Origin of the sequence: Methanohalophilus euhalobius, assembly GCF_900215215.1 — an archaeon.
GTDB lineage: Archaea > Halobacteriota > Methanosarcinia > Methanosarcinales > Methanosarcinaceae > Methanohalophilus > Methanohalophilus euhalobius.
On sequence record NZ_OBDR01000004.1, the window covers coordinates 1 to 115,343 of the forward strand.

At 42.9% G+C, this 115,343-nt stretch carries 118 protein-coding genes, 2 tRNA genes, 1 other RNA gene and 2 pseudogenes (1 of these 123 running past the window's edge); 65 read left to right on the plus strand and 58 right to left on the minus strand.

All coding sequences use genetic code 11. The features are described from left to right. Positions 1-498: pseudogene (locus CP947_RS05085) on the plus strand (IS1634 family transposase); the annotation flags it as partial. Positions 499-780: 282 nt separating this feature from the next. Continuing rightward, positions 781-1,461, plus strand: a complete 681-nt coding sequence (locus CP947_RS05090; protein WP_096712160.1) for a hypothetical protein — start codon at positions 781-783, stop codon at positions 1,459-1,461. A 152-nt stretch (positions 1,462-1,613) separates the two neighbouring features. Here CP947_RS05090 and CP947_RS05095 read toward each other — a convergent pair. Continuing rightward, positions 1,614-2,521 (minus strand): annotated as a pseudogene (locus CP947_RS05095) (IS5 family transposase). A 356-nt stretch (positions 2,522-2,877) separates the two neighbouring features. Between CP947_RS05095 and CP947_RS05100 the strand changes: the two are divergent. Genes CP947_RS05100 through CP947_RS11035 form a run of 3 tightly spaced genes read left to right on the plus strand, consistent with a single transcriptional unit; the run spans position 2,878 to position 6,030 of the window. Then, positions 2,878-4,626, plus strand: coding sequence for a 2-oxoacid:acceptor oxidoreductase subunit alpha (locus tag CP947_RS05100; protein WP_096712161.1), 1,749 nt, complete (start codon positions 2,878-2,880; stop codon positions 4,624-4,626). Position 4,627: 1 nt separating this feature from the next. Further along, complete coding sequence (locus CP947_RS05105) at positions 4,628-5,482, plus strand: 2-oxoacid:ferredoxin oxidoreductase subunit beta (protein WP_096712162.1); 855 nt, start codon at positions 4,628-4,630, stop codon at positions 5,480-5,482. A gap of 8 nt (positions 5,483-5,490) precedes the next feature. After that, a complete protein-coding gene (locus CP947_RS11035) occupies positions 5,491-6,030 on the plus strand; it encodes a DUF255 domain-containing protein (protein ID WP_207891985.1) in 540 nt (179 codons plus the stop codon). 4 nt (positions 6,031-6,034) lie between these two features. Here the strand turns inward: CP947_RS11035 and CP947_RS05115 are convergent, their stop codons facing one another. Next, positions 6,035-6,652: a 4Fe-4S binding protein gene (locus CP947_RS05115; protein WP_096712163.1), complete on the minus strand. Its 618-nt coding sequence runs from the start codon at positions 6,650-6,652 to the stop codon at positions 6,035-6,037. A gap of 1 nt (position 6,653) precedes the next feature. Beyond that, positions 6,654-7,001 (minus strand): MarR family transcriptional regulator, encoded by a 348-nt coding sequence (locus CP947_RS05120; protein WP_096712164.1) that lies wholly within the window; start codon positions 6,999-7,001, stop codon positions 6,654-6,656. Positions 7,002-7,156: 155 nt separating this feature from the next. On the opposite strand from CP947_RS05120, the gene iorA reads away from it, so the two are divergent. From iorA to CP947_RS05135, 3 genes are read left to right on the plus strand one after another with little or no spacing between them, the layout of a single operon-like run. Then, positions 7,157-8,962, plus strand: a complete 1,806-nt coding sequence (gene iorA / locus CP947_RS05125; RefSeq protein ID WP_096712165.1) for an indolepyruvate ferredoxin oxidoreductase subunit alpha — start codon at positions 7,157-7,159, stop codon at positions 8,960-8,962. Continuing rightward, complete coding sequence (locus tag CP947_RS05130) at positions 8,959-9,552, plus strand: indolepyruvate oxidoreductase subunit beta (RefSeq protein ID WP_096712166.1); 594 nt, start codon at positions 8,959-8,961, stop codon at positions 9,550-9,552. Before iorA ends, CP947_RS05130 begins: the two co-directional genes overlap by 4 nt. A 10-nt stretch (positions 9,553-9,562) precedes the next feature. Then, positions 9,563-10,402: a DNA-3-methyladenine glycosylase family protein gene (locus CP947_RS05135; protein ID WP_096712167.1), complete on the plus strand. Its 840-nt coding sequence runs from the start codon at positions 9,563-9,565 to the stop codon at positions 10,400-10,402. A gap of 5 nt (positions 10,403-10,407) precedes the next feature. Here the strand turns inward: CP947_RS05135 and cca are convergent, their stop codons facing one another. Continuing rightward, positions 10,408-11,745, minus strand: coding sequence for a CCA tRNA nucleotidyltransferase (gene cca / locus CP947_RS05140; RefSeq protein ID WP_096712168.1), 1,338 nt, complete (start codon positions 11,743-11,745; stop codon positions 10,408-10,410). Positions 11,746-12,003: 258 nt separating this feature from the next. Between cca and CP947_RS05145 the strand changes: the two genes are divergently transcribed. The 4 genes from CP947_RS05145 to CP947_RS05160 are packed head-to-tail and all read left to right on the plus strand — an operon-like array spanning position 12,004 to position 13,501. Further along, complete coding sequence (locus CP947_RS05145) at positions 12,004-12,519, plus strand: ferritin (protein ID WP_096712169.1); 516 nt, start codon at positions 12,004-12,006, stop codon at positions 12,517-12,519. A 21-nt stretch (positions 12,520-12,540) separates the two neighbouring features. Further along, a complete protein-coding gene (locus CP947_RS05150) occupies positions 12,541-12,888 on the plus strand; it encodes a desulfoferrodoxin family protein (RefSeq protein WP_096712170.1) in 348 nt (115 codons plus the stop codon). Positions 12,889-12,903: 15 nt separating this feature from the next. Continuing rightward, positions 12,904-13,263, plus strand: coding sequence for a carboxymuconolactone decarboxylase family protein (locus tag CP947_RS05155; protein WP_096712171.1), 360 nt, complete (start codon positions 12,904-12,906; stop codon positions 13,261-13,263). A 13-nt stretch (positions 13,264-13,276) separates the two neighbouring features. Next, entirely contained in the window at positions 13,277-13,501 is a 225-nt protein-coding gene (locus CP947_RS05160) for a YgaP family membrane protein (RefSeq protein ID WP_096712172.1), read from the plus strand. On the opposite strand, the gene ahbC is transcribed toward CP947_RS05160, so the two are convergent. From ahbC to CP947_RS05190, 6 genes are all read right to left on the minus strand, one after another. Beyond that, positions 13,502-14,695 (minus strand): 12,18-didecarboxysiroheme deacetylase, encoded by a 1,194-nt coding sequence (gene ahbC, locus CP947_RS05165; RefSeq protein ID WP_096712173.1) that lies wholly within the window; start codon positions 14,693-14,695, stop codon positions 13,502-13,504. It abuts the gene before it with no gap. Between the two features lie 13 nt (positions 14,696-14,708). Next, positions 14,709-15,497 carry a uroporphyrinogen-III synthase gene (locus tag CP947_RS05170; protein ID WP_096712174.1) on the minus strand — a complete coding sequence of 263 codons (789 nt, stop codon included), beginning with the start codon at positions 15,495-15,497 and terminating at the stop codon, positions 14,709-14,711. Position 15,498: 1 nt separating this feature from the next. Next, positions 15,499-16,263 (minus strand): uroporphyrinogen-III C-methyltransferase, encoded by a 765-nt coding sequence (gene cobA, locus CP947_RS05175; protein ID WP_096712175.1) that lies wholly within the window; start codon positions 16,261-16,263, stop codon positions 15,499-15,501. Positions 16,264-16,368: 105 nt separating this feature from the next. Continuing rightward, complete coding sequence (locus tag CP947_RS05180) at positions 16,369-16,767, minus strand: DUF1699 family protein (protein WP_096712176.1); 399 nt, start codon at positions 16,765-16,767, stop codon at positions 16,369-16,371. An 89-nt stretch (positions 16,768-16,856) separates the two neighbouring features. Then, positions 16,857-18,140: a histidinol dehydrogenase gene (hisD, locus tag CP947_RS05185; protein ID WP_096712177.1), complete on the minus strand. Its 1,284-nt coding sequence runs from the start codon at positions 18,138-18,140 to the stop codon at positions 16,857-16,859. A 43-nt stretch (positions 18,141-18,183) separates the two neighbouring features. Continuing rightward, a complete protein-coding gene (locus CP947_RS05190) occupies positions 18,184-20,373 on the minus strand; it encodes an ATP-dependent DNA helicase (RefSeq protein WP_096712178.1) in 2,190 nt (729 codons plus the stop codon). 217 nt (positions 20,374-20,590) lie between these two features. On the opposite strand from CP947_RS05190, the gene CP947_RS05195 reads away from it, so the two are divergent. Then, the gene (locus tag CP947_RS05195; RefSeq protein WP_243641485.1) at positions 20,591-21,538 is read left to right on the plus strand and encodes a mechanosensitive ion channel family protein; all 948 of its coding nucleotides are present in this window, start codon (positions 20,591-20,593) and stop codon (positions 21,536-21,538) included. Positions 21,539-21,553: 15 nt separating this feature from the next. On the opposite strand, the gene CP947_RS05200 is transcribed toward CP947_RS05195, so the two are convergent. Beyond that, the gene (locus CP947_RS05200) at positions 21,554-22,855 is read right to left on the minus strand and encodes a TrpB-like pyridoxal phosphate-dependent enzyme (protein ID WP_096712180.1); all 1,302 of its coding nucleotides are present in this window, start codon (positions 22,853-22,855) and stop codon (positions 21,554-21,556) included. Positions 22,856-22,994: 139 nt separating this feature from the next. Continuing rightward, positions 22,995-23,510, minus strand: a complete 516-nt coding sequence (locus CP947_RS05205) for a hypothetical protein (RefSeq protein ID WP_096712181.1) — start codon at positions 23,508-23,510, stop codon at positions 22,995-22,997. 279 nt (positions 23,511-23,789) lie between these two features. Here CP947_RS05205 and hmgA point away from each other — a divergent pair, with 279 nt between their 5' ends. Further along, on the plus strand, positions 23,790-25,034 hold the full coding sequence (gene hmgA, locus CP947_RS05210; RefSeq protein WP_096712182.1) for a hydroxymethylglutaryl-CoA reductase (NADPH): 1,245 nt from the start codon (positions 23,790-23,792) through the stop codon (positions 25,032-25,034). On the opposite strand, the gene CP947_RS05215 is transcribed toward hmgA, so the two are convergent. From CP947_RS05215 to CP947_RS05230, 4 genes are all read right to left on the minus strand, one after another. Beyond that, positions 25,035-26,720 (minus strand): ATP-dependent DNA ligase, encoded by a 1,686-nt coding sequence (locus CP947_RS05215; protein WP_096712183.1) that lies wholly within the window; start codon positions 26,718-26,720, stop codon positions 25,035-25,037. Positions 26,721-26,736: 16 nt separating this feature from the next. After that, positions 26,737-27,735, minus strand: coding sequence for a homoserine dehydrogenase (locus CP947_RS05220; protein ID WP_096712184.1), 999 nt, complete (start codon positions 27,733-27,735; stop codon positions 26,737-26,739). A gap of 12 nt (positions 27,736-27,747) precedes the next feature. Beyond that, positions 27,748-28,254 carry an amino acid-binding protein gene (locus CP947_RS05225; RefSeq protein WP_096712185.1) on the minus strand — a complete coding sequence of 169 codons (507 nt, stop codon included), beginning with the start codon at positions 28,252-28,254 and terminating at the stop codon, positions 27,748-27,750. A gap of 91 nt (positions 28,255-28,345) precedes the next feature. Beyond that, positions 28,346-29,182, minus strand: coding sequence for a helix-turn-helix transcriptional regulator (locus tag CP947_RS05230; RefSeq protein WP_132130894.1), 837 nt, complete (start codon positions 29,180-29,182; stop codon positions 28,346-28,348). Positions 29,183-29,443: 261 nt separating this feature from the next. Between CP947_RS05230 and CP947_RS05235 the strand changes: the two genes are divergently transcribed. The 3 genes from CP947_RS05235 to CP947_RS10920 all read left to right on the plus strand — a co-directional run bounded on the left by CP947_RS05235 (position 29,444) and on the right by CP947_RS10920 (position 31,450). Continuing rightward, positions 29,444-30,982, plus strand: a complete 1,539-nt coding sequence (locus tag CP947_RS05235; protein WP_096712187.1) for a hypothetical protein — start codon at positions 29,444-29,446, stop codon at positions 30,980-30,982. 5 nt (positions 30,983-30,987) lie between these two features. After that, on the plus strand, positions 30,988-31,242 hold the full coding sequence (locus CP947_RS05240; RefSeq protein WP_096712188.1) for a hypothetical protein: 255 nt from the start codon (positions 30,988-30,990) through the stop codon (positions 31,240-31,242). A gap of 79 nt (positions 31,243-31,321) precedes the next feature. Continuing rightward, positions 31,322-31,450: a hypothetical protein gene (locus tag CP947_RS10920; protein ID WP_279387821.1), complete on the plus strand. Its 129-nt coding sequence runs from the start codon at positions 31,322-31,324 to the stop codon at positions 31,448-31,450. A gap of 11 nt (positions 31,451-31,461) precedes the next feature. Here the strand turns inward: CP947_RS10920 and CP947_RS10385 are convergent, their stop codons facing one another. The 3 genes from CP947_RS10385 to CP947_RS05255 all read right to left on the minus strand — a co-directional run bounded on the left by CP947_RS10385 (position 31,462) and on the right by CP947_RS05255 (position 33,237). Continuing rightward, complete coding sequence (locus CP947_RS10385) at positions 31,462-31,782, minus strand: hypothetical protein (RefSeq protein ID WP_132130893.1); 321 nt, start codon at positions 31,780-31,782, stop codon at positions 31,462-31,464. A 244-nt stretch (positions 31,783-32,026) separates the two neighbouring features. After that, entirely contained in the window at positions 32,027-32,662 is a 636-nt protein-coding gene (locus CP947_RS05250) for a hypothetical protein (RefSeq protein WP_243641484.1), read from the minus strand. Positions 32,663-32,673: 11 nt separating this feature from the next. Continuing rightward, the gene (locus CP947_RS05255) at positions 32,674-33,237 is read right to left on the minus strand and encodes a matrixin family metalloprotease (protein ID WP_096712190.1); all 564 of its coding nucleotides are present in this window, start codon (positions 33,235-33,237) and stop codon (positions 32,674-32,676) included. A 491-nt stretch (positions 33,238-33,728) separates the two neighbouring features. Between CP947_RS05255 and htpX the strand changes: the two genes are divergently transcribed. Continuing rightward, positions 33,729-34,583 carry a zinc metalloprotease HtpX gene (gene htpX / locus CP947_RS05260; RefSeq protein WP_096712191.1) on the plus strand — a complete coding sequence of 285 codons (855 nt, stop codon included), beginning with the start codon at positions 33,729-33,731 and terminating at the stop codon, positions 34,581-34,583. On the opposite strand, the gene CP947_RS11040 is transcribed toward htpX, so the two are convergent. After that, positions 34,580-34,789 carry a DUF488 family protein gene (locus CP947_RS11040; protein WP_096712192.1) on the minus strand — a complete coding sequence of 70 codons (210 nt, stop codon included), beginning with the start codon at positions 34,787-34,789 and terminating at the stop codon, positions 34,580-34,582. The two genes, htpX and CP947_RS11040, sit on opposite strands and share 4 nt — an antisense overlap. Continuing rightward, positions 34,735-35,022 (minus strand): DUF488 domain-containing protein, encoded by a 288-nt coding sequence (locus tag CP947_RS05270; protein ID WP_096712193.1) that lies wholly within the window; start codon positions 35,020-35,022, stop codon positions 34,735-34,737. The genes CP947_RS11040 and CP947_RS05270 overlap by 55 nt, the downstream gene beginning before the upstream one ends. A gap of 121 nt (positions 35,023-35,143) precedes the next feature. Here CP947_RS05270 and CP947_RS05275 point away from each other — a divergent pair, with 121 nt between their 5' ends. From CP947_RS05275 to CP947_RS05285, 3 genes are read left to right on the plus strand one after another with little or no spacing between them, the layout of a single operon-like run. Next, positions 35,144-35,797, plus strand: a complete 654-nt coding sequence (locus tag CP947_RS05275; protein WP_096712194.1) for a thymidylate synthase — start codon at positions 35,144-35,146, stop codon at positions 35,795-35,797. Beyond that, the gene (gene aroA / locus CP947_RS05280; RefSeq protein WP_096712195.1) at positions 35,798-37,081 is read left to right on the plus strand and encodes a 3-phosphoshikimate 1-carboxyvinyltransferase; all 1,284 of its coding nucleotides are present in this window, start codon (positions 35,798-35,800) and stop codon (positions 37,079-37,081) included. It begins immediately after the preceding gene. Between the two features lie 8 nt (positions 37,082-37,089). Continuing rightward, positions 37,090-38,286, plus strand: a complete 1,197-nt coding sequence (locus CP947_RS05285; protein ID WP_096712280.1) for an NAD(P)/FAD-dependent oxidoreductase — start codon at positions 37,090-37,092, stop codon at positions 38,284-38,286. Between the two features lie 2 nt (positions 38,287-38,288). On the opposite strand, the gene CP947_RS05290 is transcribed toward CP947_RS05285, so the two are convergent. Then, positions 38,289-38,792 carry an amino acid-binding protein gene (locus CP947_RS05290; protein ID WP_096712196.1) on the minus strand — a complete coding sequence of 168 codons (504 nt, stop codon included), beginning with the start codon at positions 38,790-38,792 and terminating at the stop codon, positions 38,289-38,291. Between the two features lie 277 nt (positions 38,793-39,069). On the opposite strand from CP947_RS05290, the gene CP947_RS05295 reads away from it, so the two are divergent. Beyond that, positions 39,070-40,398, plus strand: a complete 1,329-nt coding sequence (locus CP947_RS05295; protein ID WP_096712197.1) for a homocitrate synthase/isopropylmalate synthase family protein — start codon at positions 39,070-39,072, stop codon at positions 40,396-40,398. Between the two features lie 33 nt (positions 40,399-40,431). Here CP947_RS05295 and CP947_RS05300 read toward each other — a convergent pair whose 3' ends face one another. Then, a complete protein-coding gene (locus CP947_RS05300) occupies positions 40,432-41,448 on the minus strand; it encodes an isocitrate/isopropylmalate dehydrogenase family protein (protein ID WP_096712198.1) in 1,017 nt (338 codons plus the stop codon). 201 nt (positions 41,449-41,649) lie between these two features. Between CP947_RS05300 and CP947_RS05305 the strand changes: the two genes are divergently transcribed. Both CP947_RS05305 and CP947_RS05310 read left to right on the plus strand, forming a co-directional pair. Then, on the plus strand, positions 41,650-42,492 hold the full coding sequence (locus CP947_RS05305; protein WP_096712199.1) for a TatD family hydrolase: 843 nt from the start codon (positions 41,650-41,652) through the stop codon (positions 42,490-42,492). A gap of 83 nt (positions 42,493-42,575) precedes the next feature. Then, positions 42,576-42,872, plus strand: coding sequence for a carboxymuconolactone decarboxylase family protein (locus CP947_RS05310; protein WP_096712200.1), 297 nt, complete (start codon positions 42,576-42,578; stop codon positions 42,870-42,872). Positions 42,873-42,899: 27 nt separating this feature from the next. Here the strand turns inward: CP947_RS05310 and CP947_RS05315 are convergent, their stop codons facing one another. Together CP947_RS05315 and CP947_RS05320 are read right to left on the minus strand one after the other, a co-directional pair. Continuing rightward, positions 42,900-43,328 carry a desulfoferrodoxin family protein gene (locus tag CP947_RS05315; protein ID WP_096712201.1) on the minus strand — a complete coding sequence of 143 codons (429 nt, stop codon included), beginning with the start codon at positions 43,326-43,328 and terminating at the stop codon, positions 42,900-42,902. Between the two features lie 39 nt (positions 43,329-43,367). Further along, positions 43,368-44,393, minus strand: a complete 1,026-nt coding sequence (locus CP947_RS05320; protein WP_096712202.1) for a DUF21 domain-containing protein — start codon at positions 44,391-44,393, stop codon at positions 43,368-43,370. A gap of 473 nt (positions 44,394-44,866) precedes the next feature. Here CP947_RS05320 and CP947_RS05325 point away from each other — a divergent pair, with 473 nt between their 5' ends. Beyond that, a complete protein-coding gene (locus tag CP947_RS05325; protein WP_096712203.1) occupies positions 44,867-45,043 on the plus strand; it encodes a DUF378 domain-containing protein in 177 nt (58 codons plus the stop codon). 10 nt (positions 45,044-45,053) lie between these two features. Here the strand turns inward: CP947_RS05325 and CP947_RS05330 are convergent, their stop codons facing one another. Next, positions 45,054-46,322 (minus strand): TolB-like translocation protein, encoded by a 1,269-nt coding sequence (locus CP947_RS05330; RefSeq protein WP_164909044.1) that lies wholly within the window; start codon positions 46,320-46,322, stop codon positions 45,054-45,056. A gap of 190 nt (positions 46,323-46,512) precedes the next feature. Here CP947_RS05330 and uvrA point away from each other — a divergent pair, with 190 nt between their 5' ends. Both uvrA and CP947_RS05340 read left to right on the plus strand, forming a co-directional pair. Next, positions 46,513-49,338, plus strand: coding sequence for an excinuclease ABC subunit UvrA (uvrA, locus tag CP947_RS05335; protein WP_096712205.1), 2,826 nt, complete (start codon positions 46,513-46,515; stop codon positions 49,336-49,338). 87 nt (positions 49,339-49,425) lie between these two features. Further along, positions 49,426-49,611: a hypothetical protein gene (locus tag CP947_RS05340; RefSeq protein ID WP_096712206.1), complete on the plus strand. Its 186-nt coding sequence runs from the start codon at positions 49,426-49,428 to the stop codon at positions 49,609-49,611. 5 nt (positions 49,612-49,616) lie between these two features. Here CP947_RS05340 and CP947_RS05345 read toward each other — a convergent pair whose 3' ends face one another. From CP947_RS05345 to CP947_RS05365, 5 genes are all read right to left on the minus strand, one after another. Further along, the gene (locus CP947_RS05345) at positions 49,617-50,204 is read right to left on the minus strand and encodes an FmdE family protein (protein WP_096712207.1); all 588 of its coding nucleotides are present in this window, start codon (positions 50,202-50,204) and stop codon (positions 49,617-49,619) included. A gap of 8 nt (positions 50,205-50,212) precedes the next feature. Beyond that, positions 50,213-51,556, minus strand: coding sequence for an adenylosuccinate lyase (purB, locus tag CP947_RS05350; protein WP_096712208.1), 1,344 nt, complete (start codon positions 51,554-51,556; stop codon positions 50,213-50,215). A gap of 137 nt (positions 51,557-51,693) precedes the next feature. Further along, positions 51,694-52,446, minus strand: a complete 753-nt coding sequence (locus tag CP947_RS05355) for an ABC transporter ATP-binding protein (RefSeq protein WP_096712209.1) — start codon at positions 52,444-52,446, stop codon at positions 51,694-51,696. Next, a complete protein-coding gene (locus tag CP947_RS05360; RefSeq protein WP_096712210.1) occupies positions 52,446-53,519 on the minus strand; it encodes a FecCD family ABC transporter permease in 1,074 nt (357 codons plus the stop codon). Before CP947_RS05360 ends, CP947_RS05355 begins: the two co-directional genes overlap by 1 nt. 17 nt (positions 53,520-53,536) lie before the next feature. Then, a complete protein-coding gene (locus CP947_RS05365; protein ID WP_165868963.1) occupies positions 53,537-54,661 on the minus strand; it encodes an ABC transporter substrate-binding protein in 1,125 nt (374 codons plus the stop codon). A gap of 314 nt (positions 54,662-54,975) precedes the next feature. Here CP947_RS05365 and CP947_RS05370 point away from each other — a divergent pair, with 314 nt between their 5' ends. The 5 genes from CP947_RS05370 to CP947_RS10515 all read left to right on the plus strand — a co-directional run bounded on the left by CP947_RS05370 (position 54,976) and on the right by CP947_RS10515 (position 59,713). Next, positions 54,976-58,020: an FAD-binding and (Fe-S)-binding domain-containing protein gene (locus CP947_RS05370; RefSeq protein ID WP_096712212.1), complete on the plus strand. Its 3,045-nt coding sequence runs from the start codon at positions 54,976-54,978 to the stop codon at positions 58,018-58,020. A gap of 122 nt (positions 58,021-58,142) precedes the next feature. After that, positions 58,143-58,412 (plus strand): ferritin family protein, encoded by a 270-nt coding sequence (locus CP947_RS05375; protein ID WP_096712213.1) that lies wholly within the window; start codon positions 58,143-58,145, stop codon positions 58,410-58,412. Between the two features lie 79 nt (positions 58,413-58,491). Further along, positions 58,492-59,100 carry a hypothetical protein gene (locus CP947_RS05380; RefSeq protein ID WP_096712214.1) on the plus strand — a complete coding sequence of 203 codons (609 nt, stop codon included), beginning with the start codon at positions 58,492-58,494 and terminating at the stop codon, positions 59,098-59,100. Positions 59,101-59,119: 19 nt separating this feature from the next. Further along, entirely contained in the window at positions 59,120-59,521 is a 402-nt protein-coding gene (locus CP947_RS05385; protein ID WP_096712281.1) for a secondary thiamine-phosphate synthase enzyme YjbQ, read from the plus strand. 54 nt (positions 59,522-59,575) lie between these two features. After that, complete coding sequence (locus CP947_RS10515; protein ID WP_165868962.1) at positions 59,576-59,713, plus strand: hypothetical protein; 138 nt, start codon at positions 59,576-59,578, stop codon at positions 59,711-59,713. 3 nt (positions 59,714-59,716) lie between these two features. On the opposite strand, the gene CP947_RS05390 is transcribed toward CP947_RS10515, so the two are convergent. The 3 genes from CP947_RS05390 to CP947_RS05400 form a co-directional block, all read right to left on the minus strand. Further along, a complete protein-coding gene (locus tag CP947_RS05390) occupies positions 59,717-60,094 on the minus strand; it encodes a DUF2283 domain-containing protein (RefSeq protein WP_096712215.1) in 378 nt (125 codons plus the stop codon). Continuing rightward, positions 60,095-60,406 (minus strand): hypothetical protein, encoded by a 312-nt coding sequence (locus CP947_RS05395; protein ID WP_096712216.1) that lies wholly within the window; start codon positions 60,404-60,406, stop codon positions 60,095-60,097. It abuts the gene before it with no gap. 64 nt (positions 60,407-60,470) lie between these two features. Then, complete coding sequence (locus tag CP947_RS05400; RefSeq protein WP_096712217.1) at positions 60,471-60,713, minus strand: transcriptional regulator; 243 nt, start codon at positions 60,711-60,713, stop codon at positions 60,471-60,473. Positions 60,714-60,840: 127 nt separating this feature from the next. Here CP947_RS05400 and CP947_RS05405 point away from each other — a divergent pair, with 127 nt between their 5' ends. From CP947_RS05405 to CP947_RS05410, 3 genes are all read left to right on the plus strand, one after another. After that, positions 60,841-61,188 carry a hypothetical protein gene (locus CP947_RS05405; protein ID WP_096712218.1) on the plus strand — a complete coding sequence of 116 codons (348 nt, stop codon included), beginning with the start codon at positions 60,841-60,843 and terminating at the stop codon, positions 61,186-61,188. Further along, a complete protein-coding gene (locus CP947_RS10520; protein ID WP_165868961.1) occupies positions 61,185-61,346 on the plus strand; it encodes a hypothetical protein in 162 nt (53 codons plus the stop codon). The genes CP947_RS05405 and CP947_RS10520 overlap by 4 nt, the downstream gene beginning before the upstream one ends. Positions 61,347-61,520: 174 nt before the next feature. Further along, complete coding sequence (locus CP947_RS05410; RefSeq protein ID WP_132130892.1) at positions 61,521-61,712, plus strand: hypothetical protein; 192 nt, start codon at positions 61,521-61,523, stop codon at positions 61,710-61,712. A gap of 45 nt (positions 61,713-61,757) precedes the next feature. On the opposite strand, the gene CP947_RS05415 is transcribed toward CP947_RS05410, so the two are convergent. The 5 genes from CP947_RS05415 to CP947_RS05435 all read right to left on the minus strand — a co-directional run bounded on the left by CP947_RS05415 (position 61,758) and on the right by CP947_RS05435 (position 65,619). After that, positions 61,758-61,845, minus strand: a tRNA-Leu gene (locus CP947_RS05415). A 301-nt stretch (positions 61,846-62,146) separates the two neighbouring features. Beyond that, positions 62,147-63,055, minus strand: coding sequence for an ornithine carbamoyltransferase (gene argF, locus CP947_RS05420; RefSeq protein ID WP_096712220.1), 909 nt, complete (start codon positions 63,053-63,055; stop codon positions 62,147-62,149). Between the two features lies 1 nt (position 63,056). Next, the gene (purD, locus tag CP947_RS05425; protein WP_096712221.1) at positions 63,057-64,370 is read right to left on the minus strand and encodes a phosphoribosylamine--glycine ligase; all 1,314 of its coding nucleotides are present in this window, start codon (positions 64,368-64,370) and stop codon (positions 63,057-63,059) included. 139 nt (positions 64,371-64,509) lie between these two features. Continuing rightward, positions 64,510-65,052, minus strand: coding sequence for an orotate phosphoribosyltransferase (pyrE, locus tag CP947_RS05430; RefSeq protein ID WP_096712222.1), 543 nt, complete (start codon positions 65,050-65,052; stop codon positions 64,510-64,512). Between the two features lie 18 nt (positions 65,053-65,070). Next, a complete protein-coding gene (locus CP947_RS05435; protein ID WP_277749686.1) occupies positions 65,071-65,619 on the minus strand; it encodes a CDP-2,3-bis-(O-geranylgeranyl)-sn-glycerol synthase in 549 nt (182 codons plus the stop codon). 237 nt (positions 65,620-65,856) lie between these two features. Here CP947_RS05435 and CP947_RS05440 point away from each other — a divergent pair, with 237 nt between their 5' ends. Both CP947_RS05440 and ccsA read left to right on the plus strand, forming a co-directional pair. Further along, entirely contained in the window at positions 65,857-66,786 is a 930-nt protein-coding gene (locus tag CP947_RS05440; RefSeq protein ID WP_096712224.1) for a cytochrome c-type biogenesis CcmF C-terminal domain-containing protein, read from the plus strand. Continuing rightward, positions 66,783-67,832, plus strand: coding sequence for a cytochrome c biogenesis protein CcsA (gene ccsA, locus CP947_RS05445; protein ID WP_096712225.1), 1,050 nt, complete (start codon positions 66,783-66,785; stop codon positions 67,830-67,832). Before CP947_RS05440 ends, ccsA begins: the two co-directional genes overlap by 4 nt. A gap of 323 nt (positions 67,833-68,155) precedes the next feature. On the opposite strand, the gene proB is transcribed toward ccsA, so the two are convergent. The 7 genes from proB to mcrB form a co-directional block, all read right to left on the minus strand. Next, entirely contained in the window at positions 68,156-69,298 is a 1,143-nt protein-coding gene (gene proB / locus CP947_RS05450; RefSeq protein ID WP_096712226.1) for a glutamate 5-kinase, read from the minus strand. A gap of 23 nt (positions 69,299-69,321) precedes the next feature. Next, a complete protein-coding gene (locus CP947_RS05455) occupies positions 69,322-70,665 on the minus strand; it encodes a glutamate-5-semialdehyde dehydrogenase (protein ID WP_096712227.1) in 1,344 nt (447 codons plus the stop codon). Between the two features lie 136 nt (positions 70,666-70,801). Beyond that, positions 70,802-72,523, minus strand: a complete 1,722-nt coding sequence (mcrA, locus tag CP947_RS05460; protein ID WP_096712228.1) for a coenzyme-B sulfoethylthiotransferase subunit alpha — start codon at positions 72,521-72,523, stop codon at positions 70,802-70,804. A 5-nt stretch (positions 72,524-72,528) separates the two neighbouring features. After that, positions 72,529-73,284 carry a coenzyme-B sulfoethylthiotransferase subunit gamma gene (mcrG, locus tag CP947_RS05465; protein ID WP_096712229.1) on the minus strand — a complete coding sequence of 252 codons (756 nt, stop codon included), beginning with the start codon at positions 73,282-73,284 and terminating at the stop codon, positions 72,529-72,531. A gap of 4 nt (positions 73,285-73,288) precedes the next feature. Continuing rightward, a complete protein-coding gene (mcrC, locus tag CP947_RS05470; RefSeq protein ID WP_096712282.1) occupies positions 73,289-73,900 on the minus strand; it encodes a methyl-coenzyme M reductase I operon protein C in 612 nt (203 codons plus the stop codon). A gap of 5 nt (positions 73,901-73,905) precedes the next feature. Next, positions 73,906-74,400, minus strand: coding sequence for a methyl-coenzyme M reductase operon protein D (gene mcrD, locus CP947_RS05475; RefSeq protein WP_096712230.1), 495 nt, complete (start codon positions 74,398-74,400; stop codon positions 73,906-73,908). Between the two features lie 29 nt (positions 74,401-74,429). Next, positions 74,430-75,734 carry a coenzyme-B sulfoethylthiotransferase subunit beta gene (mcrB, locus tag CP947_RS05480; RefSeq protein ID WP_096712231.1) on the minus strand — a complete coding sequence of 435 codons (1,305 nt, stop codon included), beginning with the start codon at positions 75,732-75,734 and terminating at the stop codon, positions 74,430-74,432. Positions 75,735-76,023: 289 nt separating this feature from the next. Between mcrB and mmp10 the strand changes: the two genes are divergently transcribed. Continuing rightward, on the plus strand, positions 76,024-77,256 hold the full coding sequence (gene mmp10, locus CP947_RS05485; RefSeq protein WP_096712232.1) for a methyl coenzyme M reductase-arginine methyltransferase Mmp10: 1,233 nt from the start codon (positions 76,024-76,026) through the stop codon (positions 77,254-77,256). On the opposite strand, the gene CP947_RS05490 is transcribed toward mmp10, so the two are convergent. Both CP947_RS05490 and CP947_RS05495 read right to left on the minus strand, forming a co-directional pair. Next, positions 77,257-80,664 (minus strand): DNA polymerase II large subunit, encoded by a 3,408-nt coding sequence (locus CP947_RS05490; RefSeq protein ID WP_096712233.1) that lies wholly within the window; start codon positions 80,662-80,664, stop codon positions 77,257-77,259. Positions 80,665-80,724: 60 nt separating this feature from the next. Further along, positions 80,725-82,146, minus strand: coding sequence for an ATP-binding protein (locus CP947_RS05495; RefSeq protein ID WP_096712234.1), 1,422 nt, complete (start codon positions 82,144-82,146; stop codon positions 80,725-80,727). Between the two features lie 161 nt (positions 82,147-82,307). Between CP947_RS05495 and CP947_RS05500 the strand changes: the two genes are divergently transcribed. From CP947_RS05500 to CP947_RS05520, 5 genes are all read left to right on the plus strand, one after another. Next, entirely contained in the window at positions 82,308-82,766 is a 459-nt protein-coding gene (locus tag CP947_RS05500; RefSeq protein ID WP_096712235.1) for a hypothetical protein, read from the plus strand. 181 nt (positions 82,767-82,947) lie between these two features. Next, complete coding sequence (gene oadA, locus CP947_RS05505; RefSeq protein WP_096712236.1) at positions 82,948-84,678, plus strand: sodium-extruding oxaloacetate decarboxylase subunit alpha; 1,731 nt, start codon at positions 82,948-82,950, stop codon at positions 84,676-84,678. Positions 84,679-84,696: 18 nt separating this feature from the next. Continuing rightward, complete coding sequence (locus tag CP947_RS05510; protein WP_096712237.1) at positions 84,697-86,193, plus strand: acetyl-CoA carboxylase biotin carboxylase subunit; 1,497 nt, start codon at positions 84,697-84,699, stop codon at positions 86,191-86,193. Between the two features lie 51 nt (positions 86,194-86,244). Continuing rightward, the gene (locus tag CP947_RS05515; protein WP_096712238.1) at positions 86,245-87,213 is read left to right on the plus strand and encodes a biotin--[acetyl-CoA-carboxylase] ligase; all 969 of its coding nucleotides are present in this window, start codon (positions 86,245-86,247) and stop codon (positions 87,211-87,213) included. A 77-nt stretch (positions 87,214-87,290) separates the two neighbouring features. After that, on the plus strand, positions 87,291-87,752 hold the full coding sequence (locus CP947_RS05520) for an S-layer protein domain-containing protein (protein WP_165868960.1): 462 nt from the start codon (positions 87,291-87,293) through the stop codon (positions 87,750-87,752). 2 nt (positions 87,753-87,754) lie between these two features. Here CP947_RS05520 and CP947_RS05525 read toward each other — a convergent pair whose 3' ends face one another. From CP947_RS05525 to CP947_RS05545, 5 genes are all read right to left on the minus strand, one after another. Beyond that, the gene (locus tag CP947_RS05525; RefSeq protein WP_096712240.1) at positions 87,755-88,672 is read right to left on the minus strand and encodes a coiled-coil protein; all 918 of its coding nucleotides are present in this window, start codon (positions 88,670-88,672) and stop codon (positions 87,755-87,757) included. Then, the gene (locus tag CP947_RS05530) at positions 88,669-89,313 is read right to left on the minus strand and encodes a GumC domain-containing protein (protein ID WP_096712241.1); all 645 of its coding nucleotides are present in this window, start codon (positions 89,311-89,313) and stop codon (positions 88,669-88,671) included. The genes CP947_RS05525 and CP947_RS05530 overlap by 4 nt, the downstream gene beginning before the upstream one ends. Positions 89,314-89,333: 20 nt before the next feature. Continuing rightward, a complete protein-coding gene (locus CP947_RS05535) occupies positions 89,334-89,624 on the minus strand; it encodes a DUF424 domain-containing protein (protein WP_072359460.1) in 291 nt (96 codons plus the stop codon). A gap of 8 nt (positions 89,625-89,632) precedes the next feature. Next, positions 89,633-91,723, minus strand: coding sequence for a minichromosome maintenance protein MCM (locus CP947_RS05540; protein ID WP_172425453.1), 2,091 nt, complete (start codon positions 91,721-91,723; stop codon positions 89,633-89,635). Positions 91,724-91,794: 71 nt separating this feature from the next. Further along, the gene (locus CP947_RS05545) at positions 91,795-92,490 is read right to left on the minus strand and encodes an RNA methyltransferase (RefSeq protein WP_096712243.1); all 696 of its coding nucleotides are present in this window, start codon (positions 92,488-92,490) and stop codon (positions 91,795-91,797) included. A gap of 155 nt (positions 92,491-92,645) precedes the next feature. Between CP947_RS05545 and CP947_RS05550 the strand changes: the two genes are divergently transcribed. From CP947_RS05550 to CP947_RS05575, 6 genes are all read left to right on the plus strand, one after another. Continuing rightward, the gene (locus tag CP947_RS05550; protein WP_096712244.1) at positions 92,646-93,029 is read left to right on the plus strand and encodes a ferritin-like domain-containing protein; all 384 of its coding nucleotides are present in this window, start codon (positions 92,646-92,648) and stop codon (positions 93,027-93,029) included. A gap of 13 nt (positions 93,030-93,042) precedes the next feature. Continuing rightward, entirely contained in the window at positions 93,043-93,702 is a 660-nt protein-coding gene (locus CP947_RS05555; protein ID WP_096712245.1) for a nitrite/sulfite reductase domain-containing protein, read from the plus strand. A gap of 176 nt (positions 93,703-93,878) precedes the next feature. Further along, complete coding sequence (locus CP947_RS05560) at positions 93,879-94,655, plus strand: disulfide reductase (RefSeq protein ID WP_096712246.1); 777 nt, start codon at positions 93,879-93,881, stop codon at positions 94,653-94,655. Position 94,656: 1 nt separating this feature from the next. After that, positions 94,657-95,913 carry a (Fe-S)-binding protein gene (locus CP947_RS05565; protein WP_096712247.1) on the plus strand — a complete coding sequence of 419 codons (1,257 nt, stop codon included), beginning with the start codon at positions 94,657-94,659 and terminating at the stop codon, positions 95,911-95,913. Between the two features lie 79 nt (positions 95,914-95,992). Then, a complete protein-coding gene (locus CP947_RS05570) occupies positions 95,993-96,640 on the plus strand; it encodes a DUF116 domain-containing protein (protein WP_096712248.1) in 648 nt (215 codons plus the stop codon). Continuing rightward, entirely contained in the window at positions 96,621-97,256 is a 636-nt protein-coding gene (locus tag CP947_RS05575; protein WP_096712249.1) for a DUF116 domain-containing protein, read from the plus strand. Before CP947_RS05570 ends, CP947_RS05575 begins: the two co-directional genes overlap by 20 nt. Here the strand turns inward: CP947_RS05575 and rnpB are convergent. From rnpB to CP947_RS05590, 3 genes are all read right to left on the minus strand, one after another. Continuing rightward, positions 97,255-97,600: RNase P RNA component (gene rnpB, locus CP947_RS05580), an RNA gene on the minus strand. The two genes, CP947_RS05575 and rnpB, sit on opposite strands and share 2 nt — an antisense overlap. A gap of 60 nt (positions 97,601-97,660) precedes the next feature. Further along, positions 97,661-98,059 (minus strand): peptide-methionine (R)-S-oxide reductase MsrB, encoded by a 399-nt coding sequence (gene msrB / locus CP947_RS05585; protein WP_096712250.1) that lies wholly within the window; start codon positions 98,057-98,059, stop codon positions 97,661-97,663. A 119-nt stretch (positions 98,060-98,178) separates the two neighbouring features. After that, complete coding sequence (locus CP947_RS05590; RefSeq protein WP_096712251.1) at positions 98,179-98,616, minus strand: universal stress protein; 438 nt, start codon at positions 98,614-98,616, stop codon at positions 98,179-98,181. A gap of 81 nt (positions 98,617-98,697) precedes the next feature. On the opposite strand from CP947_RS05590, the gene CP947_RS05595 reads away from it, so the two are divergent. The 6 genes from CP947_RS05595 to CP947_RS05620 all read left to right on the plus strand — a co-directional run bounded on the left by CP947_RS05595 (position 98,698) and on the right by CP947_RS05620 (position 103,351). Further along, positions 98,698-99,441, plus strand: coding sequence for an ABC transporter ATP-binding protein (locus CP947_RS05595; RefSeq protein ID WP_243641483.1), 744 nt, complete (start codon positions 98,698-98,700; stop codon positions 99,439-99,441). Then, positions 99,435-100,109, plus strand: a complete 675-nt coding sequence (locus tag CP947_RS05600) for a heme exporter protein CcmB (RefSeq protein ID WP_096712252.1) — start codon at positions 99,435-99,437, stop codon at positions 100,107-100,109. Before CP947_RS05595 ends, CP947_RS05600 begins: the two co-directional genes overlap by 7 nt. A gap of 63 nt (positions 100,110-100,172) precedes the next feature. Further along, complete coding sequence (locus CP947_RS05605) at positions 100,173-100,874, plus strand: cytochrome c biogenesis protein (protein ID WP_341539133.1); 702 nt, start codon at positions 100,173-100,175, stop codon at positions 100,872-100,874. A 38-nt stretch (positions 100,875-100,912) separates the two neighbouring features. Continuing rightward, positions 100,913-101,998 carry an NADH:flavin oxidoreductase gene (locus CP947_RS05610; RefSeq protein WP_096712253.1) on the plus strand — a complete coding sequence of 362 codons (1,086 nt, stop codon included), beginning with the start codon at positions 100,913-100,915 and terminating at the stop codon, positions 101,996-101,998. Between the two features lie 110 nt (positions 101,999-102,108). Then, positions 102,109-102,765, plus strand: a complete 657-nt coding sequence (locus tag CP947_RS05615) for an SAM-dependent methyltransferase (protein WP_096712285.1) — start codon at positions 102,109-102,111, stop codon at positions 102,763-102,765. A 7-nt stretch (positions 102,766-102,772) separates the two neighbouring features. Beyond that, a complete protein-coding gene (locus tag CP947_RS05620; protein ID WP_096712254.1) occupies positions 102,773-103,351 on the plus strand; it encodes a DUF2119 domain-containing protein in 579 nt (192 codons plus the stop codon). Between the two features lie 24 nt (positions 103,352-103,375). Here CP947_RS05620 and thsA read toward each other — a convergent pair whose 3' ends face one another. Next, positions 103,376-105,004, minus strand: a complete 1,629-nt coding sequence (gene thsA / locus CP947_RS05625) for a thermosome subunit alpha (protein ID WP_096712255.1) — start codon at positions 105,002-105,004, stop codon at positions 103,376-103,378. 142 nt (positions 105,005-105,146) lie between these two features. On the opposite strand from thsA, the gene dph5 reads away from it, so the two are divergent. The 5 genes from dph5 to CP947_RS05650 all read left to right on the plus strand — a co-directional run bounded on the left by dph5 (position 105,147) and on the right by CP947_RS05650 (position 109,326). Continuing rightward, positions 105,147-105,953: a diphthine synthase gene (gene dph5, locus CP947_RS05630; protein WP_096712256.1), complete on the plus strand. Its 807-nt coding sequence runs from the start codon at positions 105,147-105,149 to the stop codon at positions 105,951-105,953. A gap of 45 nt (positions 105,954-105,998) precedes the next feature. Further along, complete coding sequence (locus CP947_RS05635) at positions 105,999-107,621, plus strand: ATP-binding protein (protein WP_096712257.1); 1,623 nt, start codon at positions 105,999-106,001, stop codon at positions 107,619-107,621. Between the two features lie 10 nt (positions 107,622-107,631). Continuing rightward, positions 107,632-107,913: a DUF357 domain-containing protein gene (locus tag CP947_RS05640; RefSeq protein ID WP_096712258.1), complete on the plus strand. Its 282-nt coding sequence runs from the start codon at positions 107,632-107,634 to the stop codon at positions 107,911-107,913. 161 nt (positions 107,914-108,074) lie between these two features. Then, positions 108,075-108,419 carry a DUF555 domain-containing protein gene (locus tag CP947_RS05645; RefSeq protein WP_096712259.1) on the plus strand — a complete coding sequence of 115 codons (345 nt, stop codon included), beginning with the start codon at positions 108,075-108,077 and terminating at the stop codon, positions 108,417-108,419. Between the two features lie 13 nt (positions 108,420-108,432). After that, entirely contained in the window at positions 108,433-109,326 is an 894-nt protein-coding gene (locus CP947_RS05650) for a carbohydrate kinase family protein (protein ID WP_096712260.1), read from the plus strand. A gap of 16 nt (positions 109,327-109,342) precedes the next feature. Here the strand turns inward: CP947_RS05650 and ppdK are convergent, their stop codons facing one another. Continuing rightward, complete coding sequence (gene ppdK / locus CP947_RS05655) at positions 109,343-112,000, minus strand: pyruvate, phosphate dikinase (RefSeq protein ID WP_172425454.1); 2,658 nt, start codon at positions 111,998-112,000, stop codon at positions 109,343-109,345. A gap of 275 nt (positions 112,001-112,275) precedes the next feature. On the opposite strand from ppdK, the gene CP947_RS05660 reads away from it, so the two are divergent. The 5 genes from CP947_RS05660 to CP947_RS05680 form a co-directional block, all read left to right on the plus strand. Next, positions 112,276-112,536, plus strand: coding sequence for an H/ACA ribonucleoprotein complex subunit GAR1 (locus tag CP947_RS05660; RefSeq protein WP_164909040.1), 261 nt, complete (start codon positions 112,276-112,278; stop codon positions 112,534-112,536). A 47-nt stretch (positions 112,537-112,583) separates the two neighbouring features. Further along, complete coding sequence (locus CP947_RS05665) at positions 112,584-113,597, plus strand: transcription initiation factor IIB (RefSeq protein WP_072359502.1); 1,014 nt, start codon at positions 112,584-112,586, stop codon at positions 113,595-113,597. Positions 113,598-113,646: 49 nt separating this feature from the next. Next, complete coding sequence (locus CP947_RS05670; protein WP_096712286.1) at positions 113,647-114,258, plus strand: LysE family transporter; 612 nt, start codon at positions 113,647-113,649, stop codon at positions 114,256-114,258. Positions 114,259-114,262: 4 nt separating this feature from the next. Further along, the gene (locus CP947_RS05675; protein WP_096712263.1) at positions 114,263-115,258 is read left to right on the plus strand and encodes a class I SAM-dependent methyltransferase; all 996 of its coding nucleotides are present in this window, start codon (positions 114,263-114,265) and stop codon (positions 115,256-115,258) included. A 62-nt stretch (positions 115,259-115,320) separates the two neighbouring features. Further along, positions 115,321-115,343 (plus strand) — tRNA-Thr (locus CP947_RS05680) (it continues 49 nt past the right edge of the window).

A 115,343-nucleotide genomic window follows, 5' to 3' on the forward strand; every position in this document is an offset into this window, starting at 1 on the left:
CCCAAGAGATTCAGGATCAACAATGCACTTGTTGATGTAACTTATTCTTTGCAGACAAAACTGGCGGATATGGATGAAAAAGAGTGTATCAAACTGCTGGAGGAGAAGGTGATTACAGGTAGAGAAGGATTTTTCTGTCTGAAATCAAGCAGGAATTTGACACTAAAACAGGCTCTTTCTACATACAGAAAGAAGGATTCTATTGAGAAAATCATCAATTCGTTGAAGAATGAGATTGAGATCAAACCATTGCGAGTGTGGACGGATGCTAGCATTTATGGAGCTGTGATTATTGGATTCATTGCGCAATTGTTAATATCGCTGATGCGATATGAGTATGATGAACTCAAATCTAAGTCTACAAAATTCATTAAAAATAGCTTATTGAATTTGACAGTTACCGTGGATTACATGAGAAATAAGGCAAAAAGATACATTTACGCTAACTTTGATGCTATAAATACACTGATTTTAAGGCAAAAAAGGATGAAATCGTAGAAATTAACGTGAATTATTTAAGACTGTCAAATGGGTTTTCCTGACAAAAAAGTGAAATTTTTAGGTTGGAAGAGGAGACGGTTTCTTCAGCAAGGAGTGGATACTGTCAAACTTGGGATGGAACATATAATAATGCGGATGTTACATTCTATATACCATGCAGTGAAGTGACATCAAAATTGGATGTTACACCTCTTGAAGCATGATTCTGAAGAGGTTAACTATCATGTGTAACCTCATTTAAAGGCACATTTCGTGCCTTTATCTTTTTGGAGAATAAACATGTACAAAATTATTGTCACACTTTCAATGTTGCTGATTCTTTTTACTAATATGGGGTCTGCAAATTTTGATGATATTGAATATGTAGATTATTATACAGATGAAAGGGCATTATCAGTTTATCTTGGATTAAAAAATGAGAAGATCTCAAGTTTCACAAATCCTGCTAGTAACATCTATGATCCAAATGTCATCAAAGTATACGGTGAGCTCCCAGAGATTGAAAATACTGGCCAGTTAGTTTCATATATCTATACTTTGAGAGATATAAGAGCTAATTCTTATGATAAAATTGGTCCCGATTTCTATCCTGAAGGAGATGTTGTGCTTTATGGATACAATACAGCAACCGGTTATTTTGCAATTGATCTTTACAGGAATGATAATAATACAACGTATTCTGATGAAGAAATAGAGAAGATATACAATATTGTAAAAGAAGAAGCAGACAAGAATGGGATAGAAAACATACCAGTTGTTTTTAGGCTTACAAACAATATTGATGTGGTTGGTTACTATGATGTGAATTTTGGATCCCTGGATGAGACTTTAGAAGATAATAAAGAAACTAACATCAGCGATTCTAAGGACACTGGAGAAGATCGATCCACTCCTGGATTTGGAGCATTTTTATGTCTAATGATGTTAGCGTTTGTATTCTATAAAGATCGTTTATTGTAATATTATAAATGAAATAACGAATCGCTGTTGATGCTGGGAGGTGAATCCCACGTTGGGAAGTGGAAATTCACATACTTCCAGGAGGAAGCAGCATATACTTGATTAAATAAAAACGGGCAGGTTCAAGCTTGTTGGAATCAGCCCGGTTTAAACTAAATAGTAAATTTGGGCTTTGTAGAAATCCTCAACCAGACAAAACATACAATCTTGACAGATCTGTCAAGATTGTGCAATACCACTTTTAATTTCACTTCTTTTACTTGGTTTCTATATTTCCTGGCTCTCAGATTTTCCCCATATTTTCTTTTCAATACAGAGAACATCGTTTCACTCAAATTTCGCAGCGAGTAAATTTTATCATCAAATTCTCGTAACATTTTCTTTCTATAATGTCCTTTTATACTCTTTCTTTCACGCTGTCTCAGTGGAACAATTGCTATTGATCCGAGTTTTTCTCTCGTCAATTCATGTATGCTTTCAGAATCATACGCTTTATCCATTACATAATATCTTGATTTCCTGTTGCGATGACATTGCTAAAGCAATGTCTTTGCATGTTTTGCATCATGAACAGGTTTACCTGATATTTTGTATCCAGTTATGACAAATTTCTGCACATCAACTGAAATACTGGTCTTGACATAATTTCGCCTCCACTTCTTGATTCTCCAGGAATAGTAGTTGCTACAATACCCACTTGTAAAACCAGTTGAATCGATACCAGTAACTTCAACTGACTCTCCATTCTTGTAAAATAAGTCTAATGTCTTTTTGAAAATACGATCAAGTATTACTGAATAGATTCGAGTAACAAATTTTTGAAGTGTAGTAAAATGAGGCACTTTGGTTAATCCAAGTTTAGTCTGGATAGAACTCATCAATTCAACAAGATCAACAAAATCCCTGTAATCTTCTCCTAAATATTCCTTTAACAAAACCAACGTCAATAGCTGGTGTTGTGTGTATGTTTGTTTGGAATATTTGCAGCTGTAGAGTGGCGGTGTGAATACCGTGTTACTTGCAATGCTATATCAATAAAATTTAAGTACTTGTTAGACAAACACAATCATCCCCTTGTGTTTCTAGTGCAAAAGTACACAGGGGACTTCTTCTTATTAAAATTATACCAGCTTAGCTGAATTTAGAGAAAAGGATTTCTACAGAGCCGAAATTATTACTACAATTAAATATAGATTCATATTTCATCCCGACTACTTAAACACAATTAAGCTGATTAGTAGCCTGGTTATTTTTAATTGTATATATAGAAGATTAAATGGAAGTCTTTTGGCAAACTCAAAATATACGTGTCTATATAGGGTATTTAGATATTGATTTAGTGTAATTTGAACATGCTATAGATGAAAGTCTCTTTAAACCATTATTATTTATATTTCAGGTTTCAACATTATTACAATGACTTTTTGTTTAGGTGTTATTTCAGGGGGAATCATTATCGTCGATATAAACATAAAAATAGGTGGAGAAGCCGGTCAGGGCATACAAACTATAGGATTGGTTCTTTCAAGAACATTTGTAAGGGATGGTTTCTATGTTTATGGAAATCAGTTCTATCTTTCCAGGGTGCGGGGCGGACACAACTATTTCCACATAAGGGTGAGTGATCACCCTGTATATGCACTGGATGAAAAGATAGACGTATTGGTGGCTCTTGACAACCAGACAATTCCTGAGCATATTGAAGAGGTCAAAGAAGGATTCGTGCTTGCCGATGAATCTATTGTCAGGGACAATGTAGATGAAAAGATTGTATCTGTTCCTTTCACAGAAATCGCAAAGGATGTAAGTGGTAAAAAATTATTTTCAAATACCGTTGCTGTAGGAGCTGTATTTGGACTGCTTTGCTATGATCTTTCAACACTTAAAAAGTTCCTTTCCGAGACTTTCAAAAGAAAAGGTGATGAGGTTGTAGAGAAAAACATAAAGGCAGCACAAGCAGGTTATGATTATGTAAAAAATGGTAAATTTGAGGGGATTTGTAACTATAATCTCAGCCCACAACCGACTAACAGGCGGATTTTGATAAATGGTAATGACAGTGTGGGAGTGGGTGCCCTTGCTGCAGGAGTGCAATTCCTTTCGGCATATCCCATGACCCCTTCAACTGGTGTCATGACCCGAGTAGCAGCACATGCAGACGATTTCAATGCTGTTGTGGAGCAGGCCGAGGATGAGATCGCTGCCATAAATATGGCTATCGGAGCATCCTTTGCAGGGGTGCGTGCCATGACTACTACTTCAGGTGGAGGTTTCTGCCTGATGACAGAAGGATTGGGTCTCTCCGGCATTACTGAGACACCGATTGTCATCTTTCTGGGCCAGCGTCCCGGGCCTGCTACCGGCCTTCCCACAATGACCGAACAGGGGGACCTTAATTTTGTGCTTCATGCGGCACAGGGGGAATTCCCCCGTTGTGTACTTGCCCCTCGTACGGCAAAAGACGCCTTCAACCAGACAAGACGGGCATTCGACATAGCTGACAAATACCAGATCCCGGTTCTGATATTGAGTGACCAGCATCTTGCAGATGGTCTCTTTACCTATGAGATGTTTGATACATCCGGCCTGAAGATTAACAGGCATCTTCTGGAAGACAGGGCTGTGGGAAGTGACTACCAGAGATATACAATTACCGAATCCGGTATATCACCGAGGGCTATTCCCGGCCAGAACGGTGCACTGGTGGTTGCAGACAGTGATGAACACAACGAATCAGGTCATATCGATCAGACTACTGGTAACCGCATTCGTATGAATGAAAAACGTCTGCGCAAGGTAGATGGACTTACGGATGAAATGCAGATGCCAGCTATTCATGGTATAGACGGAGCAGATATTTCCCTGATAGGCTGGGGATCTACCTATGGTCCCCTTGCAGAGGCAGTTGAGATCCTGAATCGTGATGAAGTATCCATAAATTTGATTCATTTTAGTGATATTTACCCGTTTTCTCATGATACTGTCAGTTTACTGGATGGGTTGAACACCACTATATGCGTGGAAAATAATGCAACAGGCCAGTTTGCACGCCTGCTGCGGGCCGAATTAGGATTTGAAGTTTCAAAGAAGATGTTAAGGTATGATGGCCTGCCCTTTACACCACAATCGGTAATCAGGGAGCTTAAAGGAATGGGGGTGATCTGAAATGGTAACAATGGACAACTATAAAGACGGTGAAACTGAATGGTGTCCCGGGTGTGGCAATTTCAACATACTTGAGGCTGTGAAACGCTCTCTTGTGGACCTTGGTAAAGAGCCCCGCGAAGTTTTGATGGTATCAGGAATCGGTCAGTCGGGTAAATTACCACACTACCTGAAATGCAATACATTCAACAGCCTTCATGGCAGGACCCTGCCTCCGGCTACTGGAGCAAAGGTTGCCAATCCTGAACTCACTGTGATTGCGGTAGGTGGTGACGGGGATTCCTATGGTGAGGGAGGAAACCACTTCATACATGCCATTCGCCGCAATCCCGATATTACTTTGATAGCACATGACAACCAGATATACGGTTTGACCAAAGGCCAGGCCTCCCCTACAAGTGAATTGGGCATGAAAACCAAGGTGCAGACGCATGGTGTTCTCCATACCCCTTTCAATCCTCTGGCAGTTGCTATATCTCTGGATTGTCCCTTCGTGGCACGAGGATTTGCCGGTGATGTCGATCATCTTTCATCATTGCTCTCACAGGCGATTTCTCACAAGGGATTTTCCCTTGTGGATGTTCTTCAGCCTTGTGTTACCTTCAATAAACTCAATACATACAAGTGGTATCATGACCGAGTTTACAAAATGGAAGATGATGGGCATGATCCTGCAAACAGGATTGCAGCTTTTGAGAAAGCTCTTGAATGGGGTGACCGGATTCCTACAGGTGTGTTCTATAAGAGAGATTCAGAGCCATTCGAGTCCAAACTGGAGGTACTAAAAAAGGGACCACTTACAGGAAAACAATACGATTTTGCAAAGCTGGACAGTGTGTTTGAGAATTTTTCCTGAGGTTAATCATGAATCCCAAAATCAACAGGCTTGCCCGGGAAAACAGTCCCTACCTGAGACAACATTCCACAAATCCTGTTGATTGGTATCCGTGGTCAGAAGAAGCTTTTGAGCAGGCGACAAGGAAAAACCTCCCGGTCTTCCTTTCCATTGGGTATTCAACATGTCACTGGTGTCATGTGCGCTACCGTGAGTTAGCCCGTACAACCCTGTCGGCGTTTGGTGGAATACTGCAGCGTTCTCCACCGGCCTATAGCTACATGTTAACAGGCCTCATGCTTGAAGCAGAGGCTACCCTTGTGGTAATAGTTACAGATTCTGAAAAAATCGGGCTTAAGGAAATGATGGGTGTTGTAAGGAAAAATAATCTTCCCCAAACAATATTGTTATTGAAAAACCCCAAATCTGCCAGAGATCTGGCCAGGATTGCCCCTTATACGTTTGATATGGATGTAAAAGAAGGGAGAACTACAGCTTATGTCTGCAAAGGACAAAGCTGCGCTCCTCCGGTCAACGATCCCCGGGAATTAGAAAGCCTGTTGTTTTGATCATTTAAAAGTACAGGGCATCTTTTGGACAGGCTTCTACACATCGGCCACATTTTATGCAGTCGGGGTTATTGCCTATATCCCTGACCGTCAGTTCCATGGGGCAAATTTTTTCGCATTTCTTGCAATCTATGCAAAGATCATGTGCCATTTTAAGCTGGTAGCGGTCTCCTCCGATTATTCTTTGTGCAGTTCCCATCGGGCATACCGTACACCAGGCCCTGGAATTGTAATATCCACCAAGCAGGATTGCTGCTACAGTTGTCACGATACACATGGATACCAATATCACTCCAATCTTTTCGAACATATTACGGGTGGCAAATACAATTGATACCCTGTATATCATCAATGACATAATCAGAATGAAAAGAGGCACTCTTACCCACAAACTTCTGAGAACACCGGGTATGTTCTTTTTCCTCGAGATTTTGTTCAGTACAAAATCATTGAAACTTCCACGTGGGCAGAGATTTCCACAGAACCAGCGTCCACGGAAGACGGCAGTGATCATCAGGGTTAGCATTACTACAGCCATGACATATCCCAGGTATGGATACCACAATCCTCCCAGAGTAACAATAAGTACAAGTACCCACAAATAACGTGTTATATTCAACATTTCACCATGCCTCCAGCTCTTTATCGACTTTGTTTACCCACTCATGTACAATTTGCATAATAATTTCCTTTATCTCATTTTTTTCCTTCAGTTTATAGATATAGGTGTATCCTCCACGATCCAGATTTGTTTGGGATTTGGTAAGGATTTCTTTTTCATGTAATTTTTTAACCGATCTCTGGACAGTTGAAAGGTCAAGCCCGGTATCATTTGCTACATCTTCGGTATTTACCCATTTTTCAGGCATATCAAAGAATAACCCGATGACCTTCATGTCGGCTCTTGTAAGTTTCAGGGCACATTTGATAACATCGTTTAAACGGAATTCTTTGCAGGCAAAGTCTATCATTCCAATACCTCTTTTAATTTACAGTACTGTCTATAATCCACAGCATATATAAACGCTTTTAACAACTGCTGTATGTTGCCAAAAATTAGCAGTACTCATGGTATTACGAGATATATTTATCAATAATGTATATTATGAAGTAGCAGGCGATTACCATGAGCGGTCGTGAATATATGCTAGGCAACGTTGCCATTGCCCGCGGTATTGTAGAAGGGGTTGTGGACGTTGTGTCCGGTTACCCAGGGACCCCTTCTTCCGAAATTGTGGATACTCTGGCTTCTATGAAGGAAAGGGACTTCTATATTGAATGGTCCGTAAATGAAAAGGTTGCAATGGAAGTGGCTGCAGGGGCCTCTATGGCAGGTGCCCGTTCTGTGGTTACCATGAAACACGTAGGTCTGAATGTAGCTGCTGATCCCCTGATGACCCTGGCATACATGGGTGTCAAGGGAGGCATGGTTATTATTGTGGCCGATGACCCTTCCTGCCACTCTTCCCAGAATGAGCAGGATACCCGCAGGTATTCTGTGTTCTCACAGATTCCCTGCCTCGAGCCATCAACCCCCCAGCAAGCCAAGGACATGATTCCTTATGCCTTTGAATTATCTGAAAAATATGAAATACCGGTAATCTTTCGCTCCACAACACGCATTTCCCATGGCAAGTCGGATATCGAACTGGCTCCAGTCAGGCAGAAGACCGGTAAAATCAAATTTGAAAAGAATCCTGACCGTTGGGTAATGGTTCCTAAAAACGCGAGGGTACGTCACCCTCATTTGCTCTCGATTCAACAGGATATTCGCGGCGAGCTTGAAGTTTCCGGCTGGAATGAACTTACCATAGAAGCAGAAAGTAATGTTGGTATCATCGCTTCCGGAACAGCTGCAGTTTATGCAAAAGAAGCACTTGACAGGCTTGGTATCACAGCTTCTTTTTTGAAGATAGGAGCGTATCCAATTCCAGAAGACAGTGTTCGTCAACTTCTTGCTAAAACAGAACAGGTAATTGTGATCGAGGAACTTGAACCTGTTATTGAGGATCAGTGCAAGGTAATTGCAAGAGATGTAGAGTTTGAAACTGAAATATTTGGCAAAGCAGATGGCCTTCTTCCCCGTACAGGTGAATTCAATGTTGATATCTGCATGGAGGGAATCGCTAAAGCCTTTGGAATTGATTCATGTGAATGTAAACCTGCAAAGCAGGATATGGAACTGCCTGTAAGACCGCCTGCAATGTGTCCGGGTTGTTCCCACAGGGGTACTTTCCATGTCATGAAAAAAGTATTTGGTGAAGATGCAGTATTTCCCAGTGACATCGGCTGTTATACTTTAGGTATCCAGCACGGGACGGTGGATACCACTCTATGCATGGGATCCAGTATCAGTGTTGCTTCGGGAATCTATGATGCCGGTGAGAAAAAACCCATATGCTGTACAATCGGTGATTCTACCTTTTTCCACACCGGGATTAACAGTTTAATGAATGCTATCTACAATAAATCTGATATCACCGTATTGATACTTGATAACAGGACTACTGCGATGACCGGTCACCAACCCAATCCGGGTATGGGTAAGACAGCAACCCGTGAACCAACCGTCGAGGTTGCGTTTGATAGATTGTGCAGTGCAATGGGTGCTGAATTCGTGGAAGTGGTTGATCCCTACGACATGGCTGCCACAGAAGATGTACTTGAGAGAGCAAAAGCCTATGAAGGGGTTTCAGTTGTGATAGCCAAACGTGCCTGTGTTATTTCCGCAGCAAGGGAAGGTATAAGATACACTCCGTTTATGGTTGACACAGATCTCTGTAAAGGTTGCCGCAAATGTTTGAAATTTGGCTGCCCTGCAATTGAATTTGATGAAAATTCCAAAAACGCCCTTATCAATTCGATGTGCAGCGGTTGTGGATTGTGTGTTGAAATATGCACTTTCAACGCTATTGTGGAGGTGAAAAAATGACTCCCGATCTATCAAAATTTGATCTTGTGATAGCCGGTGTAGGAGGCCAGGGTGCTGTCAAGGTTTCCGATATAATAGGCAAGGCAGCGGTCTCTGAAGAAATGAGTGTTCGGGCAGCAGAGACACACGGGATGGCCCAGCGTGGTGGTTCTGTTGTGAATTATGTAAGACTTGGTTGTGAGTTAGGTTCTCTTATTCCCTGCAGCAGTGCCCACGGTATGCTGGCACTGGAGCCGGTAGAGGCAATGCGCTACATTCATGATGTTGCAAAGGACGGGATAGTTGTGATGAATAACTCCCCGATTTATCCGGTAACCGTTACATCGGGACAATGTACCTACCCTGATCCACAGGAAATAGTTACCAGAATTGAGAAGGATTACAGGGTTGTGGCTTTTGATGCTGTAGCCCTTGCCAGAGAGGCCGGGAATATGAAAACCCTGAATGTTGTGATGCTGGGGGCAATTTCCTCTTATCTTCCAATCCCCGAGGAAACACTGGTGGAATGTATAAGGAATATGGTACCCCCAAAGACCATTGATACCAACCTGGAGGCATTCAGGCTGGGCAGGGAAACAACAAGACAGTAACAATATTACCATGTACAGTATACCCGTTTCATGCTTTGACCTTGACCACACTCTGGGATGTGGTCAGGTATTTCGCTGGACAAAAGAAGATGACTGGTGGCACGGTGTGGTACAGGGAGATTATGTACATGCCTTCTATGAACAGGAGGCGGAGACCCTTTACATTGATTCCCGTCTCCCTGTTGAGTTTTTTGTGAAATATTTCAGGCTGGATGATGACCTGCCCTGTATCTTTTCTTCAATCGATCATGATCCTTACGTACATGAAGCAATATCAAAATACAGGGGGTTGCGCCTGATTAGGCAGGATCCCTGGGAATGCCTTGTGTCTTATATGATAGCAACTGCTTCGAATATTCCCCGTATAATGAAATCCATAGAGAAACTGTCCCGGCTGCTGGGTAGGGAAATTGTAGATGGGATTTATGCCTTTCCTGAAATATCTGCCCTTGCAGCTTGTTGTGGTGAGGATCTTTGTGACTGCAGTCTGGGTTTCAGAGCACGCCGACTTATCAAAGCTGCCAGGATGATAGAATCAGGGGAATTAGACCTTTATGGGCTGTATAATATGGATTATTTTCAGGCCAAGCAGCAATTGATGAATATAGAAGGTATCGGGGAAAAGGTGGCTGATTGTATCCTCCTTTTCTCCTATGGAAAAATGGAAGCTTTTCCTGTAGATACCCATGTTGACAGGGTAATCAGAAATTATTATTCCGATAGTTTTGAAGGGCCTTACACTAAACCTAAAATGGCTGAGTGGGCACGATCCTATTTTGGACATTACTGTGGTTATGCCCAGCAGTATCTTTTCTATCAGCACAGGCGTGAAGGTAAACTGGGCAGTTGAATGTATTAAAGGAATTCATTGAGAAAAGCCCGGTAGTCGGTATCCTTTATTTGCAGGATACTTTTCCCGGACAGGATTTCATATTCTTCTTTAATGTTCTTTGCAACCTGTTTTCCCAGGGAACAGTTGTAAATTTCATTTTCAAGTAATGAAGAGGCTGTAGTATATTTGCGCGGTACTTCAGCTACATATTTCCCGTCTTCTATGTAGAATGCAAACACATCTGTTCTGTTGGTGTATTTCTCCCTGAACATTTCAGCATGTTGCTTAACCCATACTGGCGGACCCCTGTGTTTTTTGACCGTTGCAATCTGGGAATTTTCCAGTTCAATGATAAGTACGACATCCTTGCCTACCCATATACCACTTTTAATGAGTTGAAAGTCCTGTTTTTCAAGTAATGCTTCCACGGACTTTTGCATTTTGAAAAGCTGGGGATACAATATATCTTCTACAACTTCAGGAGTATGGAACTTCAACGCAATTATGGAGCTTGTTCTTTTATTCATTCTCTGGATTACTTGTTCATCGGACAGTGGAACAGGATTTTTTCGGACAAAAAAAGATTCATTTGGTTCTTTCAGATACTGGCGGCAGAGATCAACGAAGAGGCAAAATTTATCCAGGGATAGAGCAGCGGCTACGTTTCTTCCTGCATCTGTGGGGTCAATCACCTGAAGAGGCTCGCTATATTCTTTTGTGGGCTTCAGGAACTCTATTTTCTGATTCGGCTCCCACACTGCTGCGGCTTCAAGCACGTTTTTGAAAGAGCCATAATGGATTATGAGCAGTTCGGTGAGATAGCCCGAGAAACCCCGGGTTTTCAGTTCTGAGCCATATGTCCCTCCGGCTTTCATGAATTGTTTGAGTAAAAGCACGTCATCTTCAAGACCTTTGATCCTCTCTTTTATGAAGCGGTTGTGAAAAGGAGTCCTGTCAACAGCTGAGATAATTCTGGAGGCGTCGGTTACACGGTAGCAGGGAACGATATCTACATCAAATCCGGCATAGTTCATTTTGGTGTAGGGGTGTTCTGCATAACCTTCCTCCCAAAATCGGCTTTCTTTTGCGAGTTCGTGACCTATGAACAAACCATACTCTTCAAGTTTTTCCCGTGGAAGGGATGGGTCAAAACTTATGAATATATCAAGATCATGTGTTCCGGTGATCCATGTATTGCGAGCAGCTGAGCCTACCAGCTGGACCTTCACATCGGTAATACGTTCTTTTTTGGCTATCTGGATCGCTCTTCTCATCAGATAATCGGCAGTTTTTTCCAGTTTTTCTTTTTCTTTCAATGAAGGTTTGATACGTTCCAGTACCTTTTGTTCAAGAGGCAGCATGCAAATCCTTTTGAGTTCTGTGTTTTACAGTTATGTTATGTATGGCTTTTCAGCTGTTTTTTACTATATATCCTTTGAAGCTATATACTGTTTCTTTTATTGTTATTTTATAATATAAATGAACATAAAACTGTCTAACGATAAAAATTTATAGCTATCTATCTTCTCTTCTATGGATAACGGGAGTTTGACAGATGGAGAACAGGTGGTGCAGTTTAACTGTCGTTGTCTTTTTTGAGTCTATATTTGGAGGTAAATATGTTAAGTGAAAAGATGATCGATGCGCTGAACGAGCAAATAAACAGGGAAATGTACTCTGCTTATCTTTATATGGCAATGTCAGCTGCAAGTTCATATAAAGGACTTGACGGCTTTTCGAACTGGTTTATGGTGCAGTATCAGGAAGAAATGACTCATGCCATGCGTATATATGATTACTTGAATGGACAGGGGGCACAAATCCAGCTTAAGGCAATAGAGCAGCCACCAAAGGAATTTGGTACGCCTCTTGAGATGTTCAAGGCAACCCTTGAACACGAACAGTTCATCACAAGGTCCATCAATGAACTGGTCACTCTTGCAAATGAAGAGAAGGACTATGCAACAAACATATTCCTGCAGTGGTTTGTCACCGAACAGGTCGAAGAAGAGAGCAATGACAATGAAATAATCAGCAAACTCCAGCTTGCAGGTGAAGATGGCAATGGCCTTTTTATGATTGACAAGGAACTCGGGGCAAGGGTTTTCACCCCACCGGCACAGGAAGAACAGTAATCAGTAAAAGGAGGATTTGATATGGATATTGAAGAATTAATTAAAGGAAAGGTATCGGAAGGCAAAGAGAAACATGTACCTGATATTTCAATCAGCAAGTCCCATGGTTCAGACGTGGAAGACCTTGTGACGGTCCATGTGGGAAAGGAAGTTGCCCATCCCAATACGGTTGAGCATCATATTGTATGGCTTGAGTTGTATGGTGTGAAAGGGAACGGGCAGGTAGTAGATCTTGGACGTGCGGAGTTTGGCCCCTCTTTTACCGAGCCTCTTGCAAGGTTTAAGTTAAATGTTGCCGATTTCAAGGCCGTGTTTGCTATGTCCTATTGTAATGTACACGGCCTGTGGCAGAACCTGATCGAACTCTAAGGTTAGGTGAAATTCATGGGCACAAATGCAGATAATGGAAAAGAAGTCAAGGGTTTCCTTCCAAGGTCCATAAGGTATGCCCAGGACATAAATGAAGACTTCTCTGAGGCCCTTGCATCCTTTTACACTGCTGTTTGGGAAGACAGGGAGGATGGTCTCTCCATGAAGGAGAAACATCTTCTTGTCTTTTCCATTGCCTGTTCCAATAATAACAGTGAAAGTGCAGTGAAAATTCTTGAAAGACTCAAGAAATTTGGGGCAACCCGTACTGAGATCACGGATTGTATGATGATCGCTGCCTGGACAGGTGGTATCCAGAATTTCACTGATTTCAGCAGGCAGGTATTAAAGCAGATGGATAAATTGGAATTCTAAAAGGCAATCGACTATGACTTTCAAAGATATATTGCTCGAGGAAAATGTCGGCGGATTTGACCTTTTCCTCAGAGCCCTGATTGGTTCAGTGGCAACGATTGCCCTGGCCATGGGTCTGGTAGAAACCTCCCCCTGGAACTGGCTGGTTGCTCTGGTGGCTTTGGCTGGATTATTTACGGCAATGATAAGGCACTGTACGCCCTATCATTATCTGGGTATCAATACCGCAAAAAAATAATTATTCCAGCCCGATCTCTTCATCTGTAAGATAACAGGCCGGGTCATCTGCCCAGACATTGCCATAAACAGCTTCTGCACGGACACGGAAATTTCCGTTACAGATGTCCAGCCACTTGCACCGGCCACATCTTTTTGCATGTTCCTTCAATAGGGGTTTGCGATCTTTCAGGCCTGCAAGTAAATTGTCGCTGAGATCTGTCCATATCTCACTGAAAGGTCTTTCCCTGATATTCCCGATGTTGTAGTGGCGCCAGAACTGGTCCGGGTGCACTGTTCCATCCCAGGAAACACAACCAATTCCTACGCCGGTGGAATTTCCTCCGTTCATTTTCATAAGTTCGAGGGCCTCGGCCGCACGTTCGGGTTCTTCTTCCTTTAATTTCATGTAGAGGTAAGGAGCATCACAATGATTGTCCACTGTGAGTACCTCTGGTTTAATTCCCTTCTCATAAAGCTGTTTTGTACGATCCAGAATCAAATCTACGGTTTCCCGGCTTTCTTCATGTGTCAGGTCCTGTTTTATGAGGTCGCTGCCTCTGCCTGCATACACAAGATGATAGAAACAAATCCGCGGAATTCCTTCTTCTTCCAGCAGGTCGAATATTGCAGGGATTTCCCGGAAATTACTTTTATTGATTGTAAAACGCAGGCCAACCTTGATTCCTGCTTTCATGCAGTTGCGGACACCTTCAAGCGCCTTTTTGAAAGCCCCTTGTTGTCCGCGGAACCTGTCATTTGTCTCTTCCGTGCCGTCAATGGATATTCCAACATAGGACAGACCGATTTCCTTTAGTTTTTTTGCCATGTCCATATCTATTAGTGTGCCATTTGTGGAAATTACTGCTCTTAGGCCTTTTGAGACTGCATATTCGGCCAATTCAGGCAGGTCTTTCCTTACAAGAGGTTCTCCTCCGGAAAAAAGTATGACAGGGGTCTTGAATTCTGCCAGGTCATCAATGAGTCTTTTTCCTTCTTCTGTGGATAGTTCCCCCTCAAAATCCTTCTCATCTGCCTGGGCATAACAGTGAATGCATTTGAGGTTACATTTGCGGGTGATATTCCATACTACAACAGGTTTCTTGTCCTTTGAGAACTGGAGGAGGTGGGAAGGTAATCTGGAGGAATGCCGTCCATATCTCAGGGCATCCGATGGTTCGACAGTTTTGCAATAGAGCTTTGAAATACCGATCATTTCTAAACCTTCTTCAGTCAAAGTATTCGTCTTTAATTGTCTTTAGCATTTCATCGAAGGTGTACTTGCAGGGCTTTATAGTTGTTTCCACGCCATATTCCCGAATGGTATTTGCTGTAGGAGTGCCAATTGCAGCCACGATAGACTTTTTCATTACTTCCTTTATGTCATCGGTTTTTCCCATCTCTTCTGCCAGGCTGAAAAAATTGCGTACCATCATGGAACTTGTGAAGGCAAAAATCGTAATATCCCCGGTTGCCGCCCTTTTGATAAGTTCTCTCTGCTTGTCTCCTTCGGGACGCATGAGTGTATATACCTGTGTTTCCAGAACTGATGCACCACACTTTTCGAGTCCTTCTATAAGCAGGATTGAGCCATAGGCACTGCGCGCGGTATCCACTATCTTTCCCTTAACATCAGGACAGAGATATTCGACCAGTCCTTCTGAGCTGTAGACACCTGGTATACCAAGAACTCCAATATCAAGCTCTTCCAGCCTCTTTTTTGTATTTGGGCCGATGGTTATTACTTTTGTCCTGTTAAGAGCATTGGCAAATTCATTCCTGTCATCTACCTTGTCCAGGGTATAGTCGATACCGTTGGCACTGGTAAATATCACATAGTCGCTTTTTCCAGAAAGGACATGCTCTGTGAATGTATCGAACATGTCATCTTTCATATCCGTCAGCTCGATCATTGGCGCCTCGAACACCTCATATCCCATGGATTGTGCCATCTCACGGGATTTTGCGAGGTAATTGCGAGGCCTCATTATTGCTATGGTATTATTTTTTTTATCCATATTATCCCCATAAGACCTTTTGCATACCCAGAATATCATGTACGGAAACCACATCACCCACAACTGTTATTGCAGGGGCCTTTACACCGGCCTTTTTTGCTTTTTCTGCTATGTTCTCAATATTTCCTGTGGTGATCCTCTGATCGGGTCGGGTTCCTTTTTCGATAATTGCTACCGGAGTTGATGGCTGTTTGCCGTATTTTTTCAGTGCGTTCATATTCTGCTCCAGCCTTTTTACTCCCATAAATATGACCAGGGTCCCCGGGAATTGTGCCAGGTTTTCCCAATCAAGACCGGTTTTTGTTTTGGTCGGGTCTTCATGGCCGGTAATAAATGTAACCATTGATGCATGGTCCCTGTGGGTTACAGGGATTCCGGCATAAGCAGGTGCTGCAATTGCAGAGGTGATACCGGGTACAACCTCAAAATCGATTCCTGCCTGTACAAGTTTTTCAGCCTCTTCGCCGCCCCTGCCGAACATATAGGGGTCCCCTCCCTTTAATCGAACGACACTTTTTCCTTCTTCTGCCTTTTTCACTATCAGATCGTTGATTTCTGTCTGGGTTAGTTTATGGTTGCCTGCATATTTTCCTGCATCTATTTTTTCTGCTGTTTCAGGCATGCTTTGCAGGATTGCTTCTCCTGGCAACTGGTCATAGACGATGACCTCTGCGTTGTCTATTAACTTTCTTGCTTTTATTGTGAGCAGTTCCGGATCTCCGGGGCCGGACCCAACAAGATATACTTTCCCGTATCCGCTATTCATGATATTAATCCTCTATTGACGTGTTTGAGGAACTAAGGATTTGATTGGTTAAAAAGGTTATATGTACCGGATAGAAGTTGGAGGAAGAAAAAGTGAAAAATATACTCATTGTTTATCGAGTATATATAATAAAATGTCCTTGTTGAGTTTTCCTTCTTTTTCTATCTTTCTGGCAATTTCTTCGTCTGACATGCCTTCCGATTTCAATTCCTTTATCCTTTCATTAACAGAAGGAGAGATACTGTAATATTCATTTATGTCTTTCCTGTGACCCCACACATCTCCTTCTATAAGTCTGATTCCTTCCATCTCAAGGAACATCTCAATGGATTTTGATACAGTTTTCCTGTAAGAAGAAGGTATCTGGATCACTTCCACATTCTTACATCTTTTAACGAGATCAAATATGTCCTTATTGGACGGACGGAAAGCCAGATGAATCACTCTTTCCCCTTCATCGAGTGTTTCAATTTCTTTCCTTTTGCTGACAACTCTGATTTTCATGATTCCACTCCTGATATTAAGCTCGATGTACAACTCAATAAATTATTATTAATTCTAACCTCTTAAATAATTATCGAGTGAGAGGATCATTAATTTTTCTTCAAACGCAACCTTACGGCATCAGCATGAGCGTACAGCCCTTCTTCTTCTGCAAGTGTGATTATTGTATCACTCAGGGATTGTAAACCTTTCCTGTCCAGCTGCTGTATTGTGGAATATTTCAGGAAATGATTGATGTTTAATCCCGAGTAGAGTCTTGTATATCCGGCTGTAGGGAGTACATGATTTGTTCCTGAAGCATAATCACCGGTTGAAACGGGAGCATATTTTCCCATAAAAATCGATCCGGCACTATCAATTCTGTCCAGGACTGCATCATCATCTGCTGTCACTATCTCAAGATGTTCGGGTCCGAAACGATTGGATAATCCAATACACTCATCAAGGGAATCGCCTATAAGGATGGCCGCATTTTGCAGGGCTTCTTTCACGATTTCTGACCTGGGTGTAGTATCTGCAAGTTCCCCTAAGCGTTGTTGTGTATTCGCTGCAATTTCCTCAGAGGTAGTGGCTAATACACAGATTGCATTGGGATCATGTTCGGCCTGTGCCAGCATGTCAGATGCGATAAAATCCGGATCTGCAGTTTCATCTGCAATTATCAGGATCTCACTGGGCCCTGCCGGGAAATCTATCTCTGCATGTGTGCGGATAAGCATCTTTGCCGCAGTCACAAATACATTTCCCGGTCCTACAATCTTATCTACGGGTTTAACACTTTCAGTTCCATAGGCAAGAGCTGCAACAGCCTGGACCCCGCCGAGTCTGTATATCCTGTCAGCACCAGCGACCTTTGCAGCTGCAAGTGTCAAAGGATTCACCTTACCATCGGGCCCGGGAGGAGTACACATGGCTACGTCCTTCACTCCTGCAACTTTGGCAGGGATTATTGTCATAAGGGCGGTTGAAGGGTATGATGCTCTTCCTCCTGGCACATATGCACCTACGGATCTTAAGGGTACTGTTTTCTGTCCGGCTTTAACTCCCGGGGAAATTTCTACAAACCATTTGTCCCGGGGTAATTGTGCTTCATGGAATTTCCTGATGTTGGATGCAGCTTTATCCAGATGTTTCAACAAAGACGGGTCTATTTTTGTCATTGCTTCATTAATTTCGTCTTCAGTTACTTCGATGGCACCAATTCGGGCTTTGTCAAATTTTTCAGTATAATGACGCAGGGCACTATCCCCCTCCTTTTTCACATCCTCAAGAATTGTTTCAACTGCATCCCTTACAGCCATCAGGTCTGATGCCCTTTCCATAAGATTATCCAATTCACCATTGGTGAGGTCTTTAATTTTTTTATAAAGCATGGGGTAAGTCTCCGTCTTTGTGTTTATGTATTAGATAGTTATCTCAGATAAAGTCCTGAAATGTTTTCTGTTGTTTCTTATTTTCCAATGTTTCCGGCTCTACATAACCATTGCTGTCAGTTTCCCTGCCCAGATATGCAAGAATTTTTTGGGCGATCTTTGGCCCGACTATCCCTGCAAGTTGCTTTTCATTTGCTGTTGCAAGTTTCTGACGGCTGCTATATCCTTTCTTGAAAAGTTTGCGTGCTCTTGCCCTGCCTACATCGGGGATTTCCACCAATTCCATTAGTTCACTGCCTGCACCATAATGTATCCTTTTTTCAAGTTTTGCACATTCGGTTTCAAGTTGTGGATTTATTCTGGATGCAATCCTTAAAGTGGCATGCATCAACCACTCGGCAATATCAGAGCTGGCATAAATGTCGCCTTCTGCGACCTGATAGTTCTCAACAATTTTTTCCAGGCTTTTCTCATTGATCCATTCCTGGAGCAACAAAGCGGTCTTGACCTCTGAAAGAAACCATTCATATTCTATCTGTTTGAATGGACTGGGCACTTCGATAAAATCTTCGGTATGATTCATCACATAATCATTTATTATTTCATAATCCCTGTTGCGCAAGTAAAGCAGGCGCATATCCGGTGTACTGCAAATCAGTTGTAACAAAGTAATATCTGTGACATGTGTGGTTTTTTCCAGTCCGCGGATGATTTTTGAAGCCGAAAGAGGATCAATATATAGAGAGGATATCATTTTTCCCAGTTCGGTTGCCCGGATGATCTCATTATCCTGTTCAAGCATTCCCTCATTTTTAAGGAATATCAGGCAGTCTTCCAGCAGTTCTTCGAAATTCCAGCTCTCTTGCTGGTGGGCAAAAAAAGTGGAACCCAAAAAGGTAAGCACCTCCTTGTGGCAATTTGCAAAACCGCTTGCAATAGTGGAAAGGATGTGGGTGCGCAGTGCATTCTCGGTACCCAGTTTGGACCAGATATCTTCTGCAGAAGCGTTGATATATCTCTCCAGCACATCGGTTAGTTCTTCATATGTTTTCACTATGACTACAGCCTCTCCATAGGGGTCCAGATGTGGCCTGCCTGCCCTGCCGGCCATCTGTTTGTAGTCAAGCACAGGAATGGGTTGCATTCCTGCATTGGGATCATAACGTTTGTAACTGCGGATGATCACACGTCGGGCAGGCAGGTTCAACCCGGCTGCCAGTGTTGGTGTGCTGCAGATCATCTTTATTAAATTGTTCCGGAAAGCATCTTCTACGATCCTGCGATGGGCAGAATTCAGTCCTGCATGATGAAAAGCAACCCCTTTTTTAATACAGTATGCAAGAGTTTCAGTAAGTTTGGTCTCCCCGTTTTCCAGAACCTCTTTTGCAACTTCTTCCAGTTCATTGCGATTTTGTCTGTCGAGAAGTTCTCCTGCAACAGGAGCACATTTCTTTGCAAATCCAACACAATTTCGCCGGCTGCTGTCAAATACAAGACATTGTCCTTCTTCGATAATAGTGTCCAGTACAAGATTTACAGTATCTTCCTTGTGGCGTCTTTCGATAAACTTCTGGCTTTCATTGAAATTGATGGCATCTCCGAAGAAAATTCCCTCATATAAGTCCGTGGGTCTCCACTCACTTAATACGAGTTTTGCTTCCAGCCACTGAGCAATTTCCATCGCATTACCAACTGTAGCTGAAAGAGCAACCACTTGTGCCTCAGGATTGAGTCTTTTGAGTTTTGCCAGGGTTACTTCCAGGGTGGGTCCTCTGTTTGCCGAGTCAAGCAGATGGACCTCATCAACGATCACAGTGGTGATGTCTTTCATCCAGGGTGTGGAATTACGCAAAAGGGAATCCGTTTTCTCGGAGGTAGCAACTATTATGTCATTGGAACCGAGCCATTCATCCCTTGAATCAAAATCTCCTGTAGATATGGCAGTTTTTATACCCAGACTTTCAAATCGTTTAAAATCCCTGAATTTTTCAGAAGCCAGTGCGCGCAGTGGTACAATGTAAAGGGCCTTGCCTCCCTTTTTGACAGCCTTTAACATCGCCATCTCTGCAAGTAAGGTCTTCCCTGATGCTGTGGGGATTGCTGCAAGTAGGTTTTCTCCTTGCAGAAGTCCTTTTTCTACAGCATCTGCCTGGGGCGGATAGAGTTCTTCTATACCGGCCTGAAGATATAGGTTAATGGCTTCTGAAGGCAGGTCCAGTTCTTCTATTTTCATAAAATTTCACATCTAAAGGCGAGTTTGGATATCCATTTTGCTGGTGAAAGTTACAAATACAATTAATGGCATTTATTATTAAGGGAATACAGGTTATTTTGCAAATAGGTATTCTGCTTCAAAGTAAAAGCATCGGTTTAATCCCGTTCTGGACATTTAATAGTAAAAACTAAATTATAAGCACTATTACTTATTGGGTGTTTTAGTAAGAGTAAATATGGTAGGTCCAATGGCAAACACAACAGATGTACTTTCCGACACTTCATGGCATTTCTGGAATTCCTGGCATGCACTGGATATTCTATACGTAATTATCATTATCGTACTTACGTTTGTTGCATCAAAATTAGTTGACAGGTTTATTAATCACCAATTTGAAATGGCCAGCCGTAGGATGGATGTAGATGAAACTGCTTATCGAATGATCAGGCATACATCCGTAGCTCTTGTTTATGTATTTGGCTTAGTTTTGATAATAATGCGTTTCCCTACACTGCAAAACCTTTCCTTTGCTATCTTTGCAGGTGCAGGGTTTTTGGGTATAGTCGTTGGTCTTGCTGCCCAGAGCACAATGTCAAATATTATTTCAGGTGTATCCCTTGCCATATTTCGTCCCTTTAGGGTAGGAGATCGCGTTAATATCAGGGATGATTACGGCAAGATTTCGGACATCACTTTGCGTCATACGGTCGTAAAAACCTGGGATAACCGCAGGCTTATCATACCAAATCATGTAATCAGTGATGAAGCAATCATAAACTGGACAATAGAGGACCCAACGGTATGCTGGCCGATTGATATCGGTATAAGCTATGATTCAGATATTGATCTTGCCCGTAAGATAATGGTCGAAGAAGGGCGCAAAAATAAAAATACGATGTCTTTCTCTGAACTTCGTAAATATGATAAAAAGTTCAGTGATGATGATGTCTCTGTCCTTCTAACAGGACTCGGAGACTTTTCAGTTAATCTAAAATTATTTGTGTGGTTGCGGGATAGAAGTTTTGCTTATGGTGCAGGATGTGAGATTAGGGAGGCTGTCAAGAAGCGTTTCGATAAAGAAGGAATCGAGATTCCGTTCCCATACAGGACACTGGTGTACAAAAAAGACCTGATTGCAGAAAAAAGTTACATCGGGCAAAAAGAAGGAAAAGAGGATTTTTAATATCCTCTTCTTTTTTTATTCGTTTCCAAGTTCCCCGTTGAAATACTTGTCGTATGAGATCATATCAAAATGACCATGGCCACTCAGATTGAACAGGATGGTCTTTTCTTCCCCTGTTTCCCTGCACTTCATTGCCTCATCGATAGCACATTTGATTGCATGGGATGATTCAGGAGCTGGGGCAAATCCTTCTGTTCGGGCAAAGGTCACGCCTGCTTTGAATACTTCGATCTGATGGTAATTTGTGGCTTCCATGAGGCCTTCATTGACAAGCTGACTGATTATTGGTGAACAACCGTGATAGCGCAGTCCACCGGCATGGATTGCAGGCGGGATGAAATCGTATCCCAGAGTATGCATTTTCAACAATGGTGTCATCTTTGCCATATCTCCATAGTCATATCTGAATTCCCCTGCGCTTAAGGTAGGACATGCGGATGGTTCTACACCGATTACTCTCAGATCATTGCCATCCATTTTATCCTTGATGAATGGAAGTCCGATTCCTGCAAGGTTACTACCGCCACCACAGCAGCCGATAACGACATCCGGGTAATCCTCGGCCATTTTCATCTGTTCCTGGGTTTCCAGTCCTATTATTGTCTGGTGATGCATAACATGGTTAAGTACACTACCCAATGCATATTTGGTATTATCATTGAGAGCAGCATCTTCTACAGCTTCACTGATGGCTATACCCAGACTTCCGCTTGTATCAGGGAAATCTTCCTGGATCTTTCTGCCGAACTGGGTCTCATTGCTCGGGGATGGAATTACATTTGCTCCCCAGAGGTTGATGAGGGATTTTCTGTAAGGTTTCTGGTAGAAACTGGATTGTACCATGTACACTTTACATTCAATATCAAAATAGTTACATGCAAGGGAAAGAGCACTTCCCCACTGTCCTGCTCCGGTTTCAGTAGTAATCCTTTCGGTTCCCTCTTTCATGTTGTAGTAAGCCTGGGCAATTGAGGTGTTAGGTTTGTGGCTGCCAGCAGGGCTCACACCTTCGTGCTTGTAGTAGATCTTTGCAGGTGTGCCGAGTTCCTTTTCAAGTCTTGAGGCACGGTAAAGGGGAGATGGTCTCCAGAGCTTATAGATATCTTTTATTTCATCGGGGATGTCTATGTAACGCTTATCAGACATTTCCTGTTTGATAAGTTCCCTGGCAAAAAGAGGTTCAAGTTCCTCCGGTTTGATTGGTTCATTTGTTGCAGGGTTCAATGGAGGCTCAAGGGGAGTGGGCATGTCAGGTAAAATATTATACCATTTCTTTGGCATATCATTTTCATCGAGTATATATTTTGTATATTCCATGATAAGTCCCTCATATTTAATGTACACTTTAGTACTATTTTGTACGGACAGTTGTTTATTTAAGACTATCGGATAATCATACCAGAAAAGGTTGCAAAAGAAAAGATATATTCATGAATTTTTAGGGTTTGCAACCCAACTACACTCTTTCTTCTGGTGAGAGGGATAAATAAAAATCGATTATTTCAAGATCATTATAGTGTTTGCTATGCAACACCTCAAAAAAACGGTCAAGTTTCTGGATAGTTTCCTTATGCATGGGCTTTAAAGATAGGAATTCTTTTGATTCTTTTTCCAAACCCACTTTAGCAAGCTTGTCTGCCAGTACTTTCACTGTTTCTCGATCCTGTTTCAAAAATTGTTGCCTTATGTAATCTATGTCATCCCTGGAATCATCAATTCCCTCTTTGTTTTCCCTGAATTCTTTTGCAGTAATATCATCATAAAGACGCATATATCTTTGATGCAACTTTGCACTTTTTTCCATGTACCAGTACCAGAAGCCATTGTCCATATCAGGATTACTTTCCCTTGTACCATGGCTACTTCTTTCCTTTGCCTTTTTGACCAGCCATTCCCTTCTCCATTTATTGAATTCTGAATCGGGGTTCTGGCTGGCCTCGGGGGCTTTGTTTGGACTATCCCCACTCTTCATTAGCTCATACCACCACGTCTGCTATAAAGATAGAGAAGCACAACAGATAGCCTATACTATCGCTATTAATGTAAGCTCTCTTGTTGTACCACCTGCTATACCACTAGCAAGTTCAAATTATATTTATTCTTATTTAACGTTATTCGCATCGTCTTGTATAGTAATCATCAGTATGAGGGAGTATGTTTTAAGATTTTATTTTCTAAAGATTATTATGCGTGAAATACTTGTAACAATATGTGCTAATTATACATATTCAAAAACTCATTAGTGATCACAATGAATACAGAAAATCAACTTTCTATGGAAGAAAAGGAATTATTGAGCCAACTGGTAAGTGGCAGCCTTTCAATGCATCGTCTGGATAAACATGTCGAAAAGGACAGGGCTGTGCTCCTTCGCAGAATGGCTCTGGAAAGAATTAGAGATGTACAATTGGAACATATTGGTAGTTTCAGTATAAATGAAAATGAAGCAAGTAAGCGCAATATTGAAAATATGATTGGAGCGGTGCAGGTTCCTCTGGGAATTGCAGGTCCTGTTAAAATAGGTGGGGAATTTGCGCAAGGGGAGTATTATCTTCCTCTTGCCACTACAGAAGGAGCTCTGGTTGCCAGTGTGAATCGTGGTTGTTCAGCGATTTCTGTTTCAGGTGGCACTGTAGTGAGGGTCTTCAATGAAGTGATGACCAGGGCGCCTGTGTTCAGGATGAATGATATTAATCATGCAAAAGAATTTGTTGACTGGATAAAAGACGGGGACGTTTTTGGCCAACTTCAAAATAAAGTTTCTGAAACGACACGTTTTGGTAAACTTACCGGTGTTGAACCATATGTACTGGGTAACAATGTTTACCTGCGTTTTGAATTTGACACCAAGGATGCTATGGGAATGAATATGGTAACTATTGCTACCCAGGCGATTGTGGACCTGATCAGTAACGAGTTCGGTGTTTATCCGATATCCCTTTCTGGAAACATGTGCTCCGATAAAAAACCCGCAGCTATCAATAACATCAAGGGCCGGGGTAAAACTGTGGTTGTTGAGGCTGAATTGCCTGCTGAAGTTGTAGAAAAGAAATTAAAGACCACTCCGCAAGCAATGGAAGAGGTGAATTACAGGAAAAATCTTCTGGGTTCAGCCCGTGCGCAGTCCCTGGGATTCAATGCCCATGCGGCCAATATAATCGCTGCCATGTATATTGCCTGTGGCCAGGACCCTGCTCATGTTGTTGAGGGTAGCAGTGCGATAACTACAATGGATGTTACAAAATATGGCTCCCTTTATTGTACTGTGACCCTGCCGGCATTACAGCTGGGTACTGTAGGAGGAGGCACTATAATAGGTACGCAGGCAGAATGCCTGGCTTTGCTGGGAGTTGCCGGTGGAAGTGATGTGCCTGGTGCCAATTCAAAAAAACTGGCTGAAATAATAGCATCAGCGGTACTTGCAGGAGAAATCTCTCTTGTAGGTGCACAAGCAGCCGGTCATCTGGCACGCGCCCATGCTGAACTGGGAAGATAATCAGGATCTCTGGGAGTGGTATATCTCCCCGATCCTTTCCAGGCTCTCTGCTTCTTCAGGAGATTTATCATCCCTCACATTAACAAGCCTGGGAAAACGCAGGGCATATCCGGATTCATAATTGGGACTCTTTTGTATCTCTTCAAAAGCAATCTCAAAGACAATTTCCGGTTTTAATTCTATTTTTCGGCCGGCTTCATAAACAATCAAGTCAGAAAAAAGAGTGGTGAGTTCTGCCAGTTTATCGTCTGTAATTCCGGTGGCAACCTTCCCAATGGCAGGGAATTTCCCGGTGTCCGGATCATAACATCCAAGTGCATAGGAACCAATGAGATTTGCCCGTCGTCCATATCCCCATTCGGCACCGATAACTACAAGGTCCAGGGTTTCCATGAGTGGCTTTTTCTTGAGCCAGTTCTTGCCTCTTTTACCGGGAGAATAAGGTGCATCGGGCTTTTTTATCATTATTCCTTCATGGCCTGCCCTGAGGGCATCTGCATAAATTTCCTGTATCTCTTCCTCATTATCGGTAATAACCTGTCTGTCCACGAGTATCCTGTCATTGCTCTGGACATTCTGGAACAATAACTCTCTTCTTTTCCTGAGTGGGTTATCAATCAGGCTTTCCCCGTTAAAGTAGAGTATGTCAAAGAGGTTTAGTTTGAGGGGGATTGCTTTGGCAATTGCTTCAACATCATATTTTCTTCTGAACCGCTTAAGTATGTCCTGGAATGCGCGAGGTTTACCATCTTCTCCGATTGCCACGGCTTCTCCTTCCAGAATAGCCGTGTCTGCATTCACATTTTCCTGAACTGCTTCTACTACATCGGGCAGGGAGGATGTTACATTTTCAAGTCTGCGGGAGAATATGTGTATGTTATCTCCTTTTTTATGTATCTGCACTCTTGCCCCATCAAACTTCCATTCCACAGCAACTTCTCCGAGGTCATTCAGGGCTGACCGGATACTGGGTGTTACCTGTGCCAGCATCATTTTGACAGGCCGATTCAGCTGAATGTCAAGTTTCTGTACTTCTTCATTGCCACCATTGCAGGCCGCAACGGCTACAAGCCCCAGGTCGTTTGTCAGCATGAATGCCCGCTCGACTGCAGCCACATCAGTATCAAAGGCTTTGGATATCGCATCTCTGACAATTCCTTCTCCCACACCGATACGCAGTTGCTCGATAGCAAGCCGGGCCAGGTAACGTGCCTCTATCGGGGTTGCCGAATTGAAAAGATATTGTAGATTTTTTATTTTGGTACTCTGAGAACGTTTTCCTGTAGCATCTGCAATATGGGTGAACCTCTCATAAACTTCTTTGATTTCCATGCCGGGTTTTTCTTCAGTAAATGCTGAGAATGTGGACTGTCCTGCAGGATTGGATGACAGGGCCTGTACTGCTGTTTCCCCTATGTCCCCGGTTTTACGGATGATATTTTCGATTTCTTCCTCTGAAACCCCTGATGATTTTGAGAGGGCGGTATATAGGAGTCTGTTCCCGACACCCATTTGCCTATCACTCCAGGCAGGGAAAACCGAACCCATTACAAAGTGGGTCACGACAGGAAGTTCTTCAATTGTAACCTCTTTCAGGAGTTTTGCAATCACATCGGTCATTTCCAGTGAACCGGGGATTTGTTCGATACTTGCACATGTTTTTGCAAAATATTCAAAAGAGGTCACTTATGAACACCTATTCTCAATCTTCTCTGTAAATTGATATAAGGTCGCTCAGGATTGCACTCGCAGTTTCGATAGAACCTGCACCCCTGCCAGTTGAGGTAACTGTGCCTGCAAGATCGGTCTGCACCGATACAACATTGAGGGTTCCTCCAACGGCAAGTGGATGACTTTCCGGAACAAGACGTGGTGAGGTTTGGATAAATCCATCCTTGACTTCTCCTATTTGCTTGATAACATATCCTTCGGATTGTGCAAGGGAGAGAGCTTCAGGAGTAATTTTGGTGATACCTTTTACATCCACATCATGGTATGTTGCTTTCATTCCGAATACATAGTTTGCAAGAATTACAAGTTTACAGGCAGCATCGATTCCTTCCACATCATATGTTGGATCAGTTTCAGCAATGCCGAGCTCCTGGGATTCTGCAAGCATCTGTTCATATGATGCGTGCTCCTCCATCATCCTTGTTAAGATGTAATTGCAGGTTCCATTCAGGATTCCTTCAATACTGATAATTGAGTTGCCTGCTATACTATCACGTATCAGGTTTATTGCCGGCATGGCACCACCGACAGTTGCCTCAAACCTGAATTTAGCATTGTTTTTTTGGGCAGCTTCTGCAAGTTCCCCATATTTGAGGGCCAGGGGACCTTTGTTGGATGTTACCACATCCATTCCCTTTTCAAAAGCTGTCAACATGTTGTCAAGCCCGACTCCTCCGGTTTCAATGTCTGTAGGGGTGGTTTCAATGACAACTTCATGATCTACATTTCTGATAACTTTCAGGCCGCTTAATGTTTCGGGTCCTACCCGGCCAATTTCCTTTTTACTCTTGAGAATCTTTTCAAGATCAAGGCCTTTTTCATCGATAGCAGCACTTCTGGAATCAGCCACAGCAACAACTTTCAGGTCAAAACCCTTTTTTTGGATCTCCTCTTTTTTCTGGAGTAATACCTGAGCTACTCCCTGTCCTACAGAACCAAAACCGATTATTGATGCACGAATAATTTTCATATGTATAACTCCTCAGGAAAATTCTGCCCTTATGGGCTCAACAACAAGCAGGTCTTTTTTCTCTGCAATATTTTTTAGTATGCTGATTGCTTCATGCAGTTCCTTTATCCCTACAGCACATATCTTCAGGGAAGCAGATGAAGCGGTATTTATATGGGGCATGGAAAGAGAAATGTCCACAACTTCTGCATACCCGGTCCTGTCAATGCTGTCGATAGTGTCCTGAATATCGGTATGGACAATATGACCTATCAAGATGACTGCTCCTTCCTCGATCAATCTTTTTTCATCTACTTTGCTGATTCCTATGCCATTTTTTTTAAGTTTTTTTATAATTGCATCGAGATTATCAGGTTCGGCTTCAAAAACGAGCTGTACTGGAATGGTGCCTCTAGGTGTCCTTTCTTCATGGTGATGGACTATTGATTTCAGGTTCCCGCGTAATTCTGATATGGGTGTCAGAGCGCAAAGGAGCTGACCAGGCGTGTCTTTCAGTTCTATATCCATTGAAACTCTCATAGGTAACCTCCTTTTGGTATAATTCGGATTATCTGTTTTGCATTCCTAACGGGTAATAAACAATTATAGGTTTTGGTGGGCGGGATCATTTTCATCCTTTTAATACCAGTATATTTCCCCTTCCTTTTTTGAACTTGTCAATATATCCCCTTCTCTGGAGGTCTGCTACCATCAGGCTTGCCTTAGCCTCGGAACAATTAAGTCTCTGTCTGAGGTCTTTCTGGGTTATTCTTCCTCCGGCTTTCTGTAATATTGTCAGGATTTCCTTCAGGTCCGCAGGCAGTTCCTCTTCTTTTTTATCCTCGTCTTCTGGCCTTGCAGTATGAGACTTTCCACCCGTTTGCTCCAATTCCTGTATCTGTTCAATTTCGGATATGCCTGAACTGCTGGTAACAGAATTTTTGCCATTTTCTTCTTTTTTGTGCCGATAAAAATAGATGGCAACAATAAGGAGTGGGATTATGAGTATTAAGAGATAGTAGGAATTGCTCTTATCATCAGATGTTTGTTCAACGATTTTTGTACCTTCCTCTACAGAGGCTGTCAGGTTGCTTAACTCAGTATCGTTGAGGTCTTCAATATCTTCTTCATATACCGGATAAAGCAGGATGTCGATTACGTAATCTCCTTGCTTTTTGATTGTAATTTCTTCTTCCGAGTAAGCTGTGAGAGTACCGTTTTCATACCCTCTGGCGATTATAAGGTATGAACCTGGCTCCAGTGTGAATGCATATATCCCATTACTTGCCACTACAGTTTGTGCAGGAGTTGTGTTTATTTCGAGGATGACATCTTCCTGTGGTTCTAAAGTGTACCAATTATATAGTGAGCCATGGACTGTTGCAGTATCTTCGGCGGCTGTACAGTTAGCAAACATCAGGGTGCACAGAAGAACAATTGTGGCGATTCGAAGTTGTTTGTTACTCACAGTCCTAGTTTAATACAGTATTGCATATATGTTTATTGAAAATATGATTCTTCCTTTTTGGTATTTTTTTGTCTTTTAATCTGCTTATTTGGGTTTAATTAACTTTTAAATTAGTTTAAAACCTTGTTTGTAAAAATTAAACGATTATAAAGTTTTAAAACGCTTTATTTTTCTTTAAAGTTGCCTGTTGAAAAAGTATATTTATATCCTCATCTGCCCAATATGCGATTGATAACGATGCTAAATACAAGGAGGATTGGAATGGATTTCAGAAAGATATTGACTTTTGTTCTGGTCATTGTAATGTGTGCAAGTATGTTTACAGCCGTTGCAGTTGCAAAGCCAGATAATAGAATGAATGCAGACCGGGGCAACATGAGCCCTAACAATACTTCTGTCCCTGATGATGTACCGGGAAGGAATGTGGAAATGAATACGGCCCAGGGCAATATGAACCCTGGCAATACTCCAAACCCTGAAGTTTCTGCTCGCGACAAGGTGCCGGGACAGAGGGAGCGGATGAAGAATAATTATGAGAATTCCAGGAAAAAGCTTCTGACTGTAAAGGAGAGGGTCCAACAGGGGCAACTCTCCGCTAATTCCGAAGACGTATTCAATGTATCCAGTGAGTATCTAAATGACACGATCAATTACATGGTCAGCCGCCTGTCCGATACAAAGGAAGATTTCGAGGCTGAAGGTGTACCAGAGGATTCCATCGAAAGAATCGATGAATACATCGGCCAGCTTGAAGATCAGCAGGAAAAACTCGAAGATGCCAATGACCGGAAAGAGCTTTCAGAGATTGCACGGGATGTGCGTAAGATCTGGCATGACGTTTCAATGGACCTATACAAATTCAGGTCTCTCAACGTCCTGAATGGTGTTGGAAATTATATTGATAAAGCCGATTCCATTTCTGAGCGTCTCGAGTCCGAAATAGAGCGTCTCAATGAAAGTGGGGTGAATACAACAGAAGTCGAACTAATGCTTGAGCGCTATAACACACTGATAGAAAATGCATCAGAATACCGTGAACTGGCCCTGGATGAAGAACAAGGCAGCAGTGAATCACTTGCCTACATGCAACAGGCTGTGAATGCTACACGCCAGGCCAACGATGTACTCCATGACATCCTGGAATTCCTGAAGGATCACAGGCAGGGATTTGCTAATCTTTCAGAAGATACAGATGTCAGTGCACAAGGAAATGGTACAGCTGTGTTGTCTGGTAATTTCGATATAACCCTCTCGGCAACAGATGCAAAACTTGTTGTGAAGGATCTGGCAGGTGATGCAACCATCGAGATGGATGGGGAATATGAACGGATAACTCCAGAAGGATCCATGGGTAGGGGTACTCCTGCAGCAGTCTATCTTAACTTCACAGGAGATGCTCATATCAATGGCAGCCGTCTTACTATGATGGTTTCAGGGGAGAATCTCTCCATTAATGCCACGGGTACTGGAAGCACGGTGTTCTCCGGGGAAGGTACCTACACCACGGATTCTGAAACCATGGAATGGGCAGGAACCTATTCTACAGAGAATGAAGATTTCGATGATGAGGAAGAAATCGAGATTGAAGTAGAAATAAAGGGCGAACAATCGGAAGTAAAAATAAAATTCAATGAAACCGAGGATGAGTTTACTCTCAATACCACCGATATGAATGAAATAATAGCTGAAATCGGTAACAGAACCTCATTGACAAATGATCAAATCAAGCAGTATATGGAGATCGATGAGGATGAGGGCTCAATGAACAGTACAATGAATAACGAGTCGGTGGAGGAATGAATAGCATGAAAAGGTCCGTTTCTTTGTTGATAGCTTTAATCATGTTTTCATCCCTGATGGTTTCGGGTTGTACAGACCAGAGTGATTCGGAAGTGGTAAATGAAACTGTATCCGAAGATGTTGCCGAAGACATACTTGCACAGGAAGGTGCAGCTCTTACCGATGAAGAAATATCATCATTGGAGGATGACTTGGCAGAACTTGAATCGATGCTTGAAGGTGTCGATAATGAGTCCAATATTACTGTAGAGGATATCTGAATATCCTCTTCCTTTTTAAGGGTCATGTATTAATAGAATGATTTATATAATGAAATACGATTAATATCAGGAGATGGTTATGAAAAACACTAAAATGTATGGAGAGGAAGATGCACAATACAATCCAGGTGCTGTACTCCTCATCTTTGCTCTTGTGATCATGTTCCTGTCAGCCCTGTTTTTGGTAGGTATTGTTGGTGTGACCTAAATTAACACTTTTCATCTAATTCTTCTGGACAAGTAAACAACCAAAAAGATAGCAACCAGTGACCTGAAGACTCCAATAAATGGAGATTCTTTAGTAAGTTTATTCATAACTTCATCTTTTTCAGATAGGGGATGTTTACCATTTTCCATAAAAGTGACTTTGAATTCATTCTCGCTGACACTTATATCTTTGAGCATCAGGATGACTTGTTCGCTCTGATTAAATCTTGTGGCACCTTCGATTTCAAATGAAGTACCCACTTCAGTTCTTACAATTATTTCATCCCGGGGCAACCGGTTCATCAACCATTCATTTACTTCTATAGTTACCAATGTATAGTTCTCAAACATTTCAATATTGCTTACATTTCCTACTATGATTCTGTCTGAATGTTCGATTTGGTATGAAATTTCAGCAACTTCTGGTGGCCACTCCGTTGCTAGAGCATTTGATGGGATGAGCAGTAATGCTAAAAGAATAAATATACTTAAACGCTTCAAAAAGTTCTTCATTTAGATCATTCCATTTTTATATTATATCCTCTTGCAAAGTAAAAAGTGATGCTGATATACAGCATCATTTAGATTCTTCTGCAACAAAATGTTCTTCAGCATTCTCAAGAGGAAGGAGGAGTTCTTCAAATGCAACTACTTCATCTGGTCTAATTGCTTTACCATCATCTGTCAGCGTGTATTTGCCTTGCATTGAACCAAGAACAAAGTAATGTTTTGGACCCATATTTTTGGTATATTCCCAATTGTCTTCAACTAAGTACAAAAATACTTTTTCATTTAAAGAGAACGATGGTTCGGAGTCGAGTACAAATGAATCTTTTCCAACTGTTCCGCTAAATATCCTAACAACCACTTCTTTCTTATTTAATGGGTTTTTGTGATATTCATCCACAGCCACGACTACATCAGTATAGATCATATCATGCCATTTTAGATCATGGACAGATTTAGAAGATCGCTTGCCATCTATGGTGTTCCATTTACTGGGCAATATTTCTGTAACTGTGCCTGTAAGAATTACATCAGATTCATTTTTCAGATATTCATGACTCACTGATTCAAGTTCTGCATGAGATTCAATGGTTATGCCCACATTTTCGTTAGTGCTAAAGTCGTTTGCTAAAGCCATCCCTACTAATGCAATTGACAAAATTCCCAAAATGAATAAACCACCTTTTAATGTATTATTTGTTGACATATTCTGTCACCTCATTCTGGTCCATACATTGCTCTTATTCCACATTCATCATCAGAATGGAGGGATCTTTTCCAAGTTGTTCCAGTATATCCATATTGCCACATTGTTGCATCGCTGTAAGTTGAGTGGGCTAAACCAAGCGCATGGCCAAATTCATGTGTTGCAGTGCTTTGAACATCCATCTTACCAGGTAGACAGATAGAATATGTTGACCACGATTTAGCAGTATTTAACGTGATAATAGTCTTAATTATAGAGTCACCAGAATAGGTTGTTGAACACAAACCATTCCATGTTTCTTGTGGGAGATATTGACATTGGAATTTATTATCACTACTAGAGTCATAGTAATAATAAAAATCAGATGGTGCATCGTTCCATTCATCCATAGCAGAATTCAAAGCATTGTGCCAAGTTGTTGATACCGATGAATCAATTTTAAAACCAGCTTTTTCATCTTGCCACCAATAAGATTTCAGGCTATATGCAGATGCAGATCCGATTGTAGATAACAATACTAAACATATGACAATGCCACACGCTAATATTCTTTTGCTATTTGTTTCAATTTTCATAGTTTACCTCATTATACAAATTGTACCAAAGGCAAAGCTATGTTTATATAATGTGAAATTAGACATAACTATGCCTTCGGGCCAATGTGGAGTTCTGTTTGGTAACGCGCATTCAAACTCCACATTGTAAAATACTATAATGTGATAGTATATATAGTTGAGGGTTACAAGTATTAGCTTTTTTATTAACAAAAATAACAGAAATGATTGTATAAAAAATTGTGTATGCTTGATGACACTGTTCAGTTAAAAGCATCTTTCCCATTGATATGGCGTATATGAATTTAAATTTTGATGATTTCTGATATAATTATGATAAGCGATAAACATATCCATCCAGTTATTTATATGTTGAACGAATCCCTCTATTTATTTCTTAACTGAACAGTGCAACCCAACTTGTCCGAAATATTTTTATAGAATTACAAATCATATTAGTTTATTAATATGAGCTTATTTTGACATAATCCGAAGTATGCTCGAGGTATATCATGAAGAACATGCTTAAAACTACAGTATTACTTGCAACACTCACGGGTCTGCTGGTAATGGTTGGTTCATACTGGGGTACAGGGGGAATGCTGGTTGCTTTTGCCTTTGCTATCCTCATGAATTTCGGTACCTACTGGTATAGTGACAAGATTGTGCTTAAAATGTACAAGGCAAAGGAAGTTACAGAAGCACAAGCTCCACAGCTGTACCGGATAGTGCATAATCTTGCTTATAATGCCGGTCTTCCAATGCCGCGGGTTTATATTGTGGAGACGTCCATGCCCAATGCTTTTGCTACAGGCAGGAATCCTGAGCATGCTGCTGTGGCAGTGACTACAGGTATTATGGATATCCTGAATTCAGAGGAGATCGAAGGTGTTCTGGCTCACGAACTTGCTCATGTCAGGAACAGGGATACACTGATCAGTGCAATAGCCGCAACAATTGCAGGTGTAATCACCATGGTTGCTACATGGGCCCAGTGGGCAGCAATATTTGGAGGACTCGGCGGACGTGACGGTGAAGGCAATAATATCATAGGCTTCCTGGCTCTTGTCATAGTTGCTCCCCTTGCAGCTACGATTATACGCCTTGCAATTTCCCGGTCCCGCGAATTTGCAGCAGATTCAGACGGGGCCCGTATTTCCAAAAACCCCCAGGCTCTTGCAAGTGCTCTTTCTAAACTTGAGAAGGGTGCAACCAATTACAAGCAAAATCCAAAGGATGTGAAAGCATCTGAAAGTACGGCTCATATGTTTATCGTAAATCCGATAAGGAAAAGTACGCTTGCTAACCTTTTCCGCACGCATCCCACAACAGAAGAGCGTATTAAACGCCTGGAAAATATGTATTAAAAGGGGAGGGATGCCTGCCCGGGGTCGGTCAGGTGTATCACCTTTATCCCCTCTTTTTCAAGTTTTTCTGCAATATGTCTGCGATGACAGTTGCGTGGATTCTTTTCTGCACACATAAGAGCGATCTTTGTATCGTTGTCTGCCTTCCTGTTTATCTGGTATAATAGATCGCAAACTCCTTCCTGAAACCTGCACTTTCCATATATTCTATATAAGAACGCTTACCCATCCCTCCAAGCAAAGGATAGTGATAATAGGCAATTTCATTCTCTGGAAGTTTCACTTCCAGGTTTTCGGCATTGTATTCCGGACGCTGTGATTGCGGATAACTACGTACATCCACAACTATTTTTATGGAGTTGTCCTGTAACCTATTCAGGAATTCATTAAAAATGCTATTTCCATAACCAATAGTATAGCATATCTGCCCGTCTTCCATAAACACCCTATTTGATACCCGATTTCATTAGGATTTCGATGGGTTGTTCTATATGGGCCTATTCAGGTAAAGATTATATATTCATGAAATTCTATTCCCTTGCAGCTTGAGAGGATTTGACATGGTTCACAATACGCCTATAGGAAGAATAATTAAGGCCGATACAATTAGCGATGCATGGTATCGCGGACTCAATATAATATGGAATCACGGGGAAAATGGAACTGATGAAAGGGGTAGCAGAATCAAGGAATTCATGAATATGATGGTTGTTATCGATGATCCTTATTCCAATGAGATACCTGCTGATATTTCCTGGAATCAGGAACGTCTGGACGAATATGCAAAACAGCTAATTACGGGAGAAAATCCCCAGGACTTCGAATATACTTATGGGCAGCGATTACGCAACTGGGATGAGCGAGTGGATCAGATTTCCTATGTAATTGACAAACTTAAATCCAGTAAAACTACCCGCAGGGCAACTGCTGTAACATGGATTCCCTACATCGATACTGAAGTTGATGAAGTGCCATGTATGATCCTCGATGATTTTAAAGTCCGGAACAACCGGGTTCATCTGACCACTCTTTTTCGCAGTCATGATTTTGCAGGAGCATATCCTGCAAATCTTTATGGTCTTTCACAGCTTCTAAAATATGTGGCACAGAATGCCGGTTATGAAACAGGTACTATTACAACTATCAGTGTATCTGCACATATCTATGAACATGACTGGGATCGTATTGAAAAGATTGTTACAGGAGTGTGCTAAATGAGGGTAAAAATCAGTCGTACCAGTGTGGAGGGTGAAGTTTTTGCACCTCCGTCAAAAAGTTACACGCACAGGGCAATCACTATAGGTTCCCTTTCTGAGAAGTGTGTTGTTCGCAGGCCACTTATTTCGGAAGACACAAAGGCTACGATCCGTGCATGTAGAATGCTTGGTGCACAGATTAATGAGGAAAAAGGGGACCTCTTTATTGAGGGAGTTAAGGGCAAACCTCACATTCCTGAAGATGTGATTGATGTGGGTAATTCGGGTACAACATTGCGTTTCATGACTGCTGTGGCATCCCTTGTGAACGGTGTATCGATTCTAACGGGTGACAATTCCCTGCGCACCAGGCCAAATGGTCCCCTTATTGAAGTTTTGCATGACCTGGGTGCGGAAGTAATATCCACTCAGAATAATGGTTGTGCTCCCCTTGTAGTAAAAGGGGGATTGAAGGGAGCAATAGCCAAGATAGATGGGTCCATCAGTTCCCAATTCATCTCCGCACTGTTGATAGCATGTCCGCTCACAAGCCGGAGTACCACTCTTTCCATAAAGGGTGAGCTTCGTTCAAAACCCTATGTCAATTTAACTCTCGAAATAATGCGTAAGGCCGGAGCTGAAATATTTGAAGATAATAACCATAACATCAAATTCATAATTCCTCCCAATCAGGATTACGATTTAAGGGATTATCTGGTTCCAGGAGACTTTTCTTCTGCATCATATTTACTGGCCGCTGCCGCAATGACCGGTTCCAGAGTAGTTGTGAAGAACATGTTCCCTTCCCAACAGGGAGATATGGCTATAATTGAGATACTCAAGCAAATGGGTGCGGGAGTATCCTGGGATAAAGAAAACGGTGTGGTAACGGTTAATGGCCGTGACCTTAAAGGTGTACGGGTGGATGCTGCAGCAACGCCGGACCTTGTGCCAACCATAGCCGTCCTGGGTGCTGTCGCTGAAGGACAAACCGTGATAGAGAACGCTGAACATGTCAGATATAAGGAAACCGACAGGTTACATGCCATGGCTGTGGAACTCAAGAAGATGGGTGTTTCTGTGAAGGAAGATCGGGACCAACTGACAATAAAAGGGGGTAAGCCCAAAGGAGGTGACCTGCATGGGTGGCATGACCATCGTATCGTAATGGCACTTACGATTGCCGGTATGGTTGCGGGTGATACAACCGTGGACACAGCAGAGTCGATATTCATCTCCTATCCCAATTTCTTTGATGATGTCAGGTCTCTGGGTGCTGATGTTATTGTGGATAAACAGTGATTGTGATCATGAGTTATGATGTCGCCGTGGTGGGAGCCGGCCCCGTGGGTTCGGTTGCCGCAAGATATGCTGCCCTACAGGGGGCAAAGGTTGCTCTTTTTGAGGAACATGCAACTGTCGGAAGTCCGGTCCAGTGTGCAGGCCTTTTGAGTGTGCGGGCTATGGATGAGTGTGGTATAAGTCCCAATGACTCTTCGGTTATTAACAGTGTCAGGGGTGCTTTTGTGCATTCTCCGGAGGGGACCTGTCTTCCTGTAAATGGCGGGCAAACCCGTGCCTTTGTAGTCTCACGCAAGATATTTGACAGGAAACTGGCATCCCTGGCAACTTCTGAAGGTGTGGATATTTTCCTGAACTCAAAGGTTGTTGCAATAGATAATAATTCAGGTTTTAAAAGATTGCATATACAAAGAGCAGGTAAACCTGAAGTTATCGAAGCCTCTGTGGTTATTGGTGCAGATGGTGTACGTCATGGTGTGGCTTCCATGGTGGGCCTGCCGGCTCCTTCACGTATTATGTCCGGTATCCAGTTTGAAGTTCAAATGCAAACAATTCGCCAGGATTTTGTGGAACTTTTCTTAGGTACCTGTGCGCCTGGTTTTTTTGCATGGGAAATTCCATTGTCTGACGGTATTGCAAGATTTGGACTTGCAACCGATAATTTGGCCAGTCAGGATTCTCTGTCATATCTCTGTGAACTTAGAGACAAACTTTCCAAAAAAGGGCGTGTAGTAGATGGTATGCTGGATTTTGTAGTGGGAGGCATTCCTATAGGTGTTGCAGCCAGGACTTTTTCTGACGGTGTATTGATCTGCGGTGATGCAGCAGGTCAGGTAAAACCAACATCAGGGGGTGGTGTTTATACAGGAGCTGTCTGCGCAAAGATAGCAGGTGAAGTTGCTGCAAAGGCAGCATTTGAAAATGATACTTCCCAATCCCGGCTGGAAGAATATGAAATTCGCTGGAAGCAGTCTCTGGGAAAGGAACTAAATATGGGTCTCAAAGCTCACGACTTTGTAGGTAGTTTGTCAGACGAACAACTCAATGAATTATTTTCATCCCTGGCAGAACCGAATGTGCTTTCATTAATTGAAAAGTATGGGGACATGGACCATCCTTCCATATTATTGCGTAAATTCCTGAACCCATTAAATTCCAGGCACCTAAAAGGTTTTTTTGTAGCTTTTTTGAAAACCCTGCTGTGAATTCAGTATATACTGACTCCTTTTACACTTTTTATGTTAAGGATTTCATTTACGGTATCCCCTGATATCTTTGAATCAGTGATAATAGTCATTTTAGCCTTGTCGGTAAAATACGGATCATCTGAAACTGCCTGTCTTATACTGATACCATGAGCGGCAATCACGCCAGATACTTCTGAAAGAATACCTACTGTTGCCGCATCTTCAGGTGTAATAATTATTACTCCAAGTCCCAATGCAGGAGCCACATCCCTTAAAAAGGGAATTGAGCGCACATTCTGGAATATGTTTCGAAGGGTTTCATCTTCAAGTATTGTGTCGGTAGTTGCATCTACGACCCGACGGTCCACACCTGCCTCTTTTGCGAGTTGGGTGTGTGCAATATCGATCTTGCCGGAGGTCACTTTCCCATCCTTACTTACCTGAAAACCTCTTTCGAATAAAATTTTCAGTACCTTTTGTTGGGCAGGATGTTTTTCAAACTTTTCAAGTAACATTTTCCACATGCAAGTCACTATTCATTCAAATTATAAATAGAATTAAGTTCTTTTGTAGTTTGTAATCTCTTGGAATGTTTAGCTGGTTACTTCTTATTTTGTTTTTGTATGTAGGAAGAAAGACATTTTAAGGATAAAATCTATCATAATACAATCTGATTCAATCGGTTAAATGTGCTTTTTACGAATAAAAAATCCATTTTAAGGGTTATATACAAATATTTTACAATGTATAATTATTAAGATACGGTATAAGTTATCATATTTGTGTGGAAGGAGGTATTTTGTGAAGGTATACAAAGATTATGGAGATCTGCCAAAAATCAAGCTTCCGCTTGATCAGGAGGTTTGTATCAGTGATAGTACCATCCGGGATGGAGCCCAAATGCCGGGGATAGTCCTAAAAAGTGGCCACAAGGTTCGAATTTATGACTATCTGCACGAGATCGGTATTGAAAAACTGGAAACTTTCGTTTATAATGAAAGAGATCGCAAAGCCATCGACCTCATGCTTGACAGGGGTTATGAATTCCCTGAGGTGACCGGCTGGGCACGTGCAAAAACAGAAGACATAGATAAGGTACTGCAGATTGGCGGTCTCAATGAAACCGGTATATTGATGTCTGTCTCAGATGTCCATATTCTGGAAAAGATGGGATTGCCCAGCAGAGAAGCTGCCGAGGACAGGTACCTTGAAGCCCTTCAGTATGCAGTAGATCATGGCCTTGCTACCCGTGCTCATGTGGAAGACATGACCCGTGCTGATAATTATGGTTTTGTCTATCCAATGATTGAGAAGATAATGGAAATTGACCCGGAATGTACCATAAGGGTGTGCGACACTATCGGCTATGGGATTCCTTTTGATGGAGTGGACGAACCCTATGGTATTCCCTCAATTACCAAATATCTCAAAGATGAGATTGGTGTTAAAAACATCGAAAGCCACTGTCATGATGATTTTGGTTTCGCTTTTGCAAATTCTATGGCATCTTACTGGTATGGTGCCAACTGGTCCAATGTAACCTTTATGGGTATAGGTGAGAGGGCGGGAAATGCTGAAATGGAAAAATTGCTTTTGTTCCTGGGCCAGCGGGTGGAAGGTTTTGATAAATATAATCTTGATGTCATAACTGAATTCTCTGAATTCATGCAAAAAGAAATCGGCATACGTGTACCTCGTAATAAAGCCGTGGTTGGTAAGAATGTATTCTCTCACGAGTCAGGTATACATGCTGCCGGTGCTATTAAGAATCCTTTCACATACGAACCATATCCCCCGGAGGTTGTGGGTGGAGAACGTATATTCCTTGTAGGTGATTCTTCAGGTACCGAGGTCTTAAGGTATAAGATTCAGGAAACCCTGAGGGAATTGCTTGATGTACAAATCACTGTGGAGAAAAAAGATCCCAGGCTTAAATCCATACAGAAGGATATCCAGGCACTCTATGACAATGAAAAGCGTGTATCCTGTATCTCTGATGAGGAAATCCAGGGTTATGTCGAGAAATACTTCCTGTTTGAGCCAGTTGTAGAAAAGAACATGAGCCGGGAAAGTGCCTATTCTGGTGAATATGTACCAGATCCCCTTTCAAGAAAGAAGAAGGATGTATAAGGTAATTATTAACCTTATACATATTTACTGTTTTTATTCAATTTTGCTGACAATAGCATCTGTCATTTCACTGAGTCTTGCACTGCCGCCCATATCGTAAGTTACATACTTACCTTCGGAAATGACTTCTTCGGTTGCTTTGAAAATAGCATTTGCATTGTCTTTTTCTCCGAGATAGTCAAGCATCCAGGCACCGGCAAGAATTGTTGCAACAGGATTTACTTTATCTTCTCCTGCATATTTTGGTGCTGAGCCATGTGCAGGTTCGAACATTGCATAATTGTCCCCGATGTTTGCGGAATATACCAGGCCAATACTTCCGATAAGAGCGGAGCATTCCTCACTGATAACATCCATGAATAGGTTTGTGGAAAGCAATACTTTCTTGTTGAAAAGCTGCGGGTTCTTGATAAGTTGCTGAGCAATATTGTCGATGTGGTATTCCCAGATGTCAATATCGGGATATTCTTTTCCTATTTTCTCGACTTCTTCCAGGAAAGTTCCACATGTCTGTTTGAGAATGTTGCTCTTGTGGATTGGAACGACCGTATCATACCCACGTTTCTTTGCTTCTTCAAAGGCATACCTTGCAATGTTACGACAGGCCGGACGGGTGGTCTTACGCAGTGCGATATACACATCATCCGTCAGTTTTACTTCTTCACCTATGTACATTCCTTCCGTTCCTTCACGTACGCATATAAAATCAACATCACCAAGGGGTGTGTTTGTGTTGGGGAATGTTTTTGTAGGTCGGACATTTGCGTAAAGATTGTATTTCTGTCTGATTGATACTGCGACACTTTTTGGAGAACCCGCACCTCCGGGGGTGGTGGTTGGTCCTTTGAAACCGGCATCGGAGCTTTCCAGTATTTCCCATGTCTCATCGGGAATAAGGGTATTTCCTCCGTTTTCCTCCCACCAGGCGGCACCGGCTTCACAGGGTACAAACTCCACAGCCGTACCTGCTGCCTGTGCTACTTTTAGCATGGCATCGACAAGTTCCGGCCCTACTCCGTCTCCTTTAATAACTGCTGCAGTTTTACTCATTTTAATCACTTCTATAATTACTTATGTTTATAAGGCTAGATGTGCCCCTGTAATGCCTCCATCATATATATGCTATCTGCCCAGTTGACCGTAATAATAATGGTTTATATATTTTTGATGATATTCAGGTGTTTATTAGATTAATTGCGTTAATTTCATTTCCTAAGTATTTTTATATGGCAGGCAATCATACTCTCTTTCATGTCCCCAAACATTCCTATTACCGATGAGCATATACATATTGACCCCCGGGCAAAGGGTATTGATGCTGTAAAACAATTCCAGAATGCAGGAGGAACTCATATGATGGTGGTCTCCAAACCGACATGGACGCTTGGGGTCGAAGTTACAAAACCCGATGACTATCGTGCTGTATTTGATGAAACTGTGAATATTGTCCGCCAGATCAATGAACTTGGGATTGGTGCTTTTCCGGTGCTTGGCGTACATCCGGCAGAAATTACCAAACTATGTGAAAGAATGAAACTTGAAAATGCCACCTCCCTTATGAAAGTGGGTCTGGAGATTGCATCTGAATACGTAAACGAAGGTCTTGCTGTGGGATTGAAAAGCGGACGTCCTCATTATCCTGTCTCTGATGAGGTGTGGCAGGCTTCTAATTCAATAATGTCTCATGCTTTTTCCCTGGGCAAGGGTCTGGGATGTGCTGTCCAGCTGCATACCGAAAGTGTAGGAGAACCTGAGCTGGAGGACATTGCCAGCAGGGCAAAGAGTATTGGTATCCCTCTGGAAAAAGTTGTGAAACATTATGCACCTCCGCTTGTGGATGTCTGTGAAAGGATAGGCCTTTATCCTGGTGTACTTGCCGGCAAAGGAGCAATTGAAGAAGCCCTTAAGCAGGGTAGTCGTTTCATGATGGAGACGGATTATATTGATGATCCGCAACGTCCCGGTGCAGTACTTGGTCCAAAAACCATTCCCCGGCGAACCATGAAGCTTGTTGAAACCTACGGGGAAGAAGTTTTCTGGAAGGTTCATAAGGAGAATATCGAATCTGTTTATGAGGTGGACATTGAACTTTAAAGAGCTGGAAACATACTTGTATTAATTACAGTAGCAATAATTATCTATATTCTTGTTCGTTATATCCTATCAGGAGATAATTAATGAAATTTCTTATCGATAAATTACCGGAAACTGCAAACGCATTTGCAGACATGCGTGCATCCCTTTTCAAGGATAGCGCCCTGGACACAAAGACAAAAGAGTTGATCGCTGTTTCCTCATCGGTCCTGATGAGATGTGAAAAATGTGTAGAAATCCATGCATCCCGTGCAAGAGATAATGGTGCAACCGAGGATGAGATCGCTGAAGCAGTTGCAGTCTCGATGTTTATTGCCGGTGGTTCGCAACTGCACTGGACCCGGAAATACGACCAGATATTTGAAAGTGTAAATGAATGAAACTTATGGTGTCATTGTAATTAAATTTTAGACTCCGAATCCTTCCTGCAAACATTTTTCTCGACGGCATCCGGCAGTTAAACGGAGTTCTTCTCTTATTTCAATACAATTTTGCCATAATCCGTGAACATTGCAGTATGCAAGGGCGCAGAACTCTCTGTATTTGCCAAAATATATTAGTCTGAATAATGCATCAGGTGAAGTTCCCGGGGCGAAGTTGACTCGTCCGATCTGGATTGTATTCTGCATTTTAGTGCGTGCATACAATTCTATCCATTGAATTTGATGCTGCAGCGAATTCGGATGTTTCACATTTTCCCCGACTACAACATGGATGTAATCCTTGCCGCTGTTGCCATAATTTTTTAGAACCTCTATAGAAGGTATGTGTCTTTCTTTTGATTGGGAGTCATATTTGTGTGACCTGTCATTTTTCATAATATCCGATGGATCCATAATTTAGCCTGCTTGTTATCTTTAAAAAGAGATAGTTTCTCAGAATGTTGTCTCCACTCTTCTTACAACTCCTCTGAGAAGTCTGGAAAGAATGTCTGATCCCGTCAGGATTCTTTTTTCTTCATCTGTCCAGTAGATTATCACGTCCTGGTCAATAATATCTCCTTTATCATGCTCAGGATACATCCTTAGTTTTGGAATTACTTCTTCTAGCCTGGTTTTTGGTGACATTACGATAACCGGCCTGTGACAATAATCTTCAGGATCAAGGGTTATGTTGCCGTAGGCTAAATCTCTCAAAAGGTCATCACTGTTAAGTGTACGTATGGGATTCCCCTCTGGATCCGTGATAATAATCCATTTCTTACCGGATTCGCTGATTTTTTTGAGGAAAGGATCTTCAAGGGTTTGTTTAAATTCCGGGAACACCGGTTTCCTGTTTTTTATAGGAAGGGAAATGATACTTTTTGGGTCAATTGGGTTGCCTTCCTTTGTGATCTTTGTATCATCCATTGTCAAAAAATTAAGAGCTCCCTGTCCCTCCACACTTCCGATATCAGATCTTGCGGATTGTATGTGTCTCTGGAGGACTTTTTTAAGGGACCTCTCTTTGAAGAACATTATTTCTTCTTTTCCCAGCCACCAGTCAAGCATTATTGCCGAAGGTTTTGCAAAAGGATAAAGGATCAATTGATACATCTTGACTAATGGAGTTAAATATGCTCCGGCTTTCAGGGCATTTCTGGTGAAATATGCCTGGGGCATAATCTCACCAAAACAGGTTATTATTACAGTGGAGAATACAAATGCAGCAGTACCACCCATTATTGAACCTGTAAGCAGGGCAATAAGAACATTTACGGCAACGTTTCCCCATAATAAAGTTGTTAAAAGAAAGTTGGAATCCCTTCGGATATCTAGTATTTTTCTTGCATCCTTATTGCCAGATTCGGCTTCAGTTTCCAATACCAGCCTGCTCAATCCAAAAAGTCCAATGGTAAGGCCGGAAAACATTGCCGATTGACTGACAAAAAATAAAAGTAGAATCCAGGTTATAATTTCCATATTTTGCTTCCACTTTAGTTGTATGACAATATATTTATATCTACTTAAAACTTTGACTGTCGTAATATTGTGATATTGTTCTCAATCTGTATTATCGAACCATTTATGCATGATGTAATTTCCTGTCAAAACATATGCCATTAATTTAAAAGAGGAGTTGTTTCAATTTTTATGGGGATATATTTGCCTGTACGGTAATCTTTGCTATATACCCTTACATTTACTTTTGTTTGAGGATTTGGTATTTTTACTTTATGGGTATCTGTGATTTAGTTATTTTAAAATATGTTTATCTTTTGTTTATTGAAAGGTTAACATACTATTAACATTTTTGATTTGAGAATTATATCATAACTTCTATTAATTATGAATGAAGAAGTTGTAATAGTTTTTAATGTACTACTCATGTGCCTATACGAAATAGGTTTTTGAGTGAGGGTAAAAGTATGACCGAGAAAACATAATTAGACTGGATAGCAATTGCTCTTGTAGTAATTGGAAGTTTGAATTGGGGATTGTTTGGTATATCACAGGACTATAACCTGGTAGAACTTATCTTTGGATATAGCGCAATAGCACGGGTAGTCTACATTATTGTAGGTTTGGCAGCCCTGTACATGATATACTTTGCAAGCAAAGACCACCAGTAATTTGGTGGTCTTATTTTTTATGCATGATGAAACGTGCAGACAGTATAATTATGCTTTCCAAAAGCCCGAATGAAGGTGATTTTTCCGCCATCTTAGTACTATCGGGAAGGCTTTTTTCATCTAGTTCTATCATTGAAATCGAACGTCTTTTGTTTTTTGTTGATGTACATGCAATTTTATTTCCTTCCGGTGACCATTGTGGCATAAAACCTCTCCCGACTTGCAGTTTTTCATTTCCTTTATGGTCAGTTATCCATATTCCGTATTCTCCGATATCTCCGTAATTAAATACGATTTTATCTGCGTCAGGCGACCATGCAGGAAATGAATAGGCCTTGAAGTATCCCGAATTGTTGGTTATTTTTCTTTGATTGCTACCATCAGCATTCATAACCCACAGGCTTGTAGTGTGATTATTACCTGCTCTAACATATGCAATTTCAGCACCATCCGGTGACCAGGCAATGTCATATGCTTTTCCTTTGAAAATGCGGGATTTTCCTGAACCGTCAGTTTCCATAATCCAGATACCTTCAGTTTCCGGATTATTCGAAACGTAAGCAATGAGGTCCCCTTCTGGTTGCCATTGTGGTTCAAGATAGGGGCCATTGCTATCAGTGAGTTTAGTATTTTCGCTACCATCGGAGTTAATTATCCATATATCTGAGTCCTTGCAGATATTTGATTTATTCAACATTCTTTGTTTTGTCCCATCTTCTTTTTCTACCATATCCCATATATCACCGTTTTCAGAAGCTGCAGATACATAAACAATTTTAGAGCCATCAGGACTCCAATCGGCTTTCCAACCCCTCAAGCCCAGCAGGTAGTTTTCCAGAAAGGCTCCTTCAGTTAGTTTCCTTTTGCCAGAACCGTCTGGATGCATCGTCCATAATTCATAATTTCCTGTCAGATTTGATATATAGAGTAACAAATTTCCTTCAGGAGACCAGGGGTCAAAGAAGAAACCTCCGCTTTCATCTCCAGAAGTTAATTTTTCTTTATCTGTTCCATCTGCTTTTGATAAGCAGGCACTTAGATTTTCCAGTGAATTACCTGTGCTTGAAGAATAGGCGATATATGTTCCATCAGGGGACCAGTAAGGAGCAAAATTGTGTGTGGAATTTTCAATTGCAAATGTATTCTCGTCTGCATTACAGGGGCTTGCAATAAAAAATAATATCAGGGTGGCGAAACAAAGGAGGTGTTTTAGATTCATCTTTATACTTCCAGTACACAGTAACAGAATGTACACATAGTTAATTTTGTTGTCATTCATGAAACTCCTTTGCCTTATGTGGGTATAATTTACTAAGTGCATATTATATAAATTAATTGGTAATATATTTTATTTTACTTTTAGGTTGTCACATTGATTCACAATGTCTGATAGCAAACCTTTAATCCTTCCAGACAATATTCTCTTCCCCAAACCAACTTAAAACAATCCTTTTAATCTTTCAGGACACATGTCTCTCAAAAATATAATGATAAAGGGTGCCAAAGAGCACAATTTAAAAAATATTGATGTAGTGTTGCCCAGAGATAAATTAATCGTGATCACGGGGTTAAGTGGCTCGGGCAAGTCATCTCTTGCTTTTGATACGATCTATGCCGAAGGCCAGCGTCGCTATGTTGAATCGCTTTCATCATATGCCCGGCAATTCCTGGGCCAGATGGAAAAACCCAATGTGGAATACATTGAAGGGCTTTCTCCTGCTATTTCAATCGAACAGAAGACCACCAGCAAGAATCCCCGCTCCACCGTGGGTACCGTTACCGAGATATACGACTACCTGAGATTGCTGTTTGCCCGTATAGGGGCTCGCCACTGCCCGGATTGTGGGCGTGCCATCGAACCCCTGAGTGTTGACCAGATTGTGGACAACATAATGAAATTCCCTGCAAAAAGCAAACTTCATATCCTGGCGCCTGTTGTCCGGGAGCGTAAAGGTGAATACAGGAAACTTCTCGCTGATATCCGGTCTGATGGTTATTCCCGTGCACGTGTGGATGGGGGGATTATCCGGCTCGATGAAGCTGATTCCCTGGAACTGGGGCGCTACAATAAACATAACATTGAAATTGTGGTTGACAGGCTTTCCATCAAAGAAGGAATAGAAGAGCGCCTCTCTGATTCTGTGGAACAGGCCCTTGCCAGAAGTGGCGGTATAGTTATAGCTGATATTGTCGATGGCGATGAATTCGTATTCAGCGAAAAACTTGCCTGTCCACACTGTGGAACTGGATTTGAAGAACTGGAACCTGCCATGTTTTCCTTTAACAGCCCCCAGGGAGCATGTGATGTATGTCATGGCCTGGGAACTTCCATGGAATTCGATCCGGACCTGATAATCCCTGACAGATCCCTGTCTCTCAATGAAGGAGCAGTTGAACCGTGGGGTACGAGAAAAGATGGCTATTACATGCAGTCTCTCCAATCTCTTGCTGATCATTTCGGATTTTCTATGGATGCTCCTTTTGAAGATCTGGAGCCACAGTATCAGAATATGATCCTCTATGGCACGGCCACCAAAGTCCCGATGGTCCATACCGGTAAAGGTGGAGGTGTCTGGAAACGCAATAGTCGTTTTAAAGGTGTTATTGCTACCATTTCCAAGATATACAATCGTACAGATTCAGAAAATACCAAGGACCGGCTAAAACGGTATATAAGCACCAAACCATGTCCGGCCTGTGAAGGTGAAAGGCTCAAGCCAGCCAGTCTGTCTGTTTTCATAGACGGGTTCAATATAATCCGGACAACTCACATGTCTATTGAGGATTGTCTCCACTTCTTCGAGAAACTGGAACTTAGCTTGGACCAGCGGGAATTTACCATAGCCCGCCTGATATTGAAAGAAATTAAATCCAGACTGGGTTTTTTGGTTGATGTGGGTCTTGATTATCTAACATTGAGTCGTTCAGCATCCACTCTTTCCGGAGGGGAAGCCCAGCGTATCCGTCTTGCCACTCAGATAGGCTCCAGTTTGATGGGGGTACTGTACATTCTGGATGAACCGAGTATTGGTTTGCATCAGCGGGATAATCTCAGGCTTATCAACACTCTCAAACACTTACGTGATATCGGTAACACCGTTATTGTTGTGGAGCATGATGAAGAAACAATAATGAGTGCCGATCATGTTGTGGATATGGGACCAGGTGCCGGTATTCATGGTGGAGACCTGGTAGCGGAGGGAACTCCTGTGGAAATTATGCAAAACCCGGATTCTCTCACGGGGAGATATCTCAAAAGGGAACTGGAGATTCCGGTGCCCTCGGAACGGCGTACTCCTGAGGGTTTCATTAAACTGATTGGTGCTGCTGAAAACAATCTCAAGGAAATCGATGTGGAATTTCCTCTCTCAGTAATGATATGTGTAACCGGGGTTTCAGGGTCAGGTAAAAGTACACTTATCAATGAAACCCTGAATAAAGTGTTAGCCCGCAAACTCAATCGTGCCAGGGAGAGAACAGGAAAATATTCCGCTATCGAAGGTCTTGAAAATGTTGACAAGGTAATTACAATAGATCAGTCTCCCATAGGCAGGACTCCCAGATCCAATCCGGCTACCTATACCAATCTCTTCACACCCATACGTGAATTATTTGCCCAGACAAAACTTTCCAAATCCCGCGGCTATAAACCGGGTCGTTTCAGTTTCAATGTACGTGGAGGCCGTTGTGAGACCTGTGGCGGGGAGGGAATAATCACTATTGAAATGCACTTTTTGCCCGATGTTTATGTGCCCTGTGAAGTCTGTCATGGCAAACGGTACAACAGGGAAACCCTTGAGGTAACTTACAAGGATAAAAGCATAGCCGATGTACTGGATATGACAGTGGAAGAGGCTCTTGGTTTTTTTGCAAACATTCCAAAAATAAAACGTAAGTTACAGACGCTTTTTGACGTTGGTCTGGGCTACATCAAACTCGGTCAGTCTTCCACCACGCTTTCCGGTGGGGAAGCCCAGCGTGTCAAACTTGCTACTGAGTTGAGTAAACGCTCTACCGGTAAAACGGTCTATATTCTTGATGAACCAACCACAGGGTTGCATTTTGATGATGTCAGGAAGTTACTTGAAGTGCTTCAGCGCCTCGTTGAGGGAGGAAATACAGTAATTGTAATAGAGCACAATCTGGATGTTATCAAGGTTGCAGATTGGATTATTGACCTTGGTCCTGAAGGTGGAGAAGGTGGAGGACTTGTTGTTGCAGAAGGGGTTCCTGAAAATGTGGCAAAGGTCGAAGGTTCCTATACCGGTGAATTTTTGAAAAACATTCTCTCCTGAGAACTCGGGCACAAGGTTTATTTTCTTTCAGGAAAGAATTTACATGACCAAAATACTGGTTACCGGCCTTACCGGGGGTGTATTTATATGGTAAGAAAAATCCGTTGCAAGAATATCAAGAATGACCTCGAATATCTGGGGGGCATCATGTCACATCAGGAAGGCAGGGAGCCCACTCCTGATGTGGCCAGGTTTAAAACCCAGGTAGAATATAAGAAAACACTATGCAAAATACTAAGGAATGAAAAAGAGAAGGAAGAGCTTGATCGCTGATTCCTTCATATATCATATTTTTCAAAACATGGAAGGCAGTAAAAGTTGCCGTTCATAACTCTTGCCCGGCTTTCCATCATTCCTTCGCCACATTCACTGCAGATGAGGGTCTGGAAAATAACTGCCTTTTCAGGCGGTTTTATTTCGATTTCCTCAATTTTGAACAGCTCTTCAAGAGGCATGTTCAGGACTTCATGGGATTTTTCTTCATGTTTTTGCTTAAACCTTTTTTCTTCCTCTTCTGTAGCACTGCCTTCCCTGATCTTTGGAAACAGGTTCTGATGTTCTTCATCATTTTTCATCCCATCAGGTTTCACCACGAGCCGCAGAGCTTTATCGTCTCCCCGATTGAAGAAAGTGTACACATGTTTGCCGAAATCACGGTATATCAGATTACCTTTCCCGAAGGTGCATCCATTGACCACCTGTATGGCATCCACAGAACATGACTTGTTTTCAACTATGCACACGAGCTCTTCATCCTCTGCCCTAATGTTTTTAAAATGTTCCTCTGCTGCTTTTGCAGCCCTGAACCCCAGAGATAATCCGGGACAAAGATGGCCGTGGAACTTTACTGCGTCTTCAATTTCCATTAAATCCCTCACAGGTATTGTTTTCTTAACTTTTCAACTGTAATTTCAACTTGCTTAACTGCGGTACCGGTATATCGGTAAGGATCAACAAGTTTCTCGACATCCTCTCCATTAAGATAGCCGGATACATCTTTATTTGCAAGCAAAGTTTCACGCAGGTGTTTTCCGCTTTCGTGGGCCTGCATGGCAGCTGTACGTACTATCTCATGGGCTTCCTGTCTGCCGACACCTCTTTTTGCAAGTTCTATCATGACCGCCTCGCCCATATTAAGTCCTTTGAGCAATTCAAGGTTACGCTTGATGTTTTCCGGATAAAAGTGCAGGTTATCGGTCACATGGATTCCGAGTTTCAGGATGTGGTCGGTTAGCACACATGTTTCAGGGAAAACAACCCTTTCACATGAAGAGTTTGTAAGATCCCTCTCATCCCATAGTGTATTATTCATAAGTTCAGGTTCAATCATGGAGCGTACAATTCTTGCAAGCCCGCATATCTGTTCGGATTTGATTGGGTTGCGTTTATGAGGCATCGTAGAGGAGCCTACCTGTTTTTTGCCGAAACTTTCCTCGACTTCTGCAAGTTCACTTCTCTGCAGTGTTCGTAATTCAACACCAATTTTATCCAGTGTTGTTACGACATTTGCCATCCACATAACAAATTCCGCATGACGGTCCCTCTGGATAATCTGGTTGGAGACATCCACACCTGTGATCCCAAGATATTCCATCGCTTTTTTCTGGATTTCAATACCCTTCTCACCAAAAGCAGCCTGGGTACCTACAGCCCCGGTCATCTGGCCTACTTCTACCCTGGGCTTGAGCTGTTCAAGTCTCTCTATATGCCTGCCAATCTCGGCTGCCCAGATTGCAAAACGCAGGCCGTATGTTGTTGGTACGCCGATCTGTCCGTGGGTTCTGCCCGCACATACAGTTTCTTTGTGTTTTTCAGCCTGACGCAGGAGCACTTCCAGTAGTTGTCTGATTTTTGGTTCCATTACTTCAATGGCATCTTTCATCTGGAGACCTGTAGCCGTATCCAGCATATCGTTTGATGTTGCACCGAAATGTACCCATTTACTGGCATCTTCCTCACATTTTTCGGAGATGGCAAGCACAACTGCCATCATGTCATGATGGATCTCATCTTCGATTTCCTTGACTCTTTTGAGTTCCACATTTTCAATACTTTGTTCTATTATCTTAGCGGCGTCTTCAGGGATTAATCCCACATCAGCTTCTGCTTTTGCAAGGGCTGCCTCTGCTTTCATGATACATACCAGGCGGTTTTCCTCACTCCAGACATGTTTCATTTCCTCGGTTCCGTACCGGTATTCTATGGGATGGATGGCCATTGATATTCTCCTTTTGTGACTATAATTTCAGATGATTGGTTTTAATGGAACTACAGATTGCTTTTAATTATAATTATGTTTGGGTTAGCAGTACAGGCGTACCCATGATATTCTTTATGAATAATAGCCGCTTCCTATCACTCCACAGGAACTACCATCTTATAGCCGCTCACCTCACCAATGGTCACTTTTACCCCATAAACAGCTTCGATATTTTCAGGTGTGATTACTTCTTCCTTGCCGTGTGCAAACACTTCCCCATCTTTAATAAGGACATAACGATCGGAATATCGAATTGCCAGATTAATATCATGCATGGTTATTACTGCTGAAACGTGTTCTTTCCTGGCAACCTCTACAACAGTATTCAGGATACCCAGCTGGTTTTTCAGGTCCAGGCTGCTTGTGGGTTCATCCAGCAGGAGTATTCGGGGCTGTTGCACCAATGCACGGGCAAGGCTTACTTTTTGCAATTCACCGCCGCTCATCTCATCAATGTAGCGCAATGCAAGCTCTTCCATCCCCATGTCCGATATTACCTGACGGGTAATTTTCATGTCTTTTTCTTTCATACCCCATTCGATGTGAGGTTTCCTCCCCAGTAATATCGCATCAAATGCTGTCAGACGACTGGGTTCTGTATTCTGGGGAACATAGCCGAGCCTTTTTGCGATTTCTATTCGGGGAAGTTCCAGAACATTTTCCCCTTCTACAATTATACTTCCGGATTTTGGAGTAAGAATTGTGTTGATACAGCGAAGCAATGTGGTTTTCCCTACACCATTAGGTCCCAGAATTGTCAGTACTTCTCCGGGGTTGAGGTCAAATTCAATTTCCTTGAGTACTTCTCTTTTTTTATAGTCAAACTGAAGTTCTCTTATTTTTAGCATTAGTGGCTATACCCCCGGATAAGCAGATACAGGAACAAAGGTGCCCCCATGAATGCAGTAATTATTCCTACAGGGAGTACATAGGGTGCAATTATCAGGCGTGCTGCAACGTCAGAAGCAAGCAGAAGAACCGCGCCTACAATACAGGCAGAAGGTATCAGGAAGCGCTGGTCATCTCCTACAAACCGGCGGGCGATATGCGGGCACACCAGCCCGACAAATCCTATTATTCCAAGAAAAGACACAGCTGCTGCAGTTGCCAGTGATGCCACCAGCATTCCTGTCAGGCGCACTCTGTCAACATTCACTCCCAGTCCCCTGGCGACCTCATCTCCTGCATCAATCGCATTATAGTTCCAGCGATTATAGAAGAAATAGGCTGAAGCTAGCAGTGTGATAAATCCCATTATGTAGATACTTTCCCAGTAAGCTCTTCCAAGATTTCCGAAGGTCCAGAACACTATTTCCGGTAGTTCTGAGTCATCTGCAAAAAACTGTAACAGCATTGTTGCAGCCGTAAGCAACGAACTCAATGCCACTCCAACAAGTATGAGCACTTCCGGGGTTGCATTTTTGTATTTTGCAATGGCCAGAATCGTTAAAGTTGATATCAGGGAAAATGCAAAAGCGGAAAGCGTTGTCATGTAAGGCAAATCGAGCATCGGCAGCCAGTTGCGTGTACCTGCCAGGATTGAAAGAGTGGCTCCAAAAGCGGCTGCATGGGAGATTCCCAGTGTGTAGGGTGATCCGAGAGGATTGCGCAGGATGGACTGCAATACAACCCCTGATATCGAAAGGGCGACACCTGCAATTATTGCAGCAACAGCCCGTGGTATTCTCAAGTTCCAGATAATTGATTTGGAATGTGTTAATTCAGCTGGCATTCCAAGTATCGTTCGGGTTATTTCAAAGATTGTAAGGTCGGCATTCCCCACTGAAAGAGAATACAGGAATATTCCTCCGGTCAACAATACTGAAAGGAGAATAAAAGAGGTCTTCCTGTCAATGTAACTTCGGTATTTTTCAGGAAGTGTCCCCACTTCATCCTCATCTTTTTTGCAGTAATATTCCATGTAATCCCCTGATAGTATTATTCAAATGAAATCTGTCCAAACTCATGGCCGAAATTGTCGGTCATAGTTTCGTAGATATCCTCATTTACAGGCGATTCGGCATAGAGGAATGAATATATCTCATTTGCTTTTTCCTGTGGATTTACGTCCTGGAATTCTGAAGGATAGACAACTTTTCCTACATACCATGCATCTGCAAGTACATTTCCATGGTTTGTTGTGTACCAGTTGTAAGGCATGACTCCATAAATTTTATCATTTTTCGCCGCCTCCAGTTCAGAATAAACCCCGCCAGTTGCAAAAGAACCAATACCGTACTTTTCGTTGGTATGGGTGTTCCCATTCTCCGAAAAATCATAGGTACCCAGATCAACGAAAATGTAATCGATACCCGGATTGGAATCCCAATTAAAAAGGGCATCATCTCCTACCTGATAGCCTTCCCAATCTCCGGTTTTTGAAACGCCGGAAGCAACATTGTTGACATTAACATATTCAAAAGGGGGATAATCCGGCTGTGTGGAAAGAATACCGTGTGAGCCTCGGTAACTAATTCCTGCTATATATGCAGTGGGAGTTTCTTTATCCTTAGTTCTCTCATTGAGTTCTGCAATTTCTTCTTCAAAGAAAGTTATTACTTCGTTGGCTCTTTGTTCCCTGTCCATTACATGGCCCATAATCTGGAGGGATTGTTTCATGTTTTCATCTCCTGTATTGCCATAATTCAGACCAACTACCGGGATTCCGACATCAGAAGATAATTTTTCTGCATCCTCAGCATTGGAATATGTATAGAATATAACATCAGGAGCCGGGTTAAGAGTCAGAATGGATTCTGCATCATATTTTCCCCTGAATGCGCCAATATAGGGATATTTTTCAGAATCTGCGAACTGGGGGTTTGCGATCCTGTATGGTCTTTCAGGAGAATCGATGGATTCCTCCCATTGTTCAATGTCCTCCACTCCGACAACTGTGTCCTGTTCTCCAAGATAACACAGGTATCGTAATGCGCCCGGTCCCACACAAATAGTATGCTCGATGTTATCGTTTATCACTACTTGTCTTCCATAAGAATCTGTTATGGTGAGCGTTTCATTATTCCCTTCATTTCCTTTATTTTGTGGTTCAGAAGAATCCATGCATCCACAGGATACTAGAATAATTCCTAATATTGCCAGTGTGAGTAATATTTTTGTTCTATGCATACAATCATCTTCAAATTTGTAGTAATTAATAATTGTTCATAATCTCATATTAAGTGCTATTATTATTCATTTTCGTAGCAGTTAATTCTATAAATATTTGTTGCGTATTATTCATGAGTATTTTTTGTATTTTTTAATGCTACAGAACAAGAAACGAAACACAGGTTTTGTATGGTGTACCCACAACCATTATATACCATGTTTACTTTATATAGTATATAGTTCATAATTATCAATGGAGGGTATTTATGTCACAACAAATCTTTGAGTTTTCAGAACAGCAGAAAAAGGAACTTTCCGATCTTTTCGGGGAAAGGGTCAATTTAAGTCGCAGGGAACGTCATTTCTATAACCATGATGTAGGAGCTTTGCCTTCCATGGCAAAGAGACTCCTTGGAAAAGCAAAACCTGCTGCGATTGTTAAACTTAGGGATGAGGATGATGTTGTCAATTTGATGGATTTTGCTTCCCGCTATTCAGTACCTGTAGTTCCCAGGGCTGGAGCTACATCCGGTTATGGGGGTGTGATTCCTACAAAGGGAGGAATCATTGCTGATGTCGGCAGGTTAAACCAGATTTATGATATTGACAGTGAAAAACTGACAGCAACAGTCGGGGCGGGAATCGTCTGGGAAAAACTGGAATCCAAACTGAATCATGTTGATCTTTCTGTCTGTGCCCTGCCTTCAAGTGCACCGGCAGCAACCGTTGGCGGCTGGCTTGGGCAGAACGGTCTGGGTTATGGAAGTTATGAGTACGGCTGGTCACAGGAAACAATGCTTTCCGCACGACTGGTAACTCCCGAGGGTAAGGTGCGTGAGTTCGAAGGAAATGATCTGCAAAAGATTGCAGGCAATTTGGGTGTGCTTGGTATTATTACACAGGTCACCCTCAAGATACGACCACACAGACAAACAAAAGCATTTTCTGCAAGTTTTGAGAATCCTGATGCTCTACAAAAGGCTCTGCAGTTGATTGATGAGCGCAACATTGCGCTCTGGTCCATATCATTTATTAATCCGGGTTTTGCTGACATGAAAAATCGTGCTCCTCAAAAATTGCACCATGGTGAACCCATTGTGCTGGATGATGTCGATTTACCTGAAGCCTATATATGCAACTTTTTCTATCCGGATAACAGGGATGTATCTGGTCTTGAAGATACCATCAAAGAAGCCGGTGGTTCCATTCTTCCTGAGCAAATATCAAAACATGAAACAGGTGAATGGTTCAGGACGATGAAAGTTAAAAGGCTTGGACCTTCTTTTATTCCGGCAGAGATAGTAGTGCCTCAGGAAAAGGTCAGTAAGGTGATCGATGAGATTAACGAAAAAATTTCGCTGCCTGTATTGATCGAAGGGACGGTTTCGCGGGATGGCGAAGTCGTACTCCTCTGTTTCATTCCTCATTCGGAGAGGTCTTTCAAGTTCAATATGGCATTCACCCTGGCTCTCAGTATCATCAGGATCGCTGAAGATAACGGAGGCAGGATGTATGCTTCGGGTCTCTATTTTGCGGGTCAGGCTGAAAAAGTTTACGGTGAGATGCTCAAACAATTGATGGATATCAAAAAGGAGCTTGACCCCTCAGATATCATGAATCCTGAGACATTTACCGGCAGGGGATTATTCACTTCTGCTATTTCAATGGCAGGTAAAATGGAACCTCTGATGCGCTTTGTGGGTAACATGTCAGGAGTGGATAAGACTGATTTCAAAGATCAGAAAAACATTCCTGGTGACATAATTTCCCACGCTTATACCTGTGCACAGTGCGGCTATTGTGTAAACGAATGTGATCAGTATTACGGGCGTGGATGGGAATCTCAATCCCCCAGGGGTAAATGGTTCTTTATCAAGGAATACCTGGCCGGAAGGGATGAGATTAATCAGGAACAGACAGATACTTTCCTTGCATGTACTACCTGTGAATTGTGTGATGTACGGTGCCAGCTGGATCTTCCCATTGAGAATTCATGGTTGCGCCTGAGGGAAAATCTTGTTCAGCAGCGTGGTAAGATGACCTTCCCGCCATTTGAGATCATGGCTCAGAGTCTGAACAAGGAACGCAATATCTGGGCGGAATACCGTCAGGGCAGGGATGAGTGGGTTCCTGAGGACCTCAAACCCAAAATCAAGGAAAAGGCAGATTATGCCTATTTTGCTGGCTGTACGGCTTCTTTTGTGGAAAAAGATATCGCAGAAGCTTCTGCTCGCATGCTTTCGGATGCCGGAATTGATTATACTATTCTGGGCAAGGAAGAATCCTGCTGTGGTATTCCGATGCTTGCAGCCGGGAAGTGGGATGTTTTCGAAAACATCATGAAAATGAATGTGGGCAATATGAAGAAAAAAGGTGTAAAAACTGTAATTACTTCCTGTCCAGCATGCTGGTTCGTGTGGCATACCTATTACCGCCAGTGGGCCGAAAAACTGGGAATTGATTATGATTTTGAAGTCAAGCACTATTCCGAAGTACTTGCTGAAAGGATGGATGTACTTGAACCCAAACTCAAGGTTCCACTTGAAAAGACCGTTACTATCCATGATGCCTGTCACATGGGGCGTGCCGGAGGTATCTATGAGCCACCCAGAAAGCTTGCAAAAGCCATTCCCGGTGTTGACTTCCGTGAGATGGAGCACAACAGGGAAAACGGACATTGCTGTGGTTCAGTATTGACCCTGGTGAGCGAGCCTGACGTTGCCAATATAATTGGTGGTGTGCGGCTGAAAGAAGCCGAAGCCGTGGGTGCGGATATTATGCTTGCCGCCTGCCCATGTTGTCAGGTGCAGCTGCGTGTGTCTGCACAGAAGAGCAATATCCCTGTGGATGTGCAGGACCTGGGTGCAACCGTGGCCCGTAGTATGGGGTATGATATTGCTGATACTACAAATGATGCTCTGGTGGGTTGGGCTGCCTTTGAGCAGATGATCTATCTTATGAAACCTGAGAACATGACCAATCTGATGATGGAATTGATGCCACAGATGATGGAGGCCATGCCTTCGTATATGAGGGGAATGATGAAAACGGTCAAGTATGTACCGGGTATGGATAAACTAATGGCACCGATGATGCCCAAAATGATGCCGATGCTTCTGCCTTCCCTGATGCCGAAGGTCATGCCGGATATGCTTGAAGCAGTTACCCGTCATGTCCAGATGCCCGATTACATGGAAGAACAGCTCCCGGACCTGATGCCAAAAGCGATGGAGAATCTGATGCCCAACATGCTCCCACAGATTGCACCGCTTTTGACACCCCGGATGATAGAATACATCAAGCAGAACTAAGATTTGATACACCCCTATAAGGGGGGTGTCATTTTTTCATTTTCCTGCTTCCATTTTGCTGTTTCCTGTGTTTCCTTGTATTATTTATAAAATGAGCACTTCTCTTTCATGGGGGTTGAAAGTTGTTATCGGAAATTCCTGCAATACTTGAAGAACTAGATTCAGAAGATATAGATAAAGAGGTATTAAGGGCAGCTATAATCGCAGAATTCGATGCGGTCAATATCTATGAACAGATGGCTGGCCTGACAAATGATGATAATCTACGTACGGTGCTTCTGGATATTGCCAGGGAAGAAAAACTTCATATTGCAATGTTCCAATCTGTACTTCTTGAATATGATCAGGAATATCTGGAAATAATGGCAGATTATTCCCTTGCACGCAAATGATACTTTGTCAGATAAAATTTATATATTTGCAACTGTTCATTTTGATGTGAGAGATGGGTAGGGGACCTTGTGATCAATTATGAACCTAATAAATAGTCGTATTCTGATAGTTTCATTTGTCGTTTTTGTAATATTTGCGCTATTTCTGGCATTTGTGGATGCAAGCGCTTCTACTTCAAATACAGGAGTCGATCAAAAGATAAGTGGCTATTCATTCTCCCAGCCCGATTCATCCGATCCGGCTCCGACAGGTGTTGTTTACCTTGATTTAAATGGCAAGAATGGATTTTCTGTAATTCTTGAAGATGAGATTGCAGACCTTCTTGAAGAAAAAGGATTTGAAGTGGAAACAGTTTCAATGCAACCGGTTATTTATGACAGTACTGCACTTGCTGTTGTTGTTAATAAACCAGATATTTTCTACAATCCGTTTTACTCAACTGCAACTATGGATGTGGAATTTGTTTATTCCCGCACAGGCAACATGGAATACCTGGATATGCTGATTGATGATTATGATAAGCCGGTTGTCTTTTCTTCTATGGATGGTTATCAGCTATTGCGACATGGGCAACTCACCTTTAATGATACTACAAAGGGTCTTGTAACCTATCCCTACTATAGACGCCATCTAGCTGAAAATATAGCAACAGGAGTAGTCGAAAAAGCATTCAGTGATGATTTGTGAGTTGATAATGGAGGATTATATGCAATTGTCCACCAGCAAGCGTGTTGAAATTGTGGATATTACCGATAAGGTGTCCGGTGTAGTGAGAAGCAGTAATATCGATGAAGGAATGTGTACGATTAGTACTTCCCACACAACGTGTGCGATCATCGTCAATGAACACGAGTCGGGCCTGGTTTCTGATATTATGGAATTGCTGGAAAAACTGGTTCCTTCAAATGCAGACTACTATCATGATCGTGTAGATAACAATGCAGATGCCCACTTAAGAGCAGTTCTCCTGGGAAACAGCGAAACGATGCCTGTGAGGAAAGGAAACATTGAACTTGGTACATGGCAGAGTATCTTTTTTGTGGAACTGGATGGGCCGCGCAAGAGGAATGTAGATATAGCGGTATCATCATCTGATTTTAGGGGATGAATTCTCAGCCTCTACTATCTTCAATCAGTATTAATTATGTATAGGTGGTCTATTATGGTGGAAAAAGAGAATAAGCAAGAGCAAGAAATTGAAGACAAAGATAAGAAAAAGAAAGTGGCACATGTGGAGCCGGTGCATCCGGGAGATGAACGGGTAGGAAAAAGCCGACATCTGCTGGATACCGGTGAATGATATTTATGCCAGTGCCAGGGTGGTTGACCCTGGGGACAAATTCATCTCGTTGTTACCTGTAACGGAAACAGTCTTTGCAACGGGATGATTCCTTTTTACAAAAGTCATTTTAAGGTTGAGAGTAAGTTTACCGTCTTCTACTTCAAAATTAACATTCAGTTCCACAGGTTCACGCATCTCATATTTACTGATATTGAATTTCCTGGATGCATCAAGTATTTCAATCCCGACAAACTTGTTATTTTCGTCCACGTCAAGGATGATATCATCTAACATCAATGAGGATCTGTATTTACGGTCCCGGGGATAAATGTACATGCTGTCATTTAGCCAATCGTAATCAAAATGACTATGTTCATAATGAACTACATCGCCGCTCATTTACTTGATCCTCCTTTCAACTTCCCGTGGAAAACATGTCACCAATGAAACCTTGAAGGGGTTGGTGCTTCTTACTGCAATGATAATAACCACGTCGTATTTATCGTTATGCCTGTAAAGTACTTGAAATTTGTTATTTTCCTGGTCCACAATCCCTGCAGGATCTTCTGTGGATATCATGTTATGTGAAGTGGCCAGATCGGTGAGATGGTCTAATCCTCGCTCTTTGGTTCTTTTCACGAAATGCTTGCTAAACGTTATATTATCGATATCTATTGTCTGCAGGCTTTCGTGGAATTGTCTTATGTTCAATAGTCTACCTCACAGGACCAGGTACATCTGTTAACCGTTAGACCTGTACATATCTGTTTCGTCTTCAATCCCTGGCCAACCTGAAGCCCCAGCCCTTACCTTTCATTTCTGCCTCGAGTTTGCCCTCTTCTGCAAGTTTCAACAGCCTGTCCTTGGCGTACCTGGGATTACATCCCACAATTTCCGCAACATCTGAAGCAGAAACAGTTGCTTTTTCAAGTGCTTCTTCAACAGCTTCGGTAAAATCCTCATCTGTGTACTGTACTGCAAAGCGGGCTCTGTTTTCGGTTCTTGGTTGTTCTTTCATAAATGAATCACCGGGGAGAATATGGTTCGATTGCATTTATAATTAATGCTGTATACCACAAACAGCAAACTATATATAGTGATTACTATATACTGTATACTGTAATCAGTAAACAAAGAGGAATATTATGGCAAACACAAGAAAAGGATGTAAAGGCACGGTCTTTGTGAGGACCGTTAAGCAACCATTCGATGAATGGCTGGTGGGCTTGATAGACCACACTGAAAAGAAAGGAAGCCGTGAATGCCGCATGTGTGGCGATCTGTGCGACTGCCACAGCGTCCGGACTACTGAAGACGGTATAGGCCTTGTGTGGAAATGTAACCATGACCACATGTTCAAGCAGGATGTTTCCCTGGAAGAACTCCACAGGATATACCAGAAGGCCAACCCACAAAAGTATGAAAGTGAAACGGTTTATTTGAGCAAGTACAGAATGAGAGATCTACCAAAGAAACTGAGGTCAATAGTATGACATCTAAAGATATACCCCCTGAACACCGTGTTGCATCCAGAGATCTAGTGCAAAAGGTAGGTGTTGAGTTCCTTGAGCATTTGGAAAAGTTTGGCGAAACTTCCCATATCCGCGGTTTCTGTGCCTACATGTTGGACATACATAGAGGTAAAATCTGAAAATCGGAGGAATTGATATTTACACACTCACCACATGCCCCCACTGCAAGAAAGAAAGTTATCACAATCTCGGTGTCAAGGTGAAAGAGTACAGGTAAAATCCATCGCTGAACGCACAGGTGTAAGTAAAGTTATCACAATCTCGGTGTCAAGGTGAAAGAGTACCGTGGTTCCTTGGAGATCTTTAAAATCCTTGTGACGGATTCTGTTACCGTGGAGGATTTCACGGAGGCCATCCGGGCAGAAATGCTTAATTCCAATGGTATAATAACTACTATGGGAGTTGAAAGGATCCTCAAGGATACATTTGGCCTGAACCCCAATGACATCAACCAAATGCAAGAACGACTGTACGAAACTGTCTAAACACCACGTTGATGGCACGGAGGCAGTACGTTAAAAATTAGGATTTGGTGCGAGGGAAGGGATTCGAACCCTCGAACTCCTACGAGAATAGGCCCTGAACCTATCGCCTTTGGCCTGGCTGGGCAACCCTCGCACACGATTTCTGGCTATAGATAGGGCTTTTGATTCTTAAGGGTTTTGGTCTTGGATGAATAGTAGTCAGGGATATTTCACCCTGACATCTAAATATAGGAGTCTGTTTTTGGAGGTTGTAAGCCGGAAGTTTTAACCCCCGGCAAGGGTTAGAATTTGCATTTCTCCCCTATCAACAGAACGCATGGCTTCTATATAGCCTCTTTTGCCTGGTTTTTCCAACGAGGGGTGACTCTGAGCATGGCATTAAAAAATATAAAGGATCACTAAAATGAAAAAGGAACAAACGGATGAGTTACTTCTCATCCGATAAGTTTCAATATCAGGGCTTTCTGTGCATGCAACCGGTTTTCTGCCTGATCGAAAACTACGGAATGGGTACCGTCCATAACTTCGGCCGATATCTCCTCTCCCCTGTGGGCCGGTAGGCAATGCATGACGATCACATCATTCTTTGCGACATCAAGCAAATTACTGTTAATCTGGTAATCCGCCAGGTCACTCAGCCTTTTATCCCTTTCCCCTTCGTCTCCCATGGATATCCAGACATCGGTATAGAGAACGTCAGCATCAGTAGAAGCCTCTATCGGATCCCTGAGGATCTCAACCTTACCCCCCATTTCACGTGCCATACTTACGATATCATCGTCCGGTTCATAACCATCAGGACAGGCCACAGCAATCTCCATTCCTACCATGGCACAACCCAGTATCATTGAATTGCACACATTGTTGCCATCGCCTACCCAGGTAAGTTTCCGGCCTTCCAGTGTGCTTTTGTACTCCTTGATTGTCAACAGGTCTGCCAGGATCTGGCAGGGGTGTTCCTTATCGGAGAGGGCATTGATCACAGGCACAGTAGCATGTTCTGCGAGTTCTTCCACGGTTGAGTGGCTGTTCACCCTGGCAGTAATAGCTGCTACATACCCGGAAAGGACCTTTGCGGTGTCTGCAACCGTTTCTCCTCTTCCTATCTGCATGTCCCTCTGGTTAAGATACAGGGAATGGCCGCCCATATCACTCATGGCCACCTCAAAGGAAACCCGGGTTCTGGTAGATGATTTTTCAAAGATCATCGCAAGGCTTTTGTTTTTCAGTAGATCAGTGACCTTGCCCTTAATTCTCTTTTCTTTCAGATCCTCTCCTGTCTCCAATATATCCAGTATATCTTCTTTGGAAAGGTCCGTCATTGACAGGACATGTTTCATTATATCAGCTCTGTTTTTGCTCTCTTATTTTATTCATATGTGTGACTTTCTTTCGTACAAGAGCCCGGGTACCGATATCCCGGCGTGAATGCAAATCGCCGATGATATTCTCAAGTGCATCCTGTGCTATTCTTTCAGCCTTGCTTATGGAATCAGCGATACCGACAACTGCTGCGGCGCGAGATGTGCTGGTATAGATTTTCCCATCCTTTTCATCTACGCTGGAATAGAACAAAATTGCATCGCCCATATCCCCGAAAACTATTTCTTTATCTGAATCCGGGTTATCCGGATACCCTGCAGGGACAACGTACTTACACACAGTTGCCTTCTTGCTGAACACCACATCGAGATCTTCCAGCCGCCCTTCCACAATAGCTTCCATGACATCAAGTATATCGGTCTCAAGCAGAGGCATTATGTTCATAGCTTCGGGGTCTCCGAAACGCGCATTGAATTCTATAACCTTTGGTCCTTTACTGGTAAGAATGAACTGGCCGTAAAGGATGCCCTGATATGGAATTCCTGTAACCTCACAGAGTTTTTCTACGGTCTTTTGCATTATGGCTTTGGCCTTTTCCAGATCATCTACCATCATGAAAGGCAGGATTACATCGGTGTCGGAATAGGCTCCCATCCCGCCGGTGTTTGGTCCAAGGTCATTTTCGAAAGCTCTCTTATGGTCCTGTACGCAGGGAGTAAAGGCAAGAGTGCTTCCATCCACAAATGCCTGCAGGGTGAATTCCTCTCCTTTCAGTTTCTCCTCAACAATCACACTATCTTTTTCGAGGATGCCAAGTGCATATTCATAGGCATCTGTAGTATCCGGCAGTTGATCACCTATAACCTTGACGCCTTTTCCTCCGGTAAGCCCGGCGGGTTTTATGGCGACATCCCCAAGTTCCTCGATATATTCTTTCAATCCATTTTCATCATTGAAGACTTTAAAAGCAGGACATCCCTCGATATTTTCTTCCTTCATGAAAGTCCTTGACCACGATTTATCGAATTCAATCTGGGCAACATCCTTTTTCGGACCCACGGAAGGTATTTTAACTTTTTCAAGAGCATCTACAAGGCCGGCTGCAAGAGGTGCTTCCGGACCTATGAATGCAATGTCTATTTTTTGCGAAGTGGCATATTCAACCACTTTTTCCACATTTGTTTCTTTTTCAAGTAAGAAATCCCTGCAAAGCTTTGCTATACCGGGATTTTTTTTGCTCATTATTGCATACAGTTGCGGCTCTCTCTTACTTCTGGAGATGGCTTCAGCAATGGCATGTTCCCTGCCGCCTCCACCGATAAGCAAAACATTCATCTGTAGACCTCTCTGATTAAAAATCCTATAAAACACGTTGCTAATTATTCATTTATATTATGCAAATTTGTGTTGTAAACAATTATTATTAGAATAGAGCATTCCGGATAATTAGATAAATACTTTCCGCTTTTGCTGCTTATTCTTCTTTGAGCAGATCGGATGCTTTCACAAGCGGATTCAATGTCACATTTTCATTCCACAAATTTGCTTCTGCTCCTTCTTCCCTGTCAACAACGGTAATCACTTCATCGACACTGGCACCGAAGTCCCTGAGAAGATTGATCGCTTCAAGAACAGATCCGCCACTTGTGGTAACGTCTTCTATCAGTATGACTTTATCTCCTTTTTCCAGATCACCTACAAATCTTCCCCTGGTTCCATAGGCCTTTGCATCCTTGCGTACGAGTAAAAGGGGAATCTCTGTTTTCAGGGAGACAGCCGTTGCAAGAGGAACTCCTCCAAGGGCCACTCCTCCAATACGGGTTGTTTTAGAAAGGTCAATCCTATCCGAGGCAACGTCAGAGATTTTTTTGAGGGTTACAGGATCTGAAATTGCCTTTTTTATATCAACGTAATATTTGCTGGTTTTTCCCGAGGCAAGGGTAAACTGGCCGAACTTGACGGCTTCACATTTCTTGAGAGCCTCTATGAGTTCATTTTTCTCATTGTTTTCCTGCATGGCATAGATCTCCTGAGGTTACCAGGGTTCTTTCTTGATTCCAAGTATGTAACCTATTATATTGGTACCTATGTGTAAAAGGGGTGTTAGTATCAGTAACACTATAATGATATTCAGGGTGAAATTTGCAACAAACCACTGTGGGGATACCAGGTAGGTCAATATCCACGCACCTGCTACAAAATCAAGCTGATCTGCAACCGGCAAAGGAGCTCCTCTTTTCAGGTTAATTCTTCTTTTAACAAAACTCATTGCCATATCACCAAGAAGAGAACCAATCGAAAGAGCAGCAATAGTAATGAGTACATCCGGAATTGTAAACCCAAATGGTGGTAATCTAATCCCCATAAATTCGATTTGGGTAAAGGCAATCCACGTTTGTAGGATCCCCGCAACGATTCCAATTAAACTTCCTGCGACAAATCCCCGTATTGTTTTTCCGTCACCAAGTATTCTTCTTCCGTCCACCATGGTCCTTTTGCCATCAATGGGTCTTCCTCCTCCTAAAAGAGCTGCAAAAGGACTCGGAAGGTAGGCAGGTACCATTAACCACACAGCGAGGATAATTGTATCAAGCGTCTTGATCAGCCCCTTTTGACTTCAATTACTTTCGTTTTTATATAAGGGTTTGCCGTTTTTTCCTGTATTACCGGTGGAATTTGAACAATTCCCTGAACATGATTCCTTTGAGGGAATCACTATCAGTTCAAACAATTAACAGCGTGAACTAAACTAGGCAAATCCCTTTATACCTGAAAAACTTTCCTTTTGCTAATATAATTCTTACAGGACAGGTTTGTATAGATGAACTCTCAAAACCTCATTTCCAGAAAAAATCTGATTTTTGCAACTGTTACAACATTCGGGATACTCGCAGCTTTGATAACTATTGGAATGCTGACACCCCTTGTGGTTCAGCTATTTAGTGATATGCAAATAGGTATGGATGCAACATATTTCAATAACAGGACAGGTCCTATTGCCGGTTTACTTGTAATCCTGCTATGTGCCTGCCTGCTTGTCACCTATATTTCCGGCAGGTATATTGGTGTCCTCCTTGGAAGTATAATTTTATTTTCTGCACTTATGGCAGTTTTGTCTCCTGCCGGGAATATGCTTGTAGACATTTCTATAATCCCCATGCTTGCGGTTTTTGCTGCATCCCTGTACAGGTTAGTTCATGTTATGAGAAAACGCACTGGCAAATCCCGTCTCAAAGGAATAGGTGCCCATGTAATCCATATTGGGATTTTGCTGGTGATATTCGGTACTATTTTCAGTTCAGCAATGAAAGTAGAAGATTCAGCTGTAGTTAGCATTGGTGAGGAAACATCATTTGAGGGAATCCCTTATTCTGTAAGTGTGATGGGCATGGCTTCAAATTTTGAAGGTACTCCCTATGACAATTATCCCGGTTCATCTTATGCAACGAATGTTGGACTTGTAATTTCCAAAAACGGGAATGAGTTCGACAGGGGTATAGTTCGGTATATAACCGATATAAAATGGAGGCAGACATATACTTCTACATACATCAATCGGGGAATTATGGAGGAAGTTTTTATTGCCCCCAAGGCCCTCGATGAAAAATCAGGGGAAGTTGACCTGTATGTGCGGGTAGTTCCATTTATCAGTTTTCTCTGGGCTGGTATTTACATAATGCTTGGGGGTATGTTCATACTGCTTCTTGGAAGTACAGTGTTGCCAGACAGTGAAAATGAGGTGGTCACATGAATTTTGGTATGATTATTATATGGTTGGCATTTCTTTTTGGTTTGCTTGCTATGGTCTATTCATACCTGGGTTTTCGCAGGGAAGATGAGAAGTACCGGATACTTTCATCAAGACTTGAAATTACCTGTGCTGTTTTGGTCACAGTTGCCTCTGTCATGCTGATGTACTATCTTTATGATGTTGCCGCGTTCTTTGAGTATGTTTATACTCATTCCAGTCTTGATCTTTCCACGTACTATCGTCTTTCAGCTTTCTGGGCAGGTCAGGAAGGTTCACTTTTGTTGTGGGCCTGGGCCATTTCGGTTATGCTTTTGGTCCTCAGGTATGCCTCCCGCTTTTCTACAGGAAACGTATTCACGGTCACAAGGATACTGTCCCTGGGTATTCTTTCGGTATTCCTCATGCTGCTTGTACTTGACAATCCGTTTGCAGTATATTACTCAAAAGCCGGCTCCATTATGGTAAGCAACTGGAATCCGTTTATCCATCCCTATCACCTAACAGATGGACAGGGCATGAATCCGCTGCTTCGCAATCCCTGGATGGCTATCCATCCTCCCATCCTTTTTTTGGGTTATGCAGCTTTTACTATTCCTTTTACATCTGCTATTGCGGGTCTGCTCCTTAATGACAGCAGCTGGCGCAAAATCGCCAATAACTGGATGCGGATTTCCTGGTTATTCCTGACTGCAGGGATAGGTCTGGGTGGTTTCTGGGCCTATGAGGTTCTTGGCTGGGGTGCATGGTACTGGAGCTGGGATCCGGTTGAGACCTCTTCGCTGATTCCCTGGATAACCGCGACAGCTTATCTGCATACAATATACGGCAGACAGGGACAGTTCAGGTTCTTGGCGCCAGCAATGGCTATTTTCTCATTTATACTTGTAATTTTTGCAACTTTTGTTACGAGAAGTGGTATGTGGGCTTCTGTCCATTCCTGGCAGGATTTCAATGCAGAAAGCCTCTTAATAGGTATATTCCTGGCAGGAGTTACTCTTGCGGGAACATCGCTACTTGCAAAAAGGTATTTTGAAGAACAGGATTGAAACTGTTCTTTGCTTTTTATTTATAGTGGGCAAAAGCCAAGGTATCAGGACCTTGTCGAGAAGGGACTTTATACACGATCTTTAAAATTGTATGTTACGTTCTGACTGCAGTCCTCACTGGCATAGAGAAGAGCTTTGACATGTTGCTGTAGCCTATCACAATTCCTGATTATTGTAAACAAGGCGTCTTTTTGCTTGTTGTTAATTACTCCTTACTCGCCTTTAGCGAGCAAATCGCTGAAACCTTTGATGGATGCAAGAGGTCTTTGTAAATCCCTTGCTTATATTGGTGAGGATGCTATTAACACGCTATATATTAATACTTATATATTAAATCCTTCTTTAAAAAGCCCTATGTTATCTTTGTTTAAAACATTGTCATAATTTTTGTATCCCAGGATATCTGCTATCATATTGGTATGTTTCCCCTTTATTTTCTGCAATTCATCTGAGGTGTAATCCGTAATTCCTTTCCCGAATACCTGCCCGTTGCACTCGAGTTTTACTATATCTCCGCGATCAAAATCACCCTTTAAACCAATTACACCCGAAGGCAGGAGACTCATGCGGTTTCTTACCGCATCTCTGGCTCCTTCATCTACCACGATTGTGCCTGAGGAATGAGCAAGTAAAATCCATCGAATGCGGTTCTTATGGACTTCTCCTTCAGCTAAAAACAGGGTGCCGATTTCTTCACCCTCCATTATTTTGAGGATTGCATTTTGGATAGAGCTGTTTGCAATTACCATATGGCAGCCTGCCATATTGCATATTTTGGCAGCATCTATCTTTGTCCTCATGCCACCGGTCCCTTTTGTACTTGAAGGGCTCCCTCCATAACTTTCTATAGTTGGTGTAATCTCAGACACAGTTTTCAGTAATACAGCATCCCTGTGCCTTTTAGGATTTTTATCATATAAACCATCAATATCCGATAGGAGTATCAGCAGATCGGCTTCCATTTTGCTGGCAACCATTGCCGAAAGCCTGTCATTATCTCCAAGGGTAGCTTCTATCTCGTGCACGCAGGTACTGTCATTCTCATTGATAATCGGGATTACCCCATATTCCAGTAATGTGGATATGCTGTTTCTAAGGTTGAGATAGGTTAACCTGCTGGTAAAGGAGTCATAGGTCAAAAGAATCTGAGCAACATTGAGATCGTAAGTACTAAAAGCCTCCATCCATTTTTGCATCAAAATATTTTGACCAACAGCTGCTGCTGCCTGTCGGACCGGAATTTCCCGTGGCTTACAGCCAAGTTGCATCAGGTCAATCCCCACTCCTATGGAGCCAGAGCTGACAAGAATGACTTCTTTTCCCAGACTGTGGAGGTATGCAATCTGTGAGGCTACATGTTTCATGAATTCTTCATTCAATCCTCCACAATCATTACTTATTGAAGTTGTTCCTATTTTGATAACAACTTTTTTTGCGTTGTCAAGGATGACTTTTCTCTTGCTCAAAATCACAATCCCCGGATGTTATTTCAAATGATGTCGCTTATCTGTTTATCCAGTTTCCTGTGGGTAAATTGTTTTGCATTATCTCCTGCATAATCGGATACCCTGTCACCGTTACCCAGAAGAATATACTTGTATATCAAAAGACCTTCCATTCCTACAGGTCCACGTGCATGTATTTTATTTGTGCTGATGCCAACCTCTGCCCCTTTACCATACCTGAAACCATCGGCAAATCTTGTAGAGGCATTTACCATGACGCTTGAGGAATCCACAAGATCGGCAAATGTGCGGCGCTTGTCCTTGTTCTTGGTGACAATGCAATCCGTATGATGGGAACCGTACCTGTTAATATGATCAATTGCTTCACCTATTGAATCAACCGTTTTCACAGACAGTATCAAATCATTATATTCAGTGCTCCAATCTTCATCGGATGCTTTTTTTACATCTTTGATGCCTGCATCTTCTGCAATAGTGTATGCTTTCTCATCCAGGCGGATCTCTACACCTGCTTTAACGAATTTTTCGATCATTCCGAGCAGGAACTTGCCTGTGATATCACTGTTTACAAGCAGTGTTTCCATTGCGTTGCACACTGCCGGATACTGTACTTTTGAATCATAGCAGACATCAATCGCTTTTTCCATATCTGCTTCATTGTCTACATAGACATGGCATATTCCGTCTGCATGACCCAGTACGGGTATCCTGGTGTTATCCTGTATGAACTTCACAAAAGCGTTCGACCCACGGGGTATAAGCAGGTCTATATAGGAATCAAGTGCCAGGATGTCCATTACCTCTTCCCGGGTTTCCATCAGTTGGAAGGCTGTTGCAGGAATATCCCCGGTTTCTTCCAGGGCATTTTTAAGTATGTTGAAAATAGTACGGTTTGAATTTAAGGCCTCACTCCCCCCCTTAAATATCGTTGCATTACCGCTTTTCAGGCAGAGGGACATGATCTGCGGAACAACATCAGGACGTGACTCGAAAATAACCCCTATAAGGCCTATCGGGCAACTTACCTGATACAATTCCAGCCCATCGTCAAGCTCTAAGCAGCTGAGAGTTTTGCCTGTCGGGTCTTCAAGTTCCATGACATCTTTTATACCTGCGATCATTCCATCGATCTTGCTATCATTTACTTTTAGCCTGTCCACAAGAGCCTGTGAGATTTCCCCTTGATCTTTTAACTGCTCAGCGGCTTCGAGGTCTTTGCGGTTTGCCTCTTGTATTGAGTTTCTATTTTGATCGAGGGCCTCTGCCATTGCTTCAAGCCCTTTATTTTTTAGGAGTGTATTTATGCTGGCAAGTTTGATGGAGGCATCTTTTGCTGGTATGACTTTTTTCTCTGTATTATCGGTCATGGGAACACCTGATTATATGGTTGTAACTATGGCAAAAGCAAATAGGATCATCATATAAAAAAAGCTTTGAGCTATTTAATTGGGGGGGTTATAAAATAGTAGGTGAAGTAGGCAGGGCGCCTACTTCATATTGTGCTTATTTGGCCGGGATGATGAGGGATCTCTCACCAGAAGGCTCAAACTCACGAAGCGCACCGCGTCCGAACTCCTTCCTTGGCTGGGAGAAGTCGAATGGGAGCATTTCGTCGGCGAAACAGACCTTGATCAGTGGGTTGAGTGCATATGCATCTCCACGACCGGCGTGTGCTGCGGCTGCGATTGCAGCGTAGCCACCCTGGTGACCAACGTTCATTGCGTAGTTCGGGTAGTTTGGACCACGGAGTTCGTGGGGCAGACCTTCGTCGGACTGGTAGGAGAATGTGTTGGTTGCACCACACTGGTCCTGCAGGTCATATCCGAAGAATCCGAGACGTCCGTGACCTTCCTTTATAAGGTACATACAGAGATACCATGCGGAGAGACCGGCGTTTGCGTTACCGGTTGCAAGGGATCCTGCACTACCGGCGGCTGCGGACAGGACGGTTGCTCTCTGGGATCCACCAAAGTGGTCTTCAAGTGCAACAGGGTATTTCTCGTAGTTCTCGAGACCGTAGAGTGTGGACTCTGTTGCAATATCCTTGATAACATCCATGCTTGGGGTGACCTTGTTGTCGATACCCTTGTCGGCTGCACCGTCATACTTGTCGTTGATGTATTCAACGTCATAGTACAGGTTGTCATCCAGAATGTTGTTGGTGTATGCAGCAGTGGAGTACTGGGTGAAACCGACACCACCGGACATGTAGGATCCGAGCCAGATCTGATCGTAGAGCATACATCCTGCACCGACTACCTCAAGGGTTACATGCGCAGGGTCTTCCGGATCTGTCCGGCTGGTCTGGACGATGTCTGCAAGGTTACCAAAGGTGACACCACCAGGTTCGTTTGGTGCACGTGCACGTCTTGCTGGGAGCATGTCACCCATGTTAACAACACCTGCGTGCTTTGCTGCATAGGAAAGGTCTGCCACAGCTGCTTCACCGGCACACATTCCGTATGCTGCAATGTAAGACATACCGATCTGCATTGCAGTCCATCTTGTGGTTTGACCACCGTCTGTTGTTCTGGATACGATGGTTGGGATGTGGGCTGCCTGCCAGGTAGTGTTGCCGATAGAGGATTTGAGCTGTTCTGCCTGTTCTGCTGGGAACTGTTTGTCGATGTCGATGAGGAATTGGTCATCGATCTCGTCTGCAAGCTCATCGTCACCTGTGAATATTTTCACGTAACAGTCATCAACAAGTGCGGGGTGAGTCTCTACCATGTGTTCCTGAACAACTGCACCGCCAGGGAGTGCGTGGTTGAGCACTTCGAGGTAGTGGTTGATTGTTTCAGGGGTTACCTCAATACCCAGTCTCTTCTCGAGGGTTTCGTGGGCCATATCCATACCGACAATACAGGTTCTGCGTATGTCGTCCCACATCTGCTGCATTGCAGCATTGTTGACATAGTGAAGGTCATCATTTTCGACCATCATGTCATCATTACCGGAGATGAAGGATGGTGTAAGAGCTCTCTGACCGAGGGGTATACCACCGCAGTGCATCATTGGGTTGTAGCCTGCAAGACCCCTCTTTTCTGCAATCTCCTTACCTACTTTCTTCATTTCCAGTTTCCTGGGGTTCTGGTCGACACCGAGGCGGTAATATGGAATTCTCATATCTGTAATGTCGCCGCCTTCCATCTTGTTGGTGCCGTGCTCCTTTGTGAATTTATTTTCTAAATCTTTCTGGAACATTCTCTTTCTGTCGTCTGCCATTTTACTCACTCCTGTACAGCTGGCTTGTATCCATACGTGGTTCTCTGTTCAAAGATCCTGTGTACCCATTCGAGGACTTCCTTGTCCTCCCTGTATGGGACGTTGTCTACACGGTAGATTGTGGTCCTTTTTGCAGCTTCTTCGTCGGACATTGGTTTTCCGAGATCGACCTTCTTGTCTATTGGTCTTCCTACCAGGTCCTTCTGGACGATGATGGTTCCGTTTTCCAGACGTACTCTTTCGAGCATGTCAAACATTACACCATCTTCCTGAAGGCGGAGGGAGTGACCGTGTACACTGGCACCACGAAGGCATGCAAGTGCAGGGCAGGTCATTTCGGTTTCAAGCTGGAATTTTGCAAGTTCTTCCATGTCCCTTTCACGGGCTTCAACGACCTGACGGCCGGAAAGTGTACCCGGGTCTACGCCTCTGAAGTTAATTGCAGCGTTGTAGGACCTGAAGTATGGGGTGGAAGGTGCATTGTACATTGAATCTACAAACTGTACGTATCTGATCCTGTCACCTGCTTTTGCACCATCTGTAGGTTCTACCATTTCGCGGATGGAACATTCTGGTTCGCCCATTTCCGCCAGTGGTGGGTGGGTGCTTGGGTAATCTGTACCGGGAACACGGTGTCCGAGAATAATGGTTAAGTCATCATCAGAGATTTCCCTGAGTTTTTCGACTTTACCGGACATGTGTTTCCTTCTATTTTCCGCAACACTTGTTGCTCCGGGATAAAACTGTGCTTCATATGCCATATGATTACACTCCTTTGTTATCAATTGATTTCATTGTGGATTTCACTGCTTTGACGAGTTCGTTTAACTTGTCTCTTGGACAAGTTTCTCCTCGCGTCACTCCAGTCACAATCTCCATCACTTTTCCCTTTGTCTGGATGTTTTTATCTTGAGGTTTTACCAATCTAGTATGGATACCGGCCTTTGCAAAATCTTCAAAGTCCACGATTGTCTGACAGACAACCACTGCCGGCACTTCTGCATAGACCAATATTTCCCTTACTTTCCTGACAACGTGATCACGAATGTTTCCTGTATGAATGACTGCCATCTTGTGCCTGTTTATCTGTTTGATCTCCTCCGGGTTGATACCGAAGGAACCAGATTTCATCTGTTTATCGGGTTCTCCTGATCCCGAATTGAGCACAAGCACACTTACCTGTATATCTTCTTTGCGCATTCCGTAAGTCAGTTCACAAACAGGCTTGGTGATATGGCGTCTTCCGGGACTCATAGCAACTGCGACTACGTCGGTTCTGCCGGCTTCGGAGAGTGTGCCTCTCTGGGCAAGTCCGCCTCCTTTGCCAAGGCCCATTCCGTGTCTGCAATCTACAACCTGAGTTTCCCGGTCAAACATCTGAATCATTCCTTTTCATTTGTTCTCAGGAAGTTCACCTGTGATTCGACCTTGCTTTTCGGGTCATAAAGACCGTATAAGGCAGGATCGGCTTTAGGGCCTCTTTTTGCATAATCTGAAACTGTTTGCCTTGTCTGGATGAAACGTCCTTCTCTAATGTCAAAACCGCAGGGAAGTGTGTCTTCACAAATCACATTTATTTCTTCCATGACTTCCTTTTCGGCAAGTTCCAGTGTAATTCTCCCTACAAGTATTTCCAGGCCCATTTCGGTCTCACCAAAATGTACATTTGTCCTTAATGGATGATGTACGGGTGTTCCGACAGCAGGTCCGAATGGTACTTTTGTAGGTAGGCGCGGCCCCTGTATGAATGCCCTTAGTATACCTTCCAGACTGCAAATTTTATTGAGCAGCCTCTCTACGGTATCGGGTTTAATCATACGCTTTGGGAATATCTCGATCTGTATGGGTTTTTTTGTGTCTGAAGCAGAAGTTTCCATTATTGGTACCTTCAATCTTTGTGACTCATTTAGAGTGATTCAGCGACTGCTTTTATTGGTTCTCTGAATTCTTTGATTGAACCAAATACGTCACCGATGAGGCCGGATGTCTTCTCTATGGAGAACATCTGGGTACCTGCATCAAGGGATACACCAGCGGATACACATGGAATTGCGAATCCTCTTGAGTGTCTGGTTACAATGTGGTTACCATTGAATACACCGGGACCACCGCCGCCATAGATAGAGTGGCTGAAGAAAGAGAATCCGACAGCAGTACCCTGTGCCCTACCCATATCACAGCCAGGCAGGCCAGTTTCTTTCTCGATGATATCGTTGTAATACAGAATTGTGGATGATACATTCTGGGCAGCCCTGCCTGCACCACAGTTTACCATTGTAGCGGCAAGCTGGCCGGCTGCAGCGTATGCATTCCACATGGATACATCGTTTGCCTTGTAGAAGTTGTAACCTGAAGGAGCAGTGTTGTCGACTTCGATTACATTGTCCTCAATTGCTCTTTCAACAACAGACTGTACTACGGTACCGACGGTTCCGTCTTTGCCATTGTCTTTTACAAGATCATATACTACGTTGTTGGCGTTAAGGCCCTGGCATGCAAATCCCAGAAGTTGATGTCTCTCGAACTCTCCGACTGCATTACCCATTTCGAACATACCTGCCTGTTCAAAGATGGAAGACAGTGCGGCTGCATTCATTGCTTTTTTCTCTGTAATTGCAGCAATGTGGTTGGTCATGATGTTCCTCAGGGAGTATCCCAGACCTTCGTTCTTCTGTGGGATGTTCAGGATTGAAGCGATGTTTCCACCGGCCATATCCATTGTCTGTGGGTAGTTGCCCCAAACGGCTCCTTTGACCACAGGTGCGTTGAACATGTCAATGTTGAACATGTCAACAATGGTCTGGACGGTTGCTGCTGCACTTACGGTAAGTGCGGAAGAGTAATCAGCACCGGCGGTGAGCCTTGCGGTTGGAAGCTGAACAAGAAGATGCTTGCCGCCACCGAGAGTCTCGATGTTTGTGTCGTCGTCACCGTCTATCTGTACAAGTTCCTTTACGGAATCTGCAATTGCGCCAGCATTTTCGACAATATCGAGTTCCATTTCACGTCCCGGCATGTGGCGAGCCTTTCCGCCCATCTTACCGGTTGCGAGAGATTTTTGAATACCTCCCAGGTTGACTGCTACAGTCCTCTTTGTGTCTCCGATGATACGCTGAATTGCTGCGTTCCTTGTAGGAGCGAGCTCTTCAATTGCAACGCCGCTTTCTAAGAGTTTTCCTCTGTCGTCGTAGATGTCTATTTTGTCAGACACGTATTTTCCTCCTTTAAGTTTTTTAATGGAAAGAAAATCCCCATTTGGAAAGCAACCACGCTTGAGCGAGGATATGCTCTAAGCACTTTCGGGGTGAGAATGCCTTCCAGTCGGTTTTCTTCAATTTATTCATGTCAGCAATGGAGTTTTTGCCTTTAAAACTTTTGCATTCGTTTTTTGGCTAGACAGAATATACAATAATTATTCATGATATATATTCAATTGGGTTTGAGTATTTACTTAATTAACCACAAAGATTTAGTAATATCTTTTTCTACCACTTGGTCACATGGAGATAGTTGCTGATATCGGAGGCAGTCCGGGAACTGATTGCCGCGGGTTTTGCTCATATTGTTACTTTAAGAAGGTACAGGAAGTACCACCTTTTGGTTGCAAGCACTGTTTTCCTTTTGCAAAGGGATGTGATTACTGTACACGTAGTATAAGGGAATCCTATCCCGGCTTTAAACCTCTGCAGATTGTAATGAGGGATGTATCCCAGAATTTACGTTTTTCATCTTCTGAACCGGATAAATTTACCATCAGTGGGGGTGGGGATATCAGCTGCTACCCCGCGCTCAAGGAACTTGTCAGTTCACTTTCTCGTTTTGGAAAGCCCATTCATCTGGGATACACAAGCGGAAAAGGCTTTGATGATCCCGATGACGCTTCCTTTTACATTGAAAACAGTGTCAGTGAGGTTTCTTTTACGGTTTTTGCCACCGACCCTCAACTCAGGGCCAAGTACATGAATGACCCTGAGCCAGAAGTTTCAATTGAAATTCTTCGCCGCTTCTGTGGAGAATGTGATGTATATGCCGCTATCGTCCTGATTCCCGGTGTAAATGATGGTAATATCCTGGAAGAAACCCTTTCAGATCTTCAGGAAATGGGTGCAAGGGGAGCAATACTGATGCGTTTTGCCAACAGTTGTGAAGAAGGTTTGATTCTGCGCAATTCCCCTGTCCTGGAGGGCATCACTACACATTCAATAGAGGAATTTGAGACGATAGTAAGAAATGCGGCAGACAAATTTGATCTGCGTATCACCGGTACACCTCTTGAAGATCCTCTTATAGGTTGTCCTTTTGCTATAAGAATGGACAAAGCAGCACTGTCCAAACTCCCGGAAGTTACAAAGACCGCGACTATTGTTACCAGTAAAGCTGCCCAGCCGAGATTACAGGAAGTTTTCGAGGCTCTGAATGCACCTGTCAATGTTGTGGCGGCAGGCAAAGATATTGGATGCCTTATCACAATTGAGGATTTCCAGGCACTTGACCTGTCGCAGATAAAAGAAACTGTAATGATTCCAGGGCGCACGCTTGCTCATGATCCTGAGATAAAATCGATCCTTTCAAATGACGGTGTGGAGAGATTTATCAGACGAGGTCCGGACCAGCTCACCTATGACGGCGAAATGTCCATTGGTCTGGATAGGGAAGAAGTTCTTTCTTTTGAAATCGAGAATCTCACCGAGCTTATCCAGCACATAAACGTAGTTGGACTTCCTGTGCAATAATTACATATAATCAGCAAGTCCCATCTGTTTTGATTTATCGTTCTTAAACAAAGATTCGATATCGTATCCGATAAGTTCGATGCGCTGCTGAGTATAACTTGAAACATTATACTTTTTTGCAACCTTCAGTGACACTTCAAGATATTTCTTGACCGCTCCTTCATGAACAGTCAGTATGACTCTCCCGCCACAATGCGGGCATGTACCAGTAAGCGGTGCCCTTCGGAATTTTCCGCCACATTTGACACACCGCATCCCCTGCCTGGAAAATGCCCTGAGGTTGCCAAAAAGATCGGGGAGGAAGTGCGATACAAGAACCCTTTCAGCCACATCTGCCACATCAACTGCACGTATTTTTTCCGCCAGGGAGAGTTGGGCATCCATTTTTTCCACCATCGAACCCAGCGTCTTGTATGCACTTTTGACCGGCCCTGCGGCAATATCCGAAGTATCGTGTGTAAACATGAATCCGTCAAACTGTGCCGGGGTTCCTAACCTGCTGCTGACCAGGTCCATGGTTTCTTCCAGTTCCTTGGGATTTGTATAATTCAAGGTAGTCTCATAAAATTCCAGGGGATAAGAGGAACAAACATCAATATTGTGTGCTTCCTTATCGACTTCACTGGGATCTATCCTGGTTGTAAGCACAAGGGGGGCATCCATCTTTCCTCCTCTTTTATCAGGCAGGTATTCATGTGAAAAGTTAATCAGGCCGTCCATAAGCAACATCACACAATCCTCATCACCATCGCAATTACGCCGTTTTGCTGCATGGAAGAAAGGATGTGCATATCCTACAGATGATTTTGTGAATCCTACCAATCTGCCCAGGACTCCCGCTGATGTGTGTGGAGCCAAACCGATTAGCATCACCCCTATAATGTCCTCTATAGTTTCTGCTTTGTAATAGGGTTCAAGTCCGTAATACTTCACCAGCAGGTCATCAATGTATTTTGTAGTTTGAAGTATGTACTCTGCCGCACCCCGGGACACTACCAAATCCTGTACTTTAAGGGTTACAACCTGGTCATCCCTCTCCAGTTTATTGCCGTGAATATCTGTTTCATATCCCATTTCAAGAAGTTTTTCAGCTGTGGTTCCCAGTTCATCGGCCCGGATATGTGTCAGGGGAAGGTCGGACATGTCGTATCTGACAGTTCCGTCCTTGAATGTGAAAAGGTCATGTTTTGCCCGAAGGATTCCTTTTTCAAGAGGCTCAGGGGTCATGTGCTTTGACATCATCCTTTTTACCCCTTTGAAGGATTCCAGTTTATTTCGTTCTCCTAGCCTCTCAAATGCCCTATCGTATACCGTTTTGAAATTTATGTTGTGTGCGGTTACACAGGATGTGGCGGCCTTACATTTTGGACAGATGTCCTTATTGACAGCCCTGCCACAACGGGGGCAGAAAAGTTTTGGGATTGTATGGGTGCCACACTCACATCTGAATTCATGGGTTTCCATTCCACAGGATGGACAAATACGGTTTCCTATCTCTATTTTTATTTCGCCCACTTTGCTGTTGTTGTTGGCTTTATAGGATGCGGCACTTGAGAGCATGCGGGTGTTTCCACCGCTTTCCCCTATCGGAAACAATACATGCGGGGCAGGGGACATCTTACGCCGATTAGCTTTTTCGGGTCTTCCCATCCTTGCCCCAATGCGCATTGGTGCTTTCTCTCTGACAGTCCACCCTGAGAGTCTAATAACACATCCAAGGATATCTTCACAAGGCAATTCTTCCCACTGTTTTTTCAGATCCTCTCCAAGTCCGAGACAATTTATAAAAGGCAAAGGATTGTCGATTGCAATTTTGCTATCATAAATCCGGTGTAATACGAGAAGTTTTTCCAGGATCGTTTTTATTCCCTGCTCCTTTGCTTTTCCTTCAGGTAGTAACAGTCGATTTCCCTGGTCTTCTTTTATGCCATTTTTAGCAATGAAGTCCGCAAGTTTTACAAATTCCTCTCTTTCAATGTCATGCCAGGTATAGGTATAATCCGGATGTAGGGGAAGATTGTAATTATTGCAAATATCCATTACTTCATGCTGGTTTGGATTTTCAGGAGCAATCCGGCCAGTTTTTTTTAAGTATTCCTGTGCCCACCATTCCACACAGTAAGATGCAGGTATTAGTGGATGATTATTTTCCAGGAAATCCCCGTAATTGATAAGTATTTCACCAATGTCTATGATGGTTTCCACCTGTGAATGTAACTCGATTGCAGTTTTTTCATCATCTATCCGAAGCACATCTCCGTTGTAGAGACGCACGGTCGGCCCTTCGATGGAATCCACAGGTGCCATTCCGGCAGCTTTTCCGGGTCTTTCTATTTTCAGCTGGGTACCGGCAACAATGAAATTATCCATTATGACCATGCCTGCGGGATTTATGCCGGATGCCGCAAATGATGTGTTGCGTGACCTGCCATAGCGCAACCTGAATCCACCAGGCCTGGATGGGTGGGAAAATACAGGTCTGCCTGCAATGAGGTCCCGCATATATTTATCCTTGGGCTTGACCTTGGTTTTCTCATCTTTATCTTCCTCATCTGAACTCCCTCCGGAAATGAACGTATCCAGCCATTCCCATCCGTCTATTTTGAGTTTGTTCACATGTTTTTGTACTTTTGGAGCTTTTAGGGCCAACCCCTCGGCAAGTACGAGTGCCATCCCACCGCGAACCCTGTTCGTTTCGATCCTGTCAAGGTTTCTGTAACCTTCAACTTCTTCCTGTTCAGTGGGCTCTCCATCTATGCAAATCGGACAATTATCAACGATAAGACGTATCTCATCTTCCGAGGGCATGTACTGGAGGGTGGCAATTTGTCTGTATAGCAATATTTCTTCGACATATCTCTCCACTTCCTCCTTGCGTGGCTTGTACCTGTCAACACCGATTCCTCTTCTTACATAATCTCCCACAAGTACAGAAAGGGCCTGTGCCGTACCACCGGCACTGCGTATAGGTCCTGCGTAGTATATCTTGATGTATTCTGTACCATCATCATTTTTGCCCAGGTCGACCCTGTCGATCCCCTCAATTGGTGCGGCAACTACGCCTTCGGTAAGCATTGCAATCGCCACTCGGATGGCGCTCTCTATTGCCTCACGTTTTGTATCAAAATTTCCCACATTGCCGGCAGCGATATCTTTTCCAAGTGCCAGGGCTGCTTCTTCCCGTGAAAGATCGGTTTCCAGTTCCCGGATACGCCCGGCTACACCTTCAACCCCTATGAGATTTTCTACCCGGTCTGCAAGATCTTTTGCCAGGGGGATTTCTGTTTCGGGTTTTGGATCCTTTCCCTGTGAACGTGCCCTGTTTGCTATTTCAATTTCATTGTGCAGCACTCCTTCCATCAGGTCGAAGTATTTCTGCATGGTTTCGCTTACTACAATGTCTCCCATTATGATCTGCCTTTCACAATCAATATGTGGTATAGTAAAAAAAGTCTGCCATAGGAAAATTCAGGCATACATACCTGCCGCCTCAGGGGACATGACAAGTGTATTGATCTCTTTTTTGTATTTTTCAATGCTTTTGAGGACATCATCGGTGGTCAGGGTTTCGGTTTCTATATTTATTAAGTCCGAGCGGGTTATGACATCAGGCATCTGTTTGCGCAATTTGACGATTTTGTTAAACACGCAGGCATTTACTATCCCTTTAACGTCAGCACCGGTTAGTCCTTTGCTGGCCTTTGCCAGCTTCTCATAATCCATTCCTTCCTCCAGGTTGCGTCCACTTAGGTGTATATGATAGATATCCTGTAGGGCCTTTTCATCAGGGAGGGGCACCTCCATTTTCAAATCAAATCTTCCTGGGCGCAGGAATGCCGGATCGATATGGTTGGGACGGTTTGTAGCACCCATTATGATCACTCCCTTTGTACTTTCGATCCCATCCATTTCCTGCAAAAGAAGGGATACTATCCTTACTGTAACCTCATGTGAAGTGTCTCTCTGGGGCATTAATGCATCAATTTCATCAATAAAAATTACCGAAGGGCTGCTAACCTTTGCTTTTTCGAAAAGGGCATTCAAGTTTTTCTCTGATTCTCCGTACCATTTGGAAAGTATATCTGAACCATTTATGGAATAGAAGTTTGCATCGAGTTCTTTTGCAGCAGCCTTTGAGAGCATGGTCTTCCCGGTGCCAGGCGGGCCATATAACAGAATCCCACGAGGTAGTTCTGCCCTGTAAACCTCATATATTTTAGGAAAACGTATTCCCAGGTCGATTAGCATGAGTTGCTCTTTTGCTTCCTTGCATCCTCCTACATCTTCAAAATCAATATCCAAAAATTCACGGGGTATGACTTCGAATTCCCCTTCTTCCTCTGTTTTTTCTCCTTCCCTTTCTTCAAAAGAATGGGGTTTATATTCGGGTTCTCTTTGGGGCATTGGCACAAGGGATAGATCACTTTCTCCCTCGCCTGCTTCATATCCACAGTTTACAAGTATTTCGAGTATTTCCAGGAAAACGGGAATGTTTTCTTTTAATTCGGCAGGGTCCAGAATCGAGGTTGAGGATATTTTGAATGTCTTTTTGGTATAACTGAGTATGTAGAGATTTTTGTTTTCCGTGTTGAATATGCGTAAACTTCTTTTTGTGCCTTCGATTGAATATTTATCTCCCGGAAGTTTTCTTTTTAATAATTCGATGATTTTTTCAGCACTTGCTTGCTCCCCGAGCACAATTCTTCCGTATATATCATAAAGCTCATCGTTGAAGGAATGTGGAGACACAAGGACAGCTGAAATTTCATAAATCTCATCCCTTGTATGCAGGGGAGAAAGTAATGAAACAACACTTTCTTCGTTGATTGAGAAAAATAGGTTATTATAATCCTTCATGTTCAGGACATCACTGTTTATCTTAAAAGGCATATTTCAAAGTTTGATTTCCGTATTTTAAAAAGGTTGCGCCATTTAGATGGTGGTTTTTCTGATGGTGTTTTATGAATTGAGAGGCCTTTTCCTCATTTAGCAGTAAATATAACTAATATTAAACTCAAATTTATATTGATGTTTATTGAGAGGTGACTACTATGAAGAAATTTATAACTATTCTAATGGCCCTATTTATCTTTTCCATGTCTGCAGGTGCCACGATTGTTGATGACATGAAAAGTGAGGTGGATGAATACAATGCCAATTCGGATAACGTCCCCTCTTCCCTGAAAGACATGCTGGGGAATGAGCGTATTCATGTCATAGTAGATATGAACAATGGTTCCATCCTGAATCTCAAAGTAGTAACAAGCGATGCCAGTATAGTTGAGTTTGGGGAACTGGAAGATGGTGAAGAATTTGGACCGACTCTTATTGTTAACACTAATGAAAACACTGCAAGGTCTATAATGGATTCTCCTTCCCCTGCACAGTTTTTTCTGGATGCTTATGACAGAGGGGATATTGAGATAACTTCTCCAAGCTTTACAAAAAATGTATCTCTTTCAGTGGGCAAATTTGTGTTGAAGGTGTCCCAGTGGCTGGGATTCTACTGATATAATTCCCTGTCTATATTTCTTTTTTATTTTTACTGTCTGCCTTTTCCACCAGAAACTACATAAAAGTTCATGCATAATTAGTTACAATTCTACTTATTGCATGTATGCTATTACTGGCATATTTTTGACCCGTATGGCCAATCAGACTTATCAATAAGAGGACATGAAGAGGTATTCTATGAAAGTTAAAATAACGGAAACAATTCTGAGGGATGCGCACCAGTCGCTTCTTGCGACAAGGATGCGCACGAGGAGTATGTTGCCTATTATTGAAGAACTGGATGAAATTGGATATTATTCTCTCGAGATGTGGGGAGGAGCAACTTTTGATTCCTGCATCAGGTACCTCAATGAAGACCCCTGGGAAAGGCTGCGTGAACTTAAAAACCATATGAATAACACATATGCCCAGATGCTTCTGAGAGGACAGAATCTTGTCGGATACAGGCATTATTCCGATGATGTGGTTGAAAAGTTCGTGACCAAGGCCTATGAAAACGGAATTGATATCTTCCGTATATTCGATGCTGTTAATGATATACGTAACATGGAAAAGTCAATTACCGTTGCAAAAGGACTGGGAGCCCACGTACAGGGTACTATCAGTTACACCACAAGCCCGGTTCACACCGTTGAAAAGTATGTGGATTTTGCTAATGAGCTGGCTGCTATGGATTGTGATTCGATTTGTATCAAAGATATGGCAGGCCTTTTGACACCGCATGAAGCCAAAGAACTGGTTAGTTCTCTAAAAAAGGAAGTTGGACTGCCTGTAGATCTGCACTGCCACTGTACATCAGGCATGGCTCCTATGACTTACATGGCGGCATGTGATGCAGGTGTAGATATACTGGATACTGCCCTGTCTCCCTTTGCCTGGGGTACTTCCCAGCCTCCCACAGAATCCGTGGTGGCTGCACTGCAAGGAACACCTTATGATACAGGTCTGGATCTTGGACAACTTGCCGGAGTAAGCCGTTATTTCAAGGATATCAAGTCCAAATACAGCGGGGAAATCAATCCAATATCCGAGCAGATTGATACCAATGTACTATTGTATCAGATTCCGGGAGGTATGCTTTCCAACCTTGTATCCCAGTTGAAGGAGCAGAACGCTCTTGACAGGTATGATGATGTACTGGAAGAGATGCCCAAAGTCAGGGCTGAACTTGGATATCCACCTCTTGTAACACCTACAAGTCAGATCGTGGGATCACAGGCTGTCCTTAACGTTCTCATGGGGGAGCGGTACAAAGTTATTCCCAAGGAAGTCAAGGATTACGTGCGAGGTCTCTATGGCCGTTCACCATCACCTATCAGTGATGATATCATTGCAATGATAATTGGTGAAGAAGATCCAATCGATGTAAGGCCGGCCGACCTGCTTGAACCTGAATACGATAAAAGGAAAAAAGAAGCCGAAGAAATGGGTCTTGTCAAAAAGGAAGAAGACATATTGACCTATATCCTGTATCCTTCCATCGCTCCGAAATTCCTGCGTGGTGAGTCCAGAGAAGAAAAACTTGCACCTGCCAAACAAACTGCATCACCACCCCTGTCTCAGGTTTCCATACCTACCAGATTCAAGGTGGAAGTGGATAATGAAGTATTTGAGGTACAGGTAGAACCAATAGATGGTAGTGTTGTTGCAGTCGAGGAAAGCAGCCCAAAGACTCCTTCTGCTTCAGCATCTTCTGCTGGTGCTGTAACCTGTCATATGCAGGGTATGGTACTCTCAGTTGACGTCAACGTTGGAGATAATGTTGAAGAGGGAGAGAAAATTGGTGTCATTGAAGCAATGAAAATGGAAAATGCCATCAATTCACCGCATGGTGGTGTGGTGAAGGAAATCCTTGTTGCTGAAGGTGATTCCGTGGCAACAGATGATGTGATTATGATCATTGAGTGATTTAGCCGGAGGTATTCGATGTTTAAGAAAATACTGATTGCAAACCGAGGTGAGATCGCGATCAGGGTAATGAGGGCCTGCAAGGAACTTGATGTGTCCACGGTTGCGGTGTATTCCGAAGCCGATAGCAATGCCCTTTTTACCAAATATGCGGACGAGGCGTACTGCATAGGTCCACCCCCTTCTTCCAGGAGTTATCTGAATATAGATGCAATTATCGATGTGGCCAAAAAAGCAGGGGCAGAAGCAGTTCATCCGGGATATGGCTTCCTTTCGGAGAATTCGAAATTCGCCAGCGCCTGTGAAAAAGCAGGCATTAAGTTTATCGGTCCTTCGAGTGAAGTTATAGAAAAGATGGGTAGCAAGATCACTGCCCGCTCGGCAATGATCGAGGCCGGTGTACCGGTGGTTCCCGGTGATGGCAGGGCTGTTGAGGATGATGCCACGGCAATTGAAATAGGTGAATCCATCGGATATCCTTTGATGGTGAAAGCTTCTGCCGGTGGTGGTGGCATAGGCATGAAAGTTGTTTATACTCCAGAAGAGCTTACCCGGGCACTTTCATCCATACGTAATGTTGCAGCTTCTACATTTGGTGATTCAACTGTCTTCATTGAAAAATATCTTGAAGAACCACGTCACATAGAGATACAGATATTGGCTGACTCTCATGGTAATTGTCTCTATCTAGGTGACCGTGAATGTTCCATTCAGAGAAGACACCAGAAACTGATTGAAGAGGCTCCTTCTCCTATAATGACTCCTGAACTTCGCAAGGATATGGGTGAGGCTGCTGTCAAAGCTGCCAAAAAAATAGGATATGTAAATGCCGGTACTGTTGAATTCCTTTATTCAAAGGGTGATTATTATTTCCTTGAAGTAAACACACGTTTGCAGGTAGAACATGGAGTTACGGAGCTTGTTACAGGCATTGATATAGTAAAGCAGCAGTTGCGTGTTGCCTGTGATGAAAAATTACCCTTTACCCAGGATGATATTGAGATCAGAGGCTCGGCTATTGAATGCCGTATCAATGCCGAAGATCCGTTGAATGATTTCGCCCCTTCGCCCGGTAAGATACGCAGGTATCGTTCGGCAGGTGGCCCCGGTGTGAGGGTGGACAGTGGTGTCCATATGGGTTATGTTATTCCTCCCTTTTATGATTCAATGATCTCCAAACTCTGTGTATGGGGATGTGATCGTGAGGAAGCCATTGCACGTATGAAAAGAGCCCTCTATGAATATGTGGTTGTAGGGGTTAAAACCAACATTCCTTTCCACAGAACGGTTTTGTCCATTGATGCATTCGTAAAAGGGGAGCTAACAACACACTTTATTGATGACCACAATGTGCTTTCAGCTTTAGAAAAGGTTGCTGTATCTGATAGTGAAAGATGTGCAACTCTTTCTTCTGCTCTTGAGGATCGCAACAAGAAGATTGCTGCAATCAGCACTGCAGTTGGTTCATATATGAATGCTGCAAAAAGGCATGATATGAAAGGCTCAGATGAATGACGACAGATAACTTTTTTTATCTGTCGCTCTTTCTTTATTACGGGGAGTTTTGTGGAGAATAAAAAGATTGAATTGATACGTCTTCTTTCTCAGACAGAGGGCAAGCCTATTTCCGGGGAACAGATTGGCAGGAAACTGGAAATTTCCAGGACAATGGTCTGGAAATACATTCAGTCGCTTCAAAGCCAGGGGTATTCAATCATCTCATCGCCTGGTAAAGGCTATATTTTAAACTCGGTTCCTGATTCTCTTTTGCCAGAACTTGTGCAAGCAGGTCTTGAAACAGATATTTTAGGTAAGGACATCCAGCATTTTATGGAACTTGAGTCCACCAACGATTATGCAAAGACAATTGCAGGAGATGCAAAAGAAGGTACCGTTGTAGTTGCAGAAGTCCAGAAAAAAGGACGTGGGAGAAGAGGGTTTGATTGGGTATCTCCTCAAGGGGGGATATGGATGTCTATAGTTCTTAAGCCATCGATAGCTCCTGCGGATGCTTCAAGATTGACTCTTGTGGGTGGGCTTGCTGTGATTGATTCCCTGAAAGCAATCGGTCTTAACCCGTCTCTGAAATGGCCAAACGATGTGCTTGTCAACGGCAAAAAGATTTGTGGAATACTTACAGAAATGGAAGCTGAAATAGATCGGGTTGAATATATTGTCCTGGGTCTGGGAATTAATTTAAACTTTAATACCGATATGTTGCCGAAGGAAATCCGGGATGGTTCCACAACCATAAGTGATGAGCTTGGTACCTATGTGGGTAGGCTTGAATTTGTCCACTCTTTACTTTATAATCTGGAACAGTATTATATCCATTTCAAGACACAACCCTTTGAGGAATTAATGGAAAGATGGATAGATTCTTCGGATACTATTGGTAGAAACGTACGTATTGTCACTCCTTCTAAAATGATGAAGGGCAGAGCAATTGGGATAACCCCCTCCGGAGGTTTGCTTTTGCAGAAAAATGATGGTTCAACCGAAGAAATTATGTCTGGCCGCTGCATCTACATCTGACGGGGATTGTGATGAAGGACATTCCGTATTTTAAAATTTTTTATTTTTTTATACTATGTAGTATTCTTTTATGTGGTGTGGTAACTGCCGGGGATTCGGAAGTAATTCTCAATGGGACTTCCGTGTATGTCAAAGCTGGAGAGAGTTTCGATTTTGAGCAGGATTATTCTCTGCATGTCAAGTATGTCAATCCCGAAAGTGAAAGGGTATGGGTGTCCCTTTCATTGAATGATGAAAGTGTAGCGGATTCCATTCTGGGTAGGGATGAGGTATTTATCTACTCCAGTAATTCATCAACGGTATTCAATATTACAATGGATAGGATATATTATGGTTCCAGTGGTGAGCTGGTAACTTTTGAACCGGTTTATCAATATGTAGATCACAGATATCCTTATAATCCGGATGATGAAAAGATGCAGAATAAAGTGCAGAATACATCTGAAAATGAATCTCAAAATCAGAGGGTGCCTTTTTTAAATCCGACACTCCTGATTCTGTTTGCACTTCTGTTACCCTATGTTTATGAACACAGGTAATTTTAGAGTTTGATATCTCCTTTATCCATAAGGACTCTCAGTTCTTCAAGACTGAGTTTGCCGGTCTTTTCAAACTTTTCTTTTGCGGCGACGTGCTGATCACTCTTTTTTTGTTCGTCTTTATGGGTCTGTATATCATTCAATCTATCAAGATAGATACTCAATTCATCTCTCAAATTAGATATTTTTGTTTTGAGAGGGTCTATCTTTTCACGGGTAGGAGCAATTACCTGATAGGTTTCTTTAATCTGTGAATGGAATTTATCCGCTTCTTTTCGAATTTCATCGACCTGGTTATATAGCTCTATCATATTCAAATGATGTTGCTGGGATTTTTCTGCAAGTTGCTTTATTTCCTTTGAAACATTTCTTTCCTCGTCACCAATGTCTCTGGTATTTTCATAAATATTGATGACCTGCCTGTGGAAATGATTGGCAGCTTTTGCTGCTTCAAGACGCTTTTCCAGTTCGTTGAGTTTTTCAAAAAGATTTTGCTCGTGCTTCAGGGGGATGTCAGCGTTGAGAAATTTATCAAGGTCTTCTGCATAGGCTTTAGAAAGGGTTTCCAAACTCCCTTTTGATTGTTCATTATATTGATCACGCTTTTTCTTGAGACTATTTATGTCTTTTACGACCTTGTTTCTTTCACCAGCAACTTCATTCCTTCTGGATTTCAAATCAGCTATCTTCTTGTTGATATCATCACGTTGCGTTTTTTCTTCCCGTGCCTCTTTTGCAAGTTCCCTGACCTTTGCATTGAGCTCATTCCTTTTCTCTTTGAGTTCATCAATATTAGTTTTATGAAGTTTGAGCTCTTCGAAAACCCCTTTTAAGCTCTTTTCATGCTGGGATATCTCTTTCCTGTAATTATTTACAGTATCTTTAAGTTCGCGTTCTGTCATTGAAGATACATCTTTCATGCAACATTCCCCGCAATCACTTCTTTTTGGTTTTTCCAGTACTCAAGTGCTTCTTTATGGCTTTTGATCCTTCTTTCCAGCCAGTTATACCTGGGTTTTTTTTCACCAAGTTCTTTATGAATCTGATCCAGGTTTTCTTCTTTTTCCATAGATTTTATCAGGGATGATATTTCGGAGGAAGCTTTTGAAGCTTCTTGTATGCGGGCTCTTATCTGGCTGGTGTATTCGCGTGTATTCTCGTTTTCAAGTTCAGCTATTTTTCCCAGAACATCCTGAATCGTTTTTTCTTCATTTTCCAGCTGCCTTGTCCTTTTCAACTCCTCTATATCGTCATTTGTGGAGTGCATAATTCGATTATCAAGTTCTTCGGGATAGGCTGTGAACATTTCTCCCAGCAGATTATTCGCCTGGTGATACAATTGCTGCTTTTTTTCCTTGAGTACTTCTAAGCGGTTTTTCTCTTCTTCTCTTTTCTTTTTAGAGTTGCTTATTGTATCCTCGAGTTTTTTAACTTCATACTCAAGTTTACTGTATTCCGCATTGTACTCATTCAGAAACTTCTGGTGTTTTTCAATCACACCTTTCACCAATCCTTCTTTGCCGGGGAAGGGTGAATTTTCTTCAACTGCACTCTCATTCATCTTAAAAACCTTTCGTAGTCTTATATCCTGTATAGTTGCGCATGTGGCACGCCATTAATAGTAATTATTGATTCGGGATTGATCATCCCGCATTCCAGGGCACATTCAATTGTTTTCTTGCCAAACAGATTCGCACTGGTTGCCCTTCCAAGAGCAGATTGCACCTGTTTTTCAGATACTATGTCCCCTTTATAGAAACTTTCCGTTATTTCGACAACAACATTCCCATGTTCCAATTTCTGCCCTATTAACTCCTGGTCACAAGCAGCAACAATCAGTCTGTCTCCGGCTCGGTGTTCTTTGAGGTACATATATTTCCTCATACCAGTCTTATATGTTTTTTATCAGGTGCCAGCAAATCACCCGTTCGTTTCATTTTCTGAATAAACTCCTCTGCGTGTTCTCTATCTATATTTTCAGCTGAGGCTTCTTCATAGACTTCATCTAATGGTGCTTTACCGCCGGCATGTTTCTGACTTACATGCTTTATAATGTCCTGAAGTATGTGTATCTTGTCACGCTGACTTTTACTCGTACCTGATGCTATGACATCCACATCAAGAGCTCCGGTGTCAGGATCAACACCAACTTGTTTCATACATGCGAGGGAAATTTTAGTGGTACGTTTTGCATCCTCAAGGGTAACAGTGTTGCTAAGCCTTATTCGGGCGCTGGATTCAGCAAGCCTGACCAGTGCTTCCAGCTGTCTTGCAGTGACAGGTACCGGAGAATCCTTATTTTCTCCCATCTTACGTAGATCTAGATAGAAATCGACCAGATGTTGCCTGGCTTCTTCTTCCATAATGGGATAGACCATCCGGCGTGCATAGGCGACGTATTTGCGTAATAATTCCGTCTCGATTTCCGGTAGGATTACTTTTTGTTGAGAGGCAACTTTTTCCTGTGTTATTGTGGAGGTGGGTAATTTGTCCCATTGTTCATAGAGTTCACCGGCATAATGGGATTTTAGAATATGGTTTGCGATATCAGCATCCATTTTTGAATCCGGTACATCAAGAAGGATGAAAATCAGGTCAAACCTGGATATGAGGGCAGGAGGCATATTGATCTGTTCTGCAAGTCCTTCGTATCTGTCAAACCTTCCGTATTTAGGGTTTGCCGCTCCCAGCAGGGCACAACGGGATTTCAGTGTTGCCAGGATTCCAGCTTTTGCCACAGAGATTGTCTGTTGTTCCATTGCTTCATGGAGTGCACTTTTGTCTTCTCTGCTCATCTTATCCATTTCGTCCACTGCCGCAATTCCCATATCTGCCATAACCAGGGCACCGGCTTCCAGTGTCCAGCGACCGTCTCCCAAATCATCCTTTACCGCTGCTGCGGTCAGCCCACTTGATGAGGCACTTTTGCCTGAAGCAAACACGCCTCGTGGGGATAATTTCACCATGTATCTGAGTAACTGACTTTTCGCAATACCGGGGTCTCCTACAAGCAACAGGTGGATGTCTCCTCTAATACGTCCTCCGTCAGGAAGGGATTTTGGGACTCCTGAGAATAACTGTAAAGTTAGTGCTTCTTTGATATTCTCATAACCATAAATTGAAGGCGCTATGGATTTTATAATTTTATTATATATCTGTGGGTCATTGCTAAGTTCTATTATTTCGTCTTCTTCTTCCGGAGATATATCCAGCTCATCAAATTCCTGATCCAGGTATTCTATGGAATTGCAGTGTAAGACAAGATCGTAAAATGTGGATTTCCCTTCGCGTGTGGTTCGCTGGTGGGACCTGAGGATGCCGTTTACTACTACACGGTCACCTGGTTTCACAATGCCGGCCAGTTCATCTTCGGCATCGACATCAATACTCTGGGGCTGACTTCCTCCCTTGAGACTTTCGGGGGATTCCTGTACCTGAAGCTTCTGGGCATCGATGAAATTGGATTTATCAATGAGAAGTTTGAATGGCCCTCTTTTGCCGCAACTCTCTTCTTCACATTCGCCGGGTTCCACGAATTTTGGTCCGCTCTGGGGTATATAATTTACTGTTTCACACCTCATACAGTAAAATGCCGCATTGGTAATCTTTGGACGTACTTCGGTTGCCTTGCGGACCATTCCTTCAACTGCAATGAACTTGAGAAGATGATTGCTCCTGAGGTCACGTATCGTGACCTTGTTTGGAATGCTGGTAAACTGGATGTGTGCATCATCCAGTTGTTTCTCAACAGGGAGCTCAATTTGTTTAAGAGCTTCTTCAGCCGAGGGGATAACCTCATCCGGCGTTTGTAATAATTCTTCGGAAAGTTCCCTGTCGAATTGTTCCAGATCTGTAAAATTTACTTCTATACTTCGTAATTCCGGGTATTCGTTGGCAAGTTTAAGTATATCATGCCAGCAATATCGTTTAAGAAAATCCCGGAATTTATTTTCCCATTTTTCTTCCGTCATTAATATCAGTGCATACCAGATTTGACTTCGGATTATAAAAACTTACAAGCTTTATCTATCTTTCGTGTGTATCATTTCTTTTGTCGTTGTATATCCCTGAGTACACCTCTTAATGTCTGTACTTCCCGTGGTGTCAGTTCTGCACGTCCGAATATTCTTTTTAGCATAATTGAAGTTTTTTCCATCTTATGTTCGGGGTGTTTTATATCTGCAAGCACCTGTCCAAAATGGTCATATAACAATTGAAGATCAAAACCATTAGCAATCGGTCTCTCTCCGATTTCCAGATTGCTCATTTCATACATTGCAACTGTTGCTGCATGGGAGATGTTCATGATGGGGTATTTTTCTGATGTCGGAATCGTCATGATCATATCGCATCTTTTGAGTTCTTCCCGGGTAAATCCATTATCCTCTCTTCCGAAAAGGAAGGCAATCTTTCCATTAGTTTCCCTGAATTTATCCCGTATCTCGGATGGAGTGTATGCAGGCATACGTATGTGCTGGTCGGTTTTTATACCTGCAATCCCCGATGTACCAATTACTATATCTGTATCTTCAATAGCCTCTTCCAATGTGTCTACTTTTGGAGCACTTTCCAGTAAATCACTTGCATGGCATGACATTGCTCTTGCCTGTCCTTCCAGTTTACAGGGATTTACAAGAACCAGGTCATCAAATCCGAAATTTTCCATTGAGCGTGTGACCGAACCTACATTTCCCTGGTATAGAGGTTCTACAAGTACGATTCTAATTTGCGGTGACATGTCTTGCTTTTTGAATACGCTCTTTGCTATAATATCTTGCGAATGGTTGTCTGTTTGTAGTTGGGTTGATGCAATATTTCATGCCAAAAAATGTTATATAATATACGAACAATCTACTTTCTACTGCTCTAACAGCATTATTGTGGAGTGATTTTATGAGTATTGAGAAAATATTGAAAGATACTTTCAAAGGGGAAACGACAGAAGTTGGATGGTACTTTGCCATGTCAAAACTGGCAGAGAGGGAAGGCTACCCTGAAGTCGCAGTTTATTTACGCCAGATTGCAATGGATGAAGCCTGGCATGCCGCAGAGACTGCAGAAATTCTTGGTCTGATCAAAGATACCACAATTGAGAACATCAAGATGATGCTTGAAGGTGAAACCATGGCAGAAGGCGAAAAAGGTGATGCTGCTAAAATTGCCAGGGATGAAGGTAATGCACAGGCAGCTCTTTTCTTCGAGAAAGCTTCCTTTGATGAGGCAAGGCATAAAGAAGGCCTTAAAGGTCTGCTGAAAAGATTGGAAAAAGAGTGCTAATGAGGGATTATTAATGTCAAAAGATATTCTTGAAAAGGGTGCCATTCTCCAGAGGGACCGTGAAACATTCGCGATTGCCCCCCAAACACCTGGAGGCATTGTATCAGCTGATGTGTTGCGTAAGATTGCTGACACTGCGGACAAATATGAGGCAGCTGCCATTAAACTGACATCTGCTCAACGTGTCTGTATTGTAGGTCTCAAGGAGGACGATATAGACAATGTCTGGGATGACCTGGATATGAAACCAGCTGCTGCAATCGGTCCATGTGTGAGAAGTATCAAAATTTGTCCGGGTACTACTTTCTGTAAACGAGGTCAGCAGGATGCTGTAACTCTCGGTCTTGAACTGGATGAGAAATACCATGGAATGCAACTCCCTTCCAAATTCAAAATAGCGGTTTCAGGCTGCATGAACTCATGTTCCGAACCTGCTGTCAGGGATATAGGTATCATGGGTACTCCAAAAGGTTATACCGTGATGGTCGGGGGTAATGCAGGTATTCGTCCAAGACTTGGTGATGTGATAGCTGATGAACAGAATGATGATGAGGTTAAAGAACTGGTTGATAAGATTGTCAGCTTTTACAAGACCCACGCAAAAAAGCACAGGATCGGACGCATGATCGATGATATGGGTCTTGAAAATTTCAAAAGGGAAATAGGCCTGTAATTAAGGGATTCTATTCTTTCCTTTCCTCTCTTTTTTTCTAATTCTCCTCTCCTGTTTTGTTTTTGCATAATGAAAATCTTTAAATACAATTGTTACCACCAATACTCCATCTTATATTACTACTGCTAATAATTTTTGTAAAATGTCTTTTAAAATGGTATCAGGAGATAGAATTTATGGCTATGGAATATTATGCTGGCATATCCGATGCTATGAGGATCACATTCGTGCAGGTCATGATACTGGCCATTATAGCGATTGTGATATTCCTCTATGGAATGTATATAAATCTGAAAAAATGGGGATTAGGTGCTGAAGGTTACGGACAAAAACCTTCCAAAGGCAGCATCTTTACTCTCCCTAAAACACTGGCCTATCAGATGAGTGAGGATGGGCATGGTCATAAACAGAATATCATTGTGACTCTTGTGCTTGATATTCTATTGCAGCGTCGTATAATGCGCCGCAGTCCCCTTCGATGGTTTATGCATATTACCATTTTTGTAGGCTGGATGACTCTGTTCCTATTGTCCCTTCTTATGTTCCTTGTGGAATTACTACACATGGCACACCTGGGAATCGGCCCCGATCCTGCAGTCTTCAGGGAATTCCTCGGTCCAATTAATGACCTGTTCAGCTACATTCTGCTTACAGGTATAATAATTGCAATCGCAAGAAGACTCTTTATTCCAAGAATGCGTGAAGCTACCATTGCATATGACTCCATACTACTTGGTGGACTGACCCTCATTACTGTTACAGGATTTATTGCTGATGGTATCAGGAATGGCACTTTCTGGGGCTTTGGTATTGAATATCCCTATGCTCCACCAGCTGCACTGTTCCACGTGATAATCTCCCTGCTCTTCTGTATTGCTTACATCCCATACAGCAAATACATCCACATGATTGCAACACCTCTTACTATTTTGGCCAACAAGGGAGGCGAATAAAATGGTACGTGATAATCCGTCTATTACAACGGAAAACCTTACAGCTGTCCAGCTTATGGAAATCGATTCCTGCACTCGTTGTGGCGAATGTGTACAGTGGTGCCCGACATATGATGCATCAGGCAAAAAACCCGGTCTTGCACCCAGGGACAAGATTCTACGCTGGCAGGAATATATGAAGAAATCCTATGGTCTGCGTGCCAGGCTCTTTGGACCCAAACAGGTTCCAGAGGAAGAAATTGAACAATTCAAGGAAGATGTCTACGGATGTACCACCTGTGCAATGTGTGCTACAGTTTGTGAATCCGGCATCAATACCGTTGAACTCTGGGAAGCAATGCGCGCCAATCTAGTAAAACGTGGCAATGGTCCTGTTGGTAAACAGCCCATGTTTGTCAAGCTTATAGGGGAATATGGCAACCCATACATGGCAGATCCCAAGGAACGTCTCAGCTGGGTCCCCGATGATGTTAAAATAGAAGATAAAGCAGATATTCTCTATTTCGGTGGCTGTACCGCTGAACTGAGGCAGAAAAAACTTGCTTTTGCAACCGCACGTGTACTGAACCATCTGGATATTCCATTCACCATGCTCGGTGAGGACGAACAGTGCTGTAATTCCGCTCTTGTAAGAACCGGTCAGTACGAAATCGAAGATATTTCCAGAAGGTCTGCCCGTAAAAATGTTGACGGTATAAAGGCAAAGGGTGCCACCAAGGTACTTTTCGCTTGCGCGGGTTGCTACAGGACTGCCCTTGTGGATTGGCCAAGGTTGCTTGGTGAAGAACTTCCATTCGAGGTTATCCACATAACTGAGTACCTTGACAAACTCATCGATGAAGGCAAGATCAACTGGAAACAGCCATTTGATAATAAGACAATCACCTACCACGACCCATGTCACCTGGGACGTCACGTAGGAGTTTTCGAGCCACCACGTAAGGTATTGCGCAGTATCCCCGGTCTGAACTTTGTTGAAATGGACCGTATAAAGGACAATCAGCGCTGCTGTGGAGCAGGCGGTGGTGTCAAAGCAGGTATTCCGGATCTTGCACTTGGTGTTGCCGAGACAAGGGTTGAAGATGCTCTTGCCAAGAACCCGGATATTCTTTCCAGTGCCTGCCCATTCTGTAAGAGGAACCTTTCTGATGGAAGAGATTCTGTCAAGGCAGAAAAACTGGAAGTCGAAGATGTCATTGTTTTGACTGCTGAGGCTCTTGGTATCGATCTTTCTGATTGTGAAGATCAGGCAAGATAATCAACTCAAGGGGTTATACCCCTTTTATTTTCTCTTTTTAGAAACCTACATAAATTATCAGTTACGTCTTGTTGCTGCTATGCAAATTCCCTACGAGTTTTTAGGCAGGATATTCATATACCTGATGATTCTGGCTTTGGCAGGGATATTGTTGGCACTTATAGTAGGTGCTTACAGTTTCAGGAAAAGGCACATCATTTTCCCAAATTTTGTCCTTTTCATTCTCTATATGTTCTATACTCCGGCCAAATGGATATGCAGAGTGTTCCATATCAGGGATACTCTGGTTGATGAGATTCTGATCGAAGTGCGCAATGCTGTAATGCTGGATGAATTTAGTGACAGTTCCGGTTTACGTGTTGTATTCCTGCCACAATGTCTAAGGCATGCCCGGTGTCCTGCGCGTTGTGATCCGATTCATGGTTATGAATGTCGGCGATGCGGCCTTTGTTCCATTGGTTATATCAGTGAGGAAGCTGAAAAACGTGGCTTCCGCGCTTTTGTAATTCCCGGGGGAAGTTTCATTAAGAAAATCATAAAAAACTATCATCCTACTTCATGTATCGGAGTGGCATGTTATACTGAACTTGCAGAGGCTATGGAAGAAGTTTCATTTATGCCTGTACAGGGAATCTGCCTTTTAAAAGATGGTTGTTTTGAAACAGAAGTGGACGTCGAGGCTGTAATTGAGAAAATGGAGGCATGTAATGTACGATCTGATAGGTAAAGTGCTGATAGGAGCCGTGGCAATATCTGTCTTATTGAGTAGCTTTGCTCTTTTTGTCAGCCGCATCAGCCTTAATCGGCATGTACGTCTTGCAGGTATTTTTGCATGGGTACTTGATTTATTCTACCTGCCTATCAAATATTTCTTTTGCAAATTGTCTGATCCCCGTATTCTGGACAGCTGGATGGTTTCCCTGAAGAACATTGCTCATTACCATGCTTTTGGAAGGACTCGTAACAGGATTATGCTTTTACCACATTGTATGCGTTTTCTGGACTGTCCTGCTTACTCGTCGCGGTATGGTATACAATGCAAGGAATGTGGCAGATGTATAGTTGGGCAGCTAAAAAGGGATGCACAAAAGTATGGTTATCGTTTCTACATTATAACAGGCTCCTCATTTGTGAAGCATGTATTGAAAGAAAAGCCTGCAGACGGAATTCTGGTTGTTGGTTGTAATTATGAGATTAACAAGGGCATGCGTTTTCTACGAGGTAAAAACGTTATTGCTTATGGTGTCCCTCTTGAAAGTGATGGTTGTTATAATACCTCTATAAGTTACGAAAAAATTGCAGGTATTCTTGAGGAATTCGGTCCTGCTGGCAATAGTGTGTGAGTGAGGGGAGTAAGCTCCCTTCTGTTGATGCAAAGATGCATTGGCAGTATTCGGCTAAGCGTCACACCAAAACGGAGGTTGTCCGAACAACAACTTTGATCCCATTTCGACTTGCACCCGCGAGGATTCGCCGTTCCATCCGTACCCTGCGCGACCTCAATTTTTCATATCATTGCTTTAACGCAGGCCGGTATCGTTTCTGTGCCATCATGCGGTAAAACCGCAAGAGCCGGTTTCCCGGCTGCCCGGGCTCTCGCCCGATACCCTTTACAGGTATTCGCGTGTCCGGAAGGTGGGGAGACTTTCCTCAGACCAGAAGGCCCGGAAACTGCCCTCCCTCTCTCACAAAGCCCCTAATTCATCGGATATATAGAAATACTTATCGCAATGGCTTTTTTATTTTCTTATTCAGGGTTAATATTCAGGGAAATCGAGTCTATGCAAAAATGCTCTCCGGTAGGGGCCGGTCCATCATCAAAAACATGGCCCAAGTGCCCTCCACAACGGCTGCATATCACTTCGATGCGTTTCATTCCCAGGGAATAGTCAGGTATTCTTTCAATGTTGTCTTCTGATATTGCTTCCCAGAAGCTTGGCCAGCCGGTGCCTGCATCGTACTTTGTGGAGGAAGAGAATAGATCCTGACCACATCCGGCACAGGAGTAGATACCTTTTTCGTAAAAATCATTGTATTTACCACTAAAAGGTGCTTCTGTTCCTTTTTTTCTGAGGACACGAAACTGTTCTGTAGATAAACGGCTTCTCCATTCCTCTTCTGAAATTTGGATCAAGTTTTCGGACATATTAACCCCTCATAAAAATATTGCAAACGGCTGGATGGAGAATGTTTGGTAGGATTGAATCAACCGTTCGCAATCATACTAACATTGTGTTTGGGCTATATAATCGTTTGCCTGATGCCTTAGGGTACGACCAATACCTGTGTTTTGGAATGTCTTACCACATTTTCTGCCACACTGCCAAGCAAAAGATGACTGATACCTGTCCTACCAAGTGTTCCCATTACTATGAGGTCTATCCCGTTTTCCGTGGCAAATTTGACGATGCTATCTGCAGGATTGCCCTCTATTATTATGGGTTCTACATCGACATCTGCCTTCTTCCCGGTATCAACAACGTATTCAGTTGCACTTTTTCCTTCATCCTTAAGATGATTGCGCAATGAATCGGCCCACCTTTCTCCGCGGGTTGTGATGGATACACTTACAGGTGGCAAAACATAGACTGCCTTGACCTTTGCACCGGTTGCTTTTGCAAGTTCAATACCCCAGTTAACTGCATTCTTTACATTCTCAGACCCGTCGGTGGCGATCATTATCTTTTCAATTTTCGTACTCATCAATATACCCCCATAATATCTTCTGATTATTATGCTATATTTCTTTTGGTTGTATTTGCCAATATATCACAATCTTAATTTATGGCTACTATCATTTATTCCATGATGGGCGAAACGATTCTTGTTGCAGAGGATATTTTCCGGGATTACGGTTGCCTACATGCTTTGAATGGAATTAACCTGCGTGTGGAAGAAGGTGAATTTATTGCAATTATCGGTCCCAATGGGGCAGGTAAATCCACCCTTTTGAAAATTTTTGCCTCTCTGATCTCTCCTACCGAAGGTACATTGCAAATCTTTGGAACAAAAGATCACGACAGAGAAGATGTACAGGATAGAATAGGAATGCTTTCCCACGAAACGTTCCTGTATGAAAATCTGACAGCTCGTGAAAACCTTGTATTTTTTGGGAAACTGTATGGCATAGAACATACTGCTCTTGATGAGAGATGTGATTATCTTATCAGAAAAATCGGTCTGTGGAAAAGGGCCGAAGATCCTGTTAAAAACTTCTCAAGGGGAATGAAACAACGTTTGTCCTTTGCAAGGGCCATTATCCATGATCCTTCCCTTTTATTACTTGATGAACCTTATACCGGCCTTGACATGAATGCATCTTCACTTATGGAAAACCTTCTTCTGGAAAACCCGGCTGTGACTAAGATAATGATTACTCATGATCTGGATAAGGCATTTCGTTTGTGCAATCGTCTGTTGATCATGGAGGACGGGAATATTGTTCATGATGTGGGGGCCAACGATCCAAATGCACGTAAATTTGCCGAAGCTGTCTGTTTTTCTGATGGAGGGCAATTTAAATGTTAAAGGGTTTGAATATAGCTTTAAAAGATCTGAAAATTGAAAGCAGGGCTAGGGAAATATTTATTTCGATGGTTGTTTTTTCGTTATTGATCCTTATTATCTTTAGTATTGCTTTTTCTGATCTGTTGTCTTCTGCCAGCAAAACTGCAACGGTGGCTTCGGGTGTGCTCTGGATATGTTTCATATTTGCAGGGACGCTGGGTCTAAACCGTACCTTTGCTACAGAGGTCCAGAACAGTTGTATGGATGCCCTGAAAATGTGTCCCATACCCCGCAATTCAATTTACCTCTCCAAGGTCATCTTTGTATTCTTGCTGATGCTACTGGTAGAAATAATTACTATCCCAATGTTTTCTGTCCTCTTTAATTACCAGTTTACTGCAATTATCTGGGTTGGTATTGTCATATTACTGGGATCCTTTGGCTTTGTTGTGGTGGGATGCCTGATATCGGCTCTTGTCATACGTGCCCGTGCCGGGGAAATGCTGCTTCCTGTCCTACTTTTACCTCTGTCCCTGCCGGTTATCATCCCGGCGGTGTCTGCCACTTCGGGTCTTTTGAGGGGTGAGGATATATTTTCTTTAATGTCATATATCCGACTGCTGGTAGTCTATGACTTTGTCTTCTTTGCAGTTTCAATGCTGGTTTTTGAGTATGTCGTAGAGGATTAATATACAGTGAGTTCCATAGTCATGCAGACATCTGAAATAACCCTTACAAACCGGTGATGCTAGTTGCAGTGGGAAAAATATTCCAAACCATTTTACCTGTTCACAGCCCTGATGCTTGTTGTAGCATTTTGGGCCATTTTTTTCTATCTGCCGGTCATGAAAGATTCGGCGGGGAATGTACTGGATTCCAGTTTCAATATATTCTATTTCCATATGCCGATTGCAATTGTTGCCTATCTGGCCTTTTTTGTTGTCTTTGTATCGAGTATCCTTTATCTGCGTGAAAGTGATTCAAAATGGGATATGGTATCTCTTTCTGCTGCAGAAGTAGGTGTCATATTTGCATTCCTTGTGCTTGCAACCGGCTCCATCTGGGCAAAAGCTATATGGGGCTGGTACTGGGTGTGGGAGCCCCGGTTAACTACCTCTCTTGTGCTTTTTCTTGTGTATGTAGGCTATCTCATGCTCAGGACAGCCTTGGATGACCCTCTTAAAAGGGCCCGGTTATCTGCGGTTTTCGGGATTGTGGCCTTTGTATCGGTGCCTTTGAGTTTTCTTTCCATTCGCATCTGGAGAAGTGCCCATCCCCTGATGTTTGGAGGCTCTCTTTATGGTCAGGAGGGAGGCGGGCTTGAAGGCTCTTCCTTACTCCTTGTGCTCCTTCTCAACATGCTGGCATTTGTGATGTCATTTATAAGCCTTACTTCTTTTAAGTATCAAAATGAAAAGCTTGGAAGAGAACTGGAAATGGCTAAAGGTCGTTGAGTAAAGCATATATGCATCTGCGGGCATGAATATTGAATATGCTATTCGATCCGATCAATATTGAAGGTTTATCCATCCCGAACAGATTTGTACGCTCAGCAACCCATGAATGGCTGGCAGAGGAAGACGGCACACCCACAGCAGCTATAGGGGATATCTATGAAGAGCTGGCCAAAAATGAGGTTGGGCTTATTGTAACGGGATATTCTTACGTAAATCCTGCTGGTAAAAGCGATGGTTTGCAGCAGGGTATCTATGATGACCGTTTTATAGGCCCTTACAGGAAGATTGTTGAAAGAGTTCATTCCTATGAGAGTAAAATCGTTCTCCAGATTGTACATGGGGGACGACAATCAATGACACAGCACGGTTATCCTCTGCTTGCTCCTTCAGCGGTTGAAGACAGTTCCACAGGTAAACTTCCAAGGGCAATGACAGAAGAAGAGATCCTGGAAACCATTGATGATTTTGCTAATGCTAGCCGCAGGGCAATGGAGGCAGGTTTTGACGGGGTACAACTGCACTGTGCCCATGGCTTTTTGCTGAGTAGTTTTATCTCGCCCTATACCAACAGGCGTGAAGATAAATGGGGTGGTTCTGTGGAAAACCGTACACGTATAATCACCGAGATAGTGCGCCGTATCCGGGAGGATGTCTCTCCTGATTTTCCTGTAATGGTCAAACTGAATGCAACCGATGGTTTTGATATATATTCTGGTCACATTAGCCTGGATGCACCTGAATGCGTGGAAATTGCTGCCCTTCTTGAAAAAGCGGGAGTATGTGCCATAGAGGTAAGTGGTGGAATTGTCGAGGCTGGTTCTGTGATGTCCCAGCCCGGGGTTGATTCAGAGGAAAAGGAAGCCTACTTCAGACGTTATGCCAAGATGATAAAAGATACTGTAAGTATACCCGTAATACTGGTGGGCGGTATCCGTACAAGAGCCGTTATGGATGAAGTCCTCAGGGTTTATGCGGATATGGTCTCCATGAGTCGTCCGTTCATCAGTGAACCAGACCTTGTGAAAAAACTGGAGAACGGAACAGAAGGGGCGCGCTGTGTTTCATGTAACCGTTGTTTTGATAAAGGTGGCATTAGATGCAATTATGATTTTGGCCTCTAATGCCAGGATCATTCTTTTAAAGCAAAAGAAATATTTCCGGGCATAAACATGCTTAGTTCCCGTGCAGGTCAACTTACCCTATATATAGGGCGTTGTACATCTTGTATCTCATGCGACTTGATGTATATCTTATAGAAACTGGCTTTTTCAGTTCCCGGGGAAGGGCTAAGAAGGCAATAAGTGAAGGGCATGTGAAAGTTGATGGCAACGTCACAACGAAATCTTCCCGTGAAGTGTCCGAGTTCAATGAAATAGAAGTCGATGAAGGGCTGGATAAACCGCGGGGATATTTTAAACTTCGTAACATACAGGAAAAATTCGATTTAATCAAAGAAGGCGACCGTGTATTGGACCTGGGTTCCAGTGCTGGGGGCTTCCTGATGTTTGCTTGTGAACTCGGTGCGAACGTAGTAGGAATTGAATACAGCCGCCATTTTCGCTCAGAACTAGGGAGACTGGCCTATGAAAACCCAAATATTACCATAATCTTTGATGATGTATTTACGATGCCGACATCTAAAATACCTGGAAGTCCCTTTGACGTATTGCTTACTGATATGACTCTTGAGCCCGAGGCTTCGATAGAGGCCCTCGGCAAGGTACTCCCCCTTCTCAAGAAAGGTGGAATGATTTTTCAGGTAATTAAACTGGGCAGGGGAAGAAATAAAAAACACCTGGTTGAAAATATTAAATCACTGGGAATCGAAGTCCTGGAAGTCCTGGATTCTGCCCAGAGGGAATTTTACGTAGTGGCAAAAAAGACATGAGGAACTTATGTTGCTCAAGGTTTATGGTAAAGGCAGGCCTTACAGGTTTTTTGCTGCAGGGATGCATGGTGGTGAGTGGAAAGACACTTCCAACCTTCTGCTGGAGTTGAACCCTCCATTGTCGGGTTCTCTTTTTCTGTTGCCCCTTGTTGACCGGGGTCGCTATCTCTCTACTCTTCAGGATGGCTACTACAAAGGTCCCGGTTCTAATATTCCTGTTTTTGTGAACAATTATGCGCCTGAGATATATATTGAGATTCATTCCTATTCAAAGCAGAATTTTCATAAACTTGCCGGAGGGGATCGTATTTCCAGAATAGGTGTCCCTCCTTACAGTGTGCTGGAAGAAGGCCTGCTACTTGGTTCGGTGTCTCCTCACATCAGGCTACATTTCCCCAAAGAGGCCCTCTGCTTATCTCTGGAGGTGCAAAGGGAAAATCCTGCATCATATGAACTTGCACTGCATATGCTTGATAGGATGAAAGAGTGTAGGGGTCGGGATGATTTTATAGCCTTTTTGAATAAAGAATATCCATCTGCGGTTCTTAAGGCAATTGAAAATTACAAAAAGTTTTATGGCCTGTGAATATATCACAGGCCAGACGGCCATTTAGAAAGGCCTGTTGTAGTTATGGACATTATGTTCGGGTTTGACATCCATCATATCTTTTTTCTGTGCCCTCATCATGTCGTCGATCCTCAGGATCATGGTTGCAACTTCTGAAGCAGACCTTATAGTTTGGGTTTTTACACGAAGGGGATCCACTATTCCTTTTTCAACCATGTCAAGATAATCGCCGCTGTAGATGTCCAATCCGATATTGGGATTTTTGACATGTGCATTACGCAGTTTCAGGATTACGGATGTCGCGTCCATTCCACCGTTTTCAGCAATAGCCATGGGTATGGATTCTACAGCATCGGCAAATGCAGTGATTGCAAGTTGTTCCCTGCCACCTATGGATGAAGCATAATTGCGCAGTCTCTGGGCAATTTCCACTTCTGCTGCACCGCCACCTGCCACAATCTTGCCATCCTCAAAGACTGAGTTGATAACATGGAGTGCGTCATCAAAGGCTCTTTCCAGATTGTCCGTGACATGCTCGGTACTTCCACGAAGCAGAATGGTAATTACCTTTGTATTTTCACATTTCTTTATGAATATCTTGGCAACGGTGGACTCTCCTTCTTCTCCGACTTCGCCTGCATGTCCCAGGTCCTCTTCACTGAGATCAAAGACCTTTTTCACGATTTTTGCACCTGTTGCATAGGACAGGTTCCTGATATCATCATCACTGACTCTGCGGATACCCATAACACCGCTCTTTTGCAAGTAATGTGCTACCTTGTCGCCGATATTCTTGGAGCATATTACGACGTTTGCCCCGGTTTTGATGACATGGTCAGCCATCTGTTTGAAATCATCCTCTTCACGGGCAAGGAATTGTTGCATTTCATCAGCATTGCTAATTTGTAATTTGGATGTGTTTGATGTTTTCTGGGTTTCAAGAGGTGTGTCTATAATAGCGATCTTTGCATCCTTTACAGTTTTTGGCATACCAGGGTGTACCCTGTACTTGTTGAGCATTATGCCATCGAGGATCTCTGTTTCACTGACACTTTTTCCGGGTTCCTGTCTGAGGATTATGTCGTTGTCTACATTGACACTTCCCTTTTTGCTAATCTGCAGGATTGCATCCACACAAAGTGCTGCAAGTATCTCCTTGTTTGTTTCGGAAGCTTTTCCTGACATAGAAGTGCTGGCGATTTTTTCAAGAGCTTCCCTGTTTCCTTCGGATACATCTATGGCAAATTCATTGAGAATTTCCAGAGCTTTTTCAGATGCATTTTCGAATCCTCTTACAAGAACACGTGCGTGTACACCTTCTTCTATAAGATCGGATGCTTTGTCAAGTAATGTACCTGCAGTCACAACTGCACTGGTTGTACCGTCACCTGCAATCTCTTCCTGGGTACGGGCAACCTCTACGATCATTTTGGCAGTTGGATGCTCGATATCCATTCCCTTGAGGATCATGGCCCCGTCGTTGGTGAGGACTATGTCTCCAATGGAGTTTACCATCATTTTGTCCATGCCCTTGGGTCCAAGGGTAGTCTTAACAATGTTTGCTACTGCCTTTGCCGCGGCGATGTTTACGGATAAAGCATCCTTTCCCTGCTTGTGTTCGGTGCGGGGATTCACGATGTAGGCGGGTTGTCCGCCATAATGTCCTGGCATTGATGTTGAACCTCCTGATGAATAATCTGTATATAAAGAAATCTAACTGTCTATGGTTCTATAAATACGTTTCGCAGTAACTCTCTGCTATTGCTAGCCTTTTCAAAACCTTTAATATATAGAGCGGGGTCTTATAAAGCCTATGCTTTATTTTGTCGGACTTGGGTTATTTGATGAAAAGGATGTTTCTGTAAAGGGGCTTGAAGTTATAAAAAATGCCGGTAAGGTGTATGTGGAATTTTATACTTCCCGATTGATGGGTGCGGATAAAGAAAAGATGGAAAACCTGTATGGCAGGGAAATACACGTTCTTGACAGGCAGGAAGTAGAGCAAGATCCCTGGTGGCTTGAAGAAGCAAAAGAGATCAATATAGCTTTTCTGACAGGCGGGGACACGATGGTATCCACTACTCATGTAGATATCCGGCTCAGAGCAATGGAGATGGGCATTGAAACCTGTTTGATCCACGGCGCTTCCATAGTCTCTGCTATCTGTGGTCTGACTGGCCTCCAGAATTACAGGTTTGGCAAAGCAGCAACCATTCCTTATCCATACACGAGCACCCGGGGAAATACAATTATTTCTGAAACTCCCTATGATACTATTCTACACAACAGACAGATGGGTCTGCATACGGCTGTATTTCTTGATATTGATATGGATAAGGGTTATATGACGGTTAATCAGGGAATTGAGCTCTTGCTTCAGGTAGATGAAAAAAGAGGTGAAAATCTCATAAAAGGTTCAATAGCTGTGGGTATTGCAAATGCAGGTTCTGAGAAACCTATTGTAAGGGCAGATTTTGCTGAAAATCTCGAAAGTTGTGATTTTGGTTCTCCCCTGCATATTGTAGTTATTCCGGCAGATCTGCATTTTGTCGAGGCAGAATCCCTTATTAAACTAGCGGATGCACCTGAATCTATCCTTGAAGAAGGAGACATAAATTAATTTGAAGTATTTTGAGTGAAAATTGTTTACTGGTGAGAGTATAATATGGTACGTGGTTCAGTAGGAGTCATATTTGGTGAAACAGGAACTCTTAATTTCAAGTTCCTGATATCGGACAGTACGGCAGTTCTGAGAGGGCATTATGTCAAAATATGGCATGAGACCGATGGCTGGATACTTGCACAGGTAATGTCAATTGTGCGCTCCAGTGAAAAATATTCTCTGGAAGAAGCCAAAAAAGGGCAGAGGAAAGATCGAAATGATGACCGTATAGTGGCCTCTGCCACAATAATAGGAAGCAGGGATGATCGTGGTCTTTTAAGGGCACCTATGAGTCCTTTCAGTCCCGGGGATCAGGTCTATCTGGCAGATGATACACTTATTAGAGATACACTGGGTCTTGTGGGAGATGACATGTATATTGGATTGCTTGAAGGTACCGGTATTCCTGTACATCTTAATGTGAACAGTCTTGTACAGAAACATTGTAGCATCCTTGCAAAAACCGGTAGTGGTAAGTCTTACACTGCCGGAGTAATTCTTGAAGAATTACTTGATCATAATGTGCCCATGTTGATAATTGATCCTCATAGTGAGTATTCTTCCCTTAAAGAATCAGCCAGTGGAAATGAAGGTGACCTAAAAAAATACGGTATAAAATCCAAAGGATACGGCTCCAGGATACAGGTTTATACTCCTGCCGATAAATCAATTAATCCAAATGCTGATCATCTTTTCAGGTTAAACGGGGTTAATCTTACTCCCAGTGAACTGATGACTTTATTTCCTGATAATTTTAACAGTACCCATTCCGGTATTCTCTATGAAGCTGTACACAGGTTACGTGCTGATGTGGAAACCTATTTCCTTGATGATATAATCAGGGAGGTCAGTAATAATGAAAGCAAGGCCCGCTGGAATGTAATTAATTTACTTGAAGACATTAACCAGCTGGATATACTTTCCCCTCAACCTACTCCGGTTGAAGAATTAATGCAGGATGGAAAGGCTTCGATCATTGACCTGAAAGGGGTCCCTCCTCATATACAGACAATGATTGTGGCCCAGCTCTGTGATACTCTTTTTGAAGCTCGCAAACTTGGCACGATTCCTCCGGGAATGCTGGTTGTGGAAGAAGCCCATAATTTTGCTCCTGAAAGAGGGTATAGCAAGAGTTCCAGTTCCGAAATTCTCCGCACAATAGCCTCAGAAGGGCGAAAGTTTGGTTTGGGGATGCTGGTTATCTCCCAGAGGCCTGCAAGGGTTGATAAAAATGTACTTTCACAGTGTGGAAGCCAGATTATATTGAAAATTACCAATCCAAATGACCTTAAATCCATCAGTAAAGGTCTGGAGGGTGTGAATTCCTATGTAGAAGAAGAATTGTTACGCCTGCCACCCGGGATTGCGATGCTGGTGAGCAATGATATTGAACGCCCGATTCTTGTGGATATACGTGCCAGGAAATCCAGGCATGGTGGGGAATCTGTGAAAATTCTCAATAAATCCTCCCGTAAAATATCTCCCGGTACCAAAAAAGAGTCCAAAACAGAACCTGTAAACGAAAAGAAATCCCAATCCCCGCCACCTAAAAGGAAACCAAGCCGCAATCCCAAGAAAGATAGCGGAGGTCTTTTCAATAAGCTGTTTGGCTCTGAAAGTAAATAAGGTGTTATAAATGGCAGCGGATTTGAATGAGAAAGTTGGACGATATGAAAAATTGCTTAAAAAAGCTCTGGAACTTGCACAACCTGCTCCCAAGGCCAATTCCCATTTGATGAAAGTAGCAGATGATTACGTGGATATGGCTCAATCCTATTATAATGACGGTCTTCATTTTATTAAGATTGGGGATCCGGTAAATGCCCTTGTATGTTTCAGTTATGGACATGCCTGGCTGGATGCCGGTGCAAAGCTCGGGATTTTTGATGTGGATGATGATGTGTTATTTACAATATGATCTGCCATACCTTATTCAAATTCGGTTTAAGCAGAGAATTAATATAAGTGAAACGAATATGACTGAGTTTATTGCTTAATATACTATTTGTGCTTATTAGTTTTGATGGCGATGTTTTAATTTGAGAGAATGTAGAAGTTTTAAACCTGGAGACGAAAAGTATGCCGAGTTATCATGTAACCCTTGAAGCCGCCTGGTTGGTAAGGGATGTGAAAAGCGCAGATGATGCCATTGGTGTAGCAATTGCTGAAGCCGGAAAGAGGCTCAATCCCAAACTTGATTTTGTTGAAGTTGATGTGGGTTCTACTTTCTGTCCTGCCTGTAATGAACCTTTTAGTAGTGTTTTCATAGCAGCAAATACCGGTATAGTCGGCCTTATCCTGGAAATGAAAGTTTTTGATGCTGAAAGTGACGAACATGCTTCCCGTATTGCCAAATCGGTCATCGGAAGGACCTTGAGGGATGTACCTCTTACTGTAATAGATGTCGAAGAATTTGTCAGATGAAGTGGGAGGTCTAATGTCGGGACCCATGGATGTTGTAGGACATGCGGCATTGGATTATCTATTTGAAGTAGAACATATCGCTTCACCCAATGAATCCTATCCGATAACAAGCTACGAAGTGCTTTTCGGAGGGGGTGGTTCCAATATTGCCGCAGCAATGGCGCAGTTGGGCGGTAATTCCCGTCTGGTTGCTGCTGTAGGGGATGATTTTTCCACAAGCGGCTATGAGCAACATCTGGATAATCTGGGTGTTGATCTTTCTCTCCTTTATCATATAGAAGGTGAGGAAAGTACCAAAGCTTTTGTCTATACTGACCCAAATCATAACCAATCATCCTACTTTTACTGGGGTTCATCTTCAAAGTTGTCGGATATGGAAACTCCAGCGCTGGATTTTGTCCATCTGGCACCTTCTGAGGCAAGTTTCAGTGCCCGGGTGGCTCAGAACTCAGAGTTTGTTTCTTTTGATCCGGGTCAGGACCTTGTTACTTACTCAAAAGAGCATCTGATTACGATACTGGATAATACGGATATTCTCTTTGCCAATATCCATGAGCTCAAGCGTGTAAAAGAGATGACGGGAAGGTCTTTTGATGATCTGAAGCAATCCATTTCAACTATTGTAGTTACCTGTGATTCCAGTGGAAGTAAGATTTATCATAAAAATAAAAAGATCGATATTCCTGTCGTGGCCGTAAAAGCTGTGGATCCCACCGGGGCGGGAGATGGTTACAGAGCGGGATTCCTTTTGGCTTTCAGGAAAGGCCTACCCTTTGAGGTATGTGGCAAAATAGGTTCAACAGTTGCTTCATTTGAAGTGGAATGTGTTGGATGCCAGACCAATCTGCCAACATGGGGTGCTATGAAAAAAAGATATGAAGAGAACTTTGGAGCATTGCCCCTCTGATCTCTTCTTTTTTGTTTTACTTATTTTTGTTTTCGATCACGGCCTGGGCTGCTGCCAGTCTTGCAATGGGAACGCGGAATGGTGAGCAACTTACATAATTGAGTCCTACGTTATGGCCATATTTTACAGAAGCCGGTTCTCCGCCGTGTTCCCCACAAATACCTATTTTGAGTTTACTATTTGTGTTTCTTCCTTTCTCAATACCGATCTTGACAAGCTCTCCGACCCCTTCCTGATCAAGTACTGCGAATGGGTCCTGCTCCAGTATATTGTTCTCTATATAGGATGGGAGGAACTTACCTGCATCATCTCTGCTGAAACCGAAGGTTGTCTGGGTAAGATCATTAGTACCAAAGGAGAAGAATTCGGCCTCTTCAGCGATACGGTCTGCAGTAAGGGCTGCTCTTGGTAATTCTATCATGGTTCCAACCAGATAATCAATGGTTGAACCGTTACAATCCATTACTTCCTGTGCAGCCGATTTCACTGTTTCCTTGATTACCTTGAGTTCATTGACATGGCTGACCAGTGGGATCATTATTTCAGGTACAATTTCAAGTCCTTCCTTTTTCAGGTCACATGCTGCTTCAATAATAGCTTTGACCTGCATCTCGTACACTTCCGGATAAGTAATGCCAAGACGGCATCCACGGTGGCCAAGCATCGGATTGACTTCTTTGAGTGATTCTACTCCACCTATCAGTCTGTTTACTTCAGCTATCTCTGATTGTTTGGCGCCTTTATTTTTCAGTTCGCGTAGTTTTTCCGTGAGTTCCTCATGGTTGGGCAGAAACTCGTGAAGTGGAGGGTCAAGCAATCTGATTGTAACAGGATAGCCTTCCATTGCACGGAATATGCCGGTAAAGTCTTCCTTTTGCATGGGAAGCAATTTTTCAAGTGCCTTTTTCCTTTCCTGACTGCTTTCTGCCATTATCATTTCACGAACAACAGGGATTCTTTCCTCGCCAAAAAACATATGCTCTGTACGGCAAAGGCCAATCCCTTCAGCTCCGAATTCCCTTGCGACTGTTGCATCATGAGGAGTATCGGCATTGGATCTGATATTTATGGATCTGATCTTGTCAGCCCATCTCAGAATGGTATCAAGTTCACCACTCAGTTCAGGGGAAATGAGTTTGACTTCTCCCAGTATGACTTCTCCTGTACTGCCGTCGATGGTTACATAGTCTCCTTTTTTTACAGTAACCTTCCCGTTGGTGAATTCTTTTTTGTCCATATCGATTGTAATTTCGCCACAACCAGCAACACATGGTTTACCCATTCCTCTGGCAACAACTGCTGCGTGGGATGTCATTCCTCCACGAACAGTAAGTACACCTTCAGAAGCTGCCATTCCTCCGATATCCTCCGGTGAGGTTTCGGTACGTACAAGAATAGTCTGTTTTCCTTCCTTGGATTTTTCTTCGGCTTCCTCTGCTGTGAATACAACCTTTCCGACTGCTGCACCTGGGGATGCCGGTAATCCTGTAGCAATTACATCGAGGTTTGCATCAGGATCTATCATTGGATGGAGGACTTTATCAATCTGTGAAGCTTCTATACGTGATACTGCGATTTCTTTATCAATGAGGCCTTCTTTTTCCATATCCACGGCTATTTTGATAGCTGCTTTTGCAGTCCGTTTACCGGTTCTTGTCTGGAGCATGTAAAGGTTACCTTCCTGGATGGTAAACTCAATGTCCTGCATGTCCCGGAAATGATTCTCCAGTTTCCTGTAGATCTCCACCAGTTTATCATAGACCTCAGGCATGCTGTCCTGGAGTGCTTCGATGGGTTGTGGGGTGCGTATTCCTGCAACTACGTCTTCTCCCTGGGCATTTGTGAGGAATTCGCCAAAGAAGCATTTTTCACCGGTAGCAGGGTCACGTGTGAATGCCACACCTGTTCCGGATTTTTCACCCATGTTTCCATAAACCATGCTCTGTACGTTTACAGCAGTACCCCAATTGTCAGGTATATTATTCAGGCGGCGGTATTTTATTGCTCTCTGGTTGTTCCAGGAATTGAATACAGCATCGATAGCCATCTGGAGTTGTTTTCTGGGATCCTGTGGAAACTCTTTCCCTGTATTGTCCTTTATTATTGCTTTGAATTTTTCGACCAGGTATTTGAGAGAATCCGTGTCCAGTTCGGTATCCAGTTCTACATCCAGCTCTTTTTTCCGGGATTCTATTACCTTTTCAAAATTTTCAGTAGGTATTCCAAGTACAACATCTGCGAACATTGTCAGGAATCTTCTGTAACTGTCATAAGCAAAACGCTCGTTAGATGTCTTTTTTGCAAGTCCTGTGACAGTTCTGTCGTTTAGGCCGAGATTGAGAACAGTATCCATCATTCCAGGCATTGAAACCCGTGCTCCGGAGCGAACAGAAAGGAGAAGGGGATTGTCCGGATCACCAAATTGTTTGTTATTTGCTTTTTCGAGATTTTGTAAAGCCCGATCCACCTCATCAAGCATTCCGGATGGATATTGATTGTATTTCGTATAGAACACACACACTTCGGTGGTAATTGTAAAGCCTGGAGGTACCGGAATACCCAGGTTTGCCATTTCGGCAAGGTTTGCGCCTTTACCACCCAGCAAATCTTTCATGCTGTTTTTTCCTTCGGTTTTATTATTTCCAAAAAAATAAACAAATTTTTCATCTGCCACTAACTTTCCTCCCATGGAAATATAGATTCTTGATTATATGTAGGGTCCTGTTTGTTAGTAGATGACACAATAGTTCATTTTATATTAAGGTTTAACGATGCATCATATTTTGAAGCAAAAATGAAATAATTCCAGGTGTATTAATTTTGTTTAAATCCTTATTTTGTGCCCGGGAATGGCATAGATTCCTATTAAAGGTATTGCGATACATTTATATATAATCAATTTAATCTAATTTATACATCCAAATTATCTTATATTATGGAAAAATGCATATGAAAAGGCTTGGAGTAGTGTCCCACCTGATAGGTGGCAGGAAGCTTATAGTAAAAGGCTCCGAAAGCATGTCTTTCTGTAATATAAAGGATTTGCCCAGGAAAGGGTCGGCAGTTCTGGACAAGAAGGTCGCAAAAATTGGCAAAGTTTCCGATATAATAGGTCCGACCGCCCATCCTTATGTTGTAGTCAAAATTTTTAGTGACGTGCCGGATTCGAAGATAAAAAGCTGGATTCGGGAAAAAGTGTATGTCAAATAATAAATGTTTACATTTTTATTCCGTGATTTTAATCAGAGGTCCAATACATGGTAGAAGTTGAAAGGGTAAGGTATTCAGACACTTCCGAACGAGAAAAAATGCGTGCTATGATAAAAGCACGTCGGGAGAAGGAAAAGAATACTGATGTAGAGAATAAGGCACTGGAGTGCCCTGAATGTGGTAGCCGCAATCTTGAACAGGATTACGAACGTGCAGAGCTTGTATGTGCGGATTGTGGTTTAGTAGTCGATGCTGATTTTGTAGATGAGGGACCTGAGTGGCGGGCTTTTGACCATGACCAGAGGATGAAGCGCTCCCGTGTGGGTGCGCCGATGACCTACACGATACATGATAAGGGTCTCTCCACAATGATCGATTGGAGGAACCGTGATTCTTATGGAAAGTCCATATCATCCAAGAATCGTGCCCAACTGTATCGTTTGAGAAAATGGCAGAGGCGTATCCGTGTAAGCAATGCAACTGAACGAAACCTGGCATTTGCTCTTTCAGAACTTGACAGGATGGCCTCAGCCCTTGGTCTCCCCAGGACGGTTCGTGAAACAGCAGCTGTTGTTTACAGAAAAGCGGTTGACAAGAACCTGATTCGTGGTCGCAGTATTGAAGGTGTTGCCGCAGCTGCTCTGTATGCGGCATGCAGGCAGTGCAGTGTTCCAAGGACACTGGATGAGATAGGAGAAGTATCCAGGGTCAGCAGGAAAGAAATTGGTAGGACATACCGTTTCATTTCAAGGGAATTGTCCCTCAAACTAATGCCTACTTCCCCGATAGATTATGTGCCCAGGTTCTGTTCGGGCCTAAGCCTGAAAGGCGAGGTACAATCCCGCGGTGTAGAAATCCTGAGGCAGGCATCGGAGAAAGAATTAACAAGCGGACGTGGGCCTACAGGTGTTGCTGCTGCGGCTATTTATATTGCCTCTATCCTGTGTGGGGAACGCCGCACACAGCGTGAGGTTGCAGACGTGGCAGGTGTGACAGAGGTTACTATCCGTAACCGCTACAAGGAACTTGCAGAGGAACTCGATATCGAGATTATCCTCTGATTTTGAAGGATACCTTTTAATATCCTTCAACTTCTTTTCTTCCCTATCCATGCTTGCAATACTGGACATGCTGCTTGTGGGATTCGCAGTAGGTCTTACAGGAGCGCTTGTGCCAGGCCCGATGCTTTTTGCCACCATTGAAGGGTCTTTGAAAAAAGGATGGAGGGCAGGGCCTGAAGTTGTCCTTGGCCATGCTTTGATTGAACTTTTAATTTGTATTCTTATTGTGCTGGGCCTTACATCGCTTATAGGGGATGCGGAAATGTCCGTTATATCCTTTGTAGGGGGTATGGTTCTTGTTGTATTTGGTTTACTTACGATAATACAGTCCCGGAATACATCTATTGATTCAGGGTTATCTGGTGGAGTTCTGGCAAACCCTGTTTCTGCAGGTCTACTAACTTCAGCTTCCAATCCTTATTTCTGGGTATGGTGGCTGGCTGCAGGAAGTGCACTTGTGCTCAAGGGGTTGGAGATAGGTATATTTGCTGCTGTGATGTTTGTAGTCGGACACTGGATGGCTGACCTTGGATGGTTTACCTTTGTTTCCACATCTCTTAGCAAGACGAGAAGTTTCTTTTCGGGAACTGTATATAGGAGTGTCCTTGCATGTTGCGGCCTTTTCCTGATGGGATTTGGTACCTGGTTTGCCCTGGGGTGATTTGATGGAACGTTTGTGTGTAAAAGTGAAAAAACGGTTTGGTGAGCCTGTCAGGCAGGCACTGGCGGAGATGGATTTACTGGATAATTCATACAGGCTGTCTGCGGATGATGACTGTCTGTATGTGCCTGTTATGGACGAGTGTCCGGAAGATGTCTGTTCAAATCTTCCCCACGTGGCAGAACTGGTCAAACATGACCTGCAACCCAATAAGAAACAGATCACTCCCGAAAATTTACTTGGTTTTTCTCCCTCTTTTGAAATAGTGGGGGATATTGCAATTCTTGACGGCGATGAAGAGGAACCTGAAAAGGTTGCCCAGGCCCTTCTGGAATTTCGAAAGAGTCTGCGTGTGGTTTTACAGGAAAAAGCAGGGATCACAGGAGAATTTCGGGTACGCAGTTTCAGACTGGTTGCAGGAGAAGACAGGACCGAGACGGTTCACCGGGATCATGGATACAGGTATCTGGTGGATGTCGCGAAGGTTTATTTCACTCCCAGGCTTTCCACAGAAAGACAACGGGTGGTTTTGCAGTTGAAATCGGATGATGTAGTTGTGGATATGTTTGCAGGGGTGGGTCCATACAGTATCCCGGCGGCCAAAAAATGTGGTTATGTGTATGCAATTGATAAAAATCCGCACGCAGTTGAGTACCTGCAAAAAAACATCGAACTCAACCGCCTGGATAATGTTGAAGCCTTTGTGGCAGACGCCCGTGACCTTCCGCAGAGGCTGGGTCAGGTAGCAGATCATGTGATCATGAACCTGCCCCATAATGCCTGTGATTTTGTCAATGAGGCCGTGGCCCTGACCAAACCCGGAGGTATAATCCATTATTATGCAATGGCGCATGAGGATGCCCTTTTTGGTCCCTCTCTTTGCCTGATCGAGGAGGCTGCAAAAAAAGCAGACAGGGAATTTGAAGTACTGGAAACCCGCTCGGTCCGTTCGTATGCCCCGCATCAGTACAATATATGTATCGATGTGCGGATTGATTGATATGCAGGCAAAATAGCGAAATGGTTAAATCCTAATATCCGTATCTGGATACGCCTCGGTGTGCCGTCGTGGCTTAGTGGTATAG

Bases quoted from the DNA above. Each gene is read 5' to 3' on its own strand.
- CP947_RS05090 (WP_096712160.1), top strand. From the start codon at position 781: ATGTACAAAATTATTGTCACACTTTCAATGTTGCTGATTCTTTTTACT.
- CP947_RS05100 (WP_096712161.1), top strand. From the start codon at position 2,878: ATGACTTTTTGTTTAGGTGTTATTTCAGGGGGAATCATTATCGTCGAT.
- CP947_RS05105 (WP_096712162.1), top strand. From the start codon at position 4,628: ATGGTAACAATGGACAACTATAAAGACGGTGAAACTGAATGGTGTCCC.
- CP947_RS11035 (WP_207891985.1), top strand. From the start codon at position 5,491: ATGAATCCCAAAATCAACAGGCTTGCCCGGGAAAACAGTCCCTACCTG.
- CP947_RS05115 (WP_096712163.1), bottom strand. From the start codon at position 6,652: ATGTTGAATATAACACGTTATTTGTGGGTACTTGTACTTATTGTTACT.
- CP947_RS05120 (WP_096712164.1), bottom strand. From the start codon at position 7,001: ATGATAGACTTTGCCTGCAAAGAATTCCGTTTAAACGATGTTATCAAA.
- iorA (WP_096712165.1), top strand. From the start codon at position 7,157: ATGAGCGGTCGTGAATATATGCTAGGCAACGTTGCCATTGCCCGCGGT.
- CP947_RS05130 (WP_096712166.1), top strand. From the start codon at position 8,959: ATGACTCCCGATCTATCAAAATTTGATCTTGTGATAGCCGGTGTAGGA.
- CP947_RS05135 (WP_096712167.1), top strand. From the start codon at position 9,563: ATGTACAGTATACCCGTTTCATGCTTTGACCTTGACCACACTCTGGGA.
- cca (WP_096712168.1), bottom strand. From the start codon at position 11,745: ATGCTGCCTCTTGAACAAAAGGTACTGGAACGTATCAAACCTTCATTG.
- CP947_RS05145 (WP_096712169.1), top strand. From the start codon at position 12,004: ATGTTAAGTGAAAAGATGATCGATGCGCTGAACGAGCAAATAAACAGG.
- CP947_RS05150 (WP_096712170.1), top strand. From the start codon at position 12,541: ATGGATATTGAAGAATTAATTAAAGGAAAGGTATCGGAAGGCAAAGAG.
- CP947_RS05155 (WP_096712171.1), top strand. From the start codon at position 12,904: ATGGGCACAAATGCAGATAATGGAAAAGAAGTCAAGGGTTTCCTTCCA.
- CP947_RS05160 (WP_096712172.1), top strand. From the start codon at position 13,277: ATGACTTTCAAAGATATATTGCTCGAGGAAAATGTCGGCGGATTTGAC.
- ahbC (WP_096712173.1), bottom strand. From the start codon at position 14,695: ATGATCGGTATTTCAAAGCTCTATTGCAAAACTGTCGAACCATCGGAT.
- CP947_RS05170 (WP_096712174.1), bottom strand. From the start codon at position 15,497: ATGGATAAAAAAAATAATACCATAGCAATAATGAGGCCTCGCAATTAC.
- cobA (WP_096712175.1), bottom strand. From the start codon at position 16,263: ATGAATAGCGGATACGGGAAAGTATATCTTGTTGGGTCCGGCCCCGGA.
- CP947_RS05180 (WP_096712176.1), bottom strand. From the start codon at position 16,767: ATGAAAATCAGAGTTGTCAGCAAAAGGAAAGAAATTGAAACACTCGAT.
- hisD (WP_096712177.1), bottom strand. From the start codon at position 18,140: ATGCTTTATAAAAAAATTAAAGACCTCACCAATGGTGAATTGGATAAT.
- CP947_RS05190 (WP_096712178.1), bottom strand. From the start codon at position 20,373: ATGAAAATAGAAGAACTGGACCTGCCTTCAGAAGCCATTAACCTATAT.
- CP947_RS05195 (WP_243641485.1), top strand. From the start codon at position 20,591: ATGGTAGGTCCAATGGCAAACACAACAGATGTACTTTCCGACACTTCA.
- CP947_RS05200 (WP_096712180.1), bottom strand. From the start codon at position 22,855: ATGGAATATACAAAATATATACTCGATGAAAATGATATGCCAAAGAAA.
- CP947_RS05205 (WP_096712181.1), bottom strand. From the start codon at position 23,510: ATGAAGAGTGGGGATAGTCCAAACAAAGCCCCCGAGGCCAGCCAGAAC.
- hmgA (WP_096712182.1), top strand. From the start codon at position 23,790: ATGAATACAGAAAATCAACTTTCTATGGAAGAAAAGGAATTATTGAGC.
- CP947_RS05220 (WP_096712184.1), bottom strand. From the start codon at position 27,735: ATGAAAATTATTCGTGCATCAATAATCGGTTTTGGTTCTGTAGGACAG.
- CP947_RS05225 (WP_096712185.1), bottom strand. From the start codon at position 28,254: ATGAGAGTTTCAATGGATATAGAACTGAAAGACACGCCTGGTCAGCTC.
- CP947_RS05235 (WP_096712187.1), top strand. From the start codon at position 29,444: ATGGATTTCAGAAAGATATTGACTTTTGTTCTGGTCATTGTAATGTGT.
- CP947_RS05240 (WP_096712188.1), top strand. From the start codon at position 30,988: ATGAAAAGGTCCGTTTCTTTGTTGATAGCTTTAATCATGTTTTCATCC.
- CP947_RS10920 (WP_279387821.1), top strand. From the start codon at position 31,322: ATGAAAAACACTAAAATGTATGGAGAGGAAGATGCACAATACAATCCA.
- CP947_RS05250 (WP_243641484.1), bottom strand. From the start codon at position 32,662: ATGTCAACAAATAATACATTAAAAGGTGGTTTATTCATTTTGGGAATT.
- CP947_RS05255 (WP_096712190.1), bottom strand. From the start codon at position 33,237: ATGAAAATTGAAACAAATAGCAAAAGAATATTAGCGTGTGGCATTGTC.
- htpX (WP_096712191.1), top strand. From the start codon at position 33,729: ATGAAGAACATGCTTAAAACTACAGTATTACTTGCAACACTCACGGGT.
- CP947_RS05270 (WP_096712193.1), bottom strand. From the start codon at position 35,022: ATGGAAGACGGGCAGATATGCTATACTATTGGTTATGGAAATAGCATT.
- CP947_RS05275 (WP_096712194.1), top strand. From the start codon at position 35,144: ATGGTTCACAATACGCCTATAGGAAGAATAATTAAGGCCGATACAATT.
- aroA (WP_096712195.1), top strand. From the start codon at position 35,798: ATGAGGGTAAAAATCAGTCGTACCAGTGTGGAGGGTGAAGTTTTTGCA.
- CP947_RS05285 (WP_096712280.1), top strand. From the start codon at position 37,090: ATGAGTTATGATGTCGCCGTGGTGGGAGCCGGCCCCGTGGGTTCGGTT.
- CP947_RS05290 (WP_096712196.1), bottom strand. From the start codon at position 38,792: ATGTGGAAAATGTTACTTGAAAAGTTTGAAAAACATCCTGCCCAACAA.
- CP947_RS05300 (WP_096712198.1), bottom strand. From the start codon at position 41,448: ATGAGTAAAACTGCAGCAGTTATTAAAGGAGACGGAGTAGGGCCGGAA.
- CP947_RS05305 (WP_096712199.1), top strand. From the start codon at position 41,650: ATGTCCCCAAACATTCCTATTACCGATGAGCATATACATATTGACCCC.
- CP947_RS05310 (WP_096712200.1), top strand. From the start codon at position 42,576: ATGAAATTTCTTATCGATAAATTACCGGAAACTGCAAACGCATTTGCA.
- CP947_RS05315 (WP_096712201.1), bottom strand. From the start codon at position 43,328: ATGGATCCATCGGATATTATGAAAAATGACAGGTCACACAAATATGAC.
- CP947_RS05320 (WP_096712202.1), bottom strand. From the start codon at position 44,393: ATGGAAATTATAACCTGGATTCTACTTTTATTTTTTGTCAGTCAATCG.
- CP947_RS05330 (WP_164909044.1), bottom strand. From the start codon at position 46,322: ATGAATGACAACAAAATTAACTATGTGTACATTCTGTTACTGTGTACT.
- uvrA (WP_096712205.1), top strand. From the start codon at position 46,513: ATGTCTCTCAAAAATATAATGATAAAGGGTGCCAAAGAGCACAATTTA.
- CP947_RS05340 (WP_096712206.1), top strand. From the start codon at position 49,426: ATGGTAAGAAAAATCCGTTGCAAGAATATCAAGAATGACCTCGAATAT.
- CP947_RS05345 (WP_096712207.1), bottom strand. From the start codon at position 50,204: ATGGAAATTGAAGACGCAGTAAAGTTCCACGGCCATCTTTGTCCCGGA.
- purB (WP_096712208.1), bottom strand. From the start codon at position 51,556: ATGGCCATCCATCCCATAGAATACCGGTACGGAACCGAGGAAATGAAA.
- CP947_RS05355 (WP_096712209.1), bottom strand. From the start codon at position 52,446: ATGCTAAAAATAAGAGAACTTCAGTTTGACTATAAAAAAAGAGAAGTA.
- CP947_RS05360 (WP_096712210.1), bottom strand. From the start codon at position 53,519: ATGGAATATTACTGCAAAAAAGATGAGGATGAAGTGGGGACACTTCCT.
- CP947_RS05365 (WP_165868963.1), bottom strand. From the start codon at position 54,661: ATGGATTCTTCTGAACCACAAAATAAAGGAAATGAAGGGAATAATGAA.
- CP947_RS05370 (WP_096712212.1), top strand. From the start codon at position 54,976: ATGTCACAACAAATCTTTGAGTTTTCAGAACAGCAGAAAAAGGAACTT.
- CP947_RS05380 (WP_096712214.1), top strand. From the start codon at position 58,492: ATGAACCTAATAAATAGTCGTATTCTGATAGTTTCATTTGTCGTTTTT.
- CP947_RS05385 (WP_096712281.1), top strand. From the start codon at position 59,120: ATGCAATTGTCCACCAGCAAGCGTGTTGAAATTGTGGATATTACCGAT.
- CP947_RS10515 (WP_165868962.1), top strand. From the start codon at position 59,576: ATGGTGGAAAAAGAGAATAAGCAAGAGCAAGAAATTGAAGACAAAGAT.
- CP947_RS05390 (WP_096712215.1), bottom strand. From the start codon at position 60,094: ATGAGCGGCGATGTAGTTCATTATGAACATAGTCATTTTGATTACGAT.
- CP947_RS05400 (WP_096712217.1), bottom strand. From the start codon at position 60,713: ATGAAAGAACAACCAAGAACCGAAAACAGAGCCCGCTTTGCAGTACAG.
- CP947_RS05405 (WP_096712218.1), top strand. From the start codon at position 60,841: ATGGCAAACACAAGAAAAGGATGTAAAGGCACGGTCTTTGTGAGGACC.
- CP947_RS10520 (WP_165868961.1), top strand. From the start codon at position 61,185: ATGACATCTAAAGATATACCCCCTGAACACCGTGTTGCATCCAGAGAT.
- purD (WP_096712221.1), bottom strand. From the start codon at position 64,370: ATGAATGTTTTGCTTATCGGTGGAGGCGGCAGGGAACATGCCATTGCT.
- pyrE (WP_096712222.1), bottom strand. From the start codon at position 65,052: ATGCAGGAAAACAATGAGAAAAATGAACTCATAGAGGCTCTCAAGAAA.
- CP947_RS05440 (WP_096712224.1), top strand. From the start codon at position 65,857: ATGAACTCTCAAAACCTCATTTCCAGAAAAAATCTGATTTTTGCAACT.
- ccsA (WP_096712225.1), top strand. From the start codon at position 66,783: ATGAATTTTGGTATGATTATTATATGGTTGGCATTTCTTTTTGGTTTG.
- CP947_RS05455 (WP_096712227.1), bottom strand. From the start codon at position 70,665: ATGACCGATAATACAGAGAAAAAAGTCATACCAGCAAAAGATGCCTCC.
- mcrA (WP_096712228.1), bottom strand. From the start codon at position 72,523: ATGGCAGACGACAGAAAGAGAATGTTCCAGAAAGATTTAGAAAATAAA.
- mcrG (WP_096712229.1), bottom strand. From the start codon at position 73,284: ATGGCATATGAAGCACAGTTTTATCCCGGAGCAACAAGTGTTGCGGAA.
- mcrC (WP_096712282.1), bottom strand. From the start codon at position 73,900: ATGTTTGACCGGGAAACTCAGGTTGTAGATTGCAGACACGGAATGGGC.
- mcrD (WP_096712230.1), bottom strand. From the start codon at position 74,400: ATGGAAACTTCTGCTTCAGACACAAAAAAACCCATACAGATCGAGATA.
- mmp10 (WP_096712232.1), top strand. From the start codon at position 76,024: ATGGAGATAGTTGCTGATATCGGAGGCAGTCCGGGAACTGATTGCCGC.
- CP947_RS05490 (WP_096712233.1), bottom strand. From the start codon at position 80,664: ATGGGAGACATTGTAGTAAGCGAAACCATGCAGAAATACTTCGACCTG.
- CP947_RS05495 (WP_096712234.1), bottom strand. From the start codon at position 82,146: ATGCCTTTTAAGATAAACAGTGATGTCCTGAACATGAAGGATTATAAT.
- CP947_RS05500 (WP_096712235.1), top strand. From the start codon at position 82,308: ATGAAGAAATTTATAACTATTCTAATGGCCCTATTTATCTTTTCCATG.
- oadA (WP_096712236.1), top strand. From the start codon at position 82,948: ATGAAAGTTAAAATAACGGAAACAATTCTGAGGGATGCGCACCAGTCG.
- CP947_RS05510 (WP_096712237.1), top strand. From the start codon at position 84,697: ATGTTTAAGAAAATACTGATTGCAAACCGAGGTGAGATCGCGATCAGG.
- CP947_RS05525 (WP_096712240.1), bottom strand. From the start codon at position 88,672: ATGAAAGATGTATCTTCAATGACAGAACGCGAACTTAAAGATACTGTA.
- CP947_RS05530 (WP_096712241.1), bottom strand. From the start codon at position 89,313: ATGAATGAGAGTGCAGTTGAAGAAAATTCACCCTTCCCCGGCAAAGAA.
- CP947_RS05535 (WP_072359460.1), bottom strand. From the start codon at position 89,624: ATGTACCTCAAAGAACACCGAGCCGGAGACAGACTGATTGTTGCTGCT.
- CP947_RS05540 (WP_172425453.1), bottom strand. From the start codon at position 91,723: ATGACGGAAGAAAAATGGGAAAATAAATTCCGGGATTTTCTTAAACGA.
- CP947_RS05545 (WP_096712243.1), bottom strand. From the start codon at position 92,490: ATGTCACCGCAAATTAGAATCGTACTTGTAGAACCTCTATACCAGGGA.
- CP947_RS05550 (WP_096712244.1), top strand. From the start codon at position 92,646: ATGAGTATTGAGAAAATATTGAAAGATACTTTCAAAGGGGAAACGACA.
- CP947_RS05555 (WP_096712245.1), top strand. From the start codon at position 93,043: ATGTCAAAAGATATTCTTGAAAAGGGTGCCATTCTCCAGAGGGACCGT.
- CP947_RS05560 (WP_096712246.1), top strand. From the start codon at position 93,879: ATGGCTATGGAATATTATGCTGGCATATCCGATGCTATGAGGATCACA.
- CP947_RS05565 (WP_096712247.1), top strand. From the start codon at position 94,657: ATGGTACGTGATAATCCGTCTATTACAACGGAAAACCTTACAGCTGTC.
- CP947_RS05570 (WP_096712248.1), top strand. From the start codon at position 95,993: ATGCAAATTCCCTACGAGTTTTTAGGCAGGATATTCATATACCTGATG.
- CP947_RS05575 (WP_096712249.1), top strand. From the start codon at position 96,621: ATGTACGATCTGATAGGTAAAGTGCTGATAGGAGCCGTGGCAATATCT.
- msrB (WP_096712250.1), bottom strand. From the start codon at position 98,059: ATGTCCGAAAACTTGATCCAAATTTCAGAAGAGGAATGGAGAAGCCGT.
- CP947_RS05590 (WP_096712251.1), bottom strand. From the start codon at position 98,616: ATGAGTACGAAAATTGAAAAGATAATGATCGCCACCGACGGGTCTGAG.
- CP947_RS05595 (WP_243641483.1), top strand. From the start codon at position 98,698: ATGGCTACTATCATTTATTCCATGATGGGCGAAACGATTCTTGTTGCA.
- CP947_RS05600 (WP_096712252.1), top strand. From the start codon at position 99,435: ATGTTAAAGGGTTTGAATATAGCTTTAAAAGATCTGAAAATTGAAAGC.
- CP947_RS05610 (WP_096712253.1), top strand. From the start codon at position 100,913: ATGCTATTCGATCCGATCAATATTGAAGGTTTATCCATCCCGAACAGA.
- CP947_RS05615 (WP_096712285.1), top strand. From the start codon at position 102,109: ATGCGACTTGATGTATATCTTATAGAAACTGGCTTTTTCAGTTCCCGG.
- CP947_RS05620 (WP_096712254.1), top strand. From the start codon at position 102,773: ATGTTGCTCAAGGTTTATGGTAAAGGCAGGCCTTACAGGTTTTTTGCT.
- thsA (WP_096712255.1), bottom strand. From the start codon at position 105,004: ATGCCAGGACATTATGGCGGACAACCCGCCTACATCGTGAATCCCCGC.
- dph5 (WP_096712256.1), top strand. From the start codon at position 105,147: ATGCTTTATTTTGTCGGACTTGGGTTATTTGATGAAAAGGATGTTTCT.
- CP947_RS05635 (WP_096712257.1), top strand. From the start codon at position 105,999: ATGGTACGTGGTTCAGTAGGAGTCATATTTGGTGAAACAGGAACTCTT.
- CP947_RS05640 (WP_096712258.1), top strand. From the start codon at position 107,632: ATGGCAGCGGATTTGAATGAGAAAGTTGGACGATATGAAAAATTGCTT.
- CP947_RS05645 (WP_096712259.1), top strand. From the start codon at position 108,075: ATGCCGAGTTATCATGTAACCCTTGAAGCCGCCTGGTTGGTAAGGGAT.
- CP947_RS05650 (WP_096712260.1), top strand. From the start codon at position 108,433: ATGTCGGGACCCATGGATGTTGTAGGACATGCGGCATTGGATTATCTA.
- CP947_RS05660 (WP_164909040.1), top strand. From the start codon at position 112,276: ATGAAAAGGCTTGGAGTAGTGTCCCACCTGATAGGTGGCAGGAAGCTT.
- CP947_RS05665 (WP_072359502.1), top strand. From the start codon at position 112,584: ATGGTAGAAGTTGAAAGGGTAAGGTATTCAGACACTTCCGAACGAGAA.
- CP947_RS05670 (WP_096712286.1), top strand. From the start codon at position 113,647: ATGCTTGCAATACTGGACATGCTGCTTGTGGGATTCGCAGTAGGTCTT.
- CP947_RS05675 (WP_096712263.1), top strand. From the start codon at position 114,263: ATGGAACGTTTGTGTGTAAAAGTGAAAAAACGGTTTGGTGAGCCTGTC.